Consider the following 115,343-nt stretch of genomic DNA (forward strand, 5'->3'; position numbering starts at 1 on the left):
TTTTCCGTTTTCATCTCTAGCAACCATTGAAAAATAAGACGAATTACAATGTTTTATAATTCCAGTTCTAATATTTTGAGATTCTACTCGTATACCAACAACCATAGATGATCTACCAACATAATTAACTTGCGCATGTAATGTTAACAACTCTCCTACTTCAATAGGATTTAAAAAATCTACTCTGTTTACAGAAGCCGTTACACAATACTCACCAGAAAACTTTGATGCAGAAGCAAAAGCAGCTTTATCCATAACGGATAAAATAAATCCTCCGTGAATTTTTCCACTAAAATTGGAATGTGACGGCAACATTAATTCTGTTAAAATAATTTCTGATTCTTCTGGTTTTTTAAATATATTCTTCATAAAATCTATTCTGTTTTTTCAACTTTAATAACATAATACTTTGTTTCCCCTAACCAAGGAAACGTAGAAAAACGTTCTTTATATGTTAGTTTTACATCCTTACCTTGAAAATCTTTTAGTAATTTAATAACGTCTTTATTTTTATCTTCCACAGAAAATGTAAATACCTGAGCTTCAGAAACACCTTGGCTTATTTCACCTTCCCAAGTTTTAAATATCAACCCTTTATTACTAAATTTAACTAGCTCTCCCGCTCTATAACCTTCACTATAAGTAATGTAATAAATTGCGGTGAAATAAAGTGCTATACCCAATATTACTACCGTAATAACACTTGCTAAAACTTTTTTCATAAATTATTTTTAAAAAACAAATATAAACATTCAAGTATTGGTTCATAATTTAAAAGGTATTTTTTATAAATTGTAACATTTTTATTAGTTACTATACAAATAGTTACAATTTGCTTTTAAATAATATTTAAAACATTGTATCTTTAAAAATACTTATTAACCTTTTTAAAAAAAATTAAAATGATAGGAACTTATATTATTATATTTATTCTTGTTGTAATTATTGCAACAGGTCTATTCACCGTTAAACAACAAACAAATGCAGTAATTGAACGCTTTGGAAAATACCAAAGTATTCGTGGTGCTGGTTTACAGCTTAAAATACCAATTGTTGATAAAGTTGCTGGTCGTGTTAGTTTACGTGTACAACAATTAGATGTAATTGTTGAAACAAAAACTAAAGATGATGTATTTGTTCATTTAAAAATATCTGTACAATTTTTGATTAGAAAAGATCACGTTTATGATGCTTTTTACAAACTTCAGAATCCACATGAGCAAATTACAGCCTTTATTTTCGACGTTGTAAGAGCTGAAGTTCCAAAAATGATACTAGATGATGTCTTTGAAAAGAAAGAGGAAATAGCAATAGCAATTCAACGTGATTTAAAACAAGCAATGCTAGATTATGGTTACGATATTATTAAAGCTTTAGTAACTGACATTGATCCAGATGAAAAAGTAAAAATTGCAATGAACCGTATTAATGCAGCCGATCGTGAAAAAATTGCAGCACAACACGAAGGTGATGCGCAGCGTATTTTAATTGTTGAGCGTGCAAAAGCTGAAGCTGAAAGTAAAAGATTACAAGGTAAAGGTATTGCTGACCAACGTAGAGAAATAGCTCGTGGATTAGAAGAAAGTGTAGATGTTTTAAATAGAGCTGGTATTAATAGCCAAGAAGCCTCTGCATTAATTGTAATTACACAACATTATGATACTTTACAAAGTATAGGATCTGATACAAAATCTAATTTAATTTTATTACCTAACAATCCTAATGCAGCCAGCAGTATGTTGAATGATATGGTTACTAGTTTAGTGGCAGCTAATAAAGTTCAAGAATCTTCTCATGAAGAATTAAAAGACACTAAAAAAGGTAAAAAATAAGATGATTTTAACAACAACAAATAACATAGAAAATAAACCAGTTAAAGAATATTTAGGAATTGTAAGTGGTGAAACTATAATTGGAGCCAATATATTTAAAGACTTTTTTGCAGGAATTAGAGATATTGTTGGTGGGCGTTCAGGATCTTATGAAAGAGTTTTAAGAGAAGCTAAAGACACTGCTTTAAAAGAAATGGAACAACAAGCTCAAAAACTTGGGGCTAATGCCATTGTTGGTATTGATTTAGATTATGAAACTGTTGGTAAAAGTGGTGGAATGCTAATGGTTACTTCTTCAGGAACAGCTGTTAAAATTTAAATAGATTCTTAAAAAATAAAAAGCCAGCAAATTTGCTGGCTTTTTTAATGTTGTAAAACGTAATTCTTAATTTATTTCAGAATTTCATACAAATGCTTCAAAAGTAAATGAAACCTAAATTGGAAGACTCACTAATTCATTTATTTTTAACATAAGAAATGGATGAGAAAACCGATTAAGGTTAACGTAAATTTACCTTTTATCTAATATTTTTAAACGATTTTCTGTTTTCCCTTCTAAAACAATTTCTGATTCTTCTGGTAAACCTAATGGATACTTGGCATCTATATAAATAACAGCTACTGAAGGTCCTTTTATAGCACTTTCTTTTCCTAATTCTTCAGAAGGATTGTTAGCATCATTTTTAACAGGATTAAAGTTTGGTGGATTGTATAAACTTTTTAATTCTTCAGGAATAAAAACATAATTTTTATATGAAAGTGTTGCTGTATTATCAGTGGAAATTAAACTAATATTTTTAAATGTAGAATTAGGAGCAAATGTACCTCTTAACCTTCTTTTAGAATCTTTAGCAACAAAACCATTTTTTAAAAACAGTGTCCAAGTACTACCTATCGACTTTGCTCCATCAACCAAAATTCTACCATTTTCAACTGAATGTGGTTGTAAAAGCACTGCCGCTTTTCCGTTTTTACTTACAATATTTTTAATTACAATGTTTGCTACACCAACATCATAATGTCTTCCTGTATGAGCTTCAATTCTACACGTCATTCCACCTTCCGAAGATAAATTTTTAAGTAAAATATTTTCTCCTACATTTGTTTGAACCAAGCCATAACCAATAGATCCACCAGTTAATTTTACATTGGTAATAGTTACGTTATTAGCAATATTTACAGTTTCATCATTTATTTTTGAAGGATTAAAAGCAATAGCAGCACCTTTTGTTAAATCATCAACAATTGTAAAATTTTGGACTAATAGATTATTTACATAGCCTATCATAACGGCTCTCCAAAAAGTATTTTCGAATTTATGTAAAACCAATTTAGGTCTATTGTCCGGATTCCCTAAACCAATCAATTTTACATTTTCAACCAAGGGAGCATTATCTCCTGAACCTACATTAAATAAAAATGCTTTTCCTTTTTTAGTTTCATCAAATCCAATTATGGTTCCGCTTTCAATGATGATATGAATATTTGATTTTAAAATTACATTTTTAAACTTGTAATCGCCTTTAGTAATGGTTATTTCACCTCCTCCAAGAGCATTTAAATTGGTAATTAATTCATTTAAGGCATCTGTATCATTTTTATCTGAAATATGACTAAATATCTTCTTTCTGCTTTTAGGTAAATTTTTAAAATCGCTACCTTCATATCCTGCTCCGTCCGATCTATATGGAGTTGGTTTATACAAATTCATATCTGTAACATCAACTTCGGAAATAATAGGTTTAATTACTTGGCTTTTTGTTGAACAAGAACTAAACAATATTAACATAATAATAAATACCTTTACTTTCATATAAACTATTTTAATTAGGATTCAAATGTAAACAAAGAACCCACAATCTAATAGATTATGGGTTCGTAATTTGTAGTTGTCAGTTAATATTTAACTAAAACCTAACTGACTATTTAAAGTGTTTATCACCTTCAAAAGATTTTGATTTATTTTTCTTTCCTTTCGCATTAAATGAATATGAAACACCTAATTCAAAAATAGGTCCTTGACGTTCATATAATGTTTCTTGATAAAAGATTTGATCATTAGATTGGTTATATGCATTGGTATCTAAACCTTGATCATTTTGCGCAAAAATATCCAATCCTCGTAAAGAAAAATTCCAAGAATTTGCATTTTTAGGTTGGTAATTTAAAGCAATATTAGATACTGTAAAAGCATCATTTTGACCTTGAGAAGTTACGGTATTAGATATTCTGCTATAGTCATAATTAAATTTAAATTCATCAGACAATGTAAACACTACATTTCCTTTTAAAGACCAATTTGTGCTGTTTTGATCTACATCGTAACCAAATACATCTCCCTTAATTTGATAGTTATATAGAGAAGCTCCTATAAAGAATTTAGCAAATTTATTTACCATAATATTTACATCTAACTCCGCTCCTAACGAAGTTGAATTTCCAGCATTTGTATAAGAACGAATCAATACGTCTTCCTTTAAAATTTGATTAAGATTAGGGTTTTGAGCAGCAGTAGTAACAGTATTTACTCTAAATACAGTATTGTCTGTTCCGCGGTAAAAACCAGTTAAATTAAAAGTATGCTTGTTAATAGCCTTGTTAAAACTTAATTCTACATTATTTAAATATTCAGCTTCTAGTTCTGGATCACCAACTACATAAACTTCAAAATGGCGACGGTATAAAAAAGGTGCTAATTTAGTAACAGAAGCTCTATTTATTCTTCTACTTCCTGCTAACGTTAACTTATTATCTTCATTTAATTTATAACTTAAATGTGCAGATGGAAATAAATCAAGTTTTTCTTGAGAATAATTAGGTTTTAAATCAGCTCCAAAAATTGGCACATAATCAGTTTCTGCAATATCCATTGACTGATCTTGATATTCAGCTCTTACACCAAAAATATAACTTAAATCTCCTGCAGAACCCGTATAATCTGCATAAGCAGCATAAACCGTTCTTGTTAAATCAATAGAATTATTTAAATTTTTAGTAACTAAACCATTTTCAAATTTAAAATCACCATCAATATTTGTGTATTGCACTTGTAAACCAGTTCCAAAAGAATTTCCATTATCAAATTCCTTTTCATAATCTGTAGCAAAACGAGCACCTTTTAAAGGAGTATCATCAGACAATGAATAGTTATTAAATTGATCTGCATTTGCATAATTATTTTCAATATCATTTTCTACAGCTGCTCTAGAAGTATAAAAATAATTTTTATTGTTTAGTTCTCTGCTTAAATCAGAAGTTTCATAAGCTGCAGCCATTTTAAAAGTAGCATTATTATCTAACTTAGAAACATAATCTACATTAAAAGTATTGTATTTACCGTATCTATTATCAACATTAGGATTGTACATAAATTTTTCTGTAGATACATCTTTATTAGCCTGATTTTCATCGGCAAAAAAGGTATTGTAAATATAATATGCCGCTCTTCCTTCATTTCTATTTCCGTAGAAATATGATAATGATAATTGTTTAGTATCACTTAAAATAAAGTCAATTCCTGCATTTGCAGAATAATTTTCATACCACTCAGGACGTTGACCGTCTTTAGCATTCATATGAAAGTATTGATCTGGACCTGTAGAAGTTAACACTCTAGCTTCACCAGAACGCAATCCGTTTACATTTTTCATATTGTAATTAAAACCACCGTATAAAGTAATTTTTTCAGTACCATAACTTAAATTAAAACCACCACCATAACGGTCATCCTTTAATTTATCATCACTATAATCATCAGTTACGTTATTCCAAGGAGCACCACCAATTAAACCATTTACAGAAACAGATAAACCAGATGCTACATTTTTCTTAGTAGTAATATTAACAATACCACCTTTTCCTTGTGCATCATAACGTGCTGTAGGAACTGAAATAATATCTACCTTATCAATATTATTACTCGCAATTTGAGCTAATAAAACTGAAGGTTCAATATTTGTAGGTTTACCGTTTAAATACACCATAAAATCTTCTGTTCCACGTACAGAAACTTTACCGTCTGAAGCCACATTTACTGAAGGTAATTTATTTAAAACATCAGAAGCCGTACCACCTTTAGCGGTAGCAAAATCAGATGCTCTATAAGTTTTTCTATCTATTTTAGTAGTTTGAGTTTTATTAACTCCAGTAATCTGAACCTCTTTTAATGCTTCTGTACCTACTGATAAAAAAATAGTACCTAATTCAACTTTTGAATTACTTTTTGCAATATTAATATTGTTAATTACTTTATCATTAAAACCAATATAAGAAGCTGTTAATTGATAAACTCCATTTGGAATTTTATTGAAAGAAAAGTTTCCATCAAAATCTGAACTAACTCCTTTGGTTATATTTCCAGATTTTAAAACTAACGTTGCAAATGGTATTTTCTCCTTAGAAACTTCATCAACAATAGTTCCATATACTGTACCATTTTGAGCTATAACTCCACCAATTGTAAAAATTGATATACATAATACAAGTAAAATATTTTTATACATAATTACTATTATTTTTATTAATTATTCTAGTTAAACTTATTGATTTTCAAAATACTAAATAGTCTTATATAACTATAGTTACATATTAACTGCTAGCAAAAATAGAAAACTGGACGGATTAATAATGGTCCATTTTAAAAATTAATAGTTAAAAGTACATTTATTCTATAAAAAGTACTTTTTGTATATATATTGTATAGTTAAAATTGGTAAAAAAAATAGAAATAAATTAATTATTTCTATTTGTAAAATGTTTAGGTAAAAAAAAACCGACACAAAAGTATCGGTTTATTATAATTTATTTAAAAAATATTATTTTTTATCTTCTCCTTTTTTATCATTTTTTTCATCATCTTCATCTTGTGTAGCTTTTTTAAATTCTTTAATTCCGCCACCAAGACCTTTCATTAATTCTGGTAATTTTTTTCCTCCAAACAATAATAAAATTGCTAAACCAATAATTATCCATTGCCAAGGACCTACCATTCCTAAAAATATATTTAATGCATTCATTTAATTAAATTTTGTGATACAAATATAGTAATTAATATAAAACAAGGCTTAAATTTTATAAAACTGAACTTTGAAATACTATCTACAATAAACTATTGTTAATTTCTAGCTTTAATAACTCCACCAATAATTTTTTTAGTTTTTAAAACTTCCGGAGTACCTTTATAATGAATTGTACCTCCAAAACGAACTTTTGCATCTAAAATTTCAGTTGTATAAACTTCTACCTTTGCCCCAGAAGCAGCAGTTACAATTGCTTGTTTACTTATTAATTTGTAGCCTTCATAAATACCTCCAGTTGTAGCCTCAATATTCTGATTTTCAGTATTTCCAGATAATTCAATAAGACCACCAGATACTGATTTTACAGTTAAATGTTTAGTATCAATAGCAAGATAAATTTTAGCTCCTTCTTGTACTTTTACTTCTAAATATTGTTGTTTAATTGTATTTTCTGAAATAATTGAACCACCTTCATTAGCATCTAAAATATTTAGATTATTATTATAAAATAAGACAATTCTTATATCTTCAGCTTTAAAACTCTCTGGAAATTGTAATCTTATTTTTAAAATTCCATTTGAATTTTTTACGGTAACATCTCCTGATTGAGATCCTGTTATTTCAATTTTCGATTCTTTTGATTTTCTAAGTTCAACTGTTAAACCATTATAAACTTTTAATTCACTAAAATCTCCTAAGTTTTTAGTAATAGTTTCTTGTCCGAATGCAAATGAACAAGCTAAAAACAATAATATTGTTATATTTTTCATTTTGTAATATTTTTAATTATAACTTTCTATTAAGACAATAATTGTGCCTTTAATAATAAATTATTCAGAAATCTTACTAAGTAAAGTAAAATCTAAATGTTTACGTTCTAAATCGGTATGTTTTACCTTTATTAAAACCTGATCACCTAATTGATATAAATTTTTTGTTGATTGCCCAACTAGTGCATATTGTTTATCGTCATATAAATAATAATCGTCTTTAATTTCACGAATTCTTACCATTCCTTCACACTTATTCTCAATAATTTCAACATAAATTCCCCATTCTGTAACACCAGAAATTACACCTTCAAATTCTTGATCTTTATGATCTTCCATATATTTAACTTGCATATATTTTATAGAATCACGTTCAGCTTTTGAAGCCATATATTCTTGATCAGATGAATGCTTACATTTTTCTTCATAAGCTTCAGCTTTTGGAGATTTTCCACCATCTAAATAATGTTGTAACAACCTGTGTGTCATAACATCTGGATACCGTCTAATTGGTGAGGTAAAATGACTATAATAATCAAAAGCCAATCCATAGTGCCCAATATTATGCGTAGTATAAACTGCTTTACTCATAGATCTTACGGCCAGTGTTTCAATCATATTTGCTTCACCTTTTCCGTGAACATCAGTTAATAATTGATTTAATGAACTTGAGGTAGTTTTCTTATTTTTAGTATCTATTATATTTTTATATCCAAATTTACTAACAATGTTTTGCAGCTTTTCTAATTTTTCTAAATCTGGTTCATCATGAACTCTATAAATAAATGTATTTTTAGTTGGAACACCTTTTTTACTTCCAATAAATTCGGCAACTTTTCTATTAGCTAACAACATAAATTCTTCAATTAGTTTATTAGCATCCTTAGATTCTTTAAAAAACACGCCTATTGGCTCCGCTTTTTCATTTAAATTAAATTTAACCTCTACTCTATCAAAAGTAATTGCACCTTGCTGTAAACGCTTTTTACGAAGTTTTTTTGCTAATTCATCTAATTTTAAAATAGCAGTTACAATTTCTGTCTCAACTTTATATGATTCTCCAGTAATTGAAATTTCAGAAGAAACAACATTTTCTTTTGTTTCTATAATTTCTTGAGCTTCTTCATAAGCAAATCTCTTATCTGAATAGGTGATAGTTCTTCCAAACCATTCGTTTAAAACATGGCCCTTTTCATTTACTTCAAACACAGCAGAAAACGTTAATTTTTCTTCATTTGGGCGTAAAGAACAAACTCCATTAGATAATACTTCAGGTAACATTGGTACTACCCTATCTACTAAATAAACCGATGTTGCTCTGTCATAAGCTTCGTCTTCTATAATAGTTCCTTCTTGCACATAATGTGAAACATCAGCAATATGAATTCCAATTTCATAATTTCCATTTTCTAATACTTCAAAAGATAAGGCATCATCAAAATCTTTAGCATCTTTTGGATCTATGGTAAAGGTTAAATCTTTACGCATATCACGTCTTTTTGAAATTTCTTCTTCAGTAATTTCAAAAGATAATTTACTTGCTTCTGCTTCTACATTTTCTGGAAATTTATAAGGCAATCCATATTCTAAAAGTATAGAATGAATTTCTGTTTCGTGATCTCCAGGTTTTCCTAAAATTTCAATTACCTCACCAAATGGATTTTTAGAATTTCCAGGCCAATCTGTCATTTTAGCCAATACTTTTAAACCATCTTCTGCACCTTTTAATTTATTCTTTGGAATAAACAGATCTGCATACATTTTATGATCATCTGCAACTAAAAAACCAAAGTTTTTATTTAATTGTAAAACACCTACAAAATCAGTTTTTGCACGTTTTATAATTTCTACAACATCACCTTCTTCTTTCTTACTATTTTTTCTTTTATATATATAAACTTTAACGGTATCTTTATCTAAACCTCTATTTAAATTTCGTGCTGGAATGTAAATATCTTTTTCTAATTCTTCGCACATAAAATAAGCATTTCCATTAGATGTTACATCTAAAGTTCCAATAAAATACTTATTTTTAGGTACAATTTTAAATTTACCTCTATCCATTTCTTCAACTTTTTGTTGCCCTTTTAATTCTTCCAATTTTTGTATTATTTGGTTGCGGCCATTTGCATCCGATATATCTAATTTTGCTGCTAGTTGACGGTAATTGAACCCTTTTTCAGCGTCTTTATTTAAAATTTGTAGTAATTTTCTAGTTAAATCTTTTACTATATTTCCTTTCTTTTTAAAAATTTTCTTCTTCTTCGACATTATATCATTTTTTATTTCTATCAAAAGTACAAATATTTAATTTTGAAAATGTTAATAAAACCTTATATAATTATCTATTCGTATTTTGCTTAAAAATTAGTTGAGTTTTATGAAAAATAAGTGGTTTGTAGTGATTAATCCAACCTCCGGAAATGGTAGTTCTAAAAAGAAATGGCCACTTATTAACAATGAATTAAAAAAACAAAATTTTCAATTTGAATTTAGTATTACTCAATACCAAAAACATTCAATAATACTTATTCAAAACGCTATAAAACAAGGATTTAATAAATTTATTTGCGTTGGTGGTGATGGAACTTTACATAATGTTGTAAATGCAATTTTAGAATTAAAAAATTTAACTCCTCACTACAAACAATCAGAAATAAAAGTTGGAATAATTCCTATAGGAACAGGAAATGACTGGATTAAAACCTACAAAATTTCAAAAGATTACAAAAAAGCAATTCAAACACTCAAAGAAGAAAATTATATTCAACAAGATATTGGCAAAATAATACTACAAAACACTAAAAAAGAAATCTACTTTAATAATTTAGCTGGTATAGGTTTTGACGCGCACGTTGTTAACAAAGTTAATAAGTACAAAAATTTAGGATATCTAGCCTATTTAACCGGCGCTTTAGCAGGATTAACTAGTTATAAAAAACCTACTTTAGAAATTTTATTTAACAATAAAATACTGAAAACTAAAACTTTAATGTTATTAATTGGGTTATGCAAATATTCTGGTGGAGGAATGCAACTCACTAAAAACGTAACAATTAATGATGGTCTATTTGATATATCATTTATTAAAAAAATAACGTTATTAACACTTTTATTAAACATAAAAGGATTGTTTAATGGAAAAATTACTAATCATAAATTAGTTAATAATTATAAAACTTCAGAATTAAAAATTGAGGTTTTAAATAATGAAAAAGCCTATATTCAGGCAGATGGAGAACTTATAGGCTCAGGTAACTTTCACGTTTCAATACTTGAAAAAGCTATAAATTTTATAGTACCATTTAATAAAAGTTAAAATTTTCTTAAAATATTTGTAACAAATAGTAAATTAATACGTCTTTATTAATATAGAACAACTTATTAATGAAACGATTATATAAAATTATTATCTTATTTCTTATTATATTCTTTGTAGGAATTTTAATAACAGTAAAGAGTATTAATAATTCTTTTACTTCAGAAGATACTATAGAAACTGTTTCAATACCTTCAAATACTTTAAAGCTTTCAATAAAAATATAGAGTTCTTATTTTTTAATTAATAAAAGAAGAAGAAAATTTCAATTATAATTTCAGAATTAAAATAATCTGTAGTTATCAACATATATATATATAATAAAAAGTTTTATTTAAAATTTTAAAAAAGAATGATTGCTATTATAGTGTGTTAATATGTAGCATAAATACTTGATAATATATTTTGATATTTCACTTATTAAAACATACTAACAGTTTATAAATATTTAAACACTTATTAATCACTAAAATTAGATAGGTTATTAACATCCTCTTAAAAGTACTATCAACCTATTTAATTGTATAAAAATATTGATTTTTATTGTTAATAACCGTTAGCATGTATGTTTAAAACTTTAGATGAAAAATCAATAAATAAATTTGGTTTTAAACTTTACATTCTGGATTAGATAAATTAATTAAATAATCAAAAAATACTTTTCTTTTTTAAGTGTAAACTTATCCACAATGTTAAGTTTATATAAAGCTATTGTTACTCAGTTAATTAAAAATTACTATTAACAATCAGTTTTTTTACTGTTAATAACCGTGAATTTGTACTTTTGCAGTCTAACTTATTAACAAAAACTAAAAAATGGTAATTGCAATTGGTAATGATCACGCTGGTACTGAGTATAAATTCGAAATTATTAAACAATTAGAAAGCAAAGGTATAAAAGTTTTAAACTTTGGAACCGATTCAAATGATAGTATGGATTATGCTGATGCTATTCATCCGGTAGCTGATGCGGTTGAATCTGGAAAAGCTACCTATGGTATAATTTTATGTGGTAGTGGAAATGGTGCCCAAATGACAGCTAATAAACACCAAGGTATTAGAGCTGGTTTGGTTTGGAATAATGAAATTGTTGAATTGATAAGATTACATAATGATGCAAATGTTTTAGCCATTCCTGCACGTTTTGTATCATTACAACAAGCTTTAGGATTTGTAGATATATTTTTAAATACAAAATTTGAAGGTGGACGCCATAAAACAAGAATAGATAAAATACCTACAAGTTGTTGTTAATGTAAATAACAACTCTAATAAATTTTAATACCAATTAAATTGTAATCATTTAACAATGTTACGTAAATTTGATTGGTATTTTTATTTATAAAATAATGAGTCATCATCATACACACAATCATCCTACATTATCAGGTAAAAACTTATTAATATCTATAGTATTAAATATAGTAATTACCGTAGCACAAATTATAGGTGGATTTATATCAGGAAGTTTAGCTTTAATTTCTGATGCTGTCCATAATTTTTCTGATGTTATTTCTTTAATAATTAGTTATATAGCTAATATTTTAACTAAAAAAAAGAAACAAACTAAGCAATATACATTTGGTTACAAACGTGCTGAAATTATAGCAGCATTTATAAACGCTGCTACACTAATTATTGTTGCGGTTTTTTTAGGTAAAGAGGCAATTGAACGTTTTAATAATCCTCATGAAATTAAAACTAACTTAGTAATTTGGTTGGCAATTTTAGGAATCGCTGCAAACGGTTTTAGTGTGCTTTTATTAAAAAGCGATGCTAAACACAACTTAAATATGAAATCTGCTTATGTTCATTTATTTACAGATATGTTAACTAGTGTAGCTGTTTTAGTAGGAGGTTTATTAATGAAATATTATCAAATTTATTGGATTGATGCTTTATTAACTTTATTAATTTCAATCTATTTAATTTATATGAGTTGGAGTATTTTAATAGCTTCAACTAAAATATTAATGTTATTTGCACCAGAAGATGTTAATATTGATGAAGTTGCAGAGGATGTTGTAAAAGTAAAAGGAATTAAAAATATTCACCATGTACATATTTGGCAATTAAATGAATACGATTGCCATATTGAGGCGCATATAGAGTTTAATGAAGATATTAAATTATCTGAATTTGATTTAATTTGTGAAAAAATTGAGAAACTTTTATTAGAAAAATTTCAAATTACACACTGTAATTTTCAGCCAGAATTTAAAAGGGATGATTTAAAAGAATTGATAAATAAAGATTAAAAAAAAAGCGATGTTTAAACATCGCTTTTTTTTAGTAAAATAGTTTTTATATTATTTTGTATAAGGTATTCTTCTAGATACTTTTCTCATTAAAATATTTATTAAATCTTGAGCATCACTACCTAATGAACCTTTTATTTTTTTATTATAATTTACAACTAATTCATCATCAGCTGTATTGGTAAAATCCATATTCATAATTGCTGAACTAGTTGCAAACATTCCACCTGTTAATACTGCAAGTCCTATTGCTGCTCCGTTAGACATTGGTTTTGAAGTTTCAAAGTTTCCTGTAATTACAGCTTCAACACCTAAAATTTTACCTAATTCACTTGGTAAATATTCATCATATGAGTGAATATCTATTCCATTTTTTTTAAGCAATGCATTTGTACGTGAAGGATTTTGAACATTAACTAATAAAGATCCTCTTTTTTTTCTAGTTAAAAACCAAGTGTGCATTCCTTTTTGAATATCTAAAGATTCATCTTTATTCATTTGAATAATTTGTTCAGTTGTAAAATCTTTTAATTCTTTTGGTCTTAGTTTTACTTGAACTTTTAAAGGTAAAATGGCGATAGTTTTTGTATTAGCTACATACGTATCAGCATCTGGATGTACATATAGTTTTGTTTGAGAAAATGATGCGACAGAGATAAATAAACTTACTAAAAATAGAATTTTTTTCATTAATTAATTTTTAAAACAATACCTACTTTATTTTTGAATTGGTTTTTCGGTTTAGTTCCAATTATTTTTTCAAAAGTGACAAATGTATAATTAATTAATTTTTCATTGTTAAAAAGTCAATTATTTTTATAAATTTCAATAAAATAACACCTAATTTTATCTTTTAATATTTTTAAAAATAATGCTTCAAATAAAAACAAAAACCTTTACTGAATTAACAAAAGATGAATTATATGCTATGCTTCAATTACGGAGTGAAGTTTTTGTTGTAGAACAAGATTGTGTATATCAAGATATTGATTTTAAAGATCAAAAAGCAATACATATTTTAGGTTTCAAAAATGAAAAATTAGTAGCTTATACACGTATTTTTAAACCAGGAGATTATTTTGAGGTTTCAAGTATTGGTAGAGTATTAGTAGCTAAAAAAGAACGGATTAATGGTTTTGGTCACGTTATTTTTAAAGCTTCTATAAAAGCTGTAAAAGATTATTTTAATGAAGAATTAATTAAAATTTCAGCTCAAAAGTATTTAAAAAAATTCTATGAATCTCACGGATTTATTCAACAAGGAAAAGAATATTTAGAAGACGGAATTCCACATATTGCAATGGTAAAAAGTAATTAATGCCTAGCAGTACTTTGTTTTATTTTAGCTTTAATAGAGTCAGATTCTGCAGACAGTAAAAAGTTTTTAGTTGATTCAGGTAAAAAGTTTAAAAATTCATTTAATTTATCTTCTTTTATAGCTTCTCTTACTTTTGAAGCGCTTATATAATTATCTTTTCCATTTACAGAAATGCGCTCATATTCAATAACTTTAATACCATTTTCTGGTAAAATTTTATGCATTGCAGTATTATAAGCTTTAGTTGTTAAGCAATAATTTTCACTTCCTATATATCGTTTTTTAATATTTAAAATAGGTGCAATATAAGTAGTAAATATGTTTACATCAATTTCAGCTTGTTTTTGAGAAACTAAATTCCAAGATTCATTTTTTAAAAAATAATTAGGAAAAATTGCTCCAGAAACTATGTATGGTCCAGTAGCCAACATTATTACATTTTTTAAATCGGTAATACCTTCTTCTATTAATTTCCAGCGAACTTCAAAGGTAAAAGCAGATAAATTTTCACTAACTACAAATAAATAAACAATTTCATTTTCTTTTGAAGCCTTTTCAATTAAATAACGGTGGCCAATGGTAAAGGGATTACAATTTACCACAACTGCAGCTACATTTTCTGTGACAGTTTTTACTTTTAATTTTTCTAACTTTTTTTGGTAATCTTTAATGGTTTTATAACCAAATTCTAATACAGCATAAATTGGTTCTGCGGTAGTAATTAATGAAAAACCTAATGCTTTAAATAATTTTGCAGTAGTAGGTTTTGTATAAACAAAACACTGTTTATAGTTTTCTAAACCCTTATCAGTTAAATAGGTAACTACAATTGAAAAGGCAGTAGTTTCTCTAAACTCTGGTGCAATAACCACATACTTTAAGGTATTTTTATATAATGATCCAGTTCCAATTATATCATCGTTTAAATTGTAAACAATCATGGTAAAATCTACTTCTTCTGGATTAAAATCAAAATCATATTTTTTTAAAAACGTTTGAAGAAGTTTAACATCCAAAGGGTTTTCTGTATCTAATAATTCTTGTCTAAAATCTGTATCTTCAAAAATCATATCTATGCGTTTTTAACAAAATGAATTAAAAGTGAAACTGAAAGTAAATCGGCAGATCCGCCCGGTGAAATATGGTTTTCTTTGCAATAATTACATAACTCAATATATGATTTTTTTGAGTGAATCGCATTTTTTGCAAGCTGTTTAACTTTTGTAAGTGATTCTAAATTACTTCTGTACAAAATATTACTATCGTTATTTAAAGTCATAATATGTAGTAAAGTAGTTTGCAATACTTTTTGAATTTCTTCTTGATTAATTTCTTGGTGATTTTTAAAGTTTTCATCCAAAAAAGGTAAGGCATTTGTAAATACGCTCGGAAATCCTTCAGCAACTTCCTGACGAATACCAGCACCTAATTTTCCATAAGTTTCAAACATTAATTCTCCATGTGTTGAAGCTTTTTTAGAAGTTAATTCCAATTCATTTTTAACAATTCCATTAGTTATTTCAATTACTAAATTGCTAAATGCTGTATCTGAATATTCTTTATTTTCTGAAGTTATTTTAGCTATTGAAAAAAGTGAAATTCCAAATAAAAATATAATTCCTTTATGTGTATTTACATTTCCGGTGGCTTTAAACATTTCTTGTTCTGCTTTTATACCAATGTGTCTAATTTTTGGTAAAATAGCGTCTAATTTTCCCGTATAATCATAACCTAATTCGCAAAATTCATTAAAAAAAGGAGTAAGTGAAACTGCTGAATTTAAGAATGTAAAAAAGTGCATATCGGTATGTGAGCCAGAATCTTTAAATGAAACCAACCCAGGTTTTGGACTTAAAGAAATTTCATATAGAATAGCTTTTGAAGCAAATCCCGATAAGGTATTAATCCTGTTATTTTTAGTGGTAATTGCTAACTGTTTTAATATATCATTAAAAATTAAATCTCTAATTTCTTGTTTAGTATGCCGCTTATTACGCATACAAGATATAGCTGAATGTTCTCTACAAAAATAACATGGTTTCTTTTTTCCAGAGCTTATTGGTAAACCTAAATCATTAAAAATATCAACATCAATTAAACGTCCTAAAGGATGTGATTTTTCAAAATTTTCTGTTAATTTTTTTAATTCTAATAAGTCAATTTTAGAGTTTTTAGAAATAGGAACTATAAAAAAATCACCTGCTTCATCTAAAATTAATGTTTCTTTTTTTGAAATTATTTCAATACGATTTGCTTGTAAATAGCTAATTAAATCGTTTTTAACTTCTAAAAAAAAAGTGGATATAAAAGTGTTACTTTTTGGATATCCAGGAATATTTAATGATAAACTTAAGGTGTTAAATTGCTGTTTTAAAAATAGAGCGCGTTGTAGCGCTCTATTCTCTCTAGCATTTAATATTTTATCTAAAATTTTATGGGAGTTAACCATGGTGTTTTACTTGCCTAATAACATCAATAATGGTTCCGTCTCTATATTCAATTAAACCAACTATTTTATCTGTAAATTCTATTTCTTGAACTTTCCCTACAATAGACTCTACTTCTATTTGTAAATCTTCAATTTTACGAATATTTAAGCCAGCTTTAATCAATTTTTCTTCTAGTTCTGGTTTTAAAGGATTTACACAAATACCTCTTTCTGTAACTAAAACATCAATTGATTCTCCTGGTGTAACTACTGTATGAATTGATGTTTTAACAATAGGAATTCTACCTCTAAAAGATGGACAAACAACAACGGTTAAAGTAGCTCCAGAAGCTGTATCGCTATGTCCTCCAGAAGCTCCTCTAATAGTTCCATCAGAACCGGTTATTACGTTAACATTAAAATTGGTGTCAATTTCAAGAGCTCCTAGTACAACAATATCTAATTTATTTGTCATACATCCACAATTAAATGGATTGGCATATAAAGCCGCCGGAATTTCAATATGATGGCTATTATCTATTAAGGATGAACAAACAGCTGCATCAAAAGATTGAACGTCAAAAATTGTATTAAACAAACCTTCATTTAACATATCAACTCCATAAGAAGTAACACCACCTAAAATAAAACTTCCTTTTATTTCGGAAGTTTTCATTTTTTCACGAATATATTTGGCTACTGCTAATGAAGCACCTCCTGCTCCTACTTGAAATGAAAATCCATTTTTAAATGAGCCCGAATGTTCAATAACATTTGCAGCTAATTTTGCAATTCTTAAATCAATTGGTGATTTAGTAATACGTGTACTTCCTGTGGCAATTTTTGAAGCATCACCAATAGAATCTATTTTTACCACATAATCAACAAAATTTTGAGTGATTGAAATAGGAATACAAGGGTAATCAACCATATTATCAGTAACTACAATTACTTGTTTTGCGTATCGCGTATCAATACTAGCATATCCCATAGAACCAAATGCAGATTTACCTTTACAACCTGTTGCATTTCCTTCATTATCTGCTGCAGAAGCAGCAATAATAGCTAAATCTAAATTAATTTTTCCAGTATGAATGGCTCTAACTCTACCTCCATGTGAGTGAATAGTTACTGGTATATCTAAAACACCTTCAGAAATAGCTTTTCCTATTTCTCCTCTAATTCCAGAAGACCATATTTTTGTAATGGTTCCATCTTTTAAATATTTTAAAATTGGATTGTGTACTTCATTTAAAGAAGACGCTGCCAAAGTGATATTTTTAATACCCATTTTGGCTAGAATTTCTATTGAATTAACCAAAATATTATCCCCATTTCTTAAATGATGATGAAAGGAAACAGTCATACCACTTTTAGGAGAAGTTTTAATAATTGCTTCTTCTAAAGTTTGGCAAATTTTACTTTGGTGAGGTAGTTTAGCTTTATTTGGTGGTGGAATTGTAACTTCATCCATCCAACCTTTTTTAAGTTTTTGCCAAGCACCAACAAACATGTCTATTTTTCCAACACCATTAATATATTCTGGAATTTCACGACCAATTACATTTTTCATTTTTTTAATAATTTAAATGGTATCTAAATCAATTTGGGCAAGTTCTAACACATGCGTTGCTCTGGTAACAATTGGCGCATCAATCATTTTACCATCAATAGCAAAAACACCAATGCCTAATTTTTTATTTTTCTTAAATTCTTTAATAATTCTATATGCTTTTCTAATTTCAGGATCTGTTGGCATATAAATTTCATGAATAATATCTATTTGCCTTGGGTTGATTACGGCTTTACCGGTAAAGCCAATTTGTTTGGCATATTCAGTTTCTAAACGGAGACCTTCTTCATCATTTACATCAACAAAAACAGTATCAATCACATCAATTTTATTTGCTTTTGCAGCCATTACAATCATTTTCCTCGCAAAATCAATTCCAGAGCCATCTTTAGTACTTTTAATATTCATATCAGCAGTTAAATCCTGTCCACCAATAGTAATTGCATCAACACGTTTAGAAAATTTAGCAATATCAAAAACGTTTTGAACACCTAAAGCAGTTTCTATCATTAAATGAAGCGTCATTTTATTATGAGGTAAACCATGTTTATCTTCAATGGATTCAATAATCTTGATAAGATTTGTTAATTCCTCAACAGATTCTGTTTTTGGAAAACGAATAGCATCTGGTTGAAGAGGAACAATTTCTTCTAAATCTTCCAATCCAAAAGGAGTATCAATATGGTTAACTCTTACACAAATTTCTGCATTATAATAATCAATAGATTTAATCATATTTCTAACTAAAATACGAGCAGCATCTTTTTGATTTAAAGCCACAGCATCCTCTAAGTCTAGTAACAAACTATCGGCGCCATAAATTCCTCCTTGTTGCAACATAGCTGGATTATTTCCAGGAATGTAAAGCATGGTTCTTCTTTTTTTCTTCACAAGTTATTTATTTTAAAAATTACGTTGTTTTCAAGATATTAATTAGTGCATTGTGGCCTTTTGAATATTACAAGCTCGTTTAATTGCTGTTTCTAAACGTGCATTAATTGTTAATTCTAAAGCACCTTTATCTTTGGCAATTAAATGAATATCAGATATATTATAACTATCTAATTTAGATGTGATTAAAGCTTTTATAGTGTCGCCATATTCTAGCATAACAGATGAATCTATATCTATATTTCTACCCGAATTTGGTTCAACAGGTTCAATTAAAATAATAATATCACTTGATTCAAAAGAACCTGATTGAGATTTTTTAAGTATTTCCATTTAAATAAAATTTTCCAAAAAATGTTCATACATTTTAAACAAAATTAGGTTGTTGTTTTTTCTCTTACAAGTTAAAATGCCAATAATTGATTCCATATTTTTTACTTCTTCACAATTTATTTTGAATATAATTTAGTTGAAATGGTGAATTTATAATTAAGAGAATAGTTAAAGACGAAGTTATTAAGATAAATGAGTCTATTTTATGGTTTTTTTAAACTTAAAATAATATTATTTAAGGAATAGAAAATGTACTTTTGGTAAACTTTTTACCAACCAATTAAAGTATTTTAATTTTTTATGAAGAATCCTAAAGTAAAAATTAATAGTATTAAAAACCTTTCTCATGATTGGTACAAACTAGATAAAGTAGATTTTGATTACCAAACCAAAGATGGAAATTGGCAAAATCAAAGTCGCGAAGTTTATGATAGAGGAGATGGAGCTTGTATTTTGTTATATAATCCTTCAGAAAAAAAAGTAATTCTTACCAAACAATTTAGAATGCCATCTTATTTAAACGAAAATGAAGATGGAATGATGATTGAAGTTTGTGCAGGTTTATTAGATAAAGACGATCCAATTACTTGTATTAAAAAAGAAGCTGAAGAAGAAGTAGGGTATAAAATTTCTGAACCTAAAAAAGTATTTGAAATATATTCAACACCAGGAGCTGTTACTGAAAAAGTTCATTATTTTATTGCTGAATATTCAAGTGATATGAAAATTAGTGAAGGTGGTGGTTTAGAAGAAGAAACTGAAGAAATTGAAGTATTAGAAATGGATTTTATTAAAGCAATTGAAATGGTTTCAACGGGTGAAATTTGTGATGCTAAAACAGTTATTTTACTACAATATGCACAAATTAATAATTTATTATAATAATTTTAAGTTAACTAAAATAAGTTAAAATATTAAAAATCAATAATATAATATTTTTTGAATGTTAAAAAACGTTAATTATTTCTAAAATTAGTTCTTTTAGTTCGGTAATTACCGAACTAATCATATATTTGCATAAAATATATTACAAATGAATAAGGAATTTGAACAAAAAAGAAAGGAGTTAATTGAGAAGTTGGGAGTGTTTTTAGAAGAACATGATCAATTTGCACCATTAGCTGCACGTATTCTTGCTACTACCATTTTATATGGTAAAAGAGGAGTTACTTTTGATCAATTAGTTTCTAATTTATGTGCAAGTAAAAGTACTATTTCTACACATTTAACTAATCTTCAAAGTCAAAAGGAAATTAGTTATTTTACAAAACCAGGTGATAGAAAAAAATATTTTAAAGTAAATAAAAATAGACTTCTTAATAAAATTGATGACACAATTGCAATGTGGAATAGACAAAAGGATATACATAAAGAAGTACGTGATTATAAAAATGCTTTTAATAATTTAGAAGATACTTGTAAAGATTCTCTGTTTGACTGCCATTTTCATGATGAATATATTGTCTTTTTTGATCAAGCTCAAGCTGCTATTTCAGTGTTAAGAGAAAAAATATTATCAAAAATAGAAATAGAAAACAAAAATAATTAAGCCTAGTCTTAAATATTAAGACATAAATCAATCTCATTAACTAAGCGATTGCTTAGTTATATTAACTAAAAACAACTAAAATTATGAATACTAAAAAACAATTTATAGTAAAATTATTAATCTTAAGTATAGCCATTGTAATGGTTTCTTGTGGTAATGAAGAAATAAAAGCTCCACAGCACCAATTAATGTCTTTCAATGTAAATTCTGCCGAAAAAAATGACGTAGTAGTTTACAATGAGTATGCTGCAAATATAGAAGGAGAGCAAAATATTGAAATTAGAGCAAAAGTAGATGGTTTTGTAGATGAAATTTACATAGATGAAGGGAGTGAAGTTAAAAAAGGACAAATCTTATTTAAATTAAGTGCAGAAACTTTAAAACAACAAGCAAACGCTGCAAAAGCTAATATAGCCGTGGCAAAAGCACAAGTTGCAACTGCTCAGGTAGATGTAAATAAAATTAAACCATTGGTTGAAAAAAATATTATTAGTTCAGTTCAATTATTAACTGCCCAAAGTAATTTAAATGCAGCAAAGGCTCAATTAAATGCAGCAATAGCAAGTTATATGAACACTAAAGAAAATTTAGATTACACAATTATTAAAAGTCCTGTTGATGGTATTGTTGGAAGTATTCCATATAGAGTTGGAAGTCTTGTTGGGCGTTCTGAAGCTAAACCACTTACTACAGTTTCAAACATTAGTAATGTTTATGCTTATTTTACTTTAAACGAAAAACAATTACTTCAATTTAACAGACAATTAAATGGAAATAGTATTGAAGCTAAAATTAAAGAATTACCAGCTGTAGAATTAATTCTTTCTGATGGTACTACTTATGAACATAAAGGTAAAATTGAAACTATTAATGGAATGGTAAATCCAAGAACTGGTAGTATTAGTTACAGAGCTATTTTTCCTAATCCTTCAAATTTATTAAGAAGTGGAACTAGTGGAAAAGTAAAATTTCCTTCAAATGAAACTGAAGCTATTTTGGTTCCTCAAAAAGCAACCTATGAATTACAAGGAAAGAAATTTGTTTATTTAGTGAATAAAGAAAATAAAGTTGAATCTAGAGAAGTGACTGTAAATCAATCTATAAACAATGATTTTATTGTGAAAAATGGATTGATTGAAGGTGAAACTTTTGTTGTAGAAGGATTAATAAAATTAAAAGATGGAATGCAAATTAACCCAGTAAGTGAAAAACTATCACAAAGTGGAGTAGCATATTCTAAAAAATAATTAAAAGCAAAATAAAGAACACAAATTATCATGTTTAAAACATTTATAGAACGGCCAGTACTTTCTACCGTTATATCCATCCTTATTGTAATTTTGGGAGTCATTGGGCTTACAACATTACCAAGAGAGCAGTTTCCTGAAATTGCACCTCCAACCGTTCAAATAAGCGCTTCTTATCCAGGAGCAAATGCGGAAACCTTACTAAAAAGTGTAGTTGTACCAATTGAAGAAGCTGTAAATGGAGTTGAAAATATGACATATATGTCATCAACATCCAGTAACGATGGTACAGCAACAATTAGTGTATATTTTGAACTTGGAACCAATGCAGATATTGCTGCAGTAAACGTTCAAAACAAAGTTGCAACTATAACAAGTAAGTTACCACAACAAGTTATACAATCTGGTGTTACTACAAAAAAGGTACAAAACAGTGTTTTGATGTTCTTTTCACTATTATCTGAGAATGAGGATTTTGATGCAACATTTGTTGAGAATTACGCTCATATAAACTTAATTCCAATGATTAAAAGGATTAATGGAGTTGGTGATGCAACGGTTTTTGGAGCACGTGATTATTCTATGAGAATTTGGCTGAAGCCAGAAAAAATGGCAGCTTACGGTTTAACTCCACAAGATGTTGTAAGTGCTTTAAATGATCAGAATTTAGAAGCATCTCCTGGTAAATTTGGAGAGAATTCAAAACAATCTTTTGAATATGTAATACGTTACAAAGGTAAATTATCTACACAAAAAGAATATGAAAATATTATTATTCGTTCGGAAGGAAATAGTGATTTTTTAAGATTAAAAGATGTAGCAAAAATAGAACTTGGAGCATTTAGTTATGCAACTAAAAATATTACAAATGGTCATCCTTCTGCTGCAGTTGCAATTTATCAAACATCAGGATCAAATGCACAGGTAATTATACAAGAAATAGAAAAAACACTTGAAGCAGCAAAAAAAGATTTTCCTAAAGGAATTGATTATGTAATACCTTTTAATACAAACGATTTTTTAATAGCATCTATAGATAAAGTAGTTACAACCTTAATTGAAGCATTTTTATTAGTGTTTTTAGTGGTTTTCTTATTCTTACAAGATTTTAGATCAACTTTAATTCCGGCATTGGCAGTTCCTGTTGCAATTATTGGTACGTTATTTTTCTTAAACCTTTTTGGTTTTTCAATTAATATGCTAACTTTATTTGCATTGGTATTGGCTATTGGTATTGTGGTAGATGATGCTATTGTGGTTGTAGAAGCCGTGCACGCAAAATTAGATGATGGAGAAAAAAATGCTAAAAAAGCAACTATTTCTGCAATGAGTGAAATTACAGGTGCAATTATTTCAATTACATTGGTAATGTCTGCAGTATTTATTCCTGTTTCATTTTTAACCGGACCAACAGGTGCTTTTTATCAGCAATTTGCTATAACATTGGCTATTGCAATTGTAATTTCAGCTGTAAATGCTCTTACATTAAGTCCTGCTTTAAGTGCGTTATTGTTAAAACCTCACAACCCAAGTGAAGCACACAAAAAAGGAATTACAAGTCGTTTTTATACTGCTTTTAACACTGGTTTCGATTCAGTTACAAATAGGTATACAAATTCAGTGAAATTTTTGCTTCGTAAAAAATGGTTAACAGGTTTAATACTTGTAGTATTTATTGCTTTGGCAGGATACTTTTTTAATTCAACAAAAACAGGGTTTATACCTAATGAAGATCAAGGAATAATTTTTGCCGATATTACGTTACCTCCAGGAAGTACACTAGAAAGAACAAGTGAAGTTGCGGAAAAAGTTGAAGCTATTATTAATGAACTTGATGTTGTTAAAGAAAAGATGTTTATTGTTGGTTTTAGTATGTTAAACCGTACTAAAGGAGGTTCAAAAGCTTTTGCTGTAATTAAATTAAAAGATTGGAAAGAACGTAAAGAAGATCATCAAAAAGTTCAGGCAATTGTTGGACAGCTATTTCAAAAAACAGCAGGAATAAAGGAAGCCAGAATCTTATTTTTTACACCACCAACAGTTAGAGGGTTTGGTAATTCAGATGGTTTTGAAATGCAATTACAGGATAGATCAAATGGTGAGTTTAATGATTTAATGGAGAAAAGTAATACGTTTCTTGGTGCGTTAAATAAAAGACCTGAAATTAAATATGCAATTACATCTTTCAACACAGGTTTTCCACAATATGAAATGGAAGTAAATGTTGAAAAAGTAAAAGAAGCAGGTATATCTGTAACTAGTTTATTCTCTACGTTACAAGGATATTATGGTAGTTGGTATGCAGCAGATTTTAACCGTTTTGGTAAACAATATCGTGTTATGATTCAGGCAGCTCCAGAAGATAGAGAAACTGAAGAATCTATGAATAATGTGTTTATTAAAAATGCAGCAAATGAATTGGTTTCTGTTAGTCAGTTTGTAAGTTTAAAAAAAGTAAATGGTCCAGATGTTGTAAATAGATTTAACCTATTTAACGCTGCAACTATTAACGGAAATGTAAATCCAGGTTATAGTACAGGTGACGCTATTAAAGCTATTGAAGAAGTGGCCGCTGAAACTTTACCATCAAATTATGGATATGAATTTTCAGGAATGACTAGAGAAGAACAAAATTCTGGAAGCCAATCAATAATAGTATTTGCTTTAAGTTTAATTTTTGTGTACTTCTTGTTAGCTGCACAATATGAAAGTTATATTTTACCATTTTCTATATTATTATCACTTCCAATAGGAATATTTGGAGCCATCTTTTTTGTAAATATGGTTGGTTTAGAAAACAATATTTATTTTCAAGTAGCCTTAATTATGTTAATTGGTTTATTAGCTAAAAATGCCATTTTAATTGTAGAATTTGCGCTGCAACGTAGAAGACAAGGAATGGATTTAATTGAAGCAGCTACCGAAGGTGCAAAAGCACGTTTACGTCCAATATTAATGACATCATTTGCTTTTATTTTAGGTTTATTACCATTAATGTTTGCAGGTGGAGCAGGAGCAGTTGGTAACAGATCAATTGGAACAGGTGCAGTTGGAGGAATGTTAATAGGTACTGTATTTGGAGTATTTGTAATACCTGCATTCTTCGTTATTTTCCAAATAATTCAAGAAAAAATTACGGGAGCACCAAAACCGTTGAATGAAGATAATTCTGAAAATTAATTAAAAATGAAAACACAAAAAATATATAAAATACTTTTATTAGTAAGCTTACCGATGCTTTTATCGTCGTGTTTTGCAGCTAAAGAGTATCAAAGACCACAAGAAGTAATATCTTCTGAAGGATTTAGAACTGATGCAATTTCAGTAGATAGTTTATCTATGGCTTCTGTTTCTTGGAAAGAAATATTTACAGATAAAATTCTTCAAAAATATATAAATGAAGGCTTAGAAAATAACATTGATAATAGAGTAGCGCTGCAACAAATAATTGCAGCACAAGCTTACTTTAAACAAGGTAAAGCAGGTTATTTACCTACTTTAAATGGAAGTGGACAATATGGTAATTATGAGTTTTCTGAAAATGGATCAAGTGCTGCTCTTCCAAATTTTGATCAATACAATTTAGGACTTAATTTATCATGGGAAGCAGATATTTGGGGTAAAATAAGAAGTAATAAAAGAGCTTTTGAAGCTAAATATTTACAATCTGTTGCCGCACACCAGGCTATAAAAACAACCTTGGTTTCTCAAATTGCAACGGTATATTATAGATTACTTTCACTTGATGAACAAATTAGAATTACAAAAGAAACCATTATAGCCAGAACCAAAGGTTTAGAAACTACAAAAGCTTTAAAAGAAGCTGGAGATGTAACCGAAGTTGGTGTAAAACAAACAGAAGCGCAACTTTATACGGCACAAGCTATTTTAGTTGATTTAAATGAAGAAATGCGTTTGTTAGAAAATACAATGGCTATTTTATTGGCAAAACCTTCAACAAAAATAGAACGAGGAACTTTTGAAACTCAAAATATTTCTGTGCCATTAACAACAGGTGTTCCTAGTCAATTACTAAGTAATAGACCAGATGTTATTGCAGCAGAATCTAATTTTATAAATGCTTTTGAATTAACAAATGTTGCAAAAAGTAATTTTTACCCATCTGTTACATTAAGTGCTTCAGGAGGAATTGAAAGTTTAGAGTTTGATAATTTTTTCGATTCAAATTCATTATTTTCTTCTTTAATTGGAGGTTTAACACAACCAATATTTAATGGTCGAAAAATTAAAACTAAATATGAAGTAGCGAAAGCGCAGCAAGAAGAAGCATTACTCCGTTTTAAAGAATCTTTATTACTTGCAAGTAAAGAAGTTTCAGATGCTATGTATAGTTATAAAGCTGCTTCAGAAAAAATAACAATTAAAGAGAATGAATTTAATGCATATAACACAGCAAGTGATTATTCTAGAGAGTTATTAAATAATGGAATGGCAAATTATTTAGAAGTTTTAAATGCTGAAGAAAATGCGTTAAACTCTAAATTAGGATTAATAAATGCAGAATACAGTAAATTAAAAGCTACCGTAGAGCTATATAAGGCTTTAGGTGGTGGATGGAGATAGTTTTTTTTAGATTGATTTAACTATTGAAAAGGCAAGGAATTAATTTTTCTTGCCTTTTTTACTTGTATGGGGTTTTATTACTTATTTTTATAAATACTCTTATAAGAGAAGTAGTTTTAGATGACAAAGCATATGCCAATTAACAAGTTTGTTTTTATGTTATACTGTTTATACTTCTTTAAATTTATTAAAAAATATTAATAAATAATTAAGAATCTACCATATGCACTTATTTTACTCTATTATTTATATGTACTGGGTAAATTCATATAAATTTAATTGAGACTACCTAAGATTTAAGTGGAGGTATAATTTTATTCTCACCTGATTTTCTTATAAATTTAAAAGGGAAGTTGATTATAGCTCAATATGGAAAATATTTTAGAGGTTATTTACCTTTTAATAAAATATTTTATTTTGTGATAAATAATATAAAACAACTGTAAATCAATAGTATATAATTAATATTGGGGTGTTTTATACAAATAACTAAGCGATAGCTTAGAAAAAAGTTGTTTATATCTAAACAATTGCTTAGTTTTGTAGTGTAATTAGAAATAATGGCAAGAAAAAAACAATATAACGAAGAAGAAGTAATTGAAAAAGCAATGTATTTGTTTTGGAAAAATGGTTACGAAAATACATCAGTTCGTATGTTGGAAAAGGAAATGGGTATAAATCAATTTTCAATATATGCTAGTTTTGGAAGCAAACAAGGTGTATTTCTTGAAAGTATAAAAAGTTATAATAGAAAAACAAAAGAGATGTTTGAAAAATTAAAAAATTCAAACAAAGGTGTGGAAGATATAAAAGAGTTCTTTTATGAATCTGTTGGGATTTCAGGATTTAGAGGTACTCAAAAAGGTTGTTTTGTAACAAATACATATAATGAATTTGCTGAAAGTGAAGATAAAATGATCAAAGAGCAAATAGTAAGTTTTATGGATAAATTGAAGGAAGTATTCATTGAAAAACTAAAAATGGATCCTACTAAAGATGAAGAAACAGTACTTAAACAAGCTAACTATTTATTATTAGCAAAACACGGTTTGGCCGCAGCAAGTAGAGTAAATGATAGAAAAGAAATTGAAGATTACATTGAAATGATATTTAAAAGTATATAGCTTTTTTTTTGAATTTAAACTAAGCGATAGCTTAGAAATAATAACCTAAACAACAAGAATTTACATTATGAAGAAAATATTATTAATCACTAACTTATTAATGGGAGTGGTTTTATCAAGATTTGCCATTTCAAAATTAGCTGGATGGGAAATATCAGTAAATGCTTTTATAGAAATGGCTAAACCTTTAAGTATAGATCCTACCTTTTTTAGAGTATTTACAGGAATAATTATTTCGACTGTAGTAATTGGTTATTTATCAACAGCTATTTATAGTTTATTCAAGAATAAGGCCAACCTAAAAATTCCTTTTACAAATTGGGCAATTTTAGCCAACCTTTTTGGCTTACTAACAATGATAGGTGCACTTTTGGCCGAGTTTTCACTAAGAGTACAACCTAAATGGTTATTGGTTTATATAGCTATAGGAGTTATACTATTTTCGGCAATAAACATCTTTATTTTAAACAAACAAAAACAAATACAAAATCATTAAAAATTAAAATTATGAGCACATTTAAAATACACAATTTAGAAACAGCACCAGAAGCAAGTAAAGTATTATTAGAACAATCTTTAAAATCAAACGGAATGATACCGGGATTACACGGTGTTTTAGCTGAATCTCCAGAATTATTTGAGGCTTACCAAACGCTTCATAAATTGTTTACACAATCGTCATTCAATGCAGAAGAATTAACAGTGGTTTGGCAAAGTATTAATGTAGAGCACGAATGTCATTATTGTGTACCTGCACATACAGGAATAGCACATATGATGAAAGTAGATGCTGCATTAACTGAAGCATTAAGAAACAGTGAACCAATGCCAACTGAAAAATTACAAGCTTTACAAGATACTACGTTAGAAATTGTAAGAGAACGCGGTCATCTTTCAGAATCACAAAAAGAAAAATTCTTTGCAGCAGGTTATGGAAACCGTCAATTATTAGAAATTGTTTTAGGATTATCTCAAAAAGTAATTAGTAATTACACAAATCACTTGGCAGAAACTCCTGTAGATAAAGCTTTTGAAAAATTTGCTTGGGAGAAAAAGATTAAGGTTGCTGAATAAAAATTTAATATTAACCATTATCTCTCTCCAAATTTAAGAAGGATAATTATAAATAAAGAGAACATGTATTTTTCAAGATTAATTATTGTAGTAATATTCAGTGCGTTTTTGGTTGCCTGTGTAAATAAAAAAGAAAAGACTAAAGAAACTTCTAAAGAAGTAGAGGTTAAAAAGCCAGAATTTAAAAATAAAGGACACGAATTAGTCTATAAAATGACTCAAGAAACGGGAAGCTATCAAGATTTATTGAATTTGAAAGATATTGTTTTTAATTATACGTACCGAACACCTGATAAAAAAGAAGATGTTTCTATTGAGTCATACATTTTTAATGGTGAATTGTCTCACGGTACATACTTAAAACACGAAAGAACCTTACCAAGTTTAACTGGGAAAATGGAGCAAGGATATAATGGAAAAAACTTTTGGTTAAAAATAGATGGAAAAGAAATAACAGATAATGCAGCTATCGCAAGTGTATCCTTTACCCGTAAAACTAATTTTTATTGGTTTGCTATGATGCAAAAATTATTAGATCCAGGCATTAATTACCAATATTTAGGAGAGAAAAGTATAAATGAAAAAATGTACGAAGTAGTGAAAATCACTTTTACATCTGCTAATGACGAACCTAGTGATACATATCAACTATACATAAATCCAAACACTCATCTAGTAGAACAATTTCTATTTACTGTAGTTTCAAAAAATGTTACTGATCCTATATTAATGCGTGTTGAATATGAAAAAATTAATGGTGTTTTATTAACTACTTATAGAAAATATACAAAGTCTAATTGGGAAGCAACTGTAATTAATGATACTTGGGTAGAAGAAATAACTAAAGACATTAAGTTTAATCAAGGTTTAGATAAAAGTTTGTTTAGCAACTAAATAGAATTCAATAAAAACTATTAAAATTAAAAATACAACTTAAAACTAAGCGAAAGCTTAGAATAATATTAATAAAATAATTATGAGCAATTTTAAAATTCACAATTTAGAAACAGCACCAAAAGAAAGTGTGCCATTTATAGAACAATCATTAAAAAGTTATGGAATGATTCCAAACTTAACAGCAACATTAGCAGAAGCTCCTGGAATTGTTGAAGCATACGGAGTATTACATAATTTATTTGCAAACTCATCATTTAATGCTGAAGAATTAACAGTAGTGTGGCAAACAATTAATGTAGAACACGAGTGTCATTATTGTGTACCTGCACATACAGGAATTGCCCATAGTATGAAAGTAGATGCTGCATTAACTGAAGCTTTAAGAAACAGTGAACCAATGCCAACTGAAAAATTACAAGCATTACAAGATACTACCTTAGAAATTGTAAGAGAACGTGGTCATCTTTCAGAAGCTCAAAAAGAAAAATTCTTTGCAGAAGGTTATGGAAACCGTCAGTTATTAGAAATTATTTTAGGGTTATCTCAAAAAGTAATTAGTAACTATACAAATCATTTAGCAGAAACTCCTGTAGATAAAGCTTTTGAAAAGTTTGCTTGGAAAAAGTAATAAATTCATTATCAGCATAAAATTAATTTTTATGCTGATAATTAAAGATAAATAAATTATGCAAAACATTAAATATCAAATTATTAATATTATTACAATACTAATAATGACCTTTTTTGCAATTCCTAAATTATTAGGAAAACCGCAAAGTGTTGCAGGTTTTAAGCAATTTGAAAATGCAATTCATTTAAATGCAGATTTTTTTCGAATATTTACAGGTATTTCAGAATTGGGTTTAGCCATTCTTGTATTAGTTTTCGCTTTTAATAAGAATATAACTATTGGAAAATTAGCTTTTTCGTTTTTGTTAATAACTATGATAACTGCCTTAGGTTTAGAATTTTTTGCTAGACCAGAACCTAAATTAATATTGGTAATTATAGCTGTTGTATTGGCGCTATTTGCTATTTATAGATTAAGAACTTTTAACCAAAATGTAAAATGAAAAAATCAGTAAAAATAATAACAGGAATTTTAGGATTTATAATGCTAATACCTGGATTGGCAAAATTTACAGAACCATTTAAAACATTTATCTATAAGCATCTTACTATTATTGGATTTCCATTACCAGATTTAATGCAATATGTAGTAAAGTTTAGTGAAATTGGTGTTGGAGTTTTATTAATTTATATTGCTTTTAAAGGAGGTAAATTAAACCCATCAATAAGAAATAAACTGTTTTATTTAGGAAATTTAACCGTTGCAATTATGATGGTTGTTGCTGTTTATACACACGTACATCCAAATGTTCCTGCTGAAATATTACCAATGGAGTTTAAACCACCATATATGCCAATAGGATATTTAATTTTGGTAGCAGTAAATGTTTATTTGTATACAAAACGGAACTAAAAAAGTTTAAAAAAAATTAAAAGAAAAAAGAGAAAGAATCAATCTTATAAAGGCATTCTTTTTCAAAAACATATATAAATGAATACTTAAAAAAATACTATGTTATCATTAATTGGTATTACAAATAAAAATAAAATGACAATAAATTATAGTTTCAAAAGCAATCCCCAATCTATGGTAAAAACATACTTGCATATATTAATGTTTTTAACTTTTTTAATCACCATTTCATCAAGTTTAAATGCGCAGGAAATGAAACATGATAGCGATAAAATGGAGGCTTTACCTAAACCAAAAGTAATTATTTTTGATGTAAATGAAACGCTACTTGATATGGCTCCTTTAAAAACATCGGTTGGTAAAGCGCTTAATGGAAGAGAAGATTTATTGCCTTTGTGGTTTTCAACAATGTTACATTATTCATTGGTTGAAACTTTAACAGAAAACTATCATAGTTTTGGTGAAATAGGAACTGCAGCTTTAATGATGGTTGCTGAAACACAAGGCATTGAAATTAGTTATGATGATGCAAAAAAATCTATTGTAACTCCTTTAAGATCTCTTCCTGCACATGCTGATGTAGTTGAAGGTTTAAAAAAACTAAGTAAAGGAGGTTTTGGAATTGTAAGTTTAACTAATTCTTCTCCAATAGGAGTTGCAACTCAGTTTAAAAATGCAGGTTTAACGGAATATTTTGACAATAGTTATACGGTTGAAGCAATACAAAAATACAAACCACATTTAGATACTTACAGAATGGTTTTAAACGATTTAGGTATTAAACCAAATGAAGTTTTAATGGTAGCTGCACACGCTTGGGATTTGGCTGGAGCTAAAAAAGCAGGATTACAAACAGCATTTATTCAACGTCCAGGGAAAGTATTATATCCAAATGTTGAAAAACCAGATTATATAGTAAAAGATCTAAATGAGTTGGTGAAAATGTTTGATCAAAAGGGGTATTTTAAATCGGATTATTAAAAATAAACAATATTAAAATGATAAAATTATCAGTAATGTATCCAAATGGTTCAGATACCAAATTTGATACAGATTATTATAAAAACAAACATTTACCAATGGTTGCAAGACTTTTAGGAAATGCAGCAAAAAAAATTGAATTTGAAATTGGTTTGGGAAGCGCAGTTCCAGGAGAGCCAGCTCCGTTTATAGGAATAACACATATTACTTTTGAATCTCTTAAAACATTTCAAGATTCATTTGGTGCTAATTATACCAATGTTTTACCTGTAATACAAATTAGTGAAATAGTTTTAGGTTAATCTACAGTTGTTTTAATTTTGAATAACTAAAAAAAAGTATTTATGAGTGATAAAATTAGAATAGATGTAATTTCAGATGTTGTTTGCCCATGGTGTATTATTGGGTATAAACGATTGGAAAAAGCTATTGATGAAATGGGAATTCAAGATAAAATTGAGCTTGAATGGCAACCGTTTGAATTAAATCCTGATATGCCTGCAGAAGGCGAAAATATAATAGAACATATTTCAAGAAAATATGGATCTAGTTTAGAAGATCAAGAAAAATCACAAGCATATATGACTGAAATGGGAGCTGAATTAGGCTTTCAGTTTAATTATAATAATGAAATGAATGTGGTAAATACTTTGGATGCTCATATTCTTTTAGATTACGCAAAAGAACAAGGCAAACAAACCGCGTTAAATTTAAGTTTAGTAAAAGCATTTTTTACTGATGGAAAAGATATTTCAAAAAAAGAAATTCTTACTGAAGCATTAAAAAGAGTGGATTTAAATGTTGAGGAAGCAATGTTGAGATTAGATGATTTAGAAACACGTGAACGTGTTAAAAATAAAGAAAGATTTTGGACTAGCAGAGGAGTTTCATCTGTGCCAACTGTTGTTTTTAATAGTACTAGCGCGTTAAACGGAGCACAGCCTGTTAATGTTTACAAACAAGTTTTAACAGAGCTTTTAAATAAAAAACAAATATTATGAAATACACACTAGCATTTGATGTTTACGGAACCTTAATTAACACTTCTGGAGTTTTTAATTCCTTAGAAAAAATGATTGGAGACAAAGCCAAATTAGTAATGGATACTTGGCGAAATAAGCAATTAGAGTATTCATTTAGAAGAGGTTTAATGAATAAATTTGTCGATTTTTCCGTGTGTACAAAAAATGCATTAGAGTTTAGTTGTCAAACATTTAAAGTGAATTTATCTGATGCTCAAAAAGAAGCATTAATGAATGAATATAAAGTATTACCGGCTTTTGCAGATGTAAAAGAAGGACTTCAAACGTTGAAAAATGAAGGTTATAAATTATATGCTTTTTCTAACGGAAGTGCCAATGCGGTTTCTAACTTGCTAATAAATGCAGAAATTATAGGTTTGTTTGATGGTGTTGTAAGTGTTGAGGAGGTAAAAGTATTTAAACCAAGTCCGTTGGTTTATGAACATTTCAATAAAAAAACAGGCTCAACAAAGGAAACTTCTTGGTTAATATCAAGTAACCCTTTTGATGTTGTTGGAGCAACTTCTTTCGGAATGAGAACAGCTTGGGTAAAACGTTCTTCGGAATCAATTTTTGATTCTTGGGGTATTGAACCAACTGAAATAATTAGTGGATTAACTGAATTGTCTTCAAAATTAGAGAATTATTAAAACCATTGAATCTAAAAATAAAATAATATGATAGTTAATAATAATGCATCATTAGAAAGTTTACTAAATATTAAAAAAGCAGCTTCTGCTGAAAATTTTACAGAAGAAAAAAAACAAATTTATGCAGATGGAATTGCTGATGTAAAAAATTCAGGAGTGCTAGATAAAGCATTAAAAGTTGGAGGCAAAGCACCAAATTTCACTTTAAATAATGCTTTAAACAAATCTGTTTCTTTGTACAACGAACTAGAAAATGGTCCCGTTATATTAACTTGGTATAGAGGTGGTTGGTGTCCGTATTGTAATATTACATTACACTATTTACAAGAAAAATTACCTGAATTTAAAAAAGCAGGAGCAAGCTTAATTGCGCTTACACCAGAAGTTCCAGATAAATCTTTAAGTACTTTAGAAAAAAATAATTTAGAATTTTCAGTTTTAAGTGATGTTGATAATAAAATAGGAAAAGAATATGGAGTTGTATTTGAATTAACCAAAGATGTTGCTTCAATTTACGAAGCTGGATTTGGCTTATCTGAATACAATGGAAATAATAGCAATCAGCTTCCCTTAGCTGCAACTTATGTAATTGATAAAAGTGGAATTATTCAATATGCATTTTTAGATTCAGATTACAGAAATAGAGCTGAACCTACTGCTATAATTAATGCTTTACAAAATTTAAAATAAACATATTTAGGTTGGTAAAATGAGAAAATACATTGTTCAACTTAAAATTAAGCTTACAAAAATGCAATTATCATTTTGCAGAAGTATTTGCAACTATATTATCAATAATGCTAACTTTGAATTAAGATATAAGTTGAAAAAAGAGAATAAAAAAAACATATGAAAGTAGCATTTATAGGACTAGGAATTATGGGCGGTAATATGGCAGCTCATTTAGCAAAAAACAATGTAAATTTAACAGTTTATAATAGAACACCAAAGCATTTTGAAACTTTTGGAAATCCAAATGTAACCACTGTAAATTCAGTTGAAAATGCAGTAAAAGATGCTGATGTAGTTTTTAGTATGTTGTCTACACCTCAGGTTGTTGAAGCTGTTTTTTTTGGATCAAATGGCGCTTTAAATTCTATGAAAGAAAATGCCATTTGGGTGGATTGTTCTACTGTAAACCCGTCATTCAGCATGCAAGCTTTTGAAGAGGCTAAAAAACATAAGATAAGATTTTTAGACGCTCCAGTTTCGGGTTCAAAAATACCTGCTGAAAATGCGGAATTAATTTTTTTAATAGGGGGTGAAGCGGAAACCCTAAACGAAATTGAGACGTATTTAAATTTCATGGGAAACAAAGTGTTACACATTGGTGAAATTGGCAAAGGAGCATCTTTTAAAATGTTGGTAAATATGATGTTAGCACAATCTATGGTTGTTTTTTCTGAAGCAATTTTATTTGGCGAGAAAATGGGAATTTCTAAAGATTTTCTATTAAATACCGTTCCTAATTTAATTGTTTCACCACCCTTTACAAAAGGGAAAGCAGAAGCCATAAGAAATGAAAATTACGAGGTGCAATTTCCTTTAGAATGGATGCATAAAGATTTGCATTTGGCAGCTTTAACTGCATATGAAATGAATCAACCATTATATATGGCTAATCTAGCTAAAGAATTGTATGCAAGTGCAAACAAAAATGGGATGGGAAGAGCAGATATGTCTGCCATATATAAATATTTAGAAGAGATAAAATAAAATACTTTTAGCAGTAATATTTAAAAGTATTTTATCAATAATAGTAACTTTGAATTAAATTATAATTTCAAAAAAGACATTCAAAATTAAACAAGTTGTATTATTTGAATTTGTTCAACTTTTTTGTCATTTTTATTCAATTAATTTACGTTGTTTAAAATTGTAAAAAAAAATCAAAAAAATAAGTATTATGGAATTAAAAAATAAAAAAGCCATCATTACAGGTGGAAGTAGAGGGCTTGGGAAAGCAACTGCAATAGCATTTGCTAAACTAGGAATTGATGTTGCCGTTACCGGTAGAAATGAAGAAAAATTACAAGAAACTGTTTCTGAATTAAAAGGATTAGGTGTAAATGCTTTTTATGAAATATTTGATGTTGGTAATTATGAAGAAGTAAAGGTTGGAATTAAAAATATTATTTCAAATTTAGGGACTGTAGATATTTTAGTAAACAATGCAGGTATTGCAGCTGTTGGTTCGTTTAATGAAATGGAAGTAAGTGTTTGGGAAAAAATTATCCAAACTAACGTTTTAGGAATGTATTATGTTACTAAAGAAGTATTACCTTATTTAATAAATAAAAATGAAGGAGATATTATTAATGTGGCTTCAACTGCAGGGTTAAATGGAAATGCAAATATTTCAGCTTATTCAGCATCAAAATTTGCTGTTATTGGTTTGTCTGAATCTTTAATGAAAGAAGTGCGTAAAAATAATATTAGAGTAAATACATTAACGCCAAGTACAATTGCATCTGATATGACTTTGGAATTAGGATTTACAGATGGAAATGTTGAAAAAGTATTACAACCAGAAGATTTTGCACAGCTAATTGTTGCTGGTTTACAATTACCTAGGCGTGCCATGATGGCTAATGCATCATTATGGTCAACAAATCCATAGAATAATTGAGTTATTAAAAAAAAGGGAATGTTTTAACATTCCCTTTTTTTATGCTTTTTTTTTAAATTTCATTCTTTTTTTGAGTATTGTCTATTATTTATCTAGTCTGATTTTAATAACAACTAAATAATTGTTTTTACCTTGTAATCAATGTTTAAATTAACCTATATTAATTCTTTTTATCTGAACTCATATACCATAATAATGAAAAATTTCATTTTCTTTCTATTCATTTTATTGAACTATTCTATAAATGCTCAAAACAACAAGAGTATTATTTACATCAATAATTCTAATAATCCAATAACAGAAATAGCGCTAAAAAAGCTATCTCATCAATTAGAGTTTGAAACAAAAGATTTAGAATTATATAAAAAAAAGAATTTCAATAATTTATCTATTTTAATCTTAAACAAAGACAGTGATTCGAAATGGATTAAAAAAAATAGATTGAAAATAGGTGAAATTAAACCTGAAGGATATCAATTTCTCAGAAAAGAAAACCTCATTTATATTGTTGGCGGAGATGATAGAGGACTTATGTATGCGATTCTTGATTTACGAGATTATTTAAAACTAAACCCAAATTTTGATTCTTTTGAGGACAAAATTGAAAATCCACATTTCTCGTTTCGAGCTATAAAATTCAATTTACCTTGGTCGTCATATCGCATTGGAGAATCTATTCAAATGCATTATGAAACAGTAAAAGATCTTAATTATTGGGAATCATTTCTAGATATGATGGTTGACAATAGATTTAACACACTTACGCTATGGAATCTGCACCCGTTTACTTTTATGATTCAACCAGAAGGGTTTCCAGAGGCTAATCAATTTACAGGACAAGAGTTTCGTGATTGGCAAAAATTTTGGAAATCTCTGTTTAAAATGGCCAAAGACCGTGGAATTGAAACCTATATTTTAAACTGGAATATAATTACTTCACCAGGAATGACAGAAACTCATAATGTAGCAAATTATAAAGATGATTTGGAGTGGCATTACGGGTTTACACCTGCTGATACTTCACCAATTATTGTAGATTATATGCGTCAATGTATTACGCAAACCATTAATGAATATCCAAATCTTACTGGAGTTGGAGTAAGTATGGGTGAACGAATGAAAATGCCTATAGAAGATGCAATGGAATGGGTGAAAAATACGTTTGTAGAAGGTATTAGACAAGCAAATAGACCTGCGAAATTTATTCACAGAGCTCCTTTTTCAATTAATCCTGAGGCGGCTAGAAAGTATATAGAATCTTATACAGATTTTCCTGACCCAATTATTATGGAGTTCAAATTCAATTGGTCTCACGGACATTCATCTCCAAATTTATCTATAACACATGGTGGTAAAATTGCCGACCAATATTGGAATCCTAAACCAAAAAATTATAAAATGGCTTGGATGATGCGTAATGAAGATTTTTTAATGTTGAATTGGAGTAATACTGATTTTATTAGAAAACATATTGAAGTTAACGATCATAAAGATATAGTTGCAGGTTATTTTGTAGGTTCTGAAACATTTATTCCTGCAAAAGAATACAGAATGAGTCCGGATGTAAAATACGAATGGAAATATGCCTTTGAAAAACAATGGGAGTTTTACCAAATTTGGGGAAGACTGTTGTATAACCCAGAGCTAAGCGATTCTTATTTTATTGAACAATGCAAGCTAAAATATGGTAATGATGTAGGTGAAAAATTTTTTAAAACACTTCAAATTGCGAGCGAAATGCCTTTATCATTAGCTTCATTTTACCAAGGAACTTGGGATTTTACATTGTATTGTGAAGGTTTTCTAAATGGTAAACAATTGTATAGAAATTACAAAGAGGCAGGTGAGGCTTTCATTAGAATTGATGAAATGATAACACATCCAACTCTTGACAAACGTTACCTAAATATTGATGAGTTTACAAACAAAAAACTTTCTAAAACTGTTATTTTAGATGAGGAAATTACTCCTATAGAAGTAGCTAATAAAATGAAAAATAACGGTGAAAAAATATTAATCCACTACAATGAAATTAAATCTAAATCTGATAAAAATGAGATTAATTATCAGGTTGAATTAAATGATATAAAGGCATGGGCTTATTTAAGTCTTTATTTTTCAGCAAAATTAAATGGAGCCATTCTACTTGATGAAGCTGTTAAGACAAACAATAAAAATTTGCAAGCGCAAGCTATTGAACATTTAAAAAATGCAGCAGTTCAATGGGAGAAATTAATTGAAGCTACGCAACAATATCAAGAAGTTTCATTATTACATATTCGTACATATAAATTTTCTTGGAAGTATTTTTATCCTAAGGTTTTAAAAGATATAGAAATTGCAGAAGATGCTTTATAAAGTAATTATATCAATAAATGTATATATTACATTTTTTAGTAAATTTGTCTTTAAATTTTGATATTCAGTTTTTTTATAAAGATAAATTATGATAAAAATAAGACTTGTTCTATTGGTGCTTTTAGTTTGTATTAGTTGTAGTAAAAGCGATAATGATGTTGAAATAATTGAAGAGAATGAGACTGAAGAAACTCCAGTAGATGTTCCTGTTGTAGTAGGAGAATCCCCAACATTTAATGCCGGAGAAGATCCAAAACCAGATGGAAAAGTTTGGGAAAAAGTAGAAAACTTATCAGATGAGTTCGATGCAAATTCTTTAAATACAGAAAAATGGGCATCACGAGTAAGTTCTTGGATTGGTCGTCCGCCGGCTATGTTTAAAGATGAAGCTATTTCTTTTAAATCTGGAGAGTTGTTAATTACTAATTATATGTTAGATGCTGCAGAAACTTTAAACGGTAATACGTATACACATGCTGGTGGTTTAATTAGATCTATAAATCAAGCAACTCCTGGAATGTATTTTGAATGTAAAATGAAAGCCAATAAAACATTTATGTCGTCAACATTTTGGTTAATTAATAATAGAAATGAAGGAGCAGGTTGCGATAAAAGAACTACAGAATTAGATATTCAAGAATGTGTTGGAGAAGTAACAACAGACGCTACTTGGGCAAAAGACTTTTATAATGGAATGCATTCCAATACACATAGTAGAAATAAATCTTGTGATGAAACTAATGAAGGTTCTATTGGAAATTCAATTGTTGCAGATATAGCATATGAAGATTATCACATTTATGCTGCTTGGTGGAAAAGTCCAACAGAAATATTATTTTTTCTAGATGGAAAACTTTTAAAAACGGTAAACCCAGCGGAAGATTTTACGTTACCAATGTATTGCAGATTAGTTACGGAAACTTATGATTGGAATCCTGCTCCTGCAGACGGTGGATTAACAGGTAGCTTTGAAGACAGAACAACAAAATACGACTGGGTAAGAACTTGGAAATTAATTGAAAATTAGGTTAATTTTTTTTTGAAAGATTTTTCAATACTTCAATAGCTTTGTTCGCATCACTTTTATCAGCAAAAATATGATAGTGATAATAGCCAGCAATTACATTACAGCTAATATTATTATCAGCAAATTCGTTAGAAAAAAGTGCGGTTAAACCTACGGCATTAAGTGAATAATGAATTGTTAACGTAATCCAAGACGCAATAAAAAATGAGATTTTAATTTTAAGGAACCTGCTTTATTTCGCCCAATAATAATAGTTGTTCCTTCTGCTTCTTTATACTCAAAAATGGTATCATTTCGGTTAATTTTGGCTAAATTTTTTGCGGTACAAAACACATAATCTCCATTGTTTAATTAAGGAGTTATTTCTTTTATAAATTTTGCCAATTTTTTTTACCAGTTATATGATTTGGTTATGATTCAGAAACATTAACAACACGTTCTACTGTATCAAGTTTAGATAACGTTAAACGAACAATACTATCTTCAGCAGCCACTAAATCGTGAGGTATACTAGCTTCTAATGAAACTAAATCTCCTTTAACTAAATTGTAAACTGTACCATCAACACCAAAATCTATAGCTCCTTCAAAAATTTCAACTGTAATAGGAAAAGAAGTTTTATGCTCTTTCATTACCTGATTTTTTTTCATTACTACTCTAATTTCTTTTGTAGATTCTGTTTCAAATAAAACAGAGATTGCTGCCTTATTTTCGTTGTATGTAATATTTTCTGTAAGTGATGATTTTTTCATAATAGTAGTTTTACCAACCAGAATATTTTGGTGGTTGAATGTTATTTAAATTCAAATATACAATTAATTGTCCACGGTGATGTGTTACGTGATCTTGTAATAAATTTAGTATTTGTAGTTTACTTTTTGGTCCGGAAAAAAATTCAACTTTCGTAGATAAATCTTCTATTGAAATTGTTTTAATTATTTCTGAAACGTTATTGAATGAAGCAGTTAATTGCGTTATAATTTCTTCTTTTGTTTTAGGCTCAATTTTTTCAGATTTCTCACCTTCTTTCATAAAATAAGTTTCGCTTAACCAAACCATATTTTCCCTAATATGAAGCAATTGTTCTTGAAAACTCATTTCCCGTTTTGTAGGTTTAAAGCTGTATGCTTCTTCAGGCATAGAATTGGCAATTTCTACTAAATAATTTTTAGAATTTTCCCACTTCAATAAAAATGCAGATATTACAGTATTTTGTGATTGTAAATTATTGAATATCATAAATATAAAGATGATTAGTATTACTTTTGATTTCATATTAAAAACGGTTGATAATAAATAAATAAACGCTAAATATACTCAATACTTTTTTATATTTTAGCCACAAATAAATAACGCATTTTAAAAGATTATGGCAGAAGACAAAGAAAAAGCAGCAAAATTAAAGGCATTACAACTTACTTTAGATAAATTAGATAAGGCTTATGGAAAGGGAACTGTAATGAAAATGGGAGATGTTGCTATTGAAGATATAGATTCAATTTCATCGGGATCATTAGGTTTAGATTTAGCTTTAGGCGTTGGAGGATATCCACGTGGTAGAGTTATTGAAATATATGGACCAGAATCTTCAGGTAAAACAACGTTAACTTTACATGCAATTGCTGAAGCTCAAAAAGCTGGCGGAATTGCAGCATTTATTGATGCGGAACACGCTTTTGATCGTTTTTATGCTGAAAAATTAGGTGTAGATGTAGATAACTTAATTATATCACAACCTGATCACGGAGAGCAAGCATTAGAAATTGCTGATAATTTAATTAGCTCTGGAGCAATTGATATTGTTGTAATTGACTCGGTTGCTGCACTTACTCCAAAAAGTGAAATTGAAGGTGAAATGGGTGATTCTAAAATGGGATTACACGCACGTTTAATGTCACAAGCTTTACGTAAATTAACAGGAACAATTCATAAAACAAATTGTACAGTATTTTTTATTAACCAATTACGTGAAAAAATTGGTGTAATGTTTGGAAACCCAGAAACAACTACCGGTGGTAACGCTCTTAAATTTTACGCTTCTGTTCGTTTAGATATTAGAAGAAGAACGCAAATTAAAGATGGCGATAAAGTTATTGGGAACAGTACTAAGGTAAAAGTTGTTAAGAATAAAGTAGCACCACCTTTTACAATTGCAGAATTTGATATTATGTATGGAAAAGGAATTTCTAAAACTGGAGAAATTTTAGATTTAGGTGTTGAATTTGGAATTGTAAAGAAAAGCGGTTCTTGGTTTAGTTATGGAGATACAAAATTAGGACAAGGTAGAGATGCTGTTAAAAGTTTAATTCAAGACAATCCGGATTTAGCTGAAGAATTAGAAACTAAAATTAAAGAAGCTATTAATAAGGATAAATAAAATGATAATTAAATATCAAACCTTTATCAATAAAAATCTGTTGACTGTTAAATTTGAAGGTGATTTTTGTATTAAAACATATGAAAGGCATATTTTAGATTTTACACAAAAACCTGAATGGGAATTTATTGATAAAGTTTTGATAGATTTAAGATTTTGTAAAATAAATTATAATATAGAAGACTTATATAAGATTGCTGAAATAAAGAAGAATTCCATGAAAAAGAAGCATAAATCAGTTCAATTGGTTGATAAACCAATGATTACTGCTTTAGTTCACCTTTTGCAAAATGAATTTATTACTGATGAATTTATTTATTTGGAATATTGTAGTACTATAAAAATGGCAATTAATTTATTAGATTTAGATCTGGAAGAAACCAAAATTGAATCTATTTTAAATAATTTAGAACACACATTTTAATTATCTTTAAAATGTACTTTTAATATGAATAATTAAATGGTTTTAACATCATTTTATAACTTTAGTAATAACATTTTATTTTTTGAAAACTGAACCTTTAAAAAAGTTACTTGGAAGAACAGATATCGTAGATTTTCCAAAATTGGAATTATTTGGGATTGACATAAAAGTAGATACAGGTGCATACACTTCTAGTTTTCATTGTCATCATATTGAATTAGAAAATAATATTTTAAAATGTCAATTCTTAGATCCAGAACATGAAAAATACCACGATAAATACTTCACATTTAAAGAGTTTATTCTAAAAAGTGTAAAAAGTTCGAATGGAATTACTGAAGATAGATTTATAGTAAAAACAGATATTCTTATTTTTAATGAAATTCATACCATTGAATTGTCGTTAACAGAAAGAGGATCAATGACATATCCTGTTCTTTTAGGAAGAAAATTTTTATCTAAAAAATTTATAATAGATACTGCTAAAAAAAATATATCATTTAAAAAATTAAACAAAAAAGCATCAAAATGAAAATTGTTATTTTATCAAGAAATCCAAATTTATACTCTACTAGAAGGTTGGTAGAAGCTGGTAAAAAGAGAAATCATGAAATGATAATTGTAGATCATACTAAATGTGATATTATAATTGAAAAGAAAAAACCAGCTATACGATATAAAGAAGAATTGTTAACAGGTATTGATGCTGTAATACCTAGAATAGGTGCATCTGTAACATTTTTTGGAACAGCAGTGGTGCGTCAGTTTGAAATGATGAAAGTTTTTACAGCTGTAGAATCTCAGGCATTAATGAGATCAAGAGATAAATTAAGAAGTTTACAAGTACTTTCAAGAGCAGGTTTAGGTTTGCCTAAAACGGTTTTTACAAACTATTCAAAAAACGTAGATGATGTAATTGATAGTGTAGGTGGAGCACCAGTAGTTATTAAATTGCTAGAAGGTACACAAGGTTTGGGTGTAGTTTTAGCTGAAACGCGTACTGCTGCAACTTCAGTATTAGAAGCTTTTAACGGCTTACAAGCTCGTGTAATAGCACAAGAATTTATAAAAGAAGCAAAAGGCGCTGATATTCGTGTTTTTGTGGTTGATGGTGTTGTAATTGGAGCAATGAAAAGACAAGGTAAAGAAGGAGAGTTTCGCTCTAATTTACATAGAGGAGGTTCAGCAGAAATTATTGAATTATCCGTTGATGAAGAAAATGCAGCTTTAAAAGCTGCGCGTGTTATGGGGTTAGGTGTTGCTGGAGTTGATTTGTTACAATCTGAACGAGGACCATTAATTTTAGAAGTAAATTCTTCACCGGGTTTAGAAGGAATTGAGTCAGCTACTGGAAGAGATATTGCAGGTAAAATTATTCATTATATAGAGCGTCATGCCGAATGATTTTAAAATTCTCAATCAAAAGATTGGGTTAGGAGAAACGGTAACAATTAATATGGATATTGCGCGTTTAACAACACGTTCAAAAATTGATATTCCTATTATTGTTTCTAGAGGTAAAGAAAAAGGACCTTGTTTATTATTAGTTGGCGGTATTCATGGAGATGAAACTAACGGAATAGAAATTGTACGTCAGATTATAGCTGCTGGTTATCATAAACCTGAAAAAGGGACTATTATTTGTATTCCTTTATTAAATGTTTTTGGGTTTTTAAACCAAACAAGAGAATTTCCTGATGGTAGAGATTTAAATAGAATGTTTCCTGGCTCTAAAAAAGGCTCTTCTGCAAGTAAATTTGCTTATTATTTAATGACAGAAGTGATTCCAAAAATTGATTATTGTATAGATTATCATACAGGTGGAGCGCAACGTTTTAATTATTCTCAAGTAAGAATAAATGGAACAGATGCTGCTACTTTAGAATTAGCAAAAGTGTTTGGAGCACCTTTTATTGTGTTTAGTAAAAGCCAGGAAAAAACATTTAGAAATTCAATGGTAAAATTAGGTAAAAAAGTTTTGCTTTTTGAAGGTGGAAAATCGTTGAATTTTGATAAAAGTGTAACAAAATCAGGTATTCAAGGCGCTATAAATGTAATGCATTATTTAGGGTTACGAGATTTTTCTTCAAAAATTATAGTACCTTCACAAGATAAAACTCCTATTATTATTCAAAGTTCAAAATGGATTAGAGCTAGACATTCAGGGATGTATAGATCATATATTAGAGCGGGGCAAAAAGTTGAAAAAGGAATTAAATTAGGTAGTATATCTGACCCATATGGTGATTTTGAAAAAATATTTAAAAACCCACAAGAAGGGTATATTTTAAATTCAAATCATTCTCCTGTTGTTATTCATGGTGACGCATTATTACATATTGGTTTTGAATAAATAATGTTAAAAGTAGATAACATATCATTTGGTTATACTTTAAAAGAAGTATTAAAAAATATTAGTTTTACGGCTAATAAAGGGGATTATGTTGCCATTGTTGGTGAAAGTGGTTGTGGAAAAAGCACACTTTTAGAAATTATTTATGGCTTACTTCATATTGAAAAAGGTGCAGTTTACTGGAATGATATAAAGTTACTTGGACCTAATTTCTATTTAATTCCGGGAGAAGATTTTATGAAATACCTTCCGCAAGATTTCGATTTAATGCCTTATATAACTGTTGAGGAAAATATTGGTAAAAATTTATCGTTTTTAGACGAAAATAGAAGCCAAAGAATAAGCGAATTGTTAGAAGTTGTTGATATGGTTGACTTTTTAAAAACAAAGGTTAAAAACTTGAGCGGAGGTCAAAAACAGCGTGTTGCCATTGCAAAAGTATTGGCAAAAGAACCAGAAGTTTTATTGTTAGATGAACCTTTTAGCCATATTGATAATTTTAGAAAAAATAAATTAAGGAGAAATCTTTTTAAATATTTAAAATCTAAAAATATTTTGTGTTTAGTTGCAACACACGATACTACAGATGCGCTATCATTTGCTGATGAAATTATAGTTTTAAAAGATGCTAAAATAGTAGAAAAAGGAACTCCAGAGAAAATTTATAATAATCCAAAATCTGCATATGTGGCTTCATTTTTTAATGAAATTAATAATATTTCATCTGAAATTTCAGGAGTAAAAAACAAAACACTTTTCTATCCAAATGAAATTAAAACTGTTGATAATTCAGATAAAAAAGTAGCTGTTATTTCTTCTTATTTTAAAGGTAGTTACTATCTAATTGAAGCAATATTAAATAATAAAATTATTTATTTTGAAAGTCCAAAAAAGTTAGAAACGAATCAACATGTATTTATAAATATGTAATTAAATAGCTGTTTTATAAGTGCTTAAAGGTAATGAAACATAAACCCTAGTTCCATTTTTTACATTACTCTTAACCCTAATATTTCCGTTGTTTAATGTTAAGAACTCTTTACAAAGTTTTAAACCTAAACCAGTCCCTTTTTCTTTATTGGTTCCATAAGTTGAAACCGTAGAATTTAATTCAAAAACCTTTAATTGCGTCTCTTTATCTAAACCAACTCCGTTGTCAATTATTACAATTGTACAAGTATTGTTAGTTTCATCAATTTTATCTAAATCAATTTCAATTTCCCCATCATCAGGTGTAAATTTTATAGAATTTGATATAAGGTTTCTAATAACTGTATCTATCATATTAGAATCGGCATAAACAAATAAATCATTTTTAAAATTACAATTTAACGAGAGGTTTTTTAATTTAATTTGTGATTTAAAAAGATGAATATTATTAGCTATAATTTCCTGAATATTTAGGTTTGTAGGTTTACAAACAATTAATCCAGCATTTGCATTTGCCCATTTTAATAAATTATCTAATAAATTGAATGTGTTTTTACTGTTTTGGTAAAGAGTTTTGGTTAATTTTTCTCTTACTTCATCATTTATATTGTTTAACCAAAGAAGCTCCCCAATTTGTTGAAGACCTCCAAGCGGACCTCTTAAGTCGTGTGCAATAATTGAAAAGAACTTATTTTTACTTTTGTTTAATTCACGCAGTTTTAAATTGTCTTTTTCTTTTAAAATAAAAATTAAAAGTAATGGGAAAATCAAGTTAAGAGTTAGGTAAAAAATGACAGGTATTACCATAACATAATTCATTGAATACATTTCAACTCCATTTATTTTAAGAGCTCCAAAACTACGTGTTAAAATTAACAAAGAAATTATGGTAAACATATATCCTGTTAAGTATTGTATTTTAGTTTTTCCTTTAGCTGTTAAAAGTATATAACTAGAAATTATATACATTATGGCAACATTTAGTGACATAATAACTATTCTGTGACTTTCAGAAGAGGTAATAAAAAAATAGGCTATAATAGATAAAATTAATGGAATTAATAGGTATTGTTTAAAGTGCCTAAAATTAAATTTTCGATCAATAAAAGAAATACAATAAAGTTCGTAATACACAAGAAATAAATAGATAGTGCTATTTATAATAATACTTAAATGGCTTGGTAAACCGTCTCTTAATGAGAGTATTATTAAAAAAAGGATACCTAATACTCTTGATAATACAAAAATATCAATAATAGGATTTTTTTCTTTATATATTCTAATGTAAATAGCAAATAAAGCTATAATAAATATATTTGCGGCTGCTGAGAAAATGAATAATGTTTTTACATCAATATTTACCATTACTTTTTTTAGTTTGTGTGGATTCTATATTAGAATATAAAATATAAATATCTAAACTCCAGTACTTCCAAATCCACCAGCACCACGGTCAGTTTCGCTTAATACTTCAACTACATCCCACTCAGCACGTTCGTGTTTTGCAATTACTAATTGAGCAATACGTTCACCATCATTTATTACAAAATTATCATTAGATAAATTAACTAAAATAACACCGATTTCTCCTCTATAATCTGCATCTACAGTTCCAGGAGCATTTAAAACAGTAATTCCTTTTTTTGCTGCCAACCCACTTCTTGGTCTAACTTGTGCCTCTGTTCCAACAGGTAATGCAATAAATAATCCTGTTTTGATAATTGTACGCTCTAATGGTTTTAAAGTAATAGCTTCGTTAATATTTGCTCGTAAATCCATTCCGGCAGAAGCAATAGTTTCGTAGTTGGGTAATTCGTGTTTAGATTTATTAATTATTTGTATTTGCATTTTTTTGTAGTTTATTATGAGTTATTTAACCAGTTTAAAGCCGCACTTTTAGTTGCGAAAATTTCAATCTTATAGTTATTTATTTCGGCAAGCTCTTTGTACAACATAGTAAGTACTGTATTTATGGGATTGTCAATTAAAATAGCATCAATAATACAATCGTAATTTTTTAGGGATTTATTATTTTCTTCTACAATTATATTTAAGTCGTCAATTGAAAAATCAAAGATAGCTTTTTCTGAATTTGATATTATTTTTAATGTTCTTGGATATTTCTTATTATTTTTTGTGTTAATTATATAATTAACAATTTCGGATAAAGTTACAGTTCCAGAATAATTAACCTCAAGAATATTGGAGTTTTCATTGAATTTATACTCAAGCATATACTTTAATGTTTTCGCTTTAAAATTGCTAATAACTCCTTTTTTTCATTTATAAATATTAAAATTCCAAAAAGAATAACTAAAAGTACAGACACCAAATAGTTTTCTCTAAAATAATTGAAAGAGAGGTAAGATATTGCTATAGCACTTAATAAATAACTTAATGTTTTTTTAATATTATACGGTACAGGATAATGTTTTTTACCAATAAAATAGGAGAGAAGCATCATAGTTCCGTAAGCGATTAATGTAGCCCAAGCTGATGCCATAAATCCTATTTTAGGAATCATAATTACATTTAAAACAATAGTAATTAAGGCTCCAATTATAGAAAAATACATTGCAAATCTGGTTTTATCTGTTAATTTATACCAAATAGATAAATTGTGATAAATTCCTAAAAATAGATTTGCTAATAAAACAACAGGAACAATTACAATAGCATCCCAATAATTTTTGTTTATAAAAGGAATTTTTAAAAGATCAATAAAAACAACAATTCCAACAAATACTAGTGCTCCAATTATTATAAAATAATTGAGGATTAATGCATATGTATGTTTTGCATTTTTGTTTGTAGAATGGTTAAAAAAGAAAGGCTCTGCACCTAATCTAAAAGCCATTATGTAAAGGTTCATAAAAATTGCTAGTTTATAACAAGCCGCATAAATTCCCATTGCATTTTTATCTAGCATTCTACCAATAAGAAGTTTATCTAAATTCTCATTAATTACATAAGCTACACCAGCAATTGCAATTGGCCAGCTATAGGAAATCATTTTTTTAAAAATTGAACGATCAAAACTCCATTTAAACTTAAGTAAAATTGGAAATAGCAATAGAAACGAAACAATACTACCAATTATGTTAGCAATAAATATAAAGTTAACTATATAGGTGTTTTCATAGGCTTCTTTTAAGACTAAGGGAACGGTTTTACCTTCGTTTAAAAAATTAGGAATAAATTTTAAAAATAAGAGGTTTATAGATACTATTATTGCAACGTTTATAAGTTTAATTGTAGCGTATCTAATAGGCCTGTTTGAAGCTCTTAAGAAGGCAAATGGGATAACAGCTAGTGTATCTACAGCCATAATTGCTATAAATAATTTTAATTGAGTTGGATTTGATGTAAAATCGAAAAAATTAATAAAAAAATCGGCAAAATAGAAGGTTCCAATCACAAACAAAATTGCTGAAATTGATAAACTTATAAATGAAGTAGAAACTAAGGCATCTTTCTTTTTTTCGTCTTTATAAAACCTAAAAAAAGCAGTTTCAAACCCAAAAGTTAATAAAACCGAGAAAAGAGCAGCCCAAATATAAAAGTTAGCATTCTCAGCATAATTACTTTTTGGTAAAGCATCGGTATGCACTTTTACCAGTAAAAAGTTAATAACTCTAGGCAAAACAGCTGCAAAACCGTAAATAAGTGTGTCTTTAAAAAATCGTTTAAGAATGCTCAAGTTAATTTAAATTAATTGTATAAAAATACAAATGTAATAATAGCTTACAATAAATTGTAATTACTTTGAAGAAGGTTCATTATTGTTTGTAAAATTAAAATACAATTTAACTATTGTTTAGTAGTTTTTAGAGACCGATTTCAATTAGTTTTTTTACTTTTGAATGAATAAAATTTTATAAAATGAATTATAATAATCCTAAAATTGCTGTTTTTGGAAGTGGAAGTTGGGCAACGGCAATTGTAAAAATGTTATGTGAAAATTTAGAGCAAGTTGGTTGGTATGTAAGAAATGAAAGTGTTGTTAAATATATAAAAGAGAACGAGCACAACCCAAATTATATAAGTTCGGCTACTTTTAATGTTGATCAATTGTATATATCTAGTGATATAAATAAAATGGTAGATTATGCTGATATTTTAATTTTTGCAATTCCTTCTGCTTTTGTAAAAAATGAACTTGATAAGATAAAAGAGCCTTTAACTTCAAAAATAATTTTTTCAGCCATTAAAGGAATTATTCCAGAAAGCGGATTGATAGTAGGTAAACATTTTAATGAAAAGTTAAATATTCCATTTGAAAATATTGGAGTAATTACAGGTCCATGTCATGCAGAAGAGGTTGCAATGGAACGTTTATCATATTTAACAATTGCTTGTATGGATAAAAAAAAGGCAAGTGTATTAAGTAAATGCCTGGCAAGTGAATACATTAAAACTAAAACTTCTGATGATATAATTGGAACAGAATATGCGGCAATGTTGAAAAACATTTACGCAATTGCGGCAGGAATAGCACATGGTTTGGGATATGGAGATAATTTTCAATCGGTACTAATGTCTAATTCAATTCGTGAAATGAAACGTTTTATTAAAAAGGTTCATAAAATGAAGAGGAATATTAATAATTCTGCATACTTAGGTGATTTATTGGTTACAGGATATTCAGTATTTAGTAGAAACAGAATGTTTGGAAATATGATAGGAAAGGGATATACCGTAAAAAGTGCCCAAATGGAAATGAGTATGATTGCCGAAGGTTATTATGCAGCAAAAAGTGCGTATAAGATTAAAGATGAAAATGGTGCAAATACTCCAATAATTGACGCGGTTTATGAGATTTTGTATAAAAATAAAAACCCCAAAAAGGTGTTTAAAGCCTTAACAGATAAGTTAGATTAGGGGTGTTTATAAAAAATTAGTATAAAAATCTATAAAAAGATTACTTAAACAACGAAATAATAGTAACTTAGTGCTTTAATATATTATTTAACAATGAAAACAGGTACAGTAAAATTTTTTAACGAATCTAAAGGTTTTGGATTTGTAACAGAAGATGGTTCAAACACAGATTATTTCGTTCACATTTCAGGATTGATTGATGAAATCAGAGAAGGTGACACAGTTGAGTTTGAGCTTAAAGAAGGTAAAAAAGGTTTAAATGCAGTTAACGTAAAAGTTGTATAAGCAGTAAATAAAATCTTTTAAAAACTTAAAGCTTGTTCTATTAGAACAAGCTTTTTTTATTGATATTAATCATAAACTTAAAAATTGTTATTTGGTATCTTTATAGTTGAAAAATATTATTTATGAGTAATAGAGTAGGTATTATTTACGCAACAATAGATGGACAAACATTAAAAATTTGTAATAGAATAGTTGAAATATTTAGAAATAAAGACTTAGAAATTGAGCTTTTTTCAATAGATGATTTTAACGAAGATGTTAAAAATTTTAATAAACTAATTATTGGGTCTAGTATTAGATATGGAGTTCATAATGAAAAAATAATAGCATTTATAAATTCTAATAAACAAAAGCTAGATACCATTAAAACAGCATTTTTCTCCGTAAACTTGGTTGCTAGAAAGCCTGAAAAAAACAAACCAGATACAAACCCATATGTTATAAAATTCTTTAAAACAATAAACTGGAAACCAACAATAGTTGAAGTATTTGCAGGAATGTTAGATTATAAAAAGTATAAAACTTTTGATAGAATTATGATTCAGTTTATAATGTGGATGACAAAGGGACCAACCGATAAAAACATTAAAATTGAATATACCAATTGGGAAAAAGTTGATGCCTTTACAATGCGCTTAATTGAATTATAATTAAAACTACTTCAAAAATATAATTTAATACCCGATCTTTTTAAAGAAAATACTTAATAAGAGAACTCTTTAACAATGCTTTATAAAAGCAAACGCATTTTTTCATTTTTTTATAATCTGTAAAAAAAGATGTACATTTGGAGCGTTTTGAATAATAAAAGGAATGTTTAAGGAATTTATTCATTTTTAAATATTTATTAAAAACGCATTTAAATTGCTAAAATTACCGAAGACATAATTTTTTAGACGTTAGGAAAATTAATTAGTTATAAAAGTATTATTCACAACATTTATTTTGTGACTATTAATTATTTCAAATAAGCTAAATAAAATAATTTGTTCACGATGAATAAAATAAATAAATCGATAAGAAAAAGATATTTAATATTTTTAGCCTCTATTATAGTAATAATAGCTTTAATGTTATCAGTTGTTCAAAATAGCATTAACCTAAAGAAATCGGACGCTCATATTATAAACGTATCTGGTAAACAACGTATGCTAAGTCAACGTATTACTAAGCTCAACTATATTATTAAAACTGTAGAAAAAAATGATTCAAAATTATACGTTAAAGAATTAAAATCACTTACTAGAGAATGGGAAGATGCTACCAATTATTTAATTTCAATAAATGAAGAATATGGTAATAAAACCATCGATTCTTTGTTTAATATAATTAAACCTTATCAAAACAAAATACTTAAATATAGTAAGGAAATAATAAATAATACTGGATCTGAACAAGTTATTAAAGACTTAAAAGCGCTTGAATCTGCGGATTTAGCTTTTTTAACAACAATGGATACCATTGTTAATGAATATGCAAAAAGTGCTGATAAAAAGCTTGGTAATTTTAAAACGATATTATATTTACTTGCTTTTATAGTTATACTAATTTTAATTTTTCAGTTTTTTTATATTATTAAACCGGTTTATAATTTATATTTTCTAAAAAATCAAGTTCTTGAAAAAACAAATAAAGAATTACTGTCTTCTCAAGAAAAGATTAGTAATAATTTGAAAGAACTTAAGCTGCTTAAGGATAAAATAGAAGAAAGTGCAAAACTAGGAAAAATATTTATTGAACAAGCCCCAAATGCTATTGCTATGTTTGATAAGGAAATGAAATACATAGCAGCTTCACAACACTGGAGAGAAGATTACAAATTAACAGATCGGGAAATTATTGGACAATCACATTATGATATTTTCCCGGAAATAGGTGATGATTGGAAACAGGATCATAAAGAGTGTTTAAATGGGGCAATTAATAAATGTGATGAAGCTCCATTTAAAAGAGCTGACGGAACTACCCAATGGCTTACTTGGGATGTTCGTCCTTGGTATATTTCTAAAGGAAATATTGGAGGGTTATTAATGTATACTGCTGATATAACCAATATTAAAGAAAAAGATCAAGAAAAGCTTAGAATTGAAAAAATATTAGATAATACCAATGAAATAGCGCGCATAGGAACCTGGGAAGTTAATTTAATTACAGGAGAGGTTATTTGGAGTAGAGTAACGCGTGAAATACATGAAGTACCAAAAGATTATAAACCAATTTTAGAAACTGCAATTAATTTTTATAAAGAAGGAGAAAGTAGAATAAAAATTCAAAAAGCTATTAGTATTGCTATAGAGAAAGGAACTTCTTTTGATATAGAATTAAAGTTAGTTACAGCAAAAGGAAATATTGTTTGGACCAGAGTTATTGGTCAGCCTGAATTTGAGGATGATAAATGTGTTATGCTTTACGGTGTGTTTCAGGATATAAATGAAATTAAGACCACAGAGAATGCTTTAAATTTTGTGAATGAAGAGTTAAAAGCAATATTAAACTCTGGGCCTATTTCAATTATTGGAACAGATAAAAATGGTTTAATTACTCATTTTAATCAAGGAGCAGAAACCATGTTGCAATATTCTGCAGAGGAAATGATTGGATTACAAACACCACAGATAATTCATTTAAAAGAAGAAGCTATTGAGAGAGGGATAGAGCTATCTGAATTGTATGGTAGACAAATTAGTGGATTTAATATTTTTATTGAAAATGCAATAGAAGGAGAATCAGAATCAAGACAATGGACATATGTTCGTAAAGATGGATCAAAATTTCCTGTACATTTAATAATTACAGCACTTAGAAACAATAAAGGTGAAATTACTGGTTTTATTGGAGTTGGTACAGATATTAGTGAAAGTGTTGAAAATCAAAAAATAATTATAGATGCAAAAAATAATCTTGAAATTCTTACAGAAAAATTAACTAGTCAAAATAGTCAACTAGCTAGTTTTGCACATATTACATCTCATAATTTACGGGCACCTGTTAGTAACCTTAACTCATTGCTAAATTTTTATAAAATGTCTGAAACGGATGATGAGAAAAATTTATTATTTGAAAAATTTGAAAAGGTAATTAATCATTTAACTTCAACATTAAATACCTTGGTTGATGCTATAAAAATTAGAGATGATAGCTCAAAAAATATTGAAAATATACTTTTTAAAGATGTTTTAAATAAAACAAAAGAAATATTAACAGGCCAAATAATAGAGACAGACACTAATTTATTTGGAGATTTTTCTAAAGCTCCTAGTATTATTTATAACCGAACTTATTTGGAAAGTATTTTTTTAAATTTAATAACAAATTCTATTAAATATAGGTCTGAAGAGCGCGCGCCAAAAATTGTAATTAAAACAACCATTAATAATGGTAAAATTCAGCTTTCAATAACGGATAATGGACTTGGGATAGACTTAAATAGACATGGCCATAAATTATTTGGGTTAAACAAAACATTTCACAGACATACCGAGGCAAAAGGAGTTGGGTTATATCTTACTAAAATTCAAATTGAATCTATGGGAGGAACCATTTCTGCAACAAGTAAGGTTAATGAAGGAACAACATTTACAATAACATTTTAATATTTATTATGAAAAAACCTTTTATCATATGTATAGTTGATGATGATGAAATTTATCAATATACAATCACTAAAACTTTAGAAACACATAATTTATCTAGAAAAGTACTTATGTTTTCAGATGGTGAAGAAGCATTAGATTTTATGATTGAAAATGTTGCAAATATTAAAGATTTGCCTGATGTTATTTTTTTAGATATAAATATGCCAATAATGGATGGTTTTCAATTTATGGAAGAGTACGTTAAAATAGCTCCAAAAGTTGGTAAAAATATAACTATTTATATGGTATCTTCTTCAGTAGATCCTATTGATATAGAAAGAGCTAAAAAGATAAGTGAAATTTCTGATTACATTATAAAACCTATTAATTCTAAGGAGCTTGCTGAAATTGTTAGTTCTTTAGAAAACAATGGACAGATTTAAATAAAACTTAGTATTTTTAACCAAAAATTTTAAACTTTAGTGTTTATAATAGTTTACCCCAAACTATTAAAAAAAATGAAAAAGATTATTAGCCCCAAAAAAATCAAAAAAATTATCTCTACTAAAAAAATTAATTCACTATTAATAGTAATTTGTTTTTTTGTCTTATCAGTTAGTTTATTAATAATTGCTGGGTGGTTGTTTCATACACAAAATATTTTAGGTGTAAACTCTGAGGGACCAACAATGAAATTTAATACAGCATTATCATTTTTTTTACTAAGTACTTGTGTGTTATTTTTTATAAAAGAAAGCAAATATTATAAATCCTTAAATGCAATTATAATTAGTGGAGTGCTATTTTTAGCATCATTAACTTTATTAGAGTATATTTTTAGTATTAATTTAGGTATTGATACTATTTTTATTAAAGATACTTCTACAACAGTTTTACCAGGCAGAATGTCACCAATTACAGCTGTTGGGTTTTTGCTTCTAGGAATTGCTATTTGGGGAATGCAATCTAAAAAGAAACAAACTAATAAAAGAACTCAATTTGTTTTTATTGTTATAATATTATTCTCCTTATTTTTAGTTTTAAGTTATTTTTTACAGATGCCAGGAGAAGAAAATTTGAATTTTATTAATTCAGCCGCCTTTCAAACTGGATTAATGTTTTTTTTGTTTTCAAGTATACTTTCTTTAAAAAACGCATCAAAAAAATTTTACAATTTAGTTTTAAGTAAATATGCAGGAAGTAAATTAATAAGAATAATAGTACCGTATAACTTTATAATGATTTTGTTAATGAGTTTTACGTTATTATATTTAGTAAACAATAATATTGTTAGTTTTAATTTTGGGTTTATAATTTATATAATTATTGCTTTAATAGTTTCCATTTTTTATATTATTGGTATTGCTGTTCAAATAAATAAAAGAGATTTAGAAAGAGAAATTTTTAAAAATTCATTATATCAAACTAATTTTGAACTTAAACAGTTTAAACAAGCTTTAGATGAAAGCTCTATTGTTGTAACTACTGATGCAAACGGTATTATCACTTCGGTAAATGATAAGTTTTGTGAAATTTCTAAATATAGTAGAGACGAGCTTATTGGTAAAACACATAAAATTATTAATTCAGGTCATCATTCAAGAGCATTTTTTAAAGAGCTTTGGGGAACAATTAAAAGTGGTAAAGTTTGGATTGGAGGTATAAAAAATAGAGCAAAAGATGGTAGTTTTTATTGGGTACACACTTCAATTATTCCATTTAAAAATGAAAAAGGTGAAATTTATCAATTTCTTACAATAAGACAAGATATTACGAGCCTTACAATGCTTTCATCGCAATATGAAAACTTACAACTAAAAAATAAGGAAATAGAACAATTTACATATATTGCTTCACATGATTTGCAAGAACCCTTACGATCTATAAGAGGAATGGTTAATATTTTAAAGCAAAAGAAAATAAATGAAATAGATGAAGTAACTAATAATTGCGTAAATTTTATTGATAGATCTACAACTAGAATGAGCAGTTTAATAAAGGGTCTTTTAGATTATTCTCGTATTGGAGCTGATAAAGTATTACAAGAGGTTAATATTAACGAAATATTAAATACTATAATAATTAATGATCTTTCAGGTAATATAAAAGACTCAAATGCAACAATTGAGGTAGGCCAACTACCAACAATAAAAGTTTATAAAAAGGAGCTTCATTTGTTATTTTTAAACTTAATAAGTAATGCTATTAAATTTCATAAAAAGGATCTTAATCCTCAAATTAAAGTATCAGTTGATAGAGATGATCAATATTGGAAATTCTCTGTTACAGATAATGGTATTGGAATTGAAAATTTAAATAATCGTAATATTTTTGGAATTTTTCAAAGGTTAAATAGAAGAGGTAATTTTGACGGAACAGGTATAGGATTGGCACATTGTGATAAAATTGTATATTTACACGGAGGTGAAATTTGGGTAGATTCAGAATTGGGAGAAGGAACAACTTTTTACTTTACAATTCCAATAAATTTAAATTAAATAAATATGAAGAAAAAGTTAAACTGTATTTTATTAATTGACGATGATGACGCAATAAATTTTATTCATGATTGGGTTATTAATAAAGTTGATTGTGCTGAAAAAGTTGAGATGGCTGAAAATGGAATAGAAGCACTTAAGTACCTCGAGTCAACAAGTGAAGGTAAACACCCTCAACCAGATCTTATTTTTTTAGATATTAATATGCCAGGTATGAATGGGTGGGAATTTCTTGAAGAATACCATAAACTTGATGAAAGTAAAAAAGGAAAAATAGTATTAGTTATGTTAACTTCTTCATTAAACCCAGATGATTTAACTAAAAGTAAAAACATTATAGAGGTTAGTGGTTTTCAAAATAAACCATTAACAGTTGAACTAATGCAAGGTATTTTAAAAGAGCATTTTGAAGATTATTTATAAATTAAATTAGTATGCATTAATTTTGTTTTAAAAAACTGTATTTAATTTTTATGCAGAGATTTAAAATATTGTTTCATATGAAAAATAGAATATTCATAATTGTACTTTTATTTTTAAACTATGTAAGTGCTCAAGAAAAAATACTTATTAGTGAGAATAATAACATTAAGTTATACGAATCACAAGCATCCATAAATTCTGATGGAAATATTTTTCCTACCATTTATAAAAATGGATTAATTTATTCCTCTAAAGGTAAATTAGATAATTATAAGTTGTTTTTTACGGACGATAAACTAGCGTCTAAAAAAATAAAAATTGGGGCTAGTTATGCTCTTGGAGCTTTATCTATTTATAATAATGAAGTTTATTTTACAGGGGTTGCTAAAAGAATAGGTAAAAATTATAGTTATAATTTTACTGTGGTAAAAGGTGTTATTGATGGTTTAAAAATTAAACAAAATAGGCCTCTTAATATTTGCAATAAAGATTTTTCATATACCTATCCATCAATTTCAAAAGATGGGAAAAAAATGATTGTTGTAACAAATGAACAAGAATCTTTACACTTATTAGAGTTTGTTAGAAATGATAAAAATGAATGGGAAAAGGGAGATGTAATATTTATTTGCCAACCAGATTATGAAATTATTAACCCTATTTATTATAATAAAAATACCATATATTTTTCGTCTAATCTTAATAAAGAAGGAGCTATAAGATCATTATTTGTAAATAAAAATGATAAGATTTATTTAGAAGGGATAACTAAAGAAACAGGTGATTTTAATATATATAAATTAGAAAGAGAAAACGGTATATGGGGAATCCCCCAAAAAGCAGATTCTTTTAATTCTGAATTTGATGATTTAGGAGTTATTTTTAAAGACGAAAAAAGTGGTTATTTAACAACTTATAGATATAATGATTCTGAAAACATTTATTACTTCGAATTAAAATAATAAGCAAACAGGGCTTGGAGCACTAAAACTCTTAAAAAAATCTAATTTACCAGAATTTTTATCAATATTAAATACGCTTATATTATTACTTTTTTTATTTGCTACTAGTAAAAATTTACCATTTGGACTTAACGTAAAGTTACGAGGCCAGTCTCCTTCTACATCTATACTTTGTACTTTTTGAAGCAAACCATTCTTTTTATTTATTTTAAAAACTACAATGCTATTCTCACCTCTGTTAGAACCGTATAAAAATTGTTTGTTTTTAGATAAATGAATATCAGCACAGGAGTTTTTACCGGTATAATCATCTTTTAAGGTACTAATATCTTGAATGTTTTTATAATTATTTTTGTCTTTCTTAAGAACGGAAATTGTTGAATTTAATTCATTTATCACAAAAATATATTTTCCTTTTTTTGAAATTTCAAAATGTCTAGGGCCTGCACCATCTTTCATTTTGTAATTTTTATTCAATGTATAATTATTGTTGTTTTCAACATAATGAGCTAAAAAATCTCGTCCAAGATCGGCTATAAATAGGTTGTTTTTAAAAAATTGAGCTGAATGAGCCCTAGATTTATCATTAGGTAAATTATGATCCAAAACTTGAAATGCCTTATCAATACTTCCGTTATTATTTACATTGTAAATAGAGATGGTTCCGCCTCCATAATTTGAAACAACTAATTTGTTATTAGATTTGTTTAATTGAATATGGCAAGGGCCAGTTCCATTACTATTTACCTTATTTATAAAGTTTAATTTACCGTTTTTAGCAACTGAATATGATATAGCATATTGGCTTTTTTTATCTTTACTTACAGTATAAAGATATTTTTTATTAGATGAAAATGTTATAAATGAAGGGTTTTCAACGCTAGCTACAAGTTTTTTATGAGTTAATTCTCCTGTTTTAGTGTTAAAGTTGTAGCTGTAAATTCCTTCACTGTTTTCCTCAGTAAAGGTTCCAACATATAAAGGAGTGTTTTGAGCTGCTGTAAAAAAATATAAAAAAGTAAATAAAACAAATAGGTGATTTTTCATTTTTTAAAAATATAAAAAAAATATACAATTCATTGGGTTTTTTAATTTGAATTAATTAACATTTTTGATTAATATGTAATTGAATTTTTATTGATAATTAGTAATTAAAATTTTTTGTAAATTCGTCACCAATTTAATAAACTTTGAAATAATTTTATTTGATATTATTTTTTAGTAAACCCTAAACTCCTAAAATGGCTCTTCAACCTAACCCAATTGAAAGTACATTAGATTTTCTAATTGAAAACGGCTACAATATATCTTCTGATGAATTTTTGAAAAAAACAGCAAAATATTTATCAAGTTGTTTGGGGGTTAAATATGTTTTAATAAGTAAATATTCAGTAAATCAGCCTTTAATTGCTGAATCAATTATCTCTTATGGAGATGGAGGTTTAAAACCAAATATAACTTATAATCTGTTAAATACTCCTTATGAAAATGTAATTGATAAAAGAGTATGTGTTTATCAAGAAAACATTCAAAGTGTTTTTCCTTTAGATAAAATGCTAGTTAATTTGAATGTTAGCGGCTTTGTTGGAATATCTATATTAAACTCAAGTAAAGAGCCTATAGGGTTGCTCTCTGTAATGAATGACGGACCTTTAGAGGATGTAGAAACAATTAAAACAATTCTTAAAATTATTTCTATAAAAATTGAAAAAATACTTGAAAGAATTATTTATGAAGATATTTTATATGAAATTAGAATAAAATTTGAAGAATTATCTAACTCTATCTACGAAGGAATTTTAATTCACGATAAGGGAATAATAAAAAGTGTTAATAAAGCATTTGAAAAAATGTTTGGTTATGCATCAAATGAATTAGTTGGGTTTTATGGAATTGAATTACTTTTTCCAAAAAAGCACCAAGATTTTATTAAAAATAATTTTAAAAATAATTCAGAAAAATTAATAGAAGTAGAAGGTGTTAAAAAAGATGGTTCAATTTTTTCTATTGAAATAATATTAAAAGAAATAAAATCAATTAATAATAAAACAATTAAATTTTGTCTTTTTAGAGATTTAACAAATATTAAACAAAAAGAAATTGAAAACAAAAAGCTTTTAGCAGCTGTAGAACAGAGTGCAAACGCTATAATTATTACAGATATAAATGGTATTATTGAATATGTAAATCCAAAATATTCTAAAATTATAGGTTATTCTAAATCAGAAGTACTAGGCCAAATTCCTGATATTTTAAAGTCTGATTATCATTCAAAAGCATATTTTTCTAATTTATGGAGTACTATTTCATCGGGAAAAATATGGAAAGGAGAATTTCAAAATAAAAATAAAAAAGGTGAACTTTATTGGGAACAAGCTACAATTAGTCAGTTAAAAAATGCAAAAGGAGAAATTACAAATTACCTTGTAATAAAAGAAGATATAAATGAGCGTAAAATTGCTGAGGTAAAATTAAAAGAAGCCTATAAATTAATTAAAGAAAAAGAAGATTATTTAACTAGAATTTTAAAAACTGCAAATGAAGGCTATTGGATAATAGATTTAGAGGATAAAACAGTTAGTGTTAATACCAAAATGTGCTTTATTTTAGGGTATAAAGAATCTGAAATTATTGGAAAACATATAAATGATTTTGTTAATGATAAAAATAATGAAATTTTTAAAAATGAAATTAAAAACAGAAAATTCGGTATATCTTCAAATTATGAAATAGAGTTAATGAATGCTAACGGACAAAGCATTCCTTGCTTGTTTAACGCCTCTCCAGTGTATAATCAAGAAAATATTATAGTTGGATCTTTTGCTTTGGTTACTAATATTTCAAATTTAAAAAAAGTATATAAAGAATTAGAAGTTAAACATCTTGAATTAAAGAAATTAACGAACGAACTATCTGAAAAGAACAGACTTCATTTTGAAATTAAAAACAGATTTAGAAATTTATTTGATGAAAGCCCGGTTTCTTTATGGGATGAGGATTTTTCTGAAGTAAAACAATTTATTAAAGAATCAGGAATTAACACATTAAATATAGAAGATTACTTTAATAATAATCGAGATTTTTTAATTGAATGTATTTCAAAAATTAAAATTATTAGAGTTAATAAAAGCACCTTTGATTTAATAGGTGTTAATTCAATTGAAGAATTAAAAGATCTTTTAGAAACTACAAATACAGAAGAATCTTTTAAAAGTATGGCAAAAGAGCTAACAGCTGTTGCTCAGAATAAGTCAGAGTTTTATGGCGAAACACAATTTAAAAGAGCTGATGGAAAGTTAATTACAGCAATTATAAAATCTGAAATTAATACTAAAGGAAAAGCCATTGTTTCTATTGTTGATATTTCAGCTCTTAAAGAGGTAGAATATGAGCTGAATAAATCTAAAATTAAAGTTGAAAAAAGTGATGAGAGATATAGGCTTGCAGTTTCGGCGGCAGGTTTAGGTATTTGGGATTGGAATATTGAAACGGATTCTATTTATTTTTCAACTTACTATAAAAAACAACTAGGATATAAAAATCATGAGTTCGAAAATAAAGTTTCTAATTGGAGGGACCATTTACATCCAGATGAATCTAAACGAGAACGTCAAAAACTATTAAGTTATTTAAAAAATCCAAAAAAACAGTACATTTCAGAATTTAGATATAGACATAAAAATGGCTCGTATATTTGGATTCTTGCAAGAGCAGAAGTTTTAAAAAATGAGAAAGGAGAGGTAATTAGAATGTTTGGTTCTCATAGAGATATATCTGTAAGAAAAAAAGCTTTAATAGAATTAGAGGAGCAACGTTTAGAGTTAATTAAAGCAAAAGATAAAGCAGAAGAAAGCAATAGGCTTAAAACGGAGTTTTTACACAATATGTCTCACGAAATTAGAACTCCTATGAATGGAATTTTAGGATTTTCTAATTTTTTAAGTGAACCTAACTTATCTGTTGAAAAAAGAAAGTATTACATTAATATAATTAATAATAGTGGAAATCAATTATTACGTGTTATAGATGATATTTTAGAAATTTCTCGTTTAGAAACTAAACAGGTAAAAGTAATTGAAAATTCTGTTTGTATAAATGATTTATTGATGGAATTGTTTTCAATATTCGATTTAAAAGCCAAAGAAAATGGAATTCCTATTTATTTAATGAATCAACTTTCGGATAATGAAAGTACTATTTTCACGGATAGATCAAAGCTTAATAAAGTATTAAGTAATTTACTTGAAAACGCATTAAAGTACACAAATAAAGGGTATATTAAATTTGGCTATCATCTTATTAACAGTCAATTAGAGTTGTTTGTTAAAGATACTGGAATAGGTATTTGTGTAACTAAACAAGAATCAATTTTTGAAAGATTTTCGCAAGAAGAAACAAATCTAACCCTAAATAGTGGAGGTTTAGGTTTGGGGCTATCAATAGCTAAAGAAAATACAGAGCTATTGGGTGGTAATATTTCAATAATTTCAGAAAAAGGTAAGGGATCAAAATTTGTAGTATCAATTCCATACAAACCAGTAAATAAGGTTTTAGAGAATAAAGAATTACAAAGCAAAATAATTAATGAACCAAATAAATATACGGTGCTAATTGTTGAGGATGAGGAAGTTAATTTTATGTTTATTGAAATATTATTAACCGAAAAAATTGATATAGATTTTAAAATTTTACACGCAAAAAACGGGAAAGAGGCTGTTGATATTTGTAAAAATAATGATGCTATTGATATTGTATTAATGGATATAAATATGCCAATTCTAAATGGTTATGAAGCAACAAAACAAATAAGAGTTTTAAAACCCAATTTGCCTATTATTGCTCAAACAGCATATTCTACAATTGAAGATAAAGAAAAAGCAGAAAAAGCAGGATGTAATAGTTTTATATCAAAACCAATACAGGAAAAAACTTTAAGAGATATAATGGATAGCTATTTATTAGTAGCTGATTATAAACATAAAACTAGTTAAACCGAGACCTTATTTAATAATAACTCCTCGTTTATTTAACAAAGGGATCATTCTTAAATTGCCTTCTTTTATTGAGTTTTTTTCAAAAACATATTTTTTATCAAACATTGAAGACGCTTCAAAAAAGGTAACATTAAAAAAGTTTGTAAGTTTTAGTACTTCATCTTGCATTAATTCAACTTTTGCATAAGAATTAGCTGGTAATTTGTCAATTTTATGCCTTAAAACAGCCGTTTCAATTAATTTGTCTTCATCATATCCTTTTGATACTATAAGTACCATTTCTAAAGCTACATTTTTATTATTAATAATATATGCATTCCAATCTTCACATTGAAATTCTTTATTATACTCTTTAACAACCGCCATAAAAACGTCACTTACTTGAGGTATTTCAATATCTTTTTTCATAATAATAAATGGAAAGAAAAATTCCGCTTTAGAGCGGAATTTAATATTTTATATTACAGATTTAAATTGCTCTAAAAAACGAACATCATTTTCATAAAACATTCTAATATCTGGTATTTGGTATAATAACATTGCAATACGCTCAATACCCATTCCAAAAGCATAACCGCTGTAAATTTCAGGGTCAATATTTGCGTTTTTTAAAACATTAGGGTCAACCATTCCGCAACCCATAATTTCTAACCAACCAGTTCCTTTTGTAATTTTATAATCAGTTTCAGTTTCTAATCCCCAATAAATATCTACCTCAGCACTTGGTTCTGTAAATGGAAAATAAGAAGGTCTTAATCGTATTTTAGATTTCCCAAACATTTCTTTAGTGAAATATAACAAAGCTTGTTTTAAATCGGCAAATGAAACATCAGTATCAATATATAAACCTTCTACTTGGTGAAAAATACAATGTGCACGTGCAGAAATATCTTCATTTCTAAAAACTCTACCTGGAGAAATTGTTCTAATAGGTGGTTTATGATTTTCCATATAGCGAACTTGCACTGAAGAAGTGTGAGTTCTTAATAAAATATCTGGATCTGTTTCAATAAAAAACGTATCCTGCATATCTCTAGCCGGATGATATTCTGGTAAATTAAGGGCTGTAAAATTATGCCAATCATCTTCAATTTCAGGTCCTTCAGAAACAGTAAATCCTATTTTAGAGAAAACCTCAATTATTTTATTTTTTACTATAGAAATTGGATGATGAGAACCTAATTCAATTGGCTCTTCAGGGCGGGTTAAATCGCCGTAAAACCCTTTGTCTTCAACAGCATTTTCTAAAACTTCATTTAATGATGAAACTTTATCTTCTGCAGATGTTTTTAATTTGTTTAAAGCCTGACCAAAATCTTTACGTAATTCTGCATCAACATTTTTAAATTCAGCAAATAAATCTTTCAATAAACCTTTACTTCCTAAATATTTAATTCTGAAAGCTTCAATTTCATCTTTAGTTCCCGCATTAAATGCAGCCACTTCACCAATCAGTTCTTTTACTTTATCTAACATTTTATATAAAATTAGGGTGCAAATTTACATAAATTTATTTTGTTTAATTAAAATTTGAAATGATTCCTTTTAACCATTTTTTTTTTAAGAAGCCAATGTTTTCAATAGCTTCAAAAAATTGAAGTTTGGTATTATTACGAAAACGTTTTAGTTTCTTTTTAATATTTCACAAGTAGCCTCTGTAAAATTGAATATAATATTATATATTACATATATTTGTTTAGGTAATTGATTAAATAACAATGTAATACACTATTAATTATGAAATCGAAAATAAAAAAGTTTATGGATTTGGTCAGGCAGCGTAATCAATTTGAACCAGAATTTTTGCAGGCAGTAGAGGAAGTTGCGGAGACAGTTATTCCTTATATAGTTAATAAGGAAATATATTATGGTAAAAACATTTTGTTAAGAATGGTTGAGCCAGAGAGAGTAATTATGTTCAGAGTCCCTTGGATTAATGATGTAGGGGAAATTGTTGTTAATAGGGGGTTTAGAATAGAAATGAATTCAGCAATAGGACCTTATAAAGGTGGTTTGCGTTTTCATCCTACAGTTAATTTAAGTATTCTTAAATTTTTAGCTTTTGAACAAGTGTTTAAAAATGCCTTAACAACATTACCAATGGGTGGTGGAAAAGGTGGTTCTGATTTTGATCCTAAAGCAAAATCTGATGGTGAAATTATGCGATTTTGTCAATCATTTATGGGGGAATTATTCCGTCATATTGGACCAAATACGGATATTCCTGCTGGTGATATTGGTGTAGGAGGTAGAGAAATTGGATATTTATTTGGGATGTACAAAAAATTAAGAAATGAATTTACTGGAGTTTTAACAGGTAAAGGAATGTCTTGGGGAGGATCTTTAATTCGTCCCGAAGCTACAGGTTACGGAACTGTATATTTTGCGCAAAGTATGCTTGAAACAAGAAACGATTCTTTAAAAGGAAAAATAGTAACCGTTTCTGGTTCTGGTAATGTAGCTCAATATGCTTGTGAAAAAGCAACTCAATTAGAAGCTAAAGTTGTTACTTTATCTGATTCAGGTGGGTATATTTATGATGAAGAAGGTATAGATGCTAGTAAATTAGCATTTGTAATGGATCTTAAAAACAATAAACGTGCTAGAATTAGTGAATATATAGATAAATATCCAAAAGCAAAATATGTTGAGGGTAAAAAACCTTGGGGTATAAAATGTGATGTGGCTATGCCTTGTGCAACACAAAATGAGGTAAACAAAGTTGATGCGAAAAAATTATTAGCTAATGGTTGTTTTTTAATAAGTGAGGGTGCTAATATGCCTTCTGACCCTGGTGCAGTTCATGCGTTTCAGGCTGCTAAAATTTTATATGCTCCGGGCAAAGCATCTAATGCTGGTGGTGTAGCAACTTCTGGTTTAGAAATGTCTCAAAACTCTTTACGTATTGTTTGGACACGTGAAGAAGTTGATGAAAGACTTCAAGATATAATGTCTAATATTCATGAAAATTGTATTAAATATGGTAAACAAGATGACGGATACGTGGATTATGTAACTGGTGCAAATATTGCTGGTTTTGTAAAAGTTGCAGACGCAATGTTGGCTCAAGGTGTTGTATAATTTATTTCTTATTTTTTTTTTAAATTTAAGAGGGGTACATTTTTTTTGTAACCCTTTTTACATAAAAATTTATGCATTAAAAATAGTATATTGCATATACAATTAAAGTTGTTCCTAGAATGTATAAAAACTCACTTCCCGATTTAAATTTTTACGAATTTGAAGATGTTGCATTTGACCAATTAATGCAAAAAAGAATTTATAGGATTCTTATTGTTTGCTCAAACTATGATTATTACATGTTGGAGGAAGATGGTAGAATTGATGAGCGTATTTTTAATGAATATACGGCGTTAAATCTTCGTTATCCACCTAGTTTTGAACACGCAAATTCAGTAAAAAGAGCTATAAAAGCTATGGAAACCAATAAAATTGACTTGGTAATTACCTGGTTAGATATTGGAAATTTTAAAACTGTTGAAACATCAAAAAAAATTAAGGCTGTATATCCAAATGTTCCCATTGCAGCCATTAGTCATTATTCAACACAGTTAAGAGAAAAACTAAATAAAGAAGGCTCAGGAGAAATAGATTATGTATTTCATTGGAATGGAAATGCGGATATTATTTTGGCCATTATTAAGTTAACAGAGGATAGAATGAATGCTTCAAAAGACATCAATGAAATTGGTGTTAAAGCAATTTTACTTGTAGAAGATTCATTAAAATTTTATTCTAAATATTTGCCAATTTTTTATAAGATATTATTGAAACAAACTCGTTCTTTTATGTCTGAGGGTTTAAATGCCCATAGAACTATGATGTTAATGAGAGGTAGGCCAAAAATTTTATTGGCTACTAATTATGAAGAAGGCTTACACCTTTTTAAAGAATATAAAAACAGTCTTTTAGGGGTTATTTCAGATGTTTCATATTTTAGAAATGGAAAACGAGATGCAAAAGCAGGATTTCATTTTTTAGAATATGTTCGTAGTTTTAAGAGGTATTTTCCTTTTTTAGTACAATCATCAGATAGTAATAATGAAAAGTTTGCGCTTGAGCTAAAAGGAAAATTTTTATACAAGCATACACAAACTTTAGAGGAGGAAATTAAAAATTATATTAATCAATATTTTTCTTTTGGAGATTTCGAATTTTGGGATCCAAATCAAATGAAAGTATTGTCAGTAGCTAAAGATTTAACCACTTTTCAAAAAGCTTTAAGCGTAGTTACACCCGAATGTATTGAGTATCATGCCGTTAGAAGTGAATATTCTAAATGGTTAAAATCTAGAGTGTTATTCCCTTTAGCAGATTTATTTAGTAAAGTTGAATATGATGATTTTGAAGACTCTGAGCAAGCAAGAGTCTATTTAATAGAAGCAATTAAAGCATATAGAGGTTTTAGAGCACGCGGAATTATTTCAAAATTTAATAAAGAAAAATACGATGAATATCTTGGTTTTTCAAGAATTGGTGACGGATCTCTTGGGGGAAAGGGAAGAGGATTAGCTTTTATAGATTCTTTTTTAAAACGGCATAAATTACGTCAACATTTTAAAGATGTAAAAATTTCCATACCAAGAACAGTAGTTTTAAGTACAGAGGTATTTGATGAATTTGTTGAAACGCATAAGCTAATTGGTTTAGTAGGGAAATGTAATAATGATGAAGAAATTTTACAAAAAATTATTTCAAAACCATTACCTACTTGGGTTGTTGAAGACATAGAAGCATTTTTAAAAGTTACTAAATCTCCAATAGCAATAAGATCTTCAAGTGTTTTGGAAGATTCACATTATCAGCCTTTTGCGGGTATTTTCTCAACTTATATGTTGCCAAATACCGAAATTAGTAAAATGCTGAAAATGATTTGCAATGCTGTAAAATCTGTAATAGCTTCTTCATTTTACGAAAACAGTAAGGTATATTTAGAAGCTACTTCTCATACAATTGAAGAGGGAAAAATGGCGGTTATTTTACAAGAAGTAATAGGAAAACAATATAAGGATGTTTATTATCCAAATATTTCAGGTGTTGCACGTTCAACCAATTTTTATCCAATAGGAAATGAAAAAGCAAACGAAGGTATTGCAAATATAGCTATAGGTTTAGGTGAAATTATTGTTGGTGGAGGTAAAACGTTGCGTTTTTCACCTTTCCACTCCAAAAAAGTGTTACAGCTTTCATCTCCTGGTTCAACACAAAGAGATACACAACAGTATTTTTATGGTTTAGATTTGGATCCGGATAGTTATGAAACTTCAATAAGTGAAGCTATTAATAAAAAGAAAATTACAATTAGAAGAGCTGAGAAACATGGTTCTCTAAAATTTGTAGCTTCAACGTATGATTTACAGAATAATGTTATTAGACCCGGAGTTATGCACGATGGGATTAGAGTAATAACTTTTGATAATGTATTGAAATATAATACATTTCCTTTACCTGAAATTTTACAAGACTTGTTGCGTATTGGACAACGAGAAATGAGGAGTCCAATAGAAATTGAATTTGCCGTAAATTTAGATGTTCCAGCAGGAGAAGCAAAAGAATTTAGTTTTTTGCAAATTAGACCAATTGTAGAAAGTAATGAGAATAAGAGTAAAATTCCAGAAGATTTTAATATTGAAGAATCTATTATTTATTCAGAATCAGCTTTAGGAAATGGGAAATACGATCATATTTGTGATTTTGTATATGTAAAACCTGAAACATTTAATTCAGCAAATACACGTGAAATAGCATTGGCAGTTGAACAAATAAATAAAAAATTTAGAGAAAACGAACGAGAATATATATTGGTTGGCCCTGGAAGATGGGGATCTAGTGATCCGTGGTTAGGAATACCAGTTATTTGGCCACAAATATCAGCTGCAAAAATTATAATTGAAGCTGGATTAAATGATTTTAGAATAGACCCAAGTCAGGGAACACATTTTTTTCAAAATTTAACCTCATTTAAGGTTGGGTATTTAACAATTAACCCTTCCATTGGAGATGGATTTTTCGATTTAGATTATTTAAACAGTCAAGAGGCTGTTTTTGAGGATGCTTATTTAAGACATATTCAGTTTAAAAAACCTTTGCACGTAATTATTGAGGGAAAAAGTAACAAAGCAGCAATTTATAAAGAAGGACTAAAACCAAAGAAAAAAGAGGTTTCATTAGAACAATTAATTGATGATTTACCACCTGATGGTTTTATGTAAAATTGCTATGTAACAACTACAACATTTTTTAAAAAAATAACGAATAATATTATGAATATTGCAATAAATATCGTTAATTTTGATATAAGTATAATTTACCTAATTTAAAATAGGCTATAAAAGTGAATTTATGAATGTACAAGAAATATTGACAAACCTGGAAACTAAGCACCCAGGAGAAAAAGAATACTTGCAAGCAGTGCATGAAGTATTAGAGTCTATAGAAACAATTTATAATGAAAATCCTCAATACGAAGCAGCTAAAATAATTGAGCGTTTGGTTGAACCTGATAGGATTTTAACCTTTAGGATTTCATGGTTGGATGACGATGGAAATGTGCACGTTAACTTAGGATATAGGGTACAATTTAACAATGCAATTGGACCTTATAAAGGTGGTATTAGATTACACCCTAGTGTAAACCTAAGTATTTTAAAATTTTTAGGATTTGAACAAATATTTAAAAATGCATTAACAACCTTGCCAATGGGTGGAGGAAAAGGAGGTTCTGATTTTAATCCAAAAGGAAAATCAGATGCTGAAATTATGCGTTTTTGTCAAGCTTTTATGTTAGAACTTTGGCGCGTTATTGGACCAAGTACTGATGTGCCAGCCGGAGATATTGGAACTGGAGGTAGAGAAATTGGTTTTATGTACGGTATGTATAAAAAACTACAGCACGAAAACACAGGTGTTTTAACAGGAAAAGGACTAAACTGGGGAGGTTCATTAATCCGTCCTGAAGCTACAGGATTTGGAGCTTCTTATTTTACACAAGATATGTTAAAAACTCAAAACGATTCTTTTAAAGGAAAAACAGTTTGTTTGTCTGGATTTGGAAATGTTACTTGGGGAGTTGCTTTAAAAGTAACTGAACTTGGAGGAAAAGTAGTTACAATTTCGGGTCCTGATGGTTTTATTTATGATAAAGATGGTTTAGATGAAGATAAAATTGATTATTTATTATCTTTAAGAGCTTCAAATAATGATATAGTCTCACCATATGTAGATGAGTATCCCGAAGCTAAATTTTATCCAGGGAAAAAACCTTGGGAAGTTAAATGTGATATTGCAATGCCATCAGCAATTCAAAATGAATTAAATGGTGAAGATGCTGCGCAATTAATAGCTAATGGTGTAAAATATGTAGCTGAGGTTTCTAATATGGGATGTACTCCAGAAGCAATAGATTTGTTTCATAACAACAAAATACCATTTGCACCTGGTAAAGCAGCAAATGCTGGGGGAGTTGCGGTTTCTGGTTTAGAAATGTCTCAAAATGCCATGAAAATTAATTGGACTAGAGAAGAGGTAGATGCTAAATTACATCAAATTATGGCTTCAATTCACACAGCTTGTGAAAAATATGGAACAGAAGAAGATGGTTATATAAATTACGTAAAAGGAGCTAATATTGCTGGTTTTATTAAGGTAGCCGATTCTATGTTAGATTTAGGAGTAATCTAAATTTAAGCAAATTAAAATATATTAGTATAGGGGTTACCAATTGGTAACCCTTTTTTGTTACTTAATTTATACTGTAATTTTAATCTTGTTTTCTCGACTACCCAGCTAAACTGTTTATTAATTACAATTATTTAATGGGGATATTATTACATTTTTCACTTGGGTTTCTTGCTTCTTTTTTAGGTACTATACCTCCAAGTATGTTAAATATGACTGCTGCAAAAATTAGCATAAATAAAAGTAAGTTTGAGGCATTTAAATTTGCTATTGGAGTTTCAATAATTGTTTTAATTCAGGCATATGTTGCAATTTTGTTTACTAAGTTTTTAAGAGGGAATTCTGAATTTTTGAATATACTTCATATAATTGCAATAGTAGTTTTTACAATGCTTTCTATCTATTTTTATAACGTTTCAAAAAAGAGTAAAGATTCAACTTCTTTAGTAAAAGAAAAAAAGGGAAATAGTTTTATTGTTGGTTTGCTACTTTCAACTTTAAATATGTTTTCTATTCCTTTTTATTGTGGAGTTACAACTGCATTAGATGTAGCGGGATGGTTACAATTTTCTCAACAAAATATTATCATTTTTGTAGTTGGATCAGCATTTGGAACATTCTCATTACTTTTTTTGTATGCAAATTATGCTGTAATTGTTTTGAGAAAAGCCAAAGTAATATCTAAAAATTTGAATTTGATATTAAGTGTTTTAACAGGGGTTTTAGCCATTATTACACTTCTAAAAATATTATAAAATTATCTAGAAGGAAACAATTATTTATTTTTAGATTATAAAAAAATTACAAGCAGGAACCTGTCCTGATGTTGGAGGAATTCCTGCTTGTTATATTATATTATTTTCATTTTTTTATTAGTGCCTTTTATTACTCATATTTTTTATTGGAGTAAAGTAGTTTATTTTTTATTCACGTTAACAGCTTTAGCAATTGCCGTATTTGGAACTTTAGGACAATTATTAAATAAAGTCCAATGGCCAAAAACTTTTAAGGGTATTCCAATGTGTTATATTTCACTTATCATTTTTGCAAGCTGGGTTGTATTAAAACCAATATTGCTAAAAAAGAAAAGAGTTAATTAGATCTTATAAAAACACCTAAAAGCATCGGTAATAAATGTGTGATCATCTACACCGCTAGTTTCTCTAACGGAGTGCATAGCCCACATTGGGTTTCCAACATCTACAGAGCGGATAGCTAATTGACCTGCTGACACATTTCCTAGCGTTCCGCCACCTCGCATATCTGACCTATTCACAAATTTTTGATACGGAATATTAGCTTCTTTACAAATCATCTCAAACACAGCTCCAGAATCACTATCTGTTGTATATTTTTGATTTCCTTCAATTTTAATAGCTGGGCCACTGTTAATAATTGGTCTTATTATTGGGTCATGTTTTTCTGGTCTATTTGGGTGTAAAGCGTGCGCCATATCAGCGCTAATCATAAAGGAATTATAAATAGCACGTTGTATATCTTCTTGGTTTTTATTTTGAACTGAAACAATTCTAGTTAAAATATCTTTTAAAATTGGAGAACCGGCACCTTGTTTAGATCTACTACCAACTTCTTCATTATCAAACAACGCTAATACATTAGTTGCTTTACTAGCTGATGCTTCGCTAAAAGCGGTTAAACTAGCATGAACCATTGCTAAATCATCTAATTTACCGGATGAAATAAATTCATTATTCATTCCAATAATACTCCCTTTTGTAACATCGTATAGGTTTAAATCTACTTCTAAAATATCTTCTTTTGTAACATTAATTTCTTTTGAAATACGATTTAATAAAATTGAATCTATGTTAATTTCTTTATTAATAATAGCTGTAACGGGTAGCATATCAACCTGTTTATTAAGTTCAATCCCTTCATTTACAGTTCTATTAAAATGAATTGGTAAATTAGGAATAGTAATAATTGGTTGGTTAATGTTTACCAAATACGATTTTGGATTTAGAATATCCTTATTTTTTACGCTCACTCTACCTGCAATAGATAAAGGTCTGTCTAGCCAAGTATTTAAAATTGGACCGCCATAAACTTCGGTATTAAATTTTACATATTTATCTTCTACTGAAATTTCTGGTGTAGGTTTTATTTTAAACGAAGGAGAATCGGTGTGTGCGGCAATAATTTTAAACCCATTATCTTCTATTTCTTCTAGACCTACTATAAAAGCAAATAGAGAAGTATTATTTTGGCAAACAAAGTATTTTTCACCTTTCTGTATAGTCCATTTTTCTGTTAGTTTTAATTCTGAAAAACCCTTGGTTAAAAGTATTTCTTTTACATTTTTAACTACGTGATATGGACTTGGGCTCTCATAAATAAAATCGATTAAATTTTGAGCGTATTTTTGGTTTTTAGTCATAAGAAAAACTTATAATTTTATGATAAGTATAGAAACAAATATAGCAATTTATTAGAGGTTATTTGTAGTTTTATAAAGTGAAAGAGGAGTTTGTAAATAGAAAAATTATTCATGTTGATATGGATGCATTTTATGCTTCTGTAGAGCAATTAGACAATCCAGATTTACGTGGAAAGGCTATTGCTGTAGGTGGAAGTGAAGAGCGAGGTGTTGTATCTGCAGCTAGTTACGAAGCTCGTAAATATGGTGTGCGTTCTGCAATGAGCGGAAAAATTGCTCGAAAAAATTGTCCACAACTTATTTTTGTTAAACCTCGGTTTGATCGTTATAAAGAAATTTCCCAAAAAATTAGAGCTATTTTTTATGAATATACCGATTTGGTTGAGCCACTTTCTTTAGATGAAGCGTATTTAGATGTTACCGAAAATAAAAAAGGTAATCCATCGGCAAGTATGATTGCTAAAGAAATTAGGCAACGTATTGCTAATGAGTTGCATTTAAATGCTTCTGCAGGAATTTCAAGTAGTAAATTTATTGCCAAAATAGCATCTGATATTAATAAACCGAACGGGCAAAAAACAATTCAACCTGAAGAGGTAATTCCGTTTTTAGAAGAATTACCTATAAAAAAATTCTTTGGTATTGGTAAGGTTACAGCAGCTAAAATGTATAATCTTGGAATTTTTTCCGGTAAAGATTTAAAATCAAAAGATAAAGCGTTTTTAATACAACATTTTAAAAGTTCGGGTGAGCATTATTTTAATTTGGTTAGAGGAAATTATCATAGTAAAGTTAAACCAAATAGGATTCGAAAATCGGTTGCCGCAGAACATACGTTTATGACAAATTTAACTTCTGAAATATTTATGATGGAGAAGTTAGAAGTAATTTCAGAAGAATTAGAAAAGCGGTTAATAAAATCTAAAGTGTCAGGTAAAACAGTTACTCTAAAAATAAAATACAGCGATTTTACTACACAAACTCGCAGTAAAACGTTGCCTTATTTTATTAAAGAAAAAGCGGTTTTATTAGAAACAGTAAAAGAATTGTTGTTTCAAGAAAAGGTAATGAATTCTGTTCGTTTATTGGGTATTTCGGTAACTAATTTAAATATTCATTCGAAAAAAACAATTGAAAAACCTATTGCTGTGCAATTAAAGTTTGAGTTTTAGTTTCTTCTATATTAAAACACTTTAATTGTCTTCAAGTTTCCAAGTTCTAACCCAATCAAATTTTGTATATCGATCTTCTTTAGGCTTATCGAATCCCATTTCTTCTTTGGTAGTTTCTTTAATCCAATCGTAAAAATTACTTGACATTATTAAACGTAATGGGCCTTTAAAAGCAATTACAGGTGTAACTGATTTAATAAGATTTCCGTCAATAAAAAAGTCTACTTTATCACCATTAGGGTACCAATAGGCTGCATAAATATGAAATTCTTCAGAGTTATTCTTTTCAAGACTTAATTTTCCTCCTTTAGTTTCTCTTTTATCAATGTTGTTACAACTATTGCTATGCCTATGTGTGTTATAATGAAAAATTTTATCCCATTGAGAATCTACTGCCCAATCATCATTAGTCCAATCATCACCTTTTTCTCCTGTAAAAACACCTACACATTCTTGTATATCTATTTCAAGGTTTTCTCCAAAATTTAGGTTTTCTCCACAAGGTATAGGTTCGGTTTTTAACCAAAATGCAGCAGACATAGCTGTTTGACTTGCTCTCATTCTTGCTTCAATATAATATCCTGGTTCAGCTAAATTTTTTCCATACACATAAGCACCTCCATAATTTCGTACTGGAGGATTACTTGTGTTATCTTTTGGAGAATATTTTGGGCTATCAAATTTTTTGCCCTCAATTCTTAAATAGCCATCTGCTATGCTTACATTATCTTCGTGAAACAATGATCTTTTTGAACCATACCAGCCTCTGTCTTCACCATTATATATTAATTTAGGAGTTGGAGACCATTTATTTTTATCTAATTCATTCTCAAATTCATCAGATAAAACTTCAACTTTTACCCATTTTTTATTAGCAGGTTTTGGATCTTGATTATCTAAGAATGTAGGTTGACTTCCTTCTTCATTTTGATTCTCTTCTTCACTATCTTCATTCTCATCAACATTGTCTTGATTATTATCTACTTGCTCTTGCTCTATATTTTCTTCAATATCATCGCTAGAAGAACTACTGCAGTTCCAAAATGAAATAAAAAGAACTAACACCATTAATTTTAATACTCTTGACATGTTTTTAATTTTGATGTAAAATTGGTAAATGATTTCTACAATTGATATAACAAATGATTTTTTAATCACAATATTTGAGTTTTAACTTTTAATGAGTTTTTTTTCTTGAGTTATATAACCTTATTAGTTCCTAAATACTTTAGTGCGTTTTAAACCATTTTTTGTCAGAATAAGTTATTAGACGAAAATGAACTAAATTTGACCTATGGCAAGAACTATTATTGAAAACATGTTAATTCAACACTACAGTAAAATGAGTGTTTTTGAATTTTGTCAATACACAAGTATTCGTTTTTTTGAAATTCTACATTTTGAAGAAGGAGAGGGTTGCATTAAAATAAATGGTAACAAGGTAGCCTATTACCCAAATACTTTTTTTGTTTTTGTACCAGATGATGTTTATGTAGTAGAGCCAAGTTCAGCTACCACCACAACTACCATTAAGTTTTTAAAGAGCTTTTTTACTGGCCCATCTCAAGCAAACGTTAATTTACCAATTAATAATTGGTTCAGAAAAATTGAGGGAATTTTAAATAACGAAAGTCATCAATTAAGAGAACTAGATTTTCAATCGGAATCTGATAAAGTAAATTTAGCTTCATTGGTAACAATTCTTCATAAAGAATATTTAAACAAACAGTCTAACGATATTTTAATTGTTGAAAACTCATTGTCTATCATTTTACAAATGATTGCAAGAAATATAAGACAAACAACTACTGAAATTTCATCTACTCCGCAGTCTTCAAAAATTCAAGAAATAATAGATTATATCCATTCCCATATTTACGAGCCAGAATTATTAACCAATAAAGTTTTAGCCGAAGAATTTAATATTTCAGAAAACTATCTCAATCAATACTTTAAAAAAAGTATGGATATGAGTATTAAAAAGTACAAACTGAACTATAAATTAAAGTTGGTTGAAACTCGCTTAAAATATACCGACTTACATTTTTCTGAAATTGCTTCAGAATTTAGTTTTACCGATGCAAGCCACTTAAACAAAACATTTTTAGCTTATAAAGGAATGACTTTAGGCTGTTTTAGAGCAGGATTAAACGCAAAAAACTAAACAAACCTCATTTTTTACTAGTATCACTTTGTTTTTTACCCGACTCAATCTTGAGTACCGTGGTAATTTTGTCCTGTAAATAAAAACAAAGAAAATAATAAACCATTAAAACTTATAAAAAATGAAAACATCAGGATACGAAACTTTTAAAGTAGAAGAAAAAGAAGGACAAGCGTGGGTAACTTTTGATAATGGACCGGTAAATATTCAGGATATTCCAATGATTAAAGAGTTGGATGATTTAGCCGCATCTTTAGAGGCTGACAGAAGTATAAAAGTAGTTGTTTTTCAATCTGCACATCCAGAAATTTTTATAGCACATGCCGATACTAATTTCTTAAAAGATATGTCTACAGTAGCGGTATCTAGAGAAGATGTTGAATTATTAGATTTACAAAAAGTATTACAACGCATTAGTGAATTACCACAAATAACAATTTCAAAAATTGAAGGTTTTGCACGTGGTGGAGGTCACGAATTTGCTTTAGCAACAGATATGCGTTTTGCAGCTAGAGGAAAAGCTGTATTCATGCAAATGGAAGTTGGTATGGGAATTTTACCTTGTGGGGGTGGATCATCTCGTATGGCGCGTCAAGTTGGATTAGGTAGAGCGTTAGAAATAATTTTATCGGCAAAAGATTTTGATGCTGATCAAGCTGAAGCTTACGGAACAATAAATAGAGCTTTAGATGCTGATAAAATTGGACCTTTTGTTGAAGATTTAGCAAATAGAATGTCTCAATTTCCATCAGATTCTATTGAAGCTTGTAAACGCACAGTTTATGCTTCTATTGATTTACCAATTAAAGAAGCTTTAAAAGAAGAAGCTTATTGGTTGTACCAAGCTACAAGTAAAACACCTGCAATTAAGCGTTTTACATTAGCAGATGAAACTGGTTTCCAAAATGATATTGAAAACCAACGTGATTTTGAAAATTTATTAATGGGATTACAAGGAGTTAATTAATTAGATTATGAATACAGAAGAAAACAAACAATTAGTACGTGAATTTTGGGAGAGTTTCACTGCTGCCGATATAGAAAAAGCTTTTACTTATTTAGATGATAATGTAGTTTGGAGATCAATGGGAGTTGAAGGGGAACTTCCAGTTTCAGGAGAAATGGACAAAAATGGAATTGGCGAATTGATTAAAAATGTAAAAGTTGCCATTCCAAAAGGATTAGAATTAAAAATGTTAGGTTTTACTGCGGAAGATAACCGTGTTGCGAATGAAGTAGAATCGTATGGTGAATTAACCAATGGTAAAATCTATAAAAATTTATATCATTTCTTTATTGAAATTTCTAACGGGAAAATCATCAAGATTAAAGAATATATGGATACAATTCACGTAAAAAAGATCTTTGTAGATTAATTACACTTTCGGTGATTTGAGCGCAGTATGAATGATGAATTAGATGAATGTTATTACGCTCAACCACCGTTAATTTAAATTAAAAGTAACTATGAAATTATCAGAAAATATCGCTTGGACAGTAGATGGGAAAATAAAAGATGAAGAAAAATACAAGGTGGTAATGAAACTGATTACTGAAGCCACTTATGAAGAGGAAGGCTCTTTAAATCACGAATGGTTTATTGCTGAAGATGGAGTAACTATTCACATTTATGAACGTTATAAAAATACAGATGCTGCTTTAAAACATTTAGAAACTTGGTCTAAATATGCTTCACTTTTTATGGAAGCCGCAGAAATGACAAGTTTTAATGTATATGGAAATTTAACTCCAGAATTGAAACAAGCTGTTGGTGGAGCAAGTGTTTTAATGAAAACCTATGGAGGTTTTACAAAATAATTTTAAATTACAGAATCAAAAAATTGATAAAATGAGCAAGACAATTTTAATAACAGGAAGTACAGACGGAATAGGAAAACTAACAGCAATTAAGTTAGCAAATGAAGGTCATACTATTTATGTACATGGAAGAAATGCTAAAAAACTTTCTGCTACTATTTCAGAAATAAAAGAAATTACTAAAAACGAGCATATAAATGGATTTGTAGCTGATTTTTCAGATTTGGATGCAGTTAAACAAATGGCAAATCAAGTGAGAAAAGAAGTGCCAACGTTAGATGTTTTGATTAATAACGCAGGTATTTATAACAGTGCTTCAGTAAGTAACAATAAGGGATTAGATATGCGTTTTGTGATAAATTATTTTGCGCCGTATGTACTTACAAATGAGTTATTACCATTGTTGAAAAAGAGTGATAGTTCTCGTGTAATTAGTTTAAGTTCAGCTGCTCAAGCGCCAGTTTCATTACAAACGTTGGCGGGAGTTGAAAATGAATCTGAAGGCGCAACTTATGCACAAAGCAAATTAGCTTTAACTATGTGGAATTTCTATTTAGCTAAAAAAGAACCAACAATAATTGTAATTCCTGTAAATCCAGGTTCATTATTAAACACAAAAATGGTACAAGAAGCATTTGGAAATTCTTGGTCATCAGCAGATAAAGGTGCAGACATTTTGTTTGAATTAGCAACTTCGGAAGACCATAAAAACAACTCAGGAAAGTATTTTGATAATGACCAAGGTTCTTATGGTAATGCACATCCTGATGCTTATAACGAAGCTAAAATTGAGCAACTTATTGAGTTTACAGAAAAAGTTTTAGCATAATTATCATATTCAAATAAACGTCACCCTGAACTTGTTTCAGGGTCTCATAATGAGACTCCGAATCAAGTTCGGAATGACAAACTATATCTAAAAAACAGCTGTCATTCTAAATGACAGCGAAGAATCTCACGTTCAATTGATAACAGAATCTTCATTTTGTTGTTCTTTATTTAGAATAACAATTAAAAAATAAGAATTATGAATTACGAAGGAAAAGTATATAGACCTTGGACAGAGGCAAATAGTTTACTAATACAAGTAACTATAGGATGTAGCAATAATAATTGTACGTTCTGCGATATGTTTACAGATAAAAAATTCAGGAGAAGAAAAATTGAAGATATTTATAAAGATATTGAAGAAGCGAGAAGAATGAATCCTGAAGTAAAATCAATATTTTTAATTGATGGAAACGTAATGGTTTTAAAAACTGAATTTCTATTGCAAGTTGTTAATAAAATTACCGAAACATTCCCAGAATTAGAGCGAATTGCACTGTATAGTGAATTAAATGATTTCAGAAGAAAAACGGTTGAAGAATTAAAACAATTAAAAGAGGCTGGTGTGGTAATGGCTTATGTTGGTTTAGAATCTGGAGATCCAATTGTTCTTGAAAAGATAAAGAAGAAAATGACTTTTGAACAAGCTGTTGAAGGAATGGAAAAAGCAAAAGCTGCAGGAATTGAAGTTTTGGCATCATTTATTTTTGGGATGGGTGGTAAATACCGTTCAAAAGAACATATTATTGAAACAACACGTTTGTTAAACATTATGAAACCTGAACAAATTGCACCAATGGCTTTGGCAATTCAGCCAGGAACAGAATTAGAAAGAGAATTAAATTCAGGTGAGTTTGTACAAGCAACACCAATGCAAATTTTAGAAGAGGAAAAGTATTTACTAGAAAATATGAATTTTGAAACGTTCTATTGGGGAGATCACGGAAATAATATTTCGCCAATGCGAGGACCATTCCCAAAAGCAAAAGAACTATTTTTAGGTGAAATTAATAAGGCTATAAAAACAAATCCTATAACGGAAAAAGAAGTGTTAGAAACATTTGCTTGGTAATAATTAGATTAAATTATCATTCTGAACGATAGTGCAGCATATAACGTTCCAATTTGGAAAAGATTCTTCATTTGGTTGCACTTCATTCAGAATGAACTGTGTTTAAATACAACTATTTATTTTTTATCTATTTATATGACCGTACAGCGCATTCACATAAAGTAAACCTTCATATTTTTGAGCTACTTCAAAGTATGAACCTGCTAAATTTATACTTTTCAACTCCTTGGTAAATATTGTTAGAATGTAAGTTTATTTAACAAGAATGTAGTTCTTATATAGTTGTTTTTTTTATGATTTTAAGGGTGTTATAAGTATATTTGATTAAACAACATTCCTTTTATATAATTTATTCATCGCAATGTAGATGGGAATATTATAAACAAAGAAATCATTAACAACAATTAAATTTTAAGGATGAAAAAAGCAACATTGTTTTATGTACTTATTTTAATGATGGTAGTTCCATTAAATGCACAAATTTCTAAAAACACACAAGAATACGAGGCAAACTGGACATCATTACGAAAACACAATATGCCAGAATGGTTGGATGGTATGAAATTTGGAATTTATTGTCATTGGGGACCACAAACAGTTCAAGTAGCTTCAAAAAATAAAGAAATGACTCGTTTAGAGGCTATTGAAAAATGGAAGGGTGAAAAATTCAATGCAAAAAAATGGGTAGATTTATTTGAAGATGCAGGAGCACAATTTGGAGGCCCCGTTGCTTGGCACGGAAGTGGTGTTTTAAATTGGGATAGTGATCTTACCGATTGGAATTCAGTAAAAAAAGGTCCAAAAGTAGATATTTACGGTGCTTTGGCTAAAGAGCTTCGAAAAAGAAAAATGCCTATTATTTCATCATTTCATACAGGTAATTTTTGGGAACGTATGTGGGGAACACTTTCTTATAAAAACCCTGTTTATTTAAATCCTAATGAAGATCATTCTGCTTATTCAAATTCAAACAATGGAAGAATTTCAAACGATATTTTTGATGGTTGGTATGATCGTATTTCGGAAGCTATTAATAAATACCAACCAGATATGATTTGGTTTGATACTGGTTTTGGAGGTACTGTAGTCACTGAATTAAAAGGGTATGTTGAAAACGGACGATTATTACCTACGGGAAAAAATGAACTTATAAGTGCTCCAGAAAAATATCAACAAAAATTAATTAGTTATTACTTTAACAAAGGTTTGGAATGGAAAAAAGACGTTGAGTTTATTTATAAAAGTCACGATGTTCCTGTTGGAATTGGAATGCGCGATATTGAAGATGGTAATTTAATTGGTTTGCAATACAACCCTTGGATGGCAGATGTGAATATGCAACGTCATTTTGAATGGCAATCTACGTGGTTTTACAATCCGGTAAACAAAGTGAAACCTGCCGGAACTTTAATTGACATGTTGGTAGATATGACCAGTAAAAATGGACGCATGTTGTTAAACGTTCCCCCAATGGCGGATGGTACGTTTGCTCCTGAAGTAAAAAAAGAACTCTACGCAATGGGAGCTTGGTTAAAAATAAATGGAGAAGCTATTTACAATACCATGCCGTGGGTTTTCTTTGGTGAAGGTCCTACTGAAGTAACCAATCCAGGACATCACGGACAAGGAAAAGATCATGGGGAACACATTCCTAAATATACTGTAAAGGATATCCGTTTTACTCAAAATGGTAAAAATTTATATGCAATTTGTATGGAGTGGCCAGGAAATGAAATTACCATACGTACTTTAGGTTCAAATGGTAAATTATACCCCGGAGACATTCATAAAGTAAGCTTATTAGGTTCTAAAGAACAACTTAAATGGAAACAAACCAAAGAAGGCTTGGTTGTTCAATTCCCTAAGCAAAAACCTTGTGATTTTGCCTATGTATTAAAAATTGAACGAAATTAATGGAATATACTTAAAGACTTGATTAAGAGAATTTTGATTACAAAAAAGGTTATTTCTTAAATTTACGAAATAACCTTTTTTGTATATTAAGATATATGAGTTTTATAAAGCAGATATTTAAAAAGCATTCAGCTATTTATATTCTGAAAATTAATATTATAATTTTAAATCAACTCTTCACATGAAAAACCTTTAGAGTTTAATAGGGTTTCAATTTCTGAAGAAATATTTTTTGAAACTTCAACTCTTAAAATATTATCACAATCTTCAAAATCAAAATCTACATTATTGATCATTTTTAAACTATCTAAGATTGCTCTTACGTGTATTTCCAATTGAAGGAAAATGTTTGTTTTAAATACTAAAATCATACTATATTAATTTAATTATTTACCCACCATTTTGAAGTTGGATAACTTCCTTTATCTAACACTATAGATTCTCCAATTTTAGGAGTCGCTATTTTTATATTTAATTCTGTAGCCTTTTTTGTAGCTCTTATAATAGGGTCATCCCAGCTATGCAATGCTAATTTAAAAGCGCCCCAATGTATTGGCATCATTAGTTTTGTTTGTAGATCTACAGATGCTTGAATTGTTTCTTCAGGTGTCATATGTATTTGAGACCACTGTTCGTTGTATTGTCCGCATTCTACCATAGAAAAATCAAAAGGACCGTATTTTTTTCCAATTTCTTTAAAATGTTTTCCGTAGCCACTATCTCCACTGAAAAAGATAGAATTATTTTCAGATTTTAAGATCCAAGAACACCAAAGTGTACTGTTTCTATTTGTAATTCCTCTTCCTGAAAAATGACGAGCTGGTGCTGAGGTAAAATCAATTCCCTTAAAATTAATACTTTCCCACCAGTCAAATTCTTTAATTTTTGAATCTTCAACACCCCAAGTAACTAAATGAGCTTTTATTCCTAGTGGAACATAAAATAGATTTACGTTATCTTTCATTTTAACAATAGAACCATAATCTAAATGGTCATAATGATCATGAGAAATTAATACAATATCAATTTTCGGTAATGAATCTATTGAGATTGGCAATTCTTTATTAAATCTTTTTGAACCTAACAAAGGGTGAGGAGCAGCAACTTCACCTAACATTGGGTCTATAAAAATATTTAAGTTTTCCATTTCAACAAGTAAAGCAGAATGCCCAAACCAAGTAATTCTTGGTTGTTGAGGTTTATTGTTAAAATATTTTTTTGTTATTTTATCAAAAGGTAGTTCAGTTTTTGGAATTTTGTTATTTCCATCAGTAAAAAATTGAGGAATTGTTTTCAATTTAAAACCTGTACTTTGAAGTGTTTTTTGTTGATTTTTAAAAACTCCGTTTAAAAAATTTGGAGATTTTTTAATTCGTTCTAAACTTAGTTTAGATGATTTTGCTCCAAATTGTGGACTCACATTAATAAATACAGCTCCACCTAGGGTTGCAATAGCTACTATGGTTAAAATTCCAATCATTGTTTTTTTTAATACTTTTAAAAATGTTTTTATCATTATTTTACTTCTTGCATTTGACGAATTTGTTTTAAAACCATTTTTTTAGGCATAAAAGGTATCATAGCCATCATTATTTTCTCCATAGGTTTTAGACCAGAAATCACATCAATTTTTCCTTTCATCATTCCTTTATAACCATCTTCAGCGACACTTTGCGATGATGCTGTTTTTTTAAACATTTCAGTTTTGTCCATACCTGAAGTTGCTCCAAACTCGCTTTCAGTTGCTCCCGGCATTAGGTTTGTTACCGTAATGTTAGTGTTGTATAATTCTTCAGAAAGTGCATTGCTAAAGAATGTAACGTAAGCTTTTGTGGCAAAGTAAACAGCTTGTAAAGGTCCAGGCATAAAACTTGCTGTAGAAGAAGTATTTAATATTTTACCACTATTACGTTTAACAAATTCAGGTAAAAATAATCGGGTTAAAACTGTTAATGCAGTTATGTTGAGGTTAATCATAGAAATTTGACGATCTAATTCTAATTCGTGAAATTTACCTAAAGCTCCAAATCCTGCATTGTTTATTAAATATTCTATTTCAATCTCTTTTTTAATTACTTCATCAAAAATTTCTTGAGAAGCACTTATGTTTGATAAATCTTTTGAAATAATTTCAACCTTTATTTTATATAATGTTTCTAATTCTTGTTTAAGTTCTTTTAATTTGTCTTTTCTACGAGCTACTAAAACTAAATCACCTCCTTTTTTAGCGTGTATTATAGCTAATTCTTTTCCAATTCCACTTGATGCTCCAGTTATTAATGCTGTTTTAATCATTATTTACTTTAGTTTAATTTTTTTAATTTTGATTGAGTGTTCACTCAGTTATATTTTTAATTCTATGGTTTTAAGCAGTTATAAAACATTTCCCAGGCTTGTTCTAAAAATAAAGAATCATTTTCTAATTTTGGATTTAACCGTAATTGATTTACCATTGAAGTTATTAAACCAAACATTACATTCATAATAAATAATGTGTCGGTATTTTTAATAAATCTATTCTCTTTATAGGTATCTATATAGGCAAAAAACCATTCGTATTTTTTAACAATATCAGGGTGACTTTTAATTTTTTCGGAATAGGTAGAATTATCTGCTTGCCTTAAAAAATCGAACTTTTTGGGGTTTTCTAATCCCCATTTCCAAGAGTTTGTCCAAATTAAACGTAACTTGCTAATTCCAGCTTTTAGTGTGTCAACATCTTTTAAAACACAATCTGTAAATTCCATTTTTAAATCAACATACAATTGAACTATTAAATCATCCTTTGTTTTAAAATAATGAAATAAAATACCAGCACTTACACCAGCTTCTTTTGATATTGCTGAAGTAGGTGTAGCGTGAAAACCTCTCTCTACAAAAAGTTTAGTTGCTGCTTGTAATAATAATTCTCTTTTATCCATTTTAAATTGACTAATCAGTCAACAAAAGTAAATTATTTATTTAAACTGGCAAAAAAAATTATTTTATTCTTAAAAGTTCACTCGTTATAATAGGTTTGGTGTAAATGCTAAAGATTTTAAGTTAATTTTGATAGCTTTTGAAGAGTCGTTTTGGTCAACAACATAATAAGTATCTTAAATTTGCTCTTTGTTTAACATATTTAGAATTCCAAAATTCGGCCTTTTTACTTCTTCTGTTCAGTAAAATTTATAGTCTGGTATATTTTTGTTCTCCGATTAATATTTTATTTTGAATTTGATTATGAAAACCTTTTGCGGGTAATTATTATGAAAAAACTACTTTGGTTAATGTAATAATACCAGTTATAAATATAAGGGTAAGTACAATAGATTTAAATTTTTCTTCGGAAATATGCTCCAATATTTTTTTACCAATATAAGTTCCTACTATGCTAACTACTAATAGAATAGGGATTAAATATAGATCATGATTATGTACATAACCATTTGTGTAATAAACAATACTTCTGCTAAAATCCACTCCTAAATCAATAAACGCAGATGTTGCTATAAAAGTTTCCATTTTTAAACCAAATGAAGCTAAAGTAATTCCTCTAATTGCTCCTCCTGTTCCGATTAAACCAGCAACTAAACCTGAAAAAACACCACCAATAATTGAATTTTTAGCAGTTGTTTTTATTTTTACATTTTTTAGAATAAACAATACAATGCTAGTTATTATTAAAAATAGAGCAAGTAGAATTTCTAAGATATTAATTTTAATAAATTTACTAAAATAAGCGCCAATTATTACAAATAGAATTGCTGGAATTCCTATATGAATAACCAGTTTTTTATCAATACCTTTTCTAAAAAAAGCTATTTTGGTAAGGTTGCTTGATACATGAAAAATGGCAGTAATTCCTAAAACAGAGTGAAAATCTAAAAAAAAACTAGCTATGGGAACAAAAAATAAAGAGGAACCAAAACCTCCTACAGTTCCTAAAATTTCAGCTAAGAGTGCTAATAGAATAAAGTAAACCAAATAATCCAAAATTTATGTTTTAGATATTGTTTACTAAAAATACAATTTTTTTAGGAAACTTTCATTTTATAATTTTTCCCTTGCCAAATGTTCTTTTCAATTAAATTTTTATCAATTTTGGCTACAATTTCAAAGTTTTTAAGTCCTCCCCATTTTGGAGCAATTAACAAGTCTTTTGGAGCTTCGCTAATAAAACGTTCAATTATAATATCTGGTCGGAGGTGAGTAATAAATTCAGAAACAAAATTTATATAATCTTCCGATGTAAATAAATTAAATTTTTCAGGATTTCTATTGTATTGAACTCCCATTATAGAGCCTTTTACAATTTGTAAATGATGTAGTTTTAAGGTTGAAATAGGTAATTTTGAAAGTTCGAAAGCGTGATTTAATAATTGTTTTATACTTTCTCCTGGTAAGCCTAAAATAATATGAGCTCCTAAATGGAAACCTTTATTTCTACATAATTCATACGTTGCTTTTGTTTCTTCAAAAGTATGACAACGGTTTACATCTAACAACGTTTTTTCGTTGGTACTTTCTACACCAAATTCTAAAGAAATAAAGTGTTTTTTAGATAATTCATCTAAGTAATTAATTATTTCTTCTGAAATACAATCTGGACGAGTTCCGATAACCAATCCAACAACCCCATTAACACTTAAAGCTTCTACATACATTTCTTTAAGCGAATTAAAATCTGAATAAGTATTTGTATAGGCTTGAAAATAAGCTAAAAATTTATTGTTTTTTCCTTTTCTAGAGAAGAACTCAACACCCTCTTCTAGTTGCTGTTTAATACTTTTGGTAGGTTCGCAATAATCTGGATTAAAAGTGTCGTTATTACAATATGTACAACCTCCAAATCCTTTTGAACCATCTCTATTTGGACAGGTAAAACCAATATCTAAAGAAATTTTTTGTACTCGTTCACCAAAATTTAATTTAATAAATGAACTATAATCAATGTATCGTTTTCCTGTTATTTTCATTTCGCTGCAAAATTACCAAACATTATTCGATTTAGGCGTAATATACTTTGTAAGATTTGAACTTAAAATTGTAGTTAATTCTATTTCATTTCCTTTAGTTGTTTCTGTAAATAAAAATCCGAAAACTGGAAACTTGTTAAAATCAATTATTCGTAAAATTAATGGTTTTTCGAAATCTTTTTGAAGTTGCTCATAATTGAATGATTCAATATTAGAAGCTTCAATTCCCGAATTATTATCTAATAATACTAAACTATATATTTTATTTTCTTTGGTTTTTAAAATCTCATTCCAATTAGGTTTCTTTTGTTCTAAAAAATATTTATAGGAATTAATACCATAAGCATACCAAGAAATATCTCCAGTTGTACACCAACCTCCAAAACGCATTGGATTTACTTCAATAGGAATTATAGTTCCATTTTTATCAATTCTAACTTCAATATGAATAGGGAAATTTTTTAAATCTGTCTTAAGTCCAATAGTATTAACTAATGGTTGAATTATGGGAAGATTTGTTTCAATAATTTCTTTTGAAGTACTATAAATTCTGTCACTTACATCTTTTCCAGAAGAAAAAATATGGTGCATAATATTTAAAATAACAGCTTCGCCATTTGTGTTAAAATAACAATCTATAGCAAATTCTTCACCTTCAATACATTCTTCAATTATAAAATTATTGGTATTTAAAACTTCATTAGGATAAAAACCTTTAATGTGATTTATTTCTTTATGAATTTTTTCTAAAATTTCAGTCCATTCACTTGGTTCATCAACTTTATGAACACCTAAACTAAAAAAACCAATAGATGGTTTTATAATAAAAGGAAACTTTAAATTATTGATGTTAATAGTATTTAAATCTTCATACTTAACTCCTTTAAAAAAGTAATTTGGGTACACATCTTTTAATAATTCTCTAAATTTAATCTTATTCTTAAACACCTCTATTTTAGAGGGTAGATTAGTAAAATTTAAATTATTTTCAACCCAGCTAATTACATTTTCAGAATTAGAATAAATTAATTGATTAGGGTTTTCTTTAAATTTTTGAACTGCTTCAGTTTCTGAAACCCAATTTAATGAGTTGTTGGTTATAAGTTCTTTTGATGCTTTGGTTGCAACTACGGGAAAATTATTGTTTTTAATAGTTTCAATTAAAAAATCTGAAACATAAGGATGGTCAATTAAAATCATACTAAATATAAATTATAGTGTAAATTTAAGATTTATATTATTTTATTATGTGCAATTAAGAACAAAGTATTTATTTTTGAAATTCAATGAAAAACACTAAAGGAATAAAGGAAAAATTATTAAAAGAGTGCTTTCTATTTGTTGAAAAACGAATGGAAACTATTGAAAAAATAATTACTTCAAACAAAAACGACTTACTTTCTGAAACTAAAAGCTCTGCAGGTGATAAACACGAAACGGGTAGAGCAATGATTCAGTTAGAAATGGAAAAAGCAGGACAACAACTTTCAGAAGTTAATTTAATGCAAGAGATTTTACATAAAATTGATATTAAAAAAACTAGTGAATTTGGTTGTTTAGGAAGTTTAATAAAAACTACCAATGGAACCTATTTTTTAGCTGTTAGTGTTGGGCAACTTAAAGTAGAAAATGAAAATTATTTTGCAGTTTCAACACAATCTCCCATAGGTAAACAGCTACTTGGTAAAAAAGTAGGCGAAACAATTCCGTTTAATAAAGTAAAAATTTTAGAAATACATTAATTTTCGTCATTCTAAATTTATTTCAGAATCTCATCCTATTGATTTCCAATTTTCATGAGAGCCTGAAATAAATTTAGAATGACGATTTTCATTTCTTTTAGTGGTGATAAATTTTATTGAAGAACTAGTTCGTTTTTATCGGTGTGTTCAAATTCTTTACCGTAAATATCTAACATAGTAGTTTCTTCGTATTTTAACTTACCATCTTTGATTTCTATTTTTTGTTTGTAATTTTTTGTTAATGCTTTTTCTTTCATAAATGGAGATTGAATAATTCCCCAATCTTTGTTGTCAATTCCTGCTTCAATTTCAAAAGATAATTTTCCACCTTTAAAATTTTCTTCAGTTAAGGCGGTTCCAGCTAATAAACTTACAGCTCTAGGAATGTTTAAAGAATGCATAATTACATTGTTTTTTTCATCCCACATCCAATAACCAGTTTGATCGTGGAAAATACCATTGTTAGATTTTCTTCTAACAAGTCTACGATAATGTAAAGTTGATAATTTTTGAGATTCGGCATTGGTTACACTTGCATCTCCATCAGTTGTTATAGTAATTGTTTCATAATATGGATTTTCTTCTATTCCATCAGATTCTGGGGAAATATCCATTCCTTTATCACCTTTCCAAACACCGATTAATTCTTTTAACGGTCCGTAATTAATTTCAACAATTGTAGCTTCTTCCATATGGTATTTTAAATTTGATACGAAAGTATAACCCTAAATGTTTAGATTCTATGACTTTTATCAAATAGCTTGTTTTTAATTTCAGATTGACTATTAAAAACAAAGAAGCTGTCTAAAAAGTAATAAAAACAGTCATTCTGAATTTATTTAGCTACGCTGAAACCTCACCACATTAATAATTAATTATTATGAGAACTTGAAATGAATTGAGGTCGATAAAAATTTAATTTTTTAGACAGTTTTAATATATTATTACCCTTTAATTTTGTTAGGTAGCTCTTTGTAACCCATATTGTACAAAGTAAACCCAAAAATATCAGCATATTGCTCAATAGTTTTTGAAACTGGAGTTCCTAAACCGTGACCCGCATTGGTTTCTATGCGTATTAAGGTTGGATTTACTCCCGCTTGTTTAGCTTGTAATTCAGCCGCAAATTTAAATGAATGTGCAGGAACAACTCTATCATCGTGGTCTGCAGTAGTTATTAATGTTGCGGGATATTTAGTTCCTTTTTTTACATTATGAACAGGAGAATATCCTTTTAAATATTCAAACATTTCTTTAGAATCTTCTGCAGTTCCGTAATCATACGCCCAACCTGCACCAGCCGTAAATGTATGATAACGTAGCATATCCAAAACTCCAACAGCAGGTAAAGCCACCTTCATTAAATTAGGATGTTGCGTCATAGTTGCTCCAACTAATAGACCACCGTTAGAACCACCTCTAATTGCTAAATAATCTGATGAAGTATAATTTTCTGACTTTAAGTATTCAGCAGCAGCAATAAAATCATCAAAAACGTTTTGTTTTTGCAATTTTGTTCCAGCATCATGCCATTTTTTACCGTATTCTCCACCACCACGTAAATTAGGCACAGCATAAATTCCACCTTGTTCCATCCAAACCGTATTTCCAATACTAAAACTTGGAGTTAAACTAATGTTGAAACCTCCGTAAGCATATAAAATAGTTGGATTTTTACCATTTAATACTATTCCCTTTTTATAGGAAATTATCATCGGTATTTTTGTACCATCTTTTGAAGTATAAAAAACTTGTTTAGATTCAAAATCTTCTGAATTAAAATCAATAGCAGGTTTTTTGTATAATTTTGAGGCTCCAGTTTTTGGTTTAAATGAATAAATTGAACCAGGAGTAATGTAATTTGTAAATGAATAGTAAATAGTTTCTGCATCTTTTTTACCGCTAAAACCTCCTGCAGTTCCAACGCCAGGCAATTCAATATTTCTAATTAATTTACCATTAAAATTATACTGCATTACTTTAGAAACAGCATCAACCATATATTTTGCAAACATAAATCCGCTAGCGTCAGAAATACTTAAAACATTTTCAGTTTCAGGAATTACATCTACCCAATTTTTAGGAGAAGGATTGGCAACTGCAACTTTAATAACTCGTTTGTTAGGAGCGTTTAAATTTGTAGTCATATAAAAATTACCATTTTTATGGTCAATTACATTTGTATCGTTATCAAAACCTAAAATGATTGGTTTAATTTCACTAGCTGGGTTTGATAAATCTTTAAAGTATAATTCGTTTCCTGAAGTTGAAACTGAAGCACTAATAATTAAATATTTTTCATCATCAGTAACTCCACCACCCACGTAACGTCTTTTTTCTTTGTCTCCAAAAATTATAGGATCATTAGCTTGTTTTGTACCTAGTTTATGGTAAAATAAACGGTGTTGATCTGTTTTTGCTGAAAGTTCACTTCCTTTAGGTTTTTCATAACTTGAATAAAAAATTCCTTCATTCTTTTTCCAAGACATTCCACTAAATTTCACATCAATTAAAGTGTCTTCTTTAATTTCTTTTGAAACAGCATCCATAATTATAATTTTTCTCCAGTCACTTCCTCCTTCGGAAATAGCGTATGAAACTAAACTACCATCTTTAGAGAATGATAAACCACTTAATGAAGTTGTTCCGTCTTCAGAAAAAGTATTTGGATCTAAAAATACTTCAGGTTCTTCTTCGTCCTTAAAACGGTATAAAACATATTGGTTTTGTAAACCGTTGTTTTTGTAGAAATATGTGAAATCACCTTCTTTAAACGGCGAACCAATTTTTTCGTAATTCCATAGTTTTTCTAATCTGTTTTTTAATTCTTCACGATATGGAATGTTAGCCAAATAATTGAATGTAACTTTGTTTTGAGATTGTACCCATGCTGTTGTTTCTTCAGATCTATCATCTTCTAACCAGGAATAAGGGTCTTTAACATTAATACCAAAATAGTTTGTAACAGTATCAACTTGTTTTGTTGTAGGATAGTTCAATTGTGTATTGTTATTTTAGGTTCGGAATTTTTACATGAAAAAGTAGAATTCCAATTGTAGTTATTAAATTCAATTTTAATGAAAACAAATTTAGCTAAAAAAAGACATATTAAATTGTATTAGTTTTTTGTTTTTAAGTCGGTTTATAATTGGTTAAACCATTGGTAACAATAGTTACTTTGTTATTGTAAGAATTTTGTCAATTTGTCGTCCAATAAAATAATATAGTAATTGCTATATTTTTTATAACAAAATTTAAAAAAATGACAGAATTATTGACAAAAGAGACTTTTTTTGAAAAAGTTTTTAATTTCGAAAAAAATAAAGAGTGGAAATTTGAAGGAGAAATTCCTTGTATTATTGATTTTTATGCAGATTGGTGTGGACCTTGTAAGGCTGTAGCTCCTGTTTTAGAAGAATTAAGTAATGATTATGAAGGGAAAGTTAATATTTACAAAGTAGATACTGAAGCAGAACAAGAATTAGCTGCTGCTTTTGGAATTAGAAGTATTCCTTCTATGCTATTTGTCCCTAAAGAAGGTGAACCACAAATGGCGCAAGGAGCGCTTCCTAAGCACCAATTAGAACAAATTATGAATGATGTTTTAGCAGTAGCTAAATAAAATATAACCCCAGTAAAACCCCAGTAAAAAAGCCGCATATTGTGCGGCTTTTTTTATATTTAATATGAACTAGTTTTCATTTTCTTGATTTTTATTTGATGAAATTTCTTCAGAATTTTTATTTTTCATCCAATAAAGTGGCGGTTTTCTTTTAGTATTACTTTTACCCATATTTAGAATAACAGAAAACTCATGAGAACCATTGTTGTAATTAGATAAATCTGAAGTTATCGCATCATAGGTATATCCAACTTTTAAATTATCTGTTAAACGAATTTGAAATATTCCAGAGATAGATTCATCTATTCTGTGAGAAATACCAAACTCTAATTTGTCTAACCATAAAATACTTGCTGAAATGTCTGTTGAAAGCGGACTTCCATTTACCGCTCTTAACATAAAAGAAGGTCTTAGTTTAAAATTATCATTTAAATTAAATATATACCCTGAAGATAAATAAAATATCATTTCATCAGAAGCACTTGAAACAACTGTACTATTTTTATCGTAATGTTTACTTTTTAGAATATTTACGGTTGATAAACTAAGGTAAAATCGGTTGGTATAATAAAATGCTCCAGCTCCTAAATTAGGGTTGAATACATTTATGTTTTCGCTAAAAAGATTGTCATTTTCAATTCCTAATTTAAGTAGATCTACATCTAAAAAACTACCACCTGCTTTTAAACCAAAAGCCAGAGTAGAAGATTCAGAAGGATAAATAGAATAAGAGAAATCTGCATATAAATGGGTTTCGCTTAATACGTATACTTTGTCATTTACTATAGATAAACCTAGCCCTACGTTTTTACCAGTTGGCCCGTGTAATGATAGTGTTTTGGTCTCAGGACTACCAGCTTCACCTGCCCATTGACTGCGAATATTAAGTGTTCCTGTAAACAATCCATGGCTACCAGAATAAGCAGGGTTAATTAAACTGAAATTATTGTAATACTGTGTATATAAAGGATCTTGTTGTGCAAAACTATTCACACCAATGGTTAAAATAATTAAAAGTGTTATAAATTTTTTCATTTGAATCTTTTTAATAGTTGATATAAACCCATCCTTTAAAAATTTTACTACCTCCATTTATGCTTAATACATAAAAATATGGAGCTGCAGGTAACCTCTTATTTTTACCTGAAGAGACACCATCCCAATAATTTTGGTAAGTTTTGGATTCAAAAACAATGTTTCCAAAACGGTTATAAATTTGAATGCTGTTGTTTGGATATCTATGCAATCCCTTGATGATAAATTCATCGTTTGCACCATCACCATTAGGAGAAAACCCTTTAGGGATTTCTAAATCACCTTCATCACAAATATCGCCAATACCATTTCTATCTATATCTGCTTGATTATTGTTTGAAACAGTAGGGCAATTATCAACATTATTTTCTATACCATCACCATCCATATCATCATCACAACTATCTGCAATGGTATCATTATCCAAATCATTAGAAGTGAACGTAACCAATGCGGTGTCAGAAGTACTATTTCCAGAGTTGTCTGTTACAGTTAGAGTAACTGTATGCTCATTTAATGCAGGACAAATAAACAATGTTTTATCAAGACTCATAGAAGTAATACCGTTAGTATCATAACTTCCATCATCAACATCTTCAGCTGTAATAGATGCATTTCCGTTACTATCAAGTTCAACTGAAATATTTTTTGTAATCACAATTGGGGCACCGAATTCTTTAATAGTTACTATTGAAATGCATGAACTAGTATTACCACTTTTATCCGTTACTGTGAGTTTTACAGAGTTTTCACCAATGGAACTAGCATTAAATGAATTTTTGTTAATTGTAATAGAGTCTATTTCGCAATTATCTGTACTCCCATTATTTATATCTTCTGCAGTTATTGTTGTATTTCCAGTTTCATCTAATTCAATACTAAATTGAGATACACAATTAGCAATAGGAGCAACCATATCTTTAATTGTTACAATTGCAGTTTTAGAAGCACTATTCCCATTGTTGTCTGTAACTATTAAGGTAACAGTATTTTCTCCGGAGCTAGAACAATTAAAAGTGTTTTTATCAATTGTCATAGATTTAATTCCACAGGTATCAGAAGAGCCATCATCAATATCTTGAGGTACTAAAGTTATATTGGTATTTTCGTTAAGTTCAATAGTTATGTTTTTAGTAATTACTGTTGGTGCAATAGTATCAGTCACTGTTACTATTGCATTTGCAGTTTCACTATTTCCATTTATATCAGTAACGGTTAAAATAACTGTATTCTCACCAATATTAGAACAATTAAAAGAAGTTTTATTTAAACTAATTGATTCAATTTCGCAATTATCAGAGGATCCATTATCAATATCATCAGGGATAATTGATGCAATTCCGTCGGCATCTAATTCTATAGAAATATTTTTAGTAATTACTGTTGGAGCTAATTTATCTTCAATAGTTATAATTGCGTTTCCAGTAGTAATATTTCCAGAACTATCTTTAGCAGTTAATACCACAGTGTTTTCTCCAATATTAGAACAATCATAAGAAGATTTATCTAAACTAAAAGACTCTATTTCACAATTGTCTGAAGAGCCATTATCAATATCAGCAGCAATAATTAATGCAATTCCATCAGCATCTAATTCAGCAGTTATATTTTTAGTTATTACTGTTGGTGAAATAGTGTCACTCACTGTTACTATTGCATTAGCAGTTTCGCTATTTCCATTTACATCAGTTACAGTTAAAATAACTGTATTTTCACCAATATTAGAACAGTTAAAAGTAGTTTTATCTAAACTTATAGATTCAATTTCACAATTGTTTGAAGAGCCATTATCAATATCAGTTGTGATAATTGATGCAATTCCATTAGCATCTAATTCAATAGAAATATTTTTAGTAATTACTGTTGGTGAAATAGTATTATTCACTGTTACAATTGCATTAGCAGTTTCACTATTTCCATTTATATCAGTTACAGTTAAAATAACTGTATTCTCACCAATATTAGAACAATCAAAAGAAGTTTTATTTAAACTTATAGATTCAATTTCGCAATTATCAGAGGATCCGTTATTAATATCAGCAGCGATAATTGACGCTTTTCCGTCGGCATCTAATTCAATAGAAACATTTTTAGTAATAATTGTTGGAGCTAATTTATCCTCAATATTTATAATTGCGTTTCCAGTAGAAATATTTCCAGAACTATCTTTAGCAGTTAATACCACAGTGTTTTCACCAATATTAGAACAATCAAAAGAAGATTTATCTAAACTAAAAGACTCTATTTCACAATTGTCTGAAGAGCCATTATCAATATCAGCGGCAATAATTAATGCAATTCCATCAGCATCTAATTCAGCAATTATATTTTTAGTAATTACTGTTGGTGAAATAGTATCATTCACTGTTACAATTGCATTTGCAGTTTCACTATTTCCATTTACATCAGTAACAGTTAATACCACAGTGTTTTCACCAATATTAGAACAGTCAAAAGAAGTTTTATCTAAACTAAAAGATTCAATTTCACAATTATCAGAAGAGCCATTATCAATATCAGAAGCGATAATTGATGCAATTCCATCAGCATCTAATTCAATAGAAACATTTTTAGTAATAATTATAGGAGCTATTTTATCTTCAAGAGTAACAATTGCGTTTCCAGTAGAAATATTTCCAGATTTATCTTTAACAGTTAATACTAAAGTGTTTTCACCAATATTAGAACAGTTAAAAGAAGTTTTATCTAAACTAATAGATTCAATTTCACAATTGTCTGAAGAGCCATTATCAATATCAGTAGCAATAATTGATGCAATTCCATTAGCATCTAATTCTGCAGTTATATTTTGAGTAATTACTGTTGGTGGAATTTTCTCACTCACTGTTACAATTGCATTAGCAGTTTTGCTATTTCCATTAACATCAGTTACAGTTAAAATAACTGGATTATCACCAATATTAGAACAATCAAAAGAAGTTTTATCTAAGCTTAAAGATTCAATTTCACAATTGTCTGAAGAGCCATTGTTAATATCAGCAGCAATAATTGATATCTTTCCATCTGCATCTAATTCAATAGAAATATTTTTAGTTATGGCTGTTGGAGCTATTTTATCATCAACAGTCACAGTAGCATTTCCAGTAGTAATATTTCCAGAACTATCTTTAGCGGTTAATACCACAGTATTTTCACCAATATTAGAACAATCAAAAGAAGATTTATCTAAACTAAAAGACTCGATTTCACAATTGTCAGAGGATATATTATGAATATCAGCAGTGGTAATTGAAGCAATTCCGTCAGCATCTAATTCTATAGAAATATTTTCAGTAATAATTGTAGGAGCTATTTTATCCTCAATGGTTACAATAGCGTTTCCATTAGAAATATTTCCAGATTTATCTTCAATCGTTAATACCACAGTGTTTTCACCAATATTAGAACAATCAAAAGAAGTTTTATCTAAACTAATAGATTCAATTTCACAATTGTCTGAAGAGGCATTATCAATATCAGCTGTGGTAATAGATCCCTTTCCGTTAGCATCCAATTCTACAGTTATATTTTTAGTAATAACTGTTGGTGGAATTTTTTCACTCACAGTTACAATCGCATTTGCTGTTTTACTATTTCCATTTACATCAGTTACAGATAAAACAACTGCATTATCACCAATATTAGAACAGTTAAAAGAAGTTTTATCTAAGCTTAAAGATTCAATTTCACAATTGTCTGAAGATCCATTATCAATATCAGCAGCAATAATTGATATTTTTCCGTCAGCATTTAATTCAATAGAAATATTTTTAGTAATAGCTGTTGGTGCTATTTTATCCTCAACGGTCACAATAGCGGTTCCAGTAGAAATATTTCCAGAACTATCTTCAATGGTTAATATCACAGTATTTTCTCCTAGTTGGCTACAATTAAAACTTGTTTTATCAACTGTATAAGTCGCTATTTCACAATTGTCTGTTGAAACATTATCTATTTGTTCGGCTGTTATTTCGGCCACTCCTGTAGCATTCAATTGTACTGTAATATTCTTGGTTAAAACTATAGGTTCAACTTTATCTTCAACAGTTACCGTGGCAGTACAAGTATCTGTAATCCCTATGTCATCAGTTACAGTTAAAGTAACTAGATTTGTACCAATGTTGGTGCAAGAAAAAGTATCATTATCTATTGTTAATGTAAATGTACTTTCTGCATCACTTGAGCCTCCATCAATATCTGAAGCTAAAATTGTTATAGTTCCGTTTTCTGTAAGTTGAGCTGTAAAATCTTTACAAACTGCTATTGGCGGTGTATTACATCTGCCACCATCAGTAATTGTCCAATTAAAATCATCAAGTATTTTTTTTCTTTCAATAACACTATTGCAATATAAACTGTTACCTCCATGAAAAGAGACATCGTCTATTAATGTTCTTGCAGACCAACCTATTAATAAATTATCATAATTATCTGTAGATAAAGTTACGCCATTGAACATAAACTCCATGTTTTCTACATTTTTCACATTCCAAGAGCCAATATCTTGATTGAAGAAAATAGCATTATTAAACATATAACTCATATTAGTAACATTACTAACATCCCAATCACCAATATCCTGGTTGAAGAAAGTAGGACTTTTAAATATAAGTAGCATATCTTTTACACTGTTTAAATCCCAATTGTCTATGTAATCATTGAAAGAAGCAGAATTATATAACATATTTTCTTCACTACTTTTATTCCAAGGTCCAATATCCTCATCGTAGGAAGTAAAATCATAGAACATAAGACTCATATTAGTAACACTACCTACATCCCAAGAACCTATATCCTGATTAAAGGAAGTTGCGTTATAAAACATAACACTCATATTAATAACATTACTTACATCCCAAGAGCCAATATCTTTATTAAATAAAATTGCCAAAGCAAACATATAGCTCATATCTGTAGCTCCACTTACATCCCAAGCACTAATATCCTGATTGAAGGAAATTGCACTAAAAAACATAAAATTCATGTTAGTAACATTACTTACATCCCAAGAGCCAATATCTTGATTGAACAACGTAGCAAAACCGAATATACCACTCATATCTGTAACACTACTCACATCCCAAAAACCTATATTTTGATTGAAAGAAGTTGCTCCAGAAAACATAAAACTCATATCTGTTACTAACGATAAGTCAGGTGCATCTATAGCATTCACTTCTAAATTTGAACAGCCTCCAAAACTAGCTTGCATAGAACCCCATTTTTGGGTTCCCCATTGATCTACAGATAGTATTTTATCTTTATCTCCAAGACCATTAAATTTTAAATGAGGGAAATCTCCTGTAATTTTTACGGTGTGTAAGCCGGCTGTTCCATAAGTATGTGTTGTATTTGTATTTTGGTTGGTATTTATATTTCCATCTCCCCAATCTATGGTGTAATTAAAGGTTCCTTCACCTGTTGGGATTGTAATTGTTTCATTTGCAGCCGTAGTTCTCCAAGTGGTAATAAATTCAGTACCAGCACAATTTTCTCCACCATCGGTAATAGTCCAACCATTGTTGAAGTCTAATATATCTCTAGCTGATTTAGCATTACAATACTTACTATTACCACCGTGGAAGTTAACATTTGGTTTTACTGTTTGGGAAGACCAACCATATAATAATTTTTCATAATTAGCAGTAGATAATGTTACGCCATTAAACATGTTACTCATGTTAGTAATACTACTCACATTCCAAGATCCGATATCTTCATTGAAAGAAGTAGCACCATTAAACATATTACTCATATCTGTTACTAAAGATAAATCTGGTATATCTGTAGCATTCACTTCTAAATTTAAGCATCCAAAAAAACTAGCTTCCATAGAGCCCCATTGTTGGGTTCCCCACTGTTCTATAGAGAGTATTTTTGCTTTATCACCAATCCCATTAAATTTTATATGCGGAAAATCTCCCGTAATTGTTACCGAGTGTAATCCTGCTGTTTCATAGGTATGTGTTGCATTTGTAGTTTGGTTAATACTTATATTGCCATCTCCCCAATCTACGTTATAATTAAAGGTTCCTGTGCCTGTTGGGATGGTAATTATTTCATTGGCAGTTTTTGTTTGCCAAGTGGTGGTAAATTCAGCACCAGTACAATTTTTGCCACCGTCAGTAATGGCCCAACCAAAATTATCAATTATTTTTTGTCTTGTGGTTTCACCATTACAATAAACACTGTTACCACCATTAAAGTTAATATTTGGCTGCAATGTTTGTTCGAACCAACCATATAATAATTGTTCATAATTAAGTGTAGATAAGGTAACGTTATTTAACATATCAATCATATCTAATACACTGCTTACATCCCAAGAACCTATATTCTGATTAAAAGAAGTGGCATTATTGAACATAAAACTCATATCAGTAACACTACTTACATCCCAAGAGCCTATATCCTGATTAAAAGAAGTGGCATAAGAAAACATAACACCCATATTAGTAACACTACTCACATTCCAAGAACCTATATCCTGATTAAAAGAAGTGGCATTATTGAACATAACATTCATATTTACAACATTACTTACATCCCAAGAACCAATATTTCGATTGAAGGAAGTTGCCGAAGAAAACATATAAGACATATCTTTCACATTGCCTACATTCCAGCGGCCAATATCTTGATTGAAGGAAGTTGCGTTAAAGAACATAACACCCATATCAGTAACTTTACTAACATCCCAAGAGCCAATATCCTTATTGAAAGAAGAGGCATCATAAAACATACTATTCATATTAATAACACTACTCACATCCCAAGAACCTATATCTTGATTAAAAGAAGAGGCATTATTGAACATAAAATCCATATTAATAACATTACTCACATTCCAAGAACTAATATCTTGATTGAAAGAAGTAGCTCCGGAAAACATATAACTCATCTCTGTTACCAATGATAAGTCTGGAACATCCATTGCATTTACAGTTAAATTTGAACAACCATAAAAACTGCGGTCCATAGACCTCCATTGCTGTGTTCCCCACTGCTCAATAGTTAGTATTTTGGTTTTATCTCCATTATTATTAAATTGTATATTAGGGAAAATTCCAGTAATTTTTACAGTGTGCGTACCTGCATTTGCATAACTATGTGTTGCGCTTGCGATTTGGTTAGTACTTATATTACCGTCTCCCCAATCTACGTTATAAAAAAAGGTTCCAGAGCCTATAGGTATTGTAATTGTTTCGTTCGCAGTTGTGGTTCGCCAAGTAGTAATAAATTCTGGAGATTGTTGTAGAATTGTAAAATTCTCATTTTCCTCATAGTTTGGAACCTCAGAATTTGTAAACAACCCTCCATTATTTGATAAATCAGATGTTAAGATGCAATAACTTGCTTCATTGACAGCCCCAAACTCTACCGTTTTATTATTACAGTTGTCATTGTTAACTATTGCAAATTTGTTTAATGTTGAAGTACTAATTGCATTAGAAAAATCTCCTATAAAAGAGTATTCATTAAATAAATTCTTCGCATTTACCGAAAAAAAGAATAATACAAGAACACTCAATATTACTGTAGATATTAATTTTTTCATAATATTTTTTTGTTGTTAGTAATATTTAATACTTAAATTATGAGCAGTCTTCAGGTTAAAAGTAATTGGGTAAGTTTCTTTTTTACGGAAATTATACTCTAGCAAAAAGTATTTATGCTAAGATAGCATTTTTTTTCTTCCTTCTTAGAAGTAATATATATGTTTTTTTTAAGATTTAAAGTTGTTAAAAGTCTTAAAATTAACAGTTTATTTTCCTTTTTTGTGTTGTGTTTCTTATTTATTTCAAAATAAAAGTTACCTAGATTTATATATCTTAATTAGATAATTACGTATAATACTTAGGTTTACGTGTAAAATTTATAGTGCTGAGAATCAATGAAATAAAAATATATTTTAAGAAGTGTTGAATCTGATTGTTTTAAAGTGAAAAACGTAATTAAATATTAGATAAGCCAAGGTTTTTTATTGTTTTTAGTACATATTGTTATTAGAACAAAAAGCATTTTATTTAAAAAAAATGATGGTTTTCTATGAAGGTTATAGGGTGATTTTTTTTAAAAAAATAAAGAGTGGAAGTTTGAAGGTGAAATTCTTTGTGTTTTTTGCAGATTAATGCGAGTCTTGCAACTCTGTTGTAACTTTTTGAGAAGTATTAATTAATCATATAAAAAAAGCCGCACATTGTGCGGCTTTTTTTACTATATATAACTTTTGGTTAAAAATTAAACCAATCCATTTTCAATTAAATATTCAGCTATTTGAATAGTATTTGTTGCAGCACCTTTACGTAAATTATCGGCAACAATCCACATATTTAATGTGTTTGGTTGAGATTCATCACGTCTTAATCTACCTACAAAAACTTCATCTTTATTATGTGCATGAATTGGCATAGGATACACATTATTGTCTAAATCATCACTTACAATAATACCAGGCATATCAGTTAATAACTGACGAACTTCAGCTAAATCAAAATCATTTTCAAACTGAACATTTACAGCTTCTGAATGTCCACCTGCAGTAGGTATACGAACCGCAGTTGCAGTAACAGAGAAAGAATCATCACTTAAAATCTTTTTAGGTTCTTTAACCAATTTCATTTCTTCTTTGGTATATCCGTTTTCTAAAAATACATCACAATGTGGAATTGCATTTCTATAAATAGGATAATTGTAAGCCATTTCACCTTCAATTCCTTTTTCTTCGTTGTCTAATTGTCTTACAGCTTGAACACCAGTTCCAGAAACAGATTGGTAAGTAGAGATAACTAAACGTTTCATTTTGTATTTATTATGCAAAGGAGCCAATGCCAATACCATTTGAATGGTAGAACAGTTTGGGTTTGCAATAATTTTATCTTCTTTTGTTAATTCGTTTCCATTAATTTCTGGTACAATTAACTTTTTTGAAGGATCCATTCTCCAAGCAGATGAGTTGTCAACCACTGTACAACCAACTTCTGCAAATTTAGGAGCCCATTCTTCTGAAGTGCTTCCACCTGCAGAAAATAAAGCAATATCGGGTTTTGCATCAACAGCATCTTGTAAGCCAATAACGGTATAAGTTTTTCCGTTATATTCTATTTGTTTACCCTTTGATCTTTCTGAGGCAACTAACAATAATTCTGTAATTGGAAAATTTCTTTCCGCTAATACTTGCAACATAACGTTTCCTACCATACCGGTAGCGCCTACAACAGCTACTTTCATCTTTTATTTGGTTTTATTTTTTAATAACACTGCAAATTTTTGTAAAAAAACTGAACTTACCAATAGAAGTTAACGAAAATAACAAATAAATAATTTTTTGTTAAAAAAGGATTACTCGCTTGAATTTACAATAGTTATTAGAAAATACGTAATTTTGCAAAAAATCAAAAAAGAATAATTCATTATTCTAAAATATTGTTTAACTAAAAAAGTATAGCATGCAACTGTACAATAAGTTAAGCGCTGAAGAACGTGCTCAATTAATAGATGAGGCGGGAAAAGATCGTTTAACCATTTCATTCTATCAATATTACAAGATAGAAAACCCAGAAATATTAAGAAACCATTTATATATTGAATGGGATAAACTTGAGGTATTAGGTAGAACCTACGTTTCAAATGAAGGAATTAATGCTCAAATTTCTGTTCCTGCAGAAAATTTAATAGTACTTAAAGAACAATTAGATAGTATTTCATTTCTAAAAGATTGTCGATTAAATATAGCTATAGAGCAGGACAACAAATCATTTTTAAAATTAAAAGTAAAGGTTAGAGATAAAATTGTAGCTGATGGTTTAAATGATAAAACTTTTGACGTTACAAATAAAGGAATTCATTTAAATGCTGAAGAATTTAATAAAAAATTGCAAGACCCTAACACAATTTGTGTGGATATGCGCAATCATTACGAAAGTGAAATTGGTCATTTTGAAGGTGCTGTAACACCTGATGTTGATACGTTTAGAGATTCTTTAGATATTATTGAAGATAATTTAAAGGATCATAAAGAAGATAAAAACTTGTTAATGTATTGTACAGGTGGAATTCGCTGTGAAAAAGCAAGTGCATACTACAAACATAAAGGGTTTAAAAATGTTTTTCAACTTGAAGGAGGAATAATAGAATATACTCGCCAAGTAAAAAATAATAACTTAGAGAATAAATTTATTGGTAAAAACTTTGTTTTTGATCATAGAAGATCCGAAAGAATCTCTGAAGATGTTATTGCAAACTGCCATCAATGTGGTGAACCTTGTGATACACATGTAAATTGTGCCAATGAAGCCTGTCATTTATTGTTTATTCAATGCGAAAAATGTGCAGAAAAAATGGATACTTGTTGTTCAACAGCGTGTCAAGAAATTAATAAATTACCTTCTGAAGTTCAAAAAGAGTTGCGAAAAGGAATTCCGAATAGCAATAAAATTTTTAAAAAAGGGCGTTCAGAAGTTTTAACTTATAAAAAATAAAAATGCAGAAAATAGAATTAATGGCACCTGCCGGAAACTTTGAATCAATGCAAGCTGCGTTGGATAATGGAGCAGATTCCATATATTTTGGTGTAGAGCAATTAAATATGAGAGCAAGAGCATCTATCAATTTCACGTTAGATGATTTACAAGAAATTTCTGATAGATGTAAAGCTAAAAATGTAAGAACATACCTTACTTTAAATACCATAATTTACGATCACGATTTAACCATTGTAAAAACGTTGCTGCAAAAAGCAAAAGAAGCAGATATTACTGCGGTAATTGCTATGGATCAAGCGGTAATTAATACAGCTAAAGAAATAGGAATGGAAATTCATATTTCAACCCAAATAAATATTACCAATTTTGAAACTGCTAAATTCTACGCCATGTTTGCTGATACTATGGTGTTGAGTAGAGAGTTGAGTTTACGTCAGGTAAAAAAAATCACAAAACAAATTGAAAAAGAAAATGTTTGTGGGCCTTCTGGTAAATTAGTAGAAATTGAAATATTTGGTCACGGTGCTTTATGTATGGCAGTTTCTGGAAAATGTTATATGAGTTTACACAACCATAATTCTTCAGCAAATAGAGGCGCTTGTAAGCAAAATTGCCGTAAAAAATATACAGTTATAGATCAGGAAACTGGTGTTGAAATGGAATTGGATAACGAGTATATCATGTCTCCAAAAGATTTATGTACTATTGATTTTTTAAATGAAATTGTTGATGCAGGTGTAACGGTTTTAAAAATTGAAGGTAGAGGTAGAGCTCCAGAATATGTTGCAAAAGTAATTAAATGTTACCGTGATGCAATTGATAGTATAGAAGAAGGTACTTATAGCAAAGAAAAAGTAATTCTTTGGATGAAAGAATTAGAAACGGTTTATAACCGTGGTTTTTGGAGTGGATATTACCTAGGTCAAAAATTAGGTGAATGGAGTAAAGGTTCTGGAAGTCATGCAACACAAAAGAAAGTGTACTTAGGAAAAGGGATGCATTATTTTCCAAAGGCAAATATTGGAGAGTTTAAAATTGAAGCTTATGATATTGCTGTTGGTGATACCATTTTAATAACTGGGCCAACTACCGGAGCTAAAGAAATGGAAGTGAAAGAAATGTTTGTAAATGATAAGAAGAACGATAAAGGTAGCAAAGGAGATTCTGTTACAATACCTTTAGAGTTTAGAATAAGACCATCAGACAAATTATATAAAATTGTTGAAAATAAAGTAGAAGCCTAAAATGGTAATTATTACATTGCAAAGAGCCAAATGTATTGGCTGTAATTACTGTGTTGAATTGGCTCCTGCTCAGTTTCAAATGTCTAAAAAAGACGGGAAATCGGTATTACTTCATTCAAAAGAAAAGAAAGGGTTTTTTACAATTAAATCTCCCGACGAAACCATTTTTGATGATAGTACTAAAGCTAAAGAAGCTTGTCCGGTAAAAATTATTGATGTAAAACAGACTTAAATTTCATTTTTTTACGTTTTACTTTAATAATTTAAATTATATCTTTACAAATTAGTGAAGATTTTAAGATTGCGTTTTGCAATTTTATTAACTATATAAATAGATAAAATATATGAGCTGTAATAGTTGCTCTTCAGATATAAATAGTGTTCCAAAAGGTTGTAAAAGTAATGGTAGTTGTAATACAGGTAGTTGTGATAAACTAACTGTTTTTGATTGGCTTTCTAATATGGCGCTTCCTTCAGGCCAAAAACCTTGTGATATTTTTGAAGTTCGTTTTAAAAATGGACGAAAGCATTTTTTTAGAAATCAAGATAATTTGCAAATCTCAATTGGAGATATTATTGCAGTTGAAGGAAATCCAGGACATGATATTGGTACAGTTTCTTTATCAGGTGAACTTGTAAAAGTTCAAATGAAGAAAAAACGCGTACCATTAGATAGTGAAGATATTAAGAAAATATACCGTAAAGCAAGTCAAAAAGATATTGATATTTGGCAAGCGGCAAGAGCAAAAGAATACGATACACAATATAAAGGGCGTGAAATATTAGGGCGTTTAGGTTTAAAAATGAAACTTTCAGATGTTGAATATCAAGGAGACGGTAATAAAGCCACTTTCTATTATACAGCTGATGATCGTGTTGATTTTAGACAGTTAATTAGAGATTTAGCGAGTGCATTTAGTATTAGAATTGAAATGAAACAAGTAGGTTTACGTCAAGAAGCTGCAAGGCTTGGAGGGGTAGGATCTTGTGGTAGAGAATTGTGTTGTTCTACTTGGTTAACAGATTTGCGTAAGGTAAATACAACAGCTGCTCGTTATCAACAGTTATCTTTAAATCCGCAAAAACTTGCGGGTCAATGTGGTAAATTAAAATGTTGCTTAAATTATGAATTAGACACTTATTTAGATGCTATTAAAGGTTTTCCTAAACAAGATATTGTTTTAAAAACTGAAAAAGGAAATGCTACCTTTATTAAAATGGATATTTTTAAAGGGTTACTTTGGTATACCTATATAGAAAATAGAAGTAAATGGTATAAGCTAACTTTAGAACAAGTTCAAGAAATTATTGCCATAAATAAAAATCAAGAAAAAATAGCTTCTTTAGAAGAATGGGAAGCAGATTTAATTGAAGAAGCTAAGGTTGATTTTGAAAATGTTGTTGGTCAGGATAGTTTAACTCGTTTTGATGCTCCAAAACGAAGTAATAAACGTAGAAAAAAAGGTAAAAATCAACAAAGAGGAGGGAAAAATAAACCAAACCCAAATCAGAAAGCAAAAGTTGCAGGTCCTATAAAGGCAAATCCAAACCAAAAGCCAAATCCAAACCAAAGGCCAAAAGTAAACGGACCAAAAAAGGCAAATCCTAATCAGAAACCAAAAGGAGCAGGGCCAAATAAACCAAATCCTAATCAAAAACCAAAAGGAATTGGACCAAATAAACCAAATCCAAATCAGAAACCCAAAGGAACTGGACCTAGAAAACCAAATCCAAATCAGAAAAAAAAGGGAACTGAACCTAATAAATCAGTTAACAATGAAGCAAAGCCACCCGTAGCAAAAAAGCAAACAGGGAACAATGCAAATAGAAATAAAAAAAGAAGACCACCTAAAAAAAGTGCAAACAATACTAACAAAGAATAATTATTTAAGTGTATTTATATGCACAATACTGCTAGTAGCGTGCAATTCTAATTCAGAATATAGTTTTTATAAACCTATTGAAAATCATCAATGGGTTTCTGAAAACGGAATTGAATTTATTGTAAACAATCTTGATACTATTTCAAAGAAAAATGTGTTTATAAATATAAGAAACAATAAAGACTATGAATTTAGTTCGTTGTTTTTAATTGCAAAAATTGAATTTCCAACGGGATTCACTGTAATAGATACATTGGAATATGAAATGACGGACACACATGGAAATTGGTTAGGAACCGGTTTTACTGAATTAAAGGAGAACAAGCTATTTTATAAAGAAAATGTATTGTTTTCAGAAAAAGGTGAATATAAATTTGATATCCAACAAGCTACAAGAGGCATAAATGATATTGAAGGAAAAATCCCTTTAAAAGGAATTACAGATGTAGGTTTAAGTATTGAAAAAGTAAAATAATGACAAAAAAAGAAACTGAAAACACAGATTTTTCAAAATATATTAAATGGTTTTGGATAACTATTTTAGGAGGTACTTTTGCGGTAATATTGCTGTTTTTACTTGCTTCTTGGGGCTTTCTTGGAGCGTTACCAACTTTTGAAGAGTTAGAAAACCCAGAGAATAACCTTGCTACAGAGGTAATTTCTAATGACGGAAAAACTTTAGGGAAGTATTTTAAAGAAAACAGAACTCCTGTAAAATATAAAGATTTACCAAAAAACTTGGTTAAAGCATTAGTTGCTACTGAAGATGAACGTTTTTATGAACATTCAGGTATAGATTTTAAAGCTACCGCTCGTGCCGTTCTTAAAATGGGAAAAGGCGGTGGAGGAAGTACCATTACACAGCAATTGGCTAAATTATTGTTTCATGGTGAAGGTTCTAGAAATATTATTGAAAGGGTTCTGCAAAAAGTAAAAGAATACGTTATAGCAATTCAATTAGAGCGTCAATATACCAAACAAGAAATTTTAACAATGTATTTGAATAAATACGATTTCTTAAATTTAGCTGTTGGTATTCGTTCTGCTTCGCGTATTTATTTTGGTAAAGAACCAATTGAATTAAATGTTTCAGAATCGGCAATGTTAATTGGAATGCTAAAAAACGCCTCTTATTTTAATCCACTAAGAAGAGCAGAATTAGTTAAAGATAGAAGAAATGTTGTATTATCTCAAATGGAAAGAAATAATTTTATTTCTGAAAAATTAAAGGATTCATTACAACAACAAGATCTTCAATTAAATATAAATAGAGAAGGGCATAGTGATGGGTCTGCAACATATTTTAGAGAATATTTACGTGATTTTATGAAAAGTTGGATTAAAAACAATCCAAAGCCCGATGGTACTTTTTATAATTTGCATAGAGATGGTTTAAAAATTTATGTAACATTAGATTCTAGAATGCAAAAATATGCTGAAGAAGCAATGGCGGAGCACATGTCAAATTTACAGCGTGTATTTTTTAAAGAACAAAAAAAGAATAAGACAGCTCCTTTTTATGATATAGATGCTAGTCAGATTAAGATAACAATGGATCAGGCGATGAAACGTTCTAATCGTTGGAAACGAATGAAGAAACAGGGAGTTTCTGAAAAGATAATTAGAGCATCGTTTAAGGAAAAAACAGACATGAGGGTGTTTTCATGGAAAGGAGATATTGATACAATTATGACTCCTTTTGATTCCATTAAATATTATAAACATTTTCTTAGATCAGGGTTATTATCTATTGAGCCACAATCAGGCCATGTAAAAGCATGGGTTGGAGGAATTAACTACAATCATTTTCAATATGATGCTGTTAAACAACAAAAAAGACAAGTAGGTTCTACCTTTAAGCCATTTGTGTATGCAACAGCAATTAACCAATTAAATTTGTCTCCTTGTGATAAATTTCCAAATACTTTATATACCATTCCAAAAGAAAAATATGGAATGCCAGAAGATTGGACACCAGAAAATGCAAGTAAAAAATACGGAGGAGAACTTACTTTAAAACAGGCTTTAGCAGGTTCAGTAAATGTAATTACTGCTAATTTAATTGATCAAGTACACCCTAAAAATGTTGTAAATTTAGCAAGAAGAGCTGGGATTAAAAGTGAAATTCCTGCGGTGCCTGCAATTGCACTTGGATCAGTTGATTTATCATTGTTTGAAATGGTTGGAGCTTATTCAACTTTTGCAAATAAAGGTTTGCGTGTAGAACCTATGATGATTTTAAAAATTGAAGATAAAAATGGTACTGTTTTAGAACAATTTACACCAAATTCTAAAGAAGTTTTAAGTGAAGAATCTGCGTATGTAATTATTAATCTTTTGGAAGGTGTAACTCAATCAGGTTCAGGGATTCGTTTGCGCAGCAGATGGGGTAGTTACCCAGATAATGTAGCAACTGGTTATCCATATCAATTTACAAATCCTATTGCTGGAAAAACAGGTACAACTCAAAATCAGTCTGATGGGTGGTTTATGGGAATTGTACCAAATTTAGCAACCGGTGTTTGGGTTGGAGGAGAAGATAGAGCAACTCATTTTGCAGGAATAACTAAAGGACAAGGAGCAACAATGGCGTTACCTGTTTGGGCGCTGTATTATAAAAAACTATATGCTGATCCAAAATTACAAATTAGTCAAGATGAATTTGAAGTACCTGAAGATTTATCTATAGAATTAGATTGTGATAAAGCAAAAGAAGAAGAAGACGCTTTAAATAGTTTATTAGAGGAAGCACCAGAATTTTAAATTATAAAATGACAAAAGGACCAAATTGGACTCCATCAAAAGAAATAATTGAAGGAAGCAACATTTACAAAATGATGCAACAGTTTGGTTTTGAAAATTATAAGGATTTTTGGAAATGGTCAGCATCTAATAAAGAAGATTTTTGGAATGCAACGGTTAAAAATCTTGAAATAAATCTTGCTAAAGAATACACTTCAATTGTTGATGTTTCAAACGGTGCTGAAAATTCAGAATGGTTAAAAAACGGAGAGCTAAATATTGTTAATTCTTGTTTTCAAAATAATGATAATGATATTGCTGTAGTTTACCAAGAAGAAGGAAAAGAACTTCAAAAGATTACTCAAAAAGGCCTTCTATCTTTAGTAAATAGAATTGCTAATGGATTGTTAAACCTGGGTTTAAATACAGGTGATAAAATTGCAATAGACATGCCAATGACTTATGAGTCTGTTGCTATTTATTTGGCAGGTATTAAAGCGGGAATGCCTATAGTAACAATTGCTGATAGTTTTACACCCAATGAAATTGCTGTTCGTTTAAAAATTAGTAAACCCAAAGTAATTTTTACGCAAGATGTAATAAAAAGAGCAAATAAAGAATTACCACTATATTTAAAAATAAAAGAAGCGAATGGGCCTAAAACGGTTGTAATAAAAGCATCAAGAGCTCCTACTGAATTGAGAAATAATGATGTTTTTTGGTCAGATTTTCTTTCGAATGAAACTTCTTTTAAAACAGTTATTCAACAACCAGATGATATTATTACAATTTTATTTTCGTCTGGTACAACAGGAGAACCAAAAGCAATTCCGTGGACACATACCACACCAATTAAAAGTGCAAGTGATGGGTATTATCATCATAATATTCAGAAGGATGATGTTGTTTGCTGGCCAACAAATTTAGGTTGGATGATGGGACCTTGGTTGGTATTTGCGTCATTAATAAATAAAGCGGCAATTGGTTTGTACTATGGTGCCCCAACAGATGCAAATTTTGGGATATTTGTGGAAAATGCAAAAGTTACAATGCTTGGTGTAATTCCTAGTTTTGTGAAATATTGGCAATTTTCAAAATGTATGGAACCGTTCAACTGGAATTCAATTAAATGTTATAGTTCTACAGGAGAAGTTTCAAACCCTTCAGAGATGCAATATTTAATGGAATTGGCAAACAACAAACCAGTAATTGAATACTGTGGAGGTACTGAAATAGGTGGAGGTTATGTGGCTAGTACAGTTGTTCAACCAAATTATGCAAGTGTGTTTTCAACGCAAACATTAGGAGGCGAATTTGTATTGTTAGATGAAAATAATAAGCTAACTAAAAAAGGTGAATTATTTTTAATTCCACCAATAATGGGCTTGTCTAAAACCTTATTAAATAGTAATCATTTTAAAGTTTATTTTGAAGGAACTCCAAAGTATAAAGGAAAACTTTTACGTAGGCATGGAGATCAGTTAGAAGAGCTTAAGAATGGATATTTTAAAATGCATGGTAGAGTTGATGATGCAATAAATTTAGGAGGTATAAAAGTAAGTTCTATTCAAATTGAAACGGTATTAAATAAGCTAGATTTTATAATAGAATCAGCTGCAATTGGAGTATCACCTAAAGATGGTGGTCCAAGTAGATTAGTTGTATTTTATGTTGAGAAAAATAAAGAATATTCAGATAAAGAAAGAATAGAATTTGCAAAGAATTATATTAAAAATGAATTGAATCCATTATTTAAAATAACAGATTTAATTAAAATTGATATACTACCAAGAACAGCTTCGAACAAGGTAATGCGAAGAAAATTAAGAGATAAATATTTGAAAAAGTAACAAATTATGAGTATTTGGGCTTTATCTTTTATTATTATGTTAATTGCATTTGTTATGACAATGACAGGAAGAGGTGGAGGAAATTTTTATGTGCTTACTCTTGTAATCTCAGGTGTAAGTATGAATATTTCAGCTTCAACAGGGCAATTTATATTAATGTGCTCTTCGTTTATGGCTGCTGTGCTATTTAGTACACAGAAAATGAATCATTGGAAATTAATTCTATTATTAGGAGGGCTGATTTTTATATCAGCTTTGGCAGGTGGTTTTTTAGGACAGTATTTTGACGAAAAAATATTAAAAGTAGTATTTGCAGTTGTTATGTTTATAGCAGCTCTTTTTATGCTACGTAAACCCAAAAAAAAGTTGAAAAGTGACCGTAAATGGGTTATTTTATTAGAGTCTAACAAAGAGAGTTATCAGGTGAATCTTATAATAACTATACCTATAGTATTGCTCACTGGATTTATTTCTGGTATGGTAGGCGTTTCAGGCGGTTCCTTTCTAGTGCCTTTAATGATTTTAACTATGAGTGTTCCTATGCAAGTTGCTGTTGGAACATCAACAACATTGGTGTTTATTTCAGCTGCCGCTGGTTTTTTTGGTCATCTTGGAGCAGGTTTCTTCGATTTTAGTTTGGCAATTCCGTTAGCTGTTGGAGGTATGATTGGAGGTTTTTCAGGTGCTAAAATTGCATTAAAATCGAAACCTAAAAATTTAAAATATTTGTTTGCTGGCACCCAAATAGTAGCTTCTATAATTATGATTATTAATGTTTTGAAATAATAAGGGAAAATCTAAAGCGTTTGAGGTTAAGAGAAGTAATTGTTAATATAAAAGTCTTAGTTATTTTTTTATTTTTAATCGTTAAATCTTTCAATTAACTTTACAAACTTTAAACCAGATGTTGCGGATTTAAAGTTGTAATCCGTAAATTGAAAAAATCAGTAGACTTAAGACAATACTGAAATCAATGTTTTAAATAGAATAAAATGTTTGTTGTTCCTGCGCGTTTAATGAGCGGAGTTGAAGTGTAGGCAGTAATTTATTTTTATACTATATCGGTTCCTGTTTTCAAAGGAATGACAAGGTTTATAAAAACGAAATATAGCGGATTGGTAATCCGTGAATTGAAAAATTTAAAATTAATAGGAATTATAAATAATGAAGATAATATCATATAATGTAAACGGAATACGTGCAGCTCTTAAAAAAGGCTTTATTGAATGGTTAGAAGCTGCAAATCCTGATGTGGTTTGTATTCAAGAAACAAAGGCACATAAAGAACAGTTAGATTTGGAATTGTTTGAGCAAGCAGGTTACCCTTACCATTATTGGTTTTCAGCAGAAAAAAAAGGATATAGTAGTGTTGCTATTTTATCTAAAATTGAACCTAAAAATGTAGAGTATGGCACAGGAATTGAGTCAATGGATTTTGAAGGTAGAAATTTAAGAGTTGATTTTGATGATGTTTCAATTATGAGCTTGTATTTACCATCAGGTACTAATGATGCTCGTTTAGATTTTAAGTTGAATTATATGACTGAATTTCAAGAGTATGTTAATGAATTAAAAAATAAAATTCCAAATTTAATTATTTGTGGAGACTATAATATTTGTCATGAAGAAATTGATATTCATAACCCAAAAATGAAAGGTGTTTCAGGGTTTTTACCTGTTGAAAGAGATTGGATAGGTAGTTTTATAGACAGTGGTTTTATTGATTCATTTAGACATTTAAACAAAGAGCCTAACCATTATAGCTGGTGGAGTTATAGAGCAAATGCTCGCAATAACAATAAAGGTTGGAGAATAGATTATAATATGGTAAGTGAGCCAATGAAAGATAGAATTGAAAGAGCATACATATTACCTGAAGCTAAACATTCAGATCATTGTCCAATAGTAGTAGAAATTAAATAAACTAAAATTATAAAAACGTAAAGTATGTTAAAAAAAGTAGCAGTTTTAGTATTAATAACATTAACGTTGAGTTCTTGTGTTTCAAAAAAAGTATATCAAGAATTAGAATCAAAATTTAATAAGTTAAGAACATCAAATTCTGAATTAATTAAAGAAAATGATGAATTATTAAAGGTTAAAAAAGGACTTCAGAATGATCTTGCAAGTTTAAAAGAAGATCTAAAAAAATTACAAGCAAAAAAGCAAATTTTAGAGAATGAATATGCATCACTTCAAAATAAACATAAAAATTTAGAAGAATCATACGGTGTTTTATCAACTCAAAGCTCCAAAGAATTAGCTGAACAATCTAAAAAAAATCAAGATCTGTTAGTTAAACTTGAAGAAAAAGAAAGAAAATTATTAGAAGAAAGCCTACGACTTGAAGAAATGGAAAGACAGTTAAGTTTAAGATCTGAAGAGGTTGATGAACTACAAAGTTTAATAAAAGCGAAGGAAGCTCAAATGCAAAAATTAAAAAATGCAATTTCTAGTGCGTTGCATAATTTTGAAGGAAATGGGTTAACTGTTGTTCATAAAAACGGAAAAATTTATGTTTCAATGGAAAATAAACTTTTATTTAATTCAGGTAGTTGGGCTGTTGGAACAGAAGGTAAAAAAGCTGTTGAACAATTGGCAAGTGTACTATCTGAAAATAAAGATATAAACGTGTTAATTGAAGGTCATACA

General features: G+C 28.8%; 104 protein-coding genes (2 of these 104 cut by a window edge). 66 read left to right on the forward strand and 38 right to left on the reverse strand.

Annotated elements, in window-relative coordinates:
- Together DAD81_RS04495 and DAD81_RS04500 are read right to left on the reverse strand one after the other, a co-directional pair.
- On the reverse strand, nucleotides 1-369 hold the 5' portion of the coding sequence (locus tag DAD81_RS04495) for an acyl-CoA thioesterase (RefSeq protein ID WP_111707040.1). It extends 177 nt beyond the left edge of the window; the window shows 369 of its 546 coding nt (coding positions 1-369); it begins with the start codon at nucleotides 367-369; its stop codon lies off the left edge, out of view.
- 5 nt (nucleotides 370-374) lie between these two features.
- The gene (locus tag DAD81_RS04500; protein ID WP_111707041.1) at nucleotides 375-722 is read right to left on the reverse strand and encodes a 6-phosphogluconate dehydrogenase; all 348 of its coding nucleotides are present in this window, start codon (nucleotides 720-722) and stop codon (nucleotides 375-377) included.
- 180 nt (nucleotides 723-902) lie between these two features.
- Between DAD81_RS04500 and DAD81_RS04505 the strand changes: the two genes are divergently transcribed.
- Nucleotides 903-1,832, forward strand: a complete 930-nt coding sequence (locus tag DAD81_RS04505; protein WP_111707042.1) for an SPFH domain-containing protein — start codon at nucleotides 903-905, stop codon at nucleotides 1,830-1,832.
- A 1-nt stretch (nucleotide 1,833) separates the two neighbouring features.
- Entirely contained in the window at nucleotides 1,834-2,151 is a 318-nt protein-coding gene (locus DAD81_RS04510) for a heavy metal-binding domain-containing protein (protein WP_111707043.1), read from the forward strand.
- Between the two features lie 192 nt (nucleotides 2,152-2,343).
- Here DAD81_RS04510 and DAD81_RS04515 read toward each other — a convergent pair whose 3' ends face one another.
- The 5 genes from DAD81_RS04515 to rnr form a co-directional block, all read right to left on the reverse strand.
- A complete protein-coding gene (locus DAD81_RS04515; protein ID WP_111707044.1) occupies nucleotides 2,344-3,645 on the reverse strand; it encodes a hypothetical protein in 1,302 nt (433 codons plus the stop codon).
- Between the two features lie 109 nt (nucleotides 3,646-3,754).
- The gene (locus DAD81_RS04520; RefSeq protein ID WP_111707045.1) at nucleotides 3,755-6,334 is read right to left on the reverse strand and encodes a TonB-dependent receptor; all 2,580 of its coding nucleotides are present in this window, start codon (nucleotides 6,332-6,334) and stop codon (nucleotides 3,755-3,757) included.
- 312 nt (nucleotides 6,335-6,646) lie between these two features.
- Complete coding sequence (locus DAD81_RS04525; RefSeq protein ID WP_111707046.1) at nucleotides 6,647-6,847, reverse strand: Sec-independent protein translocase subunit TatA/TatB; 201 nt, start codon at nucleotides 6,845-6,847, stop codon at nucleotides 6,647-6,649.
- A 98-nt stretch (nucleotides 6,848-6,945) separates the two neighbouring features.
- Nucleotides 6,946-7,620 carry a head GIN domain-containing protein gene (locus DAD81_RS04530; protein WP_111707047.1) on the reverse strand — a complete coding sequence of 225 codons (675 nt, stop codon included), beginning with the start codon at nucleotides 7,618-7,620 and terminating at the stop codon, nucleotides 6,946-6,948.
- Between the two features lie 60 nt (nucleotides 7,621-7,680).
- The gene (gene rnr, locus DAD81_RS04535) at nucleotides 7,681-9,891 is read right to left on the reverse strand and encodes a ribonuclease R (protein ID WP_179950022.1); all 2,211 of its coding nucleotides are present in this window, start codon (nucleotides 9,889-9,891) and stop codon (nucleotides 7,681-7,683) included.
- A gap of 109 nt (nucleotides 9,892-10,000) precedes the next feature.
- On the opposite strand from rnr, the gene DAD81_RS04540 reads away from it, so the two are divergent.
- The 3 genes from DAD81_RS04540 (at nucleotide 10,001) to DAD81_RS04550 (ending at nucleotide 13,197) form a co-directional block, all read left to right on the forward strand.
- A complete protein-coding gene (locus DAD81_RS04540) occupies nucleotides 10,001-10,939 on the forward strand; it encodes a diacylglycerol/lipid kinase family protein (RefSeq protein WP_111707048.1) in 939 nt (312 codons plus the stop codon).
- 816 nt (nucleotides 10,940-11,755) lie between these two features.
- Nucleotides 11,756-12,193 carry an RpiB/LacA/LacB family sugar-phosphate isomerase gene (locus DAD81_RS04545; RefSeq protein WP_111707049.1) on the forward strand — a complete coding sequence of 146 codons (438 nt, stop codon included), beginning with the start codon at nucleotides 11,756-11,758 and terminating at the stop codon, nucleotides 12,191-12,193.
- Between the two features lie 95 nt (nucleotides 12,194-12,288).
- On the forward strand, nucleotides 12,289-13,197 hold the full coding sequence (locus DAD81_RS04550; RefSeq protein ID WP_111707050.1) for a cation diffusion facilitator family transporter: 909 nt from the start codon (nucleotides 12,289-12,291) through the stop codon (nucleotides 13,195-13,197).
- Nucleotides 13,198-13,248: 51 nt separating this feature from the next.
- Here DAD81_RS04550 and DAD81_RS04555 read toward each other — a convergent pair whose 3' ends face one another.
- Nucleotides 13,249-13,887, reverse strand: a complete 639-nt coding sequence (locus DAD81_RS04555; RefSeq protein ID WP_111707051.1) for a hypothetical protein — start codon at nucleotides 13,885-13,887, stop codon at nucleotides 13,249-13,251.
- Nucleotides 13,888-14,068: 181 nt separating this feature from the next.
- Between DAD81_RS04555 and DAD81_RS04560 the strand changes: the two genes are divergently transcribed.
- A complete protein-coding gene (locus DAD81_RS04560) occupies nucleotides 14,069-14,515 on the forward strand; it encodes a GNAT family N-acetyltransferase (protein ID WP_111707052.1) in 447 nt (148 codons plus the stop codon).
- Here DAD81_RS04560 and citC read toward each other — a convergent pair.
- Genes citC through citD form a run of 5 tightly spaced genes read right to left on the reverse strand, consistent with a single transcriptional unit; the run spans nucleotide 14,512 to nucleotide 19,740 of the window.
- Nucleotides 14,512-15,585 carry a [citrate (pro-3S)-lyase] ligase gene (citC, locus tag DAD81_RS04565; protein WP_111707053.1) on the reverse strand — a complete coding sequence of 358 codons (1,074 nt, stop codon included), beginning with the start codon at nucleotides 15,583-15,585 and terminating at the stop codon, nucleotides 14,512-14,514. The genes DAD81_RS04560 and citC overlap by 4 nt on opposite strands.
- Nucleotides 15,586-15,587: 2 nt before the next feature.
- Entirely contained in the window at nucleotides 15,588-16,964 is a 1,377-nt protein-coding gene (locus tag DAD81_RS04570; RefSeq protein WP_111707054.1) for a triphosphoribosyl-dephospho-CoA synthase, read from the reverse strand.
- Entirely contained in the window at nucleotides 16,957-18,516 is a 1,560-nt protein-coding gene (gene citF, locus DAD81_RS04575) for a citrate lyase subunit alpha (protein WP_111707055.1), read from the reverse strand. Before citF ends, DAD81_RS04570 begins: the two co-directional genes overlap by 8 nt.
- Nucleotides 18,517-18,528: 12 nt before the next feature.
- Nucleotides 18,529-19,407, reverse strand: coding sequence for an HpcH/HpaI aldolase/citrate lyase family protein (locus tag DAD81_RS04580; RefSeq protein ID WP_111707056.1), 879 nt, complete (start codon nucleotides 19,405-19,407; stop codon nucleotides 18,529-18,531).
- A 42-nt stretch (nucleotides 19,408-19,449) separates the two neighbouring features.
- Nucleotides 19,450-19,740 (reverse strand): citrate lyase acyl carrier protein, encoded by a 291-nt coding sequence (gene citD / locus DAD81_RS04585; RefSeq protein WP_111707057.1) that lies wholly within the window; start codon nucleotides 19,738-19,740, stop codon nucleotides 19,450-19,452.
- 300 nt (nucleotides 19,741-20,040) lie between these two features.
- Between citD and DAD81_RS04590 the strand changes: the two genes are divergently transcribed.
- The 21 genes from DAD81_RS04590 (at nucleotide 20,041) to DAD81_RS04690 (ending at nucleotide 40,365) form a co-directional block, all read left to right on the forward strand.
- On the forward strand, nucleotides 20,041-20,622 hold the full coding sequence (locus DAD81_RS04590; protein ID WP_111707058.1) for an NUDIX domain-containing protein: 582 nt from the start codon (nucleotides 20,041-20,043) through the stop codon (nucleotides 20,620-20,622).
- Between the two features lie 151 nt (nucleotides 20,623-20,773).
- Nucleotides 20,774-21,289 carry a GbsR/MarR family transcriptional regulator gene (locus DAD81_RS04595; protein ID WP_111707059.1) on the forward strand — a complete coding sequence of 172 codons (516 nt, stop codon included), beginning with the start codon at nucleotides 20,774-20,776 and terminating at the stop codon, nucleotides 21,287-21,289.
- Nucleotides 21,290-21,372: 83 nt separating this feature from the next.
- Nucleotides 21,373-22,536, forward strand: coding sequence for an efflux RND transporter periplasmic adaptor subunit (locus DAD81_RS04600; RefSeq protein ID WP_111707060.1), 1,164 nt, complete (start codon nucleotides 21,373-21,375; stop codon nucleotides 22,534-22,536).
- 30 nt (nucleotides 22,537-22,566) lie between these two features.
- Nucleotides 22,567-25,716 carry an efflux RND transporter permease subunit gene (locus tag DAD81_RS04605; protein WP_111707061.1) on the forward strand — a complete coding sequence of 1,050 codons (3,150 nt, stop codon included), beginning with the start codon at nucleotides 22,567-22,569 and terminating at the stop codon, nucleotides 25,714-25,716.
- Between the two features lie 6 nt (nucleotides 25,717-25,722).
- Nucleotides 25,723-27,120 carry an efflux transporter outer membrane subunit gene (locus tag DAD81_RS04610; RefSeq protein ID WP_111707062.1) on the forward strand — a complete coding sequence of 466 codons (1,398 nt, stop codon included), beginning with the start codon at nucleotides 25,723-25,725 and terminating at the stop codon, nucleotides 27,118-27,120.
- 560 nt (nucleotides 27,121-27,680) lie between these two features.
- The gene (locus DAD81_RS04615; protein ID WP_111707063.1) at nucleotides 27,681-28,244 is read left to right on the forward strand and encodes a TetR/AcrR family transcriptional regulator; all 564 of its coding nucleotides are present in this window, start codon (nucleotides 27,681-27,683) and stop codon (nucleotides 28,242-28,244) included.
- A gap of 67 nt (nucleotides 28,245-28,311) precedes the next feature.
- Entirely contained in the window at nucleotides 28,312-28,740 is a 429-nt protein-coding gene (locus DAD81_RS04620) for a hypothetical protein (protein ID WP_111707064.1), read from the forward strand.
- 11 nt (nucleotides 28,741-28,751) lie between these two features.
- Nucleotides 28,752-29,318 (forward strand): carboxymuconolactone decarboxylase family protein, encoded by a 567-nt coding sequence (locus DAD81_RS04625; protein WP_111707065.1) that lies wholly within the window; start codon nucleotides 28,752-28,754, stop codon nucleotides 29,316-29,318.
- Nucleotides 29,319-29,381: 63 nt separating this feature from the next.
- Complete coding sequence (locus tag DAD81_RS04630; RefSeq protein ID WP_111707066.1) at nucleotides 29,382-30,212, forward strand: DUF6503 family protein; 831 nt, start codon at nucleotides 29,382-29,384, stop codon at nucleotides 30,210-30,212.
- 82 nt (nucleotides 30,213-30,294) lie between these two features.
- On the forward strand, nucleotides 30,295-30,843 hold the full coding sequence (locus DAD81_RS04635; RefSeq protein WP_111707067.1) for a carboxymuconolactone decarboxylase family protein: 549 nt from the start codon (nucleotides 30,295-30,297) through the stop codon (nucleotides 30,841-30,843).
- Nucleotides 30,844-30,901: 58 nt separating this feature from the next.
- The gene (locus DAD81_RS04640) at nucleotides 30,902-31,288 is read left to right on the forward strand and encodes a hypothetical protein (protein ID WP_111707068.1); all 387 of its coding nucleotides are present in this window, start codon (nucleotides 30,902-30,904) and stop codon (nucleotides 31,286-31,288) included.
- Nucleotides 31,285-31,698: a hypothetical protein gene (locus DAD81_RS04645; RefSeq protein WP_111707069.1), complete on the forward strand. Its 414-nt coding sequence runs from the start codon at nucleotides 31,285-31,287 to the stop codon at nucleotides 31,696-31,698. The genes DAD81_RS04640 and DAD81_RS04645 overlap by 4 nt, the downstream gene beginning before the upstream one ends.
- A 99-nt stretch (nucleotides 31,699-31,797) precedes the next feature.
- Nucleotides 31,798-32,679, forward strand: a complete 882-nt coding sequence (locus tag DAD81_RS04650) for a haloacid dehalogenase type II (RefSeq protein WP_218939665.1) — start codon at nucleotides 31,798-31,800, stop codon at nucleotides 32,677-32,679.
- Between the two features lie 17 nt (nucleotides 32,680-32,696).
- Complete coding sequence (locus tag DAD81_RS04655; RefSeq protein ID WP_111707070.1) at nucleotides 32,697-32,981, forward strand: EthD family reductase; 285 nt, start codon at nucleotides 32,697-32,699, stop codon at nucleotides 32,979-32,981.
- 42 nt (nucleotides 32,982-33,023) lie between these two features.
- Complete coding sequence (locus DAD81_RS04660; protein WP_111707071.1) at nucleotides 33,024-33,680, forward strand: DsbA family oxidoreductase; 657 nt, start codon at nucleotides 33,024-33,026, stop codon at nucleotides 33,678-33,680.
- Nucleotides 33,677-34,351 carry a haloacid dehalogenase type II gene (locus DAD81_RS04665; protein ID WP_111707072.1) on the forward strand — a complete coding sequence of 225 codons (675 nt, stop codon included), beginning with the start codon at nucleotides 33,677-33,679 and terminating at the stop codon, nucleotides 34,349-34,351. Before DAD81_RS04660 ends, DAD81_RS04665 begins: the two co-directional genes overlap by 4 nt.
- A 27-nt stretch (nucleotides 34,352-34,378) precedes the next feature.
- Nucleotides 34,379-35,041: a peroxiredoxin-like family protein gene (locus tag DAD81_RS04670; protein WP_111707073.1), complete on the forward strand. Its 663-nt coding sequence runs from the start codon at nucleotides 34,379-34,381 to the stop codon at nucleotides 35,039-35,041.
- Nucleotides 35,042-35,200: 159 nt separating this feature from the next.
- A complete protein-coding gene (locus tag DAD81_RS04675; protein ID WP_111707074.1) occupies nucleotides 35,201-36,067 on the forward strand; it encodes an NAD(P)-dependent oxidoreductase in 867 nt (288 codons plus the stop codon).
- Between the two features lie 187 nt (nucleotides 36,068-36,254).
- On the forward strand, nucleotides 36,255-36,971 hold the full coding sequence (locus DAD81_RS04680) for a 3-ketoacyl-ACP reductase (RefSeq protein WP_111707075.1): 717 nt from the start codon (nucleotides 36,255-36,257) through the stop codon (nucleotides 36,969-36,971).
- A gap of 204 nt (nucleotides 36,972-37,175) precedes the next feature.
- Complete coding sequence (locus DAD81_RS04685) at nucleotides 37,176-39,338, forward strand: hypothetical protein (RefSeq protein ID WP_157961078.1); 2,163 nt, start codon at nucleotides 37,176-37,178, stop codon at nucleotides 39,336-39,338.
- Between the two features lie 88 nt (nucleotides 39,339-39,426).
- The gene (locus DAD81_RS04690; RefSeq protein ID WP_111707077.1) at nucleotides 39,427-40,365 is read left to right on the forward strand and encodes a LamG domain-containing protein; all 939 of its coding nucleotides are present in this window, start codon (nucleotides 39,427-39,429) and stop codon (nucleotides 40,363-40,365) included.
- A gap of 1 nt (nucleotide 40,366) precedes the next feature.
- On the opposite strand, the gene DAD81_RS21220 is transcribed toward DAD81_RS04690, so the two are convergent.
- The 4 genes from DAD81_RS21220 to DAD81_RS04705 all read right to left on the reverse strand — a co-directional run bounded on the left by DAD81_RS21220 (nucleotide 40,367) and on the right by DAD81_RS04705 (nucleotide 41,640).
- The gene (locus DAD81_RS21220; RefSeq protein WP_218939670.1) at nucleotides 40,367-40,582 is read right to left on the reverse strand and encodes an ACT domain-containing protein; all 216 of its coding nucleotides are present in this window, start codon (nucleotides 40,580-40,582) and stop codon (nucleotides 40,367-40,369) included.
- Entirely contained in the window at nucleotides 40,543-40,698 is a 156-nt protein-coding gene (locus tag DAD81_RS20875; RefSeq protein ID WP_218939666.1) for an ACT domain-containing protein, read from the reverse strand. The genes DAD81_RS21220 and DAD81_RS20875 overlap by 40 nt, the downstream gene beginning before the upstream one ends.
- Before the next feature lie 77 nt (nucleotides 40,699-40,775).
- Entirely contained in the window at nucleotides 40,776-41,117 is a 342-nt protein-coding gene (locus tag DAD81_RS04700; protein WP_111707078.1) for a cupin domain-containing protein, read from the reverse strand.
- Between the two features lie 10 nt (nucleotides 41,118-41,127).
- The gene (locus DAD81_RS04705; RefSeq protein WP_111707079.1) at nucleotides 41,128-41,640 is read right to left on the reverse strand and encodes a DinB family protein; all 513 of its coding nucleotides are present in this window, start codon (nucleotides 41,638-41,640) and stop codon (nucleotides 41,128-41,130) included.
- 94 nt (nucleotides 41,641-41,734) lie between these two features.
- On the opposite strand from DAD81_RS04705, the gene recA reads away from it, so the two are divergent.
- The 6 genes from recA (at nucleotide 41,735) to DAD81_RS04735 (ending at nucleotide 46,449) form a co-directional block, all read left to right on the forward strand.
- Complete coding sequence (gene recA / locus DAD81_RS04710) at nucleotides 41,735-42,742, forward strand: recombinase RecA (protein WP_111707080.1); 1,008 nt, start codon at nucleotides 41,735-41,737, stop codon at nucleotides 42,740-42,742.
- Nucleotides 42,743-42,782: 40 nt separating this feature from the next.
- Nucleotides 42,783-43,166 (forward strand): hypothetical protein, encoded by a 384-nt coding sequence (locus DAD81_RS04715; RefSeq protein WP_157961079.1) that lies wholly within the window; start codon nucleotides 42,783-42,785, stop codon nucleotides 43,164-43,166.
- An 82-nt stretch (nucleotides 43,167-43,248) separates the two neighbouring features.
- Nucleotides 43,249-43,698 (forward strand): ATP-dependent zinc protease family protein, encoded by a 450-nt coding sequence (locus DAD81_RS04720; RefSeq protein ID WP_111707082.1) that lies wholly within the window; start codon nucleotides 43,249-43,251, stop codon nucleotides 43,696-43,698.
- A complete protein-coding gene (gene rimK / locus DAD81_RS04725; protein WP_111707083.1) occupies nucleotides 43,695-44,570 on the forward strand; it encodes a 30S ribosomal protein S6--L-glutamate ligase in 876 nt (291 codons plus the stop codon). Before DAD81_RS04720 ends, rimK begins: the two co-directional genes overlap by 4 nt.
- A complete protein-coding gene (locus DAD81_RS04730; RefSeq protein ID WP_111707084.1) occupies nucleotides 44,560-45,519 on the forward strand; it encodes a succinylglutamate desuccinylase/aspartoacylase family protein in 960 nt (319 codons plus the stop codon). The genes rimK and DAD81_RS04730 overlap by 11 nt, the downstream gene beginning before the upstream one ends.
- A 3-nt stretch (nucleotides 45,520-45,522) precedes the next feature.
- The gene (locus DAD81_RS04735; RefSeq protein ID WP_111707085.1) at nucleotides 45,523-46,449 is read left to right on the forward strand and encodes an ABC transporter ATP-binding protein; all 927 of its coding nucleotides are present in this window, start codon (nucleotides 45,523-45,525) and stop codon (nucleotides 46,447-46,449) included.
- Here the strand turns inward: DAD81_RS04735 and DAD81_RS04740 are convergent, their stop codons facing one another.
- From DAD81_RS04740 to DAD81_RS04755, 4 genes are read right to left on the reverse strand one after another with little or no spacing between them, the layout of a single operon-like run.
- On the reverse strand, nucleotides 46,450-47,814 hold the full coding sequence (locus DAD81_RS04740; protein WP_111707086.1) for a sensor histidine kinase: 1,365 nt from the start codon (nucleotides 47,812-47,814) through the stop codon (nucleotides 46,450-46,452). It lies immediately after the preceding gene.
- 51 nt (nucleotides 47,815-47,865) lie between these two features.
- Entirely contained in the window at nucleotides 47,866-48,297 is a 432-nt protein-coding gene (gene dut, locus DAD81_RS04745; protein WP_111707087.1) for a dUTP diphosphatase, read from the reverse strand.
- Nucleotides 48,298-48,311: 14 nt separating this feature from the next.
- Nucleotides 48,312-48,683, reverse strand: coding sequence for a hypothetical protein (locus tag DAD81_RS04750; protein ID WP_111707088.1), 372 nt, complete (start codon nucleotides 48,681-48,683; stop codon nucleotides 48,312-48,314).
- 5 nt (nucleotides 48,684-48,688) lie between these two features.
- Complete coding sequence (locus DAD81_RS04755) at nucleotides 48,689-50,149, reverse strand: oligosaccharide flippase family protein (RefSeq protein ID WP_111707089.1); 1,461 nt, start codon at nucleotides 50,147-50,149, stop codon at nucleotides 48,689-48,691.
- Between the two features lie 182 nt (nucleotides 50,150-50,331).
- On the opposite strand from DAD81_RS04755, the gene DAD81_RS04760 reads away from it, so the two are divergent.
- From DAD81_RS04760 to DAD81_RS04795, 8 genes are all read left to right on the forward strand, one after another.
- Nucleotides 50,332-51,330, forward strand: a complete 999-nt coding sequence (locus DAD81_RS04760; RefSeq protein WP_111707090.1) for an NAD(P)H-dependent glycerol-3-phosphate dehydrogenase — start codon at nucleotides 50,332-50,334, stop codon at nucleotides 51,328-51,330.
- Between the two features lie 93 nt (nucleotides 51,331-51,423).
- On the forward strand, nucleotides 51,424-51,615 hold the full coding sequence (locus tag DAD81_RS04765; protein ID WP_111707091.1) for a cold-shock protein: 192 nt from the start codon (nucleotides 51,424-51,426) through the stop codon (nucleotides 51,613-51,615).
- 122 nt (nucleotides 51,616-51,737) lie between these two features.
- The gene (gene hemG / locus DAD81_RS04770; protein ID WP_111707092.1) at nucleotides 51,738-52,265 is read left to right on the forward strand and encodes a menaquinone-dependent protoporphyrinogen IX dehydrogenase; all 528 of its coding nucleotides are present in this window, start codon (nucleotides 51,738-51,740) and stop codon (nucleotides 52,263-52,265) included.
- A gap of 345 nt (nucleotides 52,266-52,610) precedes the next feature.
- On the forward strand, nucleotides 52,611-55,208 hold the full coding sequence (locus DAD81_RS04775; protein WP_111707093.1) for a PAS domain S-box protein: 2,598 nt from the start codon (nucleotides 52,611-52,613) through the stop codon (nucleotides 55,206-55,208).
- An 8-nt stretch (nucleotides 55,209-55,216) separates the two neighbouring features.
- Nucleotides 55,217-55,633 carry a response regulator gene (locus tag DAD81_RS04780; RefSeq protein WP_111707094.1) on the forward strand — a complete coding sequence of 139 codons (417 nt, stop codon included), beginning with the start codon at nucleotides 55,217-55,219 and terminating at the stop codon, nucleotides 55,631-55,633.
- A 246-nt stretch (nucleotides 55,634-55,879) separates the two neighbouring features.
- A complete protein-coding gene (locus DAD81_RS04785; protein WP_179950023.1) occupies nucleotides 55,880-57,688 on the forward strand; it encodes a PAS domain-containing sensor histidine kinase in 1,809 nt (602 codons plus the stop codon).
- Nucleotides 57,689-57,694: 6 nt separating this feature from the next.
- Nucleotides 57,695-58,111, forward strand: a complete 417-nt coding sequence (locus DAD81_RS04790; protein WP_111707096.1) for a response regulator — start codon at nucleotides 57,695-57,697, stop codon at nucleotides 58,109-58,111.
- A gap of 77 nt (nucleotides 58,112-58,188) precedes the next feature.
- Complete coding sequence (locus tag DAD81_RS04795; RefSeq protein WP_157961080.1) at nucleotides 58,189-59,073, forward strand: PD40 domain-containing protein; 885 nt, start codon at nucleotides 58,189-58,191, stop codon at nucleotides 59,071-59,073.
- Here DAD81_RS04795 and DAD81_RS04800 read toward each other — a convergent pair.
- Nucleotides 59,065-60,120, reverse strand: coding sequence for a lactonase family protein (locus DAD81_RS04800; protein ID WP_111707098.1), 1,056 nt, complete (start codon nucleotides 60,118-60,120; stop codon nucleotides 59,065-59,067). The two genes, DAD81_RS04795 and DAD81_RS04800, sit on opposite strands and share 9 nt — an antisense overlap.
- Before the next feature lie 194 nt (nucleotides 60,121-60,314).
- Between DAD81_RS04800 and DAD81_RS04805 the strand changes: the two genes are divergently transcribed.
- Complete coding sequence (locus DAD81_RS04805; RefSeq protein WP_111707099.1) at nucleotides 60,315-64,064, forward strand: PAS domain S-box protein; 3,750 nt, start codon at nucleotides 60,315-60,317, stop codon at nucleotides 64,062-64,064.
- A gap of 9 nt (nucleotides 64,065-64,073) precedes the next feature.
- Here DAD81_RS04805 and DAD81_RS04810 read toward each other — a convergent pair whose 3' ends face one another.
- Complete coding sequence (locus DAD81_RS04810) at nucleotides 64,074-64,475, reverse strand: hypothetical protein (RefSeq protein ID WP_111707100.1); 402 nt, start codon at nucleotides 64,473-64,475, stop codon at nucleotides 64,074-64,076.
- A 48-nt stretch (nucleotides 64,476-64,523) separates the two neighbouring features.
- A complete protein-coding gene (pheS, locus tag DAD81_RS04815; protein WP_111707101.1) occupies nucleotides 64,524-65,543 on the reverse strand; it encodes a phenylalanine--tRNA ligase subunit alpha in 1,020 nt (339 codons plus the stop codon).
- 261 nt (nucleotides 65,544-65,804) lie between these two features.
- Here pheS and gdhA (DAD81_RS04820) point away from each other — a divergent pair, with 261 nt between their 5' ends.
- From gdhA (DAD81_RS04820) to DAD81_RS04835, 4 genes are all read left to right on the forward strand, one after another.
- Nucleotides 65,805-67,148 (forward strand): NADP-specific glutamate dehydrogenase, encoded by a 1,344-nt coding sequence (gene gdhA / locus DAD81_RS04820; RefSeq protein WP_111707102.1) that lies wholly within the window; start codon nucleotides 65,805-65,807, stop codon nucleotides 67,146-67,148.
- 119 nt (nucleotides 67,149-67,267) lie between these two features.
- Nucleotides 67,268-70,300, forward strand: coding sequence for a PEP/pyruvate-binding domain-containing protein (locus DAD81_RS04825; RefSeq protein ID WP_111707103.1), 3,033 nt, complete (start codon nucleotides 67,268-67,270; stop codon nucleotides 70,298-70,300).
- A 130-nt stretch (nucleotides 70,301-70,430) separates the two neighbouring features.
- Entirely contained in the window at nucleotides 70,431-71,768 is a 1,338-nt protein-coding gene (gene gdhA, locus DAD81_RS04830; protein WP_111707104.1) for an NADP-specific glutamate dehydrogenase, read from the forward strand.
- A gap of 134 nt (nucleotides 71,769-71,902) precedes the next feature.
- Nucleotides 71,903-72,520, forward strand: coding sequence for a LysE family transporter (locus DAD81_RS04835; protein WP_111707105.1), 618 nt, complete (start codon nucleotides 71,903-71,905; stop codon nucleotides 72,518-72,520).
- A 341-nt stretch (nucleotides 72,521-72,861) separates the two neighbouring features.
- Here the strand turns inward: DAD81_RS04835 and DAD81_RS04845 are convergent, their stop codons facing one another.
- Complete coding sequence (locus DAD81_RS04845; protein ID WP_111707107.1) at nucleotides 72,862-74,163, reverse strand: M18 family aminopeptidase; 1,302 nt, start codon at nucleotides 74,161-74,163, stop codon at nucleotides 72,862-72,864.
- A gap of 77 nt (nucleotides 74,164-74,240) precedes the next feature.
- On the opposite strand from DAD81_RS04845, the gene dinB reads away from it, so the two are divergent.
- A complete protein-coding gene (dinB, locus tag DAD81_RS04850) occupies nucleotides 74,241-75,335 on the forward strand; it encodes a DNA polymerase IV (RefSeq protein ID WP_111707108.1) in 1,095 nt (364 codons plus the stop codon).
- Nucleotides 75,336-75,356: 21 nt separating this feature from the next.
- Here the strand turns inward: dinB and DAD81_RS04855 are convergent, their stop codons facing one another.
- A complete protein-coding gene (locus DAD81_RS04855) occupies nucleotides 75,357-76,424 on the reverse strand; it encodes a family 16 glycosylhydrolase (protein WP_111707109.1) in 1,068 nt (355 codons plus the stop codon).
- Nucleotides 76,425-76,629: 205 nt separating this feature from the next.
- On the opposite strand from DAD81_RS04855, the gene DAD81_RS04860 reads away from it, so the two are divergent.
- The 7 genes from DAD81_RS04860 to DAD81_RS04890 all read left to right on the forward strand — a co-directional run bounded on the left by DAD81_RS04860 (nucleotide 76,630) and on the right by DAD81_RS04890 (nucleotide 83,131).
- Complete coding sequence (locus DAD81_RS04860) at nucleotides 76,630-77,499, forward strand: helix-turn-helix domain-containing protein (protein ID WP_111707110.1); 870 nt, start codon at nucleotides 76,630-76,632, stop codon at nucleotides 77,497-77,499.
- A gap of 121 nt (nucleotides 77,500-77,620) precedes the next feature.
- Nucleotides 77,621-78,466 (forward strand): enoyl-CoA hydratase/isomerase family protein, encoded by an 846-nt coding sequence (locus DAD81_RS04865; RefSeq protein ID WP_111707111.1) that lies wholly within the window; start codon nucleotides 77,621-77,623, stop codon nucleotides 78,464-78,466.
- Nucleotides 78,467-78,473: 7 nt separating this feature from the next.
- Nucleotides 78,474-78,875, forward strand: coding sequence for a nuclear transport factor 2 family protein (locus tag DAD81_RS04870; protein ID WP_111707112.1), 402 nt, complete (start codon nucleotides 78,474-78,476; stop codon nucleotides 78,873-78,875).
- A gap of 91 nt (nucleotides 78,876-78,966) precedes the next feature.
- The gene (locus DAD81_RS04875; protein WP_111707113.1) at nucleotides 78,967-79,317 is read left to right on the forward strand and encodes a putative quinol monooxygenase; all 351 of its coding nucleotides are present in this window, start codon (nucleotides 78,967-78,969) and stop codon (nucleotides 79,315-79,317) included.
- 31 nt (nucleotides 79,318-79,348) lie between these two features.
- On the forward strand, nucleotides 79,349-80,146 hold the full coding sequence (locus DAD81_RS04880) for an SDR family NAD(P)-dependent oxidoreductase (RefSeq protein WP_111707385.1): 798 nt from the start codon (nucleotides 79,349-79,351) through the stop codon (nucleotides 80,144-80,146).
- 198 nt (nucleotides 80,147-80,344) lie between these two features.
- Nucleotides 80,345-81,217 carry a radical SAM protein gene (locus DAD81_RS04885; protein WP_111707114.1) on the forward strand — a complete coding sequence of 291 codons (873 nt, stop codon included), beginning with the start codon at nucleotides 80,345-80,347 and terminating at the stop codon, nucleotides 81,215-81,217.
- A 417-nt stretch (nucleotides 81,218-81,634) separates the two neighbouring features.
- Nucleotides 81,635-83,131, forward strand: coding sequence for an alpha-L-fucosidase (locus DAD81_RS04890; protein WP_111707115.1), 1,497 nt, complete (start codon nucleotides 81,635-81,637; stop codon nucleotides 83,129-83,131).
- Nucleotides 83,132-83,295: 164 nt separating this feature from the next.
- On the opposite strand, the gene DAD81_RS04895 is transcribed toward DAD81_RS04890, so the two are convergent.
- The 7 genes from DAD81_RS04895 to DAD81_RS04925 all read right to left on the reverse strand — a co-directional run bounded on the left by DAD81_RS04895 (nucleotide 83,296) and on the right by DAD81_RS04925 (nucleotide 89,289).
- The gene (locus DAD81_RS04895; RefSeq protein ID WP_111707116.1) at nucleotides 83,296-83,502 is read right to left on the reverse strand and encodes a hypothetical protein; all 207 of its coding nucleotides are present in this window, start codon (nucleotides 83,500-83,502) and stop codon (nucleotides 83,296-83,298) included.
- 11 nt (nucleotides 83,503-83,513) lie between these two features.
- Entirely contained in the window at nucleotides 83,514-84,647 is a 1,134-nt protein-coding gene (locus tag DAD81_RS04900) for an MBL fold metallo-hydrolase (protein ID WP_111707117.1), read from the reverse strand.
- Entirely contained in the window at nucleotides 84,647-85,426 is a 780-nt protein-coding gene (locus DAD81_RS04905; protein ID WP_111707118.1) for an SDR family NAD(P)-dependent oxidoreductase, read from the reverse strand. Before DAD81_RS04905 ends, DAD81_RS04900 begins: the two co-directional genes overlap by 1 nt.
- Nucleotides 85,427-85,488: 62 nt before the next feature.
- Nucleotides 85,489-86,052, reverse strand: a complete 564-nt coding sequence (locus DAD81_RS04910) for a TetR/AcrR family transcriptional regulator (RefSeq protein ID WP_111707119.1) — start codon at nucleotides 86,050-86,052, stop codon at nucleotides 85,489-85,491.
- Nucleotides 86,053-86,377: 325 nt separating this feature from the next.
- Complete coding sequence (locus DAD81_RS04915) at nucleotides 86,378-87,106, reverse strand: sulfite exporter TauE/SafE family protein (RefSeq protein ID WP_179950024.1); 729 nt, start codon at nucleotides 87,104-87,106, stop codon at nucleotides 86,378-86,380.
- 41 nt (nucleotides 87,107-87,147) lie between these two features.
- Complete coding sequence (locus tag DAD81_RS04920) at nucleotides 87,148-88,089, reverse strand: TIGR01212 family radical SAM protein (RefSeq protein ID WP_111707121.1); 942 nt, start codon at nucleotides 88,087-88,089, stop codon at nucleotides 87,148-87,150.
- A gap of 12 nt (nucleotides 88,090-88,101) precedes the next feature.
- On the reverse strand, nucleotides 88,102-89,289 hold the full coding sequence (locus DAD81_RS04925) for an ATP-grasp domain-containing protein (protein WP_111707122.1): 1,188 nt from the start codon (nucleotides 89,287-89,289) through the stop codon (nucleotides 88,102-88,104).
- Nucleotides 89,290-89,375: 86 nt separating this feature from the next.
- On the opposite strand from DAD81_RS04925, the gene DAD81_RS04930 reads away from it, so the two are divergent.
- Entirely contained in the window at nucleotides 89,376-89,831 is a 456-nt protein-coding gene (locus tag DAD81_RS04930; protein ID WP_111707123.1) for a GreA/GreB family elongation factor, read from the forward strand.
- Nucleotides 89,832-89,944: 113 nt separating this feature from the next.
- Here the strand turns inward: DAD81_RS04930 and DAD81_RS04935 are convergent, their stop codons facing one another.
- Nucleotides 89,945-90,523, reverse strand: a complete 579-nt coding sequence (locus DAD81_RS04935) for a heme-binding beta-barrel domain-containing protein (RefSeq protein WP_111707124.1) — start codon at nucleotides 90,521-90,523, stop codon at nucleotides 89,945-89,947.
- A gap of 252 nt (nucleotides 90,524-90,775) precedes the next feature.
- Complete coding sequence (locus DAD81_RS04940; protein WP_111707125.1) at nucleotides 90,776-92,830, reverse strand: prolyl oligopeptidase family serine peptidase; 2,055 nt, start codon at nucleotides 92,828-92,830, stop codon at nucleotides 90,776-90,778.
- Nucleotides 92,831-93,093: 263 nt separating this feature from the next.
- Between DAD81_RS04940 and trxA the strand changes: the two genes are divergently transcribed.
- On the forward strand, nucleotides 93,094-93,453 hold the full coding sequence (trxA, locus tag DAD81_RS04945) for a thioredoxin (RefSeq protein ID WP_111707126.1): 360 nt from the start codon (nucleotides 93,094-93,096) through the stop codon (nucleotides 93,451-93,453).
- Between the two features lie 69 nt (nucleotides 93,454-93,522).
- Here trxA and DAD81_RS04950 read toward each other — a convergent pair whose 3' ends face one another.
- The 3 genes from DAD81_RS04950 to DAD81_RS04960 all read right to left on the reverse strand — a co-directional run bounded on the left by DAD81_RS04950 (nucleotide 93,523) and on the right by DAD81_RS04960 (nucleotide 103,719).
- Nucleotides 93,523-94,488 (reverse strand): PorP/SprF family type IX secretion system membrane protein, encoded by a 966-nt coding sequence (locus DAD81_RS04950; RefSeq protein WP_157961081.1) that lies wholly within the window; start codon nucleotides 94,486-94,488, stop codon nucleotides 93,523-93,525.
- Nucleotides 94,489-94,498: 10 nt separating this feature from the next.
- Entirely contained in the window at nucleotides 94,499-102,046 is a 7,548-nt protein-coding gene (locus DAD81_RS04955) for a BspA family leucine-rich repeat surface protein (protein WP_111707128.1), read from the reverse strand.
- A 683-nt stretch (nucleotides 102,047-102,729) separates the two neighbouring features.
- The gene (locus DAD81_RS04960; RefSeq protein WP_111707129.1) at nucleotides 102,730-103,719 is read right to left on the reverse strand and encodes an aspartate-semialdehyde dehydrogenase; all 990 of its coding nucleotides are present in this window, start codon (nucleotides 103,717-103,719) and stop codon (nucleotides 102,730-102,732) included.
- Nucleotides 103,720-103,937: 218 nt separating this feature from the next.
- On the opposite strand from DAD81_RS04960, the gene trhO reads away from it, so the two are divergent.
- From trhO to DAD81_RS05010, 10 genes are all read left to right on the forward strand, one after another.
- The gene (gene trhO / locus DAD81_RS04965; protein ID WP_111707130.1) at nucleotides 103,938-104,969 is read left to right on the forward strand and encodes an oxygen-dependent tRNA uridine(34) hydroxylase TrhO; all 1,032 of its coding nucleotides are present in this window, start codon (nucleotides 103,938-103,940) and stop codon (nucleotides 104,967-104,969) included.
- A gap of 2 nt (nucleotides 104,970-104,971) precedes the next feature.
- The gene (locus tag DAD81_RS04970) at nucleotides 104,972-106,216 is read left to right on the forward strand and encodes a peptidase U32 family protein (RefSeq protein WP_111707131.1); all 1,245 of its coding nucleotides are present in this window, start codon (nucleotides 104,972-104,974) and stop codon (nucleotides 106,214-106,216) included.
- A 1-nt stretch (nucleotide 106,217) separates the two neighbouring features.
- Nucleotides 106,218-106,448 carry a ferredoxin gene (locus tag DAD81_RS04975; protein WP_111707132.1) on the forward strand — a complete coding sequence of 77 codons (231 nt, stop codon included), beginning with the start codon at nucleotides 106,218-106,220 and terminating at the stop codon, nucleotides 106,446-106,448.
- 112 nt (nucleotides 106,449-106,560) lie between these two features.
- On the forward strand, nucleotides 106,561-108,099 hold the full coding sequence (gene ricT / locus DAD81_RS04980; RefSeq protein WP_111707133.1) for a PSP1 domain-containing protein: 1,539 nt from the start codon (nucleotides 106,561-106,563) through the stop codon (nucleotides 108,097-108,099).
- Nucleotides 108,074-108,574, forward strand: coding sequence for a gliding motility lipoprotein GldH (locus tag DAD81_RS04985; protein WP_245949173.1), 501 nt, complete (start codon nucleotides 108,074-108,076; stop codon nucleotides 108,572-108,574). The genes ricT and DAD81_RS04985 overlap by 26 nt, the downstream gene beginning before the upstream one ends.
- A complete protein-coding gene (locus tag DAD81_RS04990; RefSeq protein WP_179950025.1) occupies nucleotides 108,574-110,862 on the forward strand; it encodes a penicillin-binding protein 1A in 2,289 nt (762 codons plus the stop codon). Before DAD81_RS04985 ends, DAD81_RS04990 begins: the two co-directional genes overlap by 1 nt.
- Before the next feature lie 8 nt (nucleotides 110,863-110,870).
- The gene (locus DAD81_RS04995; RefSeq protein ID WP_111707136.1) at nucleotides 110,871-112,691 is read left to right on the forward strand and encodes an AMP-binding protein; all 1,821 of its coding nucleotides are present in this window, start codon (nucleotides 110,871-110,873) and stop codon (nucleotides 112,689-112,691) included.
- Nucleotides 112,692-112,697: 6 nt separating this feature from the next.
- Nucleotides 112,698-113,477: a sulfite exporter TauE/SafE family protein gene (locus DAD81_RS05000; RefSeq protein WP_111707137.1), complete on the forward strand. Its 780-nt coding sequence runs from the start codon at nucleotides 112,698-112,700 to the stop codon at nucleotides 113,475-113,477.
- Between the two features lie 378 nt (nucleotides 113,478-113,855).
- Nucleotides 113,856-114,614, forward strand: a complete 759-nt coding sequence (locus DAD81_RS05005; protein ID WP_111707138.1) for an exodeoxyribonuclease III — start codon at nucleotides 113,856-113,858, stop codon at nucleotides 114,612-114,614.
- Between the two features lie 24 nt (nucleotides 114,615-114,638).
- Nucleotides 114,639-115,343: the 5' portion of an OmpA family protein gene (locus DAD81_RS05010; protein WP_111707139.1), read on the forward strand. The gene runs 246 nt beyond the window's last position; 705 of the gene's 951 nt are visible here — the first part of the coding sequence; the start codon lies at nucleotides 114,639-114,641; its stop codon lies off the right edge, out of view.

Origin of the sequence: Lutibacter citreus (assembly GCF_003260195.1) — a bacterium.
Lineage (GTDB): Bacteria > Bacteroidota > Bacteroidia > Flavobacteriales > Flavobacteriaceae > Lutibacter > Lutibacter citreus.

Bases quoted from the DNA above. Each gene is read 5' to 3' on its own strand.
- DAD81_RS04810 (WP_111707100.1), bottom strand. From the start codon at position 64,475: ATGAAAAAAGATATTGAAATACCTCAAGTAAGTGACGTTTTTATGGCG.
- DAD81_RS04645 (WP_111707069.1), top strand. From the start codon at position 31,285: ATGAAAAAATCAGTAAAAATAATAACAGGAATTTTAGGATTTATAATG.
- DAD81_RS04800 (WP_111707098.1), bottom strand. From the start codon at position 60,120: ATGAAAAATCACCTATTTGTTTTATTTACTTTTTTATATTTTTTTACA.
- DAD81_RS04515 (WP_111707044.1), bottom strand. From the start codon at position 3,645: ATGAAAGTAAAGGTATTTATTATTATGTTAATATTGTTTAGTTCTTGT.
- DAD81_RS04530 (WP_111707047.1), bottom strand. From the start codon at position 7,620: ATGAAAAATATAACAATATTATTGTTTTTAGCTTGTTCATTTGCATTC.
- DAD81_RS04675 (WP_111707074.1), top strand. From the start codon at position 35,201: ATGAAAGTAGCATTTATAGGACTAGGAATTATGGGCGGTAATATGGCA.
- DAD81_RS04685 (WP_157961078.1), top strand. From the start codon at position 37,176: ATGAAAAATTTCATTTTCTTTCTATTCATTTTATTGAACTATTCTATA.
- DAD81_RS04860 (WP_111707110.1), top strand. From the start codon at position 76,630: ATGGCAAGAACTATTATTGAAAACATGTTAATTCAACACTACAGTAAA.
- rimK (WP_111707083.1), top strand. From the start codon at position 43,695: ATGAAAATTGTTATTTTATCAAGAAATCCAAATTTATACTCTACTAGA.
- DAD81_RS04895 (WP_111707116.1), bottom strand. From the start codon at position 83,502: ATGATTTTAGTATTTAAAACAAACATTTTCCTTCAATTGGAAATACAC.
- DAD81_RS04785 (WP_179950023.1), top strand. From the start codon at position 55,880: ATGAAATTTAATACAGCATTATCATTTTTTTTACTAAGTACTTGTGTG.
- DAD81_RS04545 (WP_111707049.1), top strand. From the start codon at position 11,756: ATGGTAATTGCAATTGGTAATGATCACGCTGGTACTGAGTATAAATTC.
- DAD81_RS04865 (WP_111707111.1), top strand. From the start codon at position 77,621: ATGAAAACATCAGGATACGAAACTTTTAAAGTAGAAGAAAAAGAAGGA.
- DAD81_RS04620 (WP_111707064.1), top strand. From the start codon at position 28,312: ATGAAGAAAATATTATTAATCACTAACTTATTAATGGGAGTGGTTTTA.
- DAD81_RS04630 (WP_111707066.1), top strand. From the start codon at position 29,382: ATGTATTTTTCAAGATTAATTATTGTAGTAATATTCAGTGCGTTTTTG.
- DAD81_RS04795 (WP_157961080.1), top strand. From the start codon at position 58,189: ATGAAAAATAGAATATTCATAATTGTACTTTTATTTTTAAACTATGTA.
- DAD81_RS04925 (WP_111707122.1), bottom strand. From the start codon at position 89,289: ATGATTTTAATTGACCATCCTTATGTTTCAGATTTTTTAATTGAAACT.
- DAD81_RS04990 (WP_179950025.1), top strand. From the start codon at position 108,574: ATGACAAAAAAAGAAACTGAAAACACAGATTTTTCAAAATATATTAAA.
- DAD81_RS04790 (WP_111707096.1), top strand. From the start codon at position 57,695: ATGAAGAAAAAGTTAAACTGTATTTTATTAATTGACGATGATGACGCA.
- DAD81_RS05000 (WP_111707137.1), top strand. From the start codon at position 112,698: ATGAGTATTTGGGCTTTATCTTTTATTATTATGTTAATTGCATTTGTT.
- DAD81_RS04890 (WP_111707115.1), top strand. From the start codon at position 81,635: ATGAAAAAAGCAACATTGTTTTATGTACTTATTTTAATGATGGTAGTT.
- DAD81_RS04975 (WP_111707132.1), top strand. From the start codon at position 106,218: ATGGTAATTATTACATTGCAAAGAGCCAAATGTATTGGCTGTAATTAC.
- DAD81_RS04625 (WP_111707065.1), top strand. From the start codon at position 28,752: ATGAGCACATTTAAAATACACAATTTAGAAACAGCACCAGAAGCAAGT.
- DAD81_RS04605 (WP_111707061.1), top strand. From the start codon at position 22,567: ATGTTTAAAACATTTATAGAACGGCCAGTACTTTCTACCGTTATATCC.
- citC (WP_111707053.1), bottom strand. From the start codon at position 15,585: ATGATTTTTGAAGATACAGATTTTAGACAAGAATTATTAGATACAGAA.
- DAD81_RS04665 (WP_111707072.1), top strand. From the start codon at position 33,677: ATGAAATACACACTAGCATTTGATGTTTACGGAACCTTAATTAACACT.
- DAD81_RS04930 (WP_111707123.1), top strand. From the start codon at position 89,376: ATGAAAAACACTAAAGGAATAAAGGAAAAATTATTAAAAGAGTGCTTT.
- rnr (WP_179950022.1), bottom strand. From the start codon at position 9,891: ATGTCGAAGAAGAAGAAAATTTTTAAAAAGAAAGGAAATATAGTAAAA.
- hemG (WP_111707092.1), top strand. From the start codon at position 51,738: ATGAGTAATAGAGTAGGTATTATTTACGCAACAATAGATGGACAAACA.
- DAD81_RS04635 (WP_111707067.1), top strand. From the start codon at position 30,295: ATGAGCAATTTTAAAATTCACAATTTAGAAACAGCACCAAAAGAAAGT.
- DAD81_RS04935 (WP_111707124.1), bottom strand. From the start codon at position 90,523: ATGGAAGAAGCTACAATTGTTGAAATTAATTACGGACCGTTAAAAGAA.
- DAD81_RS04920 (WP_111707121.1), bottom strand. From the start codon at position 88,089: ATGAAAATAACAGGAAAACGATACATTGATTATAGTTCATTTATTAAA.
- DAD81_RS04615 (WP_111707063.1), top strand. From the start codon at position 27,681: ATGGCAAGAAAAAAACAATATAACGAAGAAGAAGTAATTGAAAAAGCA.
- DAD81_RS04950 (WP_157961081.1), bottom strand. From the start codon at position 94,488: ATGAAAAAATTTATAACACTTTTAATTATTTTAACCATTGGTGTGAAT.
- DAD81_RS04735 (WP_111707085.1), top strand. From the start codon at position 45,523: ATGTTAAAAGTAGATAACATATCATTTGGTTATACTTTAAAAGAAGTA.
- DAD81_RS04960 (WP_111707129.1), bottom strand. From the start codon at position 103,719: ATGAAAGTAGCTGTTGTAGGCGCTACCGGTATGGTAGGAAACGTTATG.
- DAD81_RS04690 (WP_111707077.1), top strand. From the start codon at position 39,427: ATGATAAAAATAAGACTTGTTCTATTGGTGCTTTTAGTTTGTATTAGT.
- DAD81_RS04650 (WP_218939665.1), top strand. From the start codon at position 31,798: ATGTTATCATTAATTGGTATTACAAATAAAAATAAAATGACAATAAAT.
- DAD81_RS04520 (WP_111707045.1), bottom strand. From the start codon at position 6,334: ATGTATAAAAATATTTTACTTGTATTATGTATATCAATTTTTACAATT.
- DAD81_RS04825 (WP_111707103.1), top strand. From the start codon at position 67,268: ATGTATAAAAACTCACTTCCCGATTTAAATTTTTACGAATTTGAAGAT.
- DAD81_RS04775 (WP_111707093.1), top strand. From the start codon at position 52,611: ATGAATAAAATAAATAAATCGATAAGAAAAAGATATTTAATATTTTTA.
- DAD81_RS04730 (WP_111707084.1), top strand. From the start codon at position 44,560: ATGCCGAATGATTTTAAAATTCTCAATCAAAAGATTGGGTTAGGAGAA.
- trhO (WP_111707130.1), top strand. From the start codon at position 103,938: ATGCAACTGTACAATAAGTTAAGCGCTGAAGAACGTGCTCAATTAATA.
- gdhA (WP_111707104.1), top strand. From the start codon at position 70,431: ATGAATGTACAAGAAATATTGACAAACCTGGAAACTAAGCACCCAGGA.
- DAD81_RS04765 (WP_111707091.1), top strand. From the start codon at position 51,424: ATGAAAACAGGTACAGTAAAATTTTTTAACGAATCTAAAGGTTTTGGA.
- DAD81_RS04875 (WP_111707113.1), top strand. From the start codon at position 78,967: ATGAAATTATCAGAAAATATCGCTTGGACAGTAGATGGGAAAATAAAA.
- DAD81_RS04885 (WP_111707114.1), top strand. From the start codon at position 80,345: ATGAATTACGAAGGAAAAGTATATAGACCTTGGACAGAGGCAAATAGT.
- DAD81_RS04610 (WP_111707062.1), top strand. From the start codon at position 25,723: ATGAAAACACAAAAAATATATAAAATACTTTTATTAGTAAGCTTACCG.
- pheS (WP_111707101.1), bottom strand. From the start codon at position 65,543: ATGTTAGATAAAGTAAAAGAACTGATTGGTGAAGTGGCTGCATTTAAT.
- DAD81_RS04705 (WP_111707079.1), bottom strand. From the start codon at position 41,640: ATGAAATCAAAAGTAATACTAATCATCTTTATATTTATGATATTCAAT.
- DAD81_RS04700 (WP_111707078.1), bottom strand. From the start codon at position 41,117: ATGAAAAAATCATCACTTACAGAAAATATTACATACAACGAAAATAAG.
- DAD81_RS04970 (WP_111707131.1), top strand. From the start codon at position 104,972: ATGCAGAAAATAGAATTAATGGCACCTGCCGGAAACTTTGAATCAATG.
- DAD81_RS04905 (WP_111707118.1), bottom strand. From the start codon at position 85,426: ATGATTAAAACAGCATTAATAACTGGAGCATCAAGTGGAATTGGAAAA.
- DAD81_RS05005 (WP_111707138.1), top strand. From the start codon at position 113,856: ATGAAGATAATATCATATAATGTAAACGGAATACGTGCAGCTCTTAAA.
- DAD81_RS04780 (WP_111707094.1), top strand. From the start codon at position 55,217: ATGAAAAAACCTTTTATCATATGTATAGTTGATGATGATGAAATTTAT.
- DAD81_RS04510 (WP_111707043.1), top strand. From the start codon at position 1,834: ATGATTTTAACAACAACAAATAACATAGAAAATAAACCAGTTAAAGAA.
- DAD81_RS04955 (WP_111707128.1), bottom strand. From the start codon at position 102,046: ATGAAAAAATTAATATCTACAGTAATATTGAGTGTTCTTGTATTATTC.
- DAD81_RS04525 (WP_111707046.1), bottom strand. From the start codon at position 6,847: ATGAATGCATTAAATATATTTTTAGGAATGGTAGGTCCTTGGCAATGG.
- DAD81_RS04870 (WP_111707112.1), top strand. From the start codon at position 78,474: ATGAATACAGAAGAAAACAAACAATTAGTACGTGAATTTTGGGAGAGT.
- DAD81_RS04500 (WP_111707041.1), bottom strand. From the start codon at position 722: ATGAAAAAAGTTTTAGCAAGTGTTATTACGGTAGTAATATTGGGTATA.
- DAD81_RS04740 (WP_111707086.1), bottom strand. From the start codon at position 47,814: ATGGTAAATATTGATGTAAAAACATTATTCATTTTCTCAGCAGCCGCA.
- gdhA (WP_111707102.1), top strand. From the start codon at position 65,805: ATGAAATCGAAAATAAAAAAGTTTATGGATTTGGTCAGGCAGCGTAAT.
- DAD81_RS04560 (WP_111707052.1), top strand. From the start codon at position 14,069: ATGCTTCAAATAAAAACAAAAACCTTTACTGAATTAACAAAAGATGAA.
- DAD81_RS04880 (WP_111707385.1), top strand. From the start codon at position 79,349: ATGAGCAAGACAATTTTAATAACAGGAAGTACAGACGGAATAGGAAAA.
- DAD81_RS04570 (WP_111707054.1), bottom strand. From the start codon at position 16,964: ATGGTTAACTCCCATAAAATTTTAGATAAAATATTAAATGCTAGAGAG.
- dut (WP_111707087.1), bottom strand. From the start codon at position 48,297: ATGCAAATACAAATAATTAATAAATCTAAACACGAATTACCCAACTAC.
- DAD81_RS04760 (WP_111707090.1), top strand. From the start codon at position 50,332: ATGAATTATAATAATCCTAAAATTGCTGTTTTTGGAAGTGGAAGTTGG.
- DAD81_RS04540 (WP_111707048.1), top strand. From the start codon at position 10,001: ATGAAAAATAAGTGGTTTGTAGTGATTAATCCAACCTCCGGAAATGGT.
- DAD81_RS04505 (WP_111707042.1), top strand. From the start codon at position 903: ATGATAGGAACTTATATTATTATATTTATTCTTGTTGTAATTATTGCA.
- DAD81_RS04590 (WP_111707058.1), top strand. From the start codon at position 20,041: ATGAAGAATCCTAAAGTAAAAATTAATAGTATTAAAAACCTTTCTCAT.
- DAD81_RS04670 (WP_111707073.1), top strand. From the start codon at position 34,379: ATGATAGTTAATAATAATGCATCATTAGAAAGTTTACTAAATATTAAA.
- DAD81_RS04845 (WP_111707107.1), bottom strand. From the start codon at position 74,163: ATGACTAAAAACCAAAAATACGCTCAAAATTTAATCGATTTTATTTAT.
- DAD81_RS04600 (WP_111707060.1), top strand. From the start codon at position 21,373: ATGAATACTAAAAAACAATTTATAGTAAAATTATTAATCTTAAGTATA.
- DAD81_RS04640 (WP_111707068.1), top strand. From the start codon at position 30,902: ATGCAAAACATTAAATATCAAATTATTAATATTATTACAATACTAATA.
- DAD81_RS04595 (WP_111707059.1), top strand. From the start codon at position 20,774: ATGAATAAGGAATTTGAACAAAAAAGAAAGGAGTTAATTGAGAAGTTG.
- DAD81_RS04995 (WP_111707136.1), top strand. From the start codon at position 110,871: ATGACAAAAGGACCAAATTGGACTCCATCAAAAGAAATAATTGAAGGA.
- DAD81_RS04805 (WP_111707099.1), top strand. From the start codon at position 60,315: ATGGCTCTTCAACCTAACCCAATTGAAAGTACATTAGATTTTCTAATT.
- trxA (WP_111707126.1), top strand. From the start codon at position 93,094: ATGACAGAATTATTGACAAAAGAGACTTTTTTTGAAAAAGTTTTTAAT.
- DAD81_RS04835 (WP_111707105.1), top strand. From the start codon at position 71,903: ATGGGGATATTATTACATTTTTCACTTGGGTTTCTTGCTTCTTTTTTA.
- DAD81_RS04655 (WP_111707070.1), top strand. From the start codon at position 32,697: ATGATAAAATTATCAGTAATGTATCCAAATGGTTCAGATACCAAATTT.
- recA (WP_111707080.1), top strand. From the start codon at position 41,735: ATGGCAGAAGACAAAGAAAAAGCAGCAAAATTAAAGGCATTACAACTT.
- DAD81_RS04550 (WP_111707050.1), top strand. From the start codon at position 12,289: ATGAGTCATCATCATACACACAATCATCCTACATTATCAGGTAAAAAC.
- DAD81_RS04660 (WP_111707071.1), top strand. From the start codon at position 33,024: ATGAGTGATAAAATTAGAATAGATGTAATTTCAGATGTTGTTTGCCCA.
- DAD81_RS04555 (WP_111707051.1), bottom strand. From the start codon at position 13,887: ATGAAAAAAATTCTATTTTTAGTAAGTTTATTTATCTCTGTCGCATCA.
- DAD81_RS04750 (WP_111707088.1), bottom strand. From the start codon at position 48,683: ATGCTTGAGTATAAATTCAATGAAAACTCCAATATTCTTGAGGTTAAT.
- DAD81_RS04855 (WP_111707109.1), bottom strand. From the start codon at position 76,424: ATGTCAAGAGTATTAAAATTAATGGTGTTAGTTCTTTTTATTTCATTT.
- ricT (WP_111707133.1), top strand. From the start codon at position 106,561: ATGAGCTGTAATAGTTGCTCTTCAGATATAAATAGTGTTCCAAAAGGT.
- DAD81_RS04910 (WP_111707119.1), bottom strand. From the start codon at position 86,052: ATGGATAAAAGAGAATTATTATTACAAGCAGCAACTAAACTTTTTGTA.
- citF (WP_111707055.1), bottom strand. From the start codon at position 18,516: ATGAAAAATGTAATTGGTCGTGAAATTCCAGAATATATTAATGGTGTT.
- citD (WP_111707057.1), bottom strand. From the start codon at position 19,740: ATGGAAATACTTAAAAAATCTCAATCAGGTTCTTTTGAATCAAGTGAT.
- DAD81_RS04900 (WP_111707117.1), bottom strand. From the start codon at position 84,647: ATGATAAAAACATTTTTAAAAGTATTAAAAAAAACAATGATTGGAATT.